We start from the raw sequence: 101,466 nt of genomic DNA, 5'->3' as shown, positions 1-101,466 counted from the left end.
GCAAGGTGGAATCCAACGATCCGAGCGTGCCACCCCGTGATCAGTTGATCATGCGAGCGATCGCGGAACGGATCACGTGGAAGGCCGAATACGACCGCGCACTACTCGCGGCCGCCGGTCCACCTGGGACTCAAGAAACTTCGGCAACTCGGGAGGCGGCGTAGGGGATGGGGGAGGAAACCACTGTGGACAAGCACTATCTGACAGTTGACGAAGCAGCTGAGTATCTGAATACGGGTGTGCGGTTCGTTCGGCGGCTGATCGCGGAACGGCGCATTGCCTTCCATAAGGCGGGCTCTCATGTGCGCCTGGCCGTGGCCGACATAGAGACGTTCATGCAGGCCGGGCGCATTGAGCCGATCACGCGTAACTCCGTAGTCCGGGATCTTGGAAAGGCAGCCTGACATGGCGAACAAGAATGGCCGTAGAAGTTTCGGCAGTGTCCGCAAGCTGCCCTCTGGACGTTGGCAGGCGCGCTACCCAGGACCAGACGGCCAGATCCGCACTGCTCCGGACACGTTCGACACGAAACGGTCGGCTGAGCGGTGGCTGTCCCTCGTCGAAACGCAGATAAGCCAAGGCGACTGGGTTGATCCTGAGCGGGCGAAGATTCAGCTGGGGGTCTACGCGGAACAGTGGATCACGCAGCGTCCGGGGCTTCGGCCGCGCACTGTGGAGCTGTACAAGTGGTTGCTGCGTAAGCACATCATGGCAGGGCTCGGCGGTGTCGAGCTGGGCAAGCTGTCGACTGCGGTCATCCGCCAGTGGCGAGCGGACCGGCTGGAAGCTGGTGTCTCGGAGTCGGTCACTGCCAAGTGCTACCGGTTGCTTCGCGCGATCCTGAACACGGCGGTGGATGAGGACAAGATCATCCTGCGCAACCCTTGCCGCGTTCGTGGTGCCGACAAGGAGAACCCCGACGAGCGTCCCGTATTGACCATCGCGCAGGTCTTCGATCTGGCCGGTCGGATGCCGACTCGATTCCGGGCGCTGGTGTTGCTGGCCGCGTTCGGGTCACTGCGGTGGGGTGAGGTGACCGCTCTCCGCCGGAGTGACGTCGCGCCGGACGCGAGCTGGGTACGGGTGTCTCGCGCTTTGGTCGAGGTGCCGGGTAAGGGCTTGATCGTCGGGCCGCCGAAGTCGCGGGCAGGGGTACGGGAGCTGATCCTTCCGACGGCGATCCGGCCGGACCTGCTTAAGCACCTGGAGAGCTGGGTCAAGCCGGGGCAAGAGTCATTGCTGTTCACCGGGGAGCGCGATGGGCACGCCGTCCGTCGTCCGAACTTCAGTCAGCGGACGAAGTGGACCGAGGTTGTGGAGAAGATGGGGCTCAAGGGCGTCCACTTCCACGATCTCCGGCACGCGGGAAACATCTGGGCGTCGAAGGCGGGGACGTCGACCAAGGATCTGATGGCGAGGATGGGTCACGACGACATGCGGGCCGCGCTGATCTACCAGCGGGCGACGACGGAGGCTGACGAGCAGATCGCGGACCGGCTGTCCAAGCTCGTCGACCGGCATCGGGAGGGTGTGACTGAGGCCATGACTGAGAAGAACGACGGTCCCGACGGCGACTCGGTCCCGAACGGCTAATGGCACGTTAGTGGCACGCGGCGACAGATGATCAAGAAAAACGAAAGCCCCAGGTCCACAGTAGACGCTGTGTGACCTGGGGCTTTCGGTATGGAGCGGATGACGGGAATCGAACCCGCATATTCAGCTTGGGAAGCTGATGTTCTACCACTGAACTACATCCGCAGCGCTGAGCCAGCATACATGCCAGCGTTCGCGCCCCGTCCAGGCCTCCTCTCCCTTGACTGTCGGCCCGCGAAGTGACAACACTTGTTGTCTACATCGTTTGCGAGGTGGGCTCATGGATGAGCGTCTTCCCGACCCCGAGCTGTTCCGGCAGGGCGGTTTCCGGCTCGCGTCGCGGTTGTTCGCCGAGGGCGACGTCCGCGTCACGGCGCCGCAGGTCGAGTGGCTACGTGGGTTCGCGCAGGCTGAGGATCCGTTGGCGGATGCGGTGGTGGCGTGGATGTACGCGCAGCCCGCGGGTGAGGGGCGCAAGTTGTTCGAGCGTGCGCTCGCCGAGGGCATCGGCGCGCTTGAGAGTCCGTCGGCGGAGCTTGTCGCGTTCTTCCGGGACGTCGAGGCGACGCCGTATTGGGTCGACAATGCCCGGCTTGAGCGCGGGGCGAGGGCGATCACGCGGACGGGGTTGCTCGGGCTGTTTCCGCTCGCCGACATGTCGCTGATGGGCGGGTACCTCGCGTCGCGGGCGACGAAGGCGCTGGTGGCGACCGGTGAGATCGAGTTCATGGCGACAAAGCGGCTTGTCGAGACCGCGACCTGGTGGATCGACGTCACCACGCCGGGGACCCTGAAGCACGGCAAGAAGGGGTACGCGTCCGCGTTGCGGGTCCGGTTGGTGCACGCGCATGTCCGCAAGGCGATGAACGGGCGCGACGACTGGGACTACGCGGCCTGGGACCGGCCGATCAATCAGGTGCAGACGACGGGGACGTTGCTGCTGTTCTCGTTGGTTTTCGTGTTCGGGACGCAACTGCTCGGGGTCCGGTATTCCGATCGTGAGCGGGCGGACATCTTGCATCTGTGGCGGTACGTCGGCTGGTTGATGGGGGTCGACGAGGAGTTGCTCCCGGCGGACGAGGAGGACGCGTGGCGCATGTTGTGGCTGCTCGCGGCCACCGAGTTCATCCCGGACGACGACTCCAAGCGGCTCGCCAAGGCGCTGCTCAAGACGCACGGTGGCGTCGGCGAGGGGCGGGGTGCGGTCGGCAAGGTGTTGTCGCACGTTTCCGTGCGGGTGCATTCCTCGATCAGCCGGCTGGTGCTCGGCAAGGCGAACGCCGATTTCCTTGAGTTGCCGAACGACCCGGTCGCGCAGTTGGCGATCCTGGCCGTCGCGGGGGTGAACTTCGCATCGGAGACGTTCCGGCCGTTCATCCCGGGCGCCACCGCGTTGCAGGAGCGCATCGGCCGCGCGGGCAGGCGGACCTACGTCAAGCGGCTCGGCCGGATTTTCTCGCCCGATACCACCTACGCCCAGCACATGCGCGCCGCTTAGGCCGTGTCCTGTAAGTCACGTTCGCGGTCTGGATCACGAAGCCCATCGAACAGACTCACAGGACACGACCTAGGCTGTCGGGCGTGCTGCTCAGTGACCGTGACCTCCGTAAAGAGCTCGACTCCGGCCGTCTAGGGGTCGAACCGTTCGACCCGGTGATGCTGCAACCGTCCAGCATCGACGTCCGGCTCGACCGCTTTTTCCGTGTCTTCGACAACTCGAAGTACACCCATATCGACCCGCAGCTGCAGCAGGACGAGCTGACGTCGCTGGTCGAGAAGGAGGGCGAGGACCCGTTCGTCCTCCACCCCGGCGAGTTCGTGCTGGGCTCGACCTTCGAGAAGGTCACGCTGCCCGACGACCTCGCGGGCCGGCTCGAGGGCAAGTCCTCGCTGGGCCGTCTCGGGCTGCTGACGCACTCCACCGCCGGGTTCATCGACCCCGGTTTCACCGGCCACATCACGCTGGAACTGTCCAATGTGGCCAATCTGCCGATCACGCTGTGGCCGGGCATGAAGATCGGCCAGCTGTGCCTGTTCCGCCTGACCAGCGCCGCCGAGTTCCCGTACGGCTCGACCCAGGCCGGGTCGCGTTACCAGGGGCAGCGCGGCCCGACGCCGAGCAAGGCGTACCTGAACTTCCACCGCGTCGACACCTGGCGCTAAATCTTCACGGGTTCGTCCCAGGTGATCCGGTGGTTCCACGCCCACTCGTTCGGGTCCTTTTTCCCGGCCATTTTGCTGAGGACCACCGTGAGGAAGAAGTCCCGGACCACCCGCCCCACCGGGCCGACCACCTTGCCGCTGCCGTTGCGCTTTCCCTGCCGCACCATGGCTTCCACCCGCTCGCGGCGCAGGCTTTCGTAGGCGGCGAGTGCTTGCGGGAGGTCGGCGATGTCGCGCAGGCAACGGCCCAGGGTGACGGCGTCTTCGATCGCCATCGACGCGCCCTGGCCGGACGCCGGTGAGACGGCGTGCGCGGCGTCGCCGACGATGATCATGCGGTCGGTGTGCCAGGTCGGCACGTTCGGGAAGTCGTAGGTCACCCAGGGCGGGTAGATCTCCGGCGTCGCGTTGATGATGTCGACGGCTGGGGTCCGGTCCGCCGCGAAGAGTTCGACGAGTTCCGCACGAAAGTCCTCGGGTGAGATCGCCGCCAGTTCCGCGCCGGTCGGCTCGACCTTGCGCGGCGGGTTCGCGAACCAGCCGACCTGGCCGCTCGGGTGCCGGAAGTAGCAGAAGAACGCCCGCTTGCCGAAGACCATGTTCATCACGCCGGGCTCGGTGTCGACGCTGATTCCTTCGGCGAAACCGCCGGTGTTCAGCATCGGGAGATGGCGCGCGGCCGGGGCCTCGGGGTCGATGATCCGGCGGACCTGGGAGCGCAGGCCGTCGGCGCCGATCAGCAGGTCGCCGTCGGCGGTGGTGCCGTCCGCGAACTCCGCGCGAACCCCCTCGCCATGAGGCGAAGCGCCGGTGAGCCGCTTGTTGTATTCGACGGTGACGCTTTGGCGAACGGCCTCGTCGCGCAGCGCGATGTACAGCTCCGAGCGGATGATCGTCTGGCTGACCGTGCCTGTCGCGGTCGGGCCGCCGAGCGGGAACTCGGCCACCTTCTTGCCGTTCCCCAGGATCATCGCCATCCGCGGGGTGTCGAAGCCCTTGGCGCGGACGACATCCTTGAGGCCGAGTTCGCCGAGGGTGTCCAGCCCGTTGACGGCCAGTGTCAGGTACGCGCCGACACCGTCGGCCGTCCGGTCGTAGGCCTCGTAGAGGACCGGGTCCAGGCCCGCTTTCTTCAGGGCGATCGCGGTGACCGTGCCCGCGATGCCACCTCCGATGACCAGTGCTCTTCGCATAGTATCTCTCCAGGAGAGTATCTTAGAAACTAATTCGTTCTGCCGAACTAAATAGTGGGTTAAGCTCATGGGCGTGTCAAGTACGAAGGCGAAACTCATCCAGGACCTGCTCGACGCGTCGCGCGTGATGTCCACCGAGACGGTCATGTTCCACGCGGCGATCGCCGCGCTGGCGGGGCTTTCGCCGTCGGACATGAAGACGGCGGACTACCTCGCGCGGCTGGGCCCGCTCACGCCCAAGGAGCTCGCGCGGCATTCCGGGCTCGCGCCCGCGTCCGTCACCGCGCTCATCGATCGGCTGGAACGCAAGGGGATGGTCCACCGGAAGCCGCATCCGGACGATCGCCGCAAAGTGCTCGTGGAGTTCGACGCCGAGCGCGCCACCGCGTCGGCGCCGCTCTGGGACTACCTGATTTCCGCCACCGTCGAGCACTGCCAGAAGTACACCGAGGACCAGCTCCGGGCGATCATCGACTTCGTCACCGTGGGCGCGGAGATCAACCATCGGGCGACAGCGAAGATCACTTCCGGCGGGTAGCGTCCGGTGGGCCACGTCACCAACTGGTACGGCATGGTTTAGACCATGTCGGAAGTTGGTACGTACTGATGATCGATTTCCGAAGCTAAGGCGGCACCGGTGTGAGCAGCAGTACGTCGACGAGCGAGCGTGCGAACGAGCAGCATCTCGCGCACGTGATCTTCATCGCCGGGGCGGCCGCCGTCGGCGGCTTCCTGTTCGGCTACGACAGCTCGAACATCAACGGCGCGGTCATCGGGATCCGCCAGCAATTCGGCGTCGGCGAGGCCGTCACCGGGCTGACGGTGTCGAGCGCGCTCATCGGGTCCGCGGTCGGCGCGTGGTTCGGCGGGTTGCTGTCCAACAAGATCGGGCGCATCCGCACCATGCAGCTCGCGGCGGCACTGTTCTTCGTCAGCGCGATCGGCGCGATGTTTCCGTTCAGTGTCTGGGATCTGGCGCTTTGGCGGGTCGTGGGCGGTATCGCCATCGGTGTCGCATCGGTGATCGGCCCGGCCTACATCGCCGAGGTCGCACCGCCCGCTTACCGCGGTCGGCTGGCTTCCCTGCAACAGCTCGCGATCGTGCTGGGTATCGGCGTTTCCGCGTTGGTCAACTGGGTCATCAAGGATATTTCGCCGGTGCGCGCGGACGGCACGCACGACATCAACGGCATGCTCGGGTTTGTCGAGTCCTGGCAATGGATGCTGGGCGCCGCGGCGATTCCGGCGGTCTTGTACTTCGTGCTCGCGTCGATCATTCCCGAGTCACCGCACTACCTGATCTCCATCGGCAAACTCGCCAGGGCCCGCAAGGTGCTCGCCGACATCGAAGGTGAGGACGTCGCCGACGCCAAGCTCGCCGACATCCAGCGTGGGCTGCGCTCCGAAACGAAGTCCAAGGTCAGCGACCTGCGCGGCGGCCGGTTCGGGCTGCTGCCGATCGTCTGGATCGGGATCGCGCTCGCGGTGTTCCAGCAGTTCGTCGGCATCAACGTGATCTTCTACTACTCCGACACGCTGTGGCATTCGGTCGGCCAGAACACCGATTCGCTGCTGATTTCGTTGGTGAGCCCGGCGATCAACATCCTCGGTACGTTCATCGCGATCGCGTTCATCGACCGGGTCGGCCGGAAACCGTTGCTGCTCATCGGTTCCGTCGGGATGGTGATCGGACTCGGTGTCGCCGCGTTCGCCTTCGGCCACGCCGACAAGGTCAACGGCGAGCTGAGCCTGCCGGGCGCGTGGGGGCCGATCGCGTTGGTGTTCGCCAACATCTTCGTGTTGTCGTTCGCCTTGTCCTGGGGCGTCATGCTGTGGGTGCTGCTCGGCGAGATGTTCCCGATGCGGATCCGTGGTGCGGCACTGGCCGTGGGCACCGCGGCGAACTGGGTCGCGAACTGGATCGTCACGGTCAGCTTCCCGAGCATGGGCGAGTGGAACCTGAGCGTGACGTACGCGATCTACGCCGCGTTCGCGCTCCTGTCGATCCCCTTCGTCGTCAAGTTCATCAAGGAGACGAAGGGGACCGCGCTGGAGGACGTCGCCTAAAGGCTTGCCGTCCGGGCGGTGATCGACGCGGTGTCGACGCCCGGCGGCAGGGTGCCGAAGGCGACACCCCAGTCGCCGCCGAAGCGGGACGCGCAGAACGCGTCGGCGACGGCGTGCGGCGAATGCCGGACGAGCAGGGAACCCTGCAGTACCAACGCCATCGACTCGACAACGCGCCGCGCGCGGTATTCGAGATCGTCGAAGTTGGACAGTTCTTTGTGGAGCCTGGTGGTGGCGTCGTCGAGGCGGGCGTCAGCGCCGGCGGCCCGGCCGACTTCGGTGAAGAACGCTTCGACCGACTCGGGCTGCTTCCCCATCGCGCGCAGGGCGTCCAGCGCGGCGACGTTGCCGGAACCCTCCCAAATGGACGAAAGCGGCGCCTCGCGGTACAGCCTCGGCATCTGCGACTCTTCGACGTAACCGTTGCCACCCAAGCATTCCAGCGCTTCGGCGGCGTGCGAAGGCGCGCGCTTGCAGACCCAGTACTTCGTCACCGCGAGCCCGAGCCGCCGGAACGCCTCTTCCTGCGCGTCACCCGCGGCCGCCCGGTCCGTCGCTCCGGCGAGTCGCATCGCGACCGTGGAAGCGGCCTCGGACTCGATCGCGAGATCGGCCAAGACGTTGGTCATCAACGGCTGTTCGACGAGCGGCGAGCCGAACGCGCTGCGGTGCGTGGCGTGGTGCGCGGCGCGGACGACGCCGTAGCGCATGCCGGACGCGCTGCCGAGTACGCAGTCGAGGCGGGTGATGTTGACCATGTCGATGATGGTCCGCACGCCCCGGCCTTCTTCGCCGATCAGCCAGCCGACAGCGCCGTCGTACTCGATTTCGGCGGACGCGTTGGACCGGTTGCCGAGCTTGTCCTTGAGGCGCTGCAAGTGAATCCTGTTCCGCGTCCCGTCCGGAAGCACGCGCGGCAGCAGGAAGCACGAGAGTCCGGCGGGCGCCTGCGCCAGCGTCAGGAACATGTCCGACATCGGCGCGGAGGTGAACCACTTGTGCCCGGTGAGCACGTAACTTCCGTCGCCGCTGGGCACCGCGGTGGTCGTGTTCGCGCGGACGTCCGAGCCGCCCTGCTTCTCGGTCATCGACATGCCCGCGATCAGCCCGCGCTTGGTGCTGGGCTCGCGCAGGCCGTAGTCGTACACGCCCGATGCCAGCAGCGGCTCGTACCTCGCGGCGAGTTCGGCGTTGTGGCGCAGTGCGGGAACGGCCGCGTAGGTCATCGAGATCGGGCAGCTGTGGCCGGCTTCGACCTGGCCCCAGACGTACATCTTCGCCGCGCGGGCGACATGCGCGCCGGCGCGGTCGTCCCGCCACGGCGCCGCGTGGATGCCGTTGGAGACGGCGACGTCCATCAGGTCGTGCCAATACGGATGGAACTCGACCTCGTCGATCCGGTTCCCGACGCGGTCGTGGGTGCGCAGCTTCGGCGGGTTCTCGTTGACGACCCGGCCCCACTCCTGCGCCTGCTCGCCCCCGGCCAGCTTGCCGAGCGCGTGGACGTCTTCCTCGGCCCAGCCTCCGCCTTCGCGCCGCAGGCTTTCGAGCAGCGCCGGGTCTTCGGCGACGTCATGACCGACGAGGATCGGGACCTGGTTGGTGACTTCATGGGTGGTGGACAACGGGTCCTCCTAGGGCGCGAACGGTGAAGGTGCAGAGGTCCGGAAAGGTGCTCGGGCCTTCGGACGTGAGCGGGCCGATCATCACCTCGGCGGTGGCACCGACCAGCGCGGCGGCGGTGAGCTGGGCATCCTGCGGCGGGAGGACCCCGGCGCGGAGCCCTTCCTCGATCCGCGCGGCGACGACGTCACGGAACGCCCGCCGGAACACCAGCCGCTCGGCTTCGACGGGTGCGTCGACCGGCTCGGCGAGCAGGGCGTACGCCAGGCGTGGCGCCTTCATCGCACGGTGGGCGAATGTCTCTAGCACGGCGACGACCCGTTCGGTGGCGTCACCGGGCCGCATCGACGCCTCTTCGACAGCCGCGACCTCGCGGGCCACGACGACCCGGAACAGCTCGACGACCAGCGCGGCCTTGCTGGGGAAGTAGCGGTACACACTGCCCGTCGCGATCCCGGCTTTCGCCGCCACCGCGGCCACGGAACAGCCCGCGTACCCGCGTTCGGCCAGCAGTTCCACCGCGGCGTCGAAGATCGTCGCTTGCTGGGCGTCCAGTCTGGCCTGGACTTGCGGGGTTCGGCGGTAGGCCACCCAAGAAGTGAACCACTGATTCAGTTCTTGGGGCAAGGCTATCGTGGAGGTGTGCGTCTACCCGAGCGGCTGGCCAGGATCAACCGGTACGTCACCAACCCGATCCAGCGGTTGTGGGCGGGCAGGCTGCCGGGCTTCGGGATCGTCGAGCACACCGGCCGCCGGTCGGGTAAGCCGTACCGGACCCCGGTCAACGTCTATGCCGCGCCGGGCGGGTTCGCCGTGATGTTGATGTACGGCCCCGAACGCGACTGGCTCCGCAATCTCGCGGCGTCGGGCGGCGGCAAGCTTGTGCACCGCGGCCGGACCTACGCGGTCACGAACCCGAGTGTCGTGCCCGCCTCGGAGGCGTTGGAGTTCCTCGGAAAGGGGCCTGCGGCGCTTCTGCGACAGCTCCACGTCGAATATGTCCTGCGTCTGACCTCGGCATAGTCCGAAATCGGGCATGGCCAGGTTCCGCGTCGTAACTCGTTCGTGATAGTTTTTCCCACCGTGTCCCCCATTAGTGCAAGAAGCCGGTTGCTCCTCGTGACGATGAGCGTGCTGGTTGGCGGGTTGTCCGCCGCTGGTGGGTATTTGACGCTGAACGACCCCGGCAAGTCGAACACGGTCAGTAATGCCGCCTTGGCGTTGCCCAACCCCGCCGAAGCGGGCCAGGGCGCCGAAGATTCGCTGTCGAAGCTCTCCCCGAGCTCCTCGGATCCGCTCGACCCGGCCAAGGATCGGCCGACGACGAGCGACGCGACACCGGCGCCTTCGACAGAGCCGGGCACGCCGAGTTCCGAGGTCCCGCCGGCTTCCTCCGACACGCCGGCGCCGCCGGCGGAAGAAACCCCGCCGACTTCGTCGTCCACCCCGCCGCCGGCCGCGCCGAAGACCACCGGTGACAGCTCACGGGAAGGCCAGGTCGTCGACCTGGTCAACGCGGAGCGGGCCAAGGCCGGCTGCGCGCCGATGACCTCGGAGATCCATCTCGCGAAAGCGGCGGCGAGCCACAGCGCCGACATGTCCCAGCGGAACTACTTCTCGCACACGACTCCCGAAGGCGTGACGTTCGACCAGCGCATCAAGGCGGCCGGTTACTCGCGCCCCGGCGCGGAGAACATCGCCAAGGGCTCGACCACGGCGTCTCAGACGATGACCATGTGGATGAACTCCAGTGGCCATCGCGCGAACATCCTCAACTGCAGCCTGACCAAGATCGGCGTCGGCGTCGCGACCTCCGGCTGGTACTGGACGCAGGACTTCGGCTACTGACCCCAGCGGGCGGTGATGTCGCCATAACGCTGGAGGACGGTCGCGCGCAGCTCGGGATCGGTGCGCGGAACCGGCTCGATGAACACTTCGGTCACGTCGTTGAAGGTCGTCTCCAGCTCGCCCGCGAGGCGCACACAGGCACGTTCGACGTCCGCGGCGCCCAGGGAGTCGTCGAAGTCGACGCGGGTGCACACGAGGATCTGGTCGGCCCCCATCAGCATGGTCTGCAGGTCGACGACGACCTCGATCTCCGGCGCCGACGAGAGCAGTTGGTGGATCCCGCGGACGATGCTCGGATCCGCCTGGCGCCCGATCAGCAGGCCCCGATTGGTCCGCCCGAGTGCGTACGCCACGACGGCCAGCAGCACGCCGATCGCGATGGACGCGAGGCCGTCCCAGACCTGTGAGCCGGTCAGCTGGTGCAGCCCGATCCCGGCGAACGCGAGCAGCAGGCCGACCAGCGCGGCCGAGTCCTCGAACAGCACGGTCTTGGGCGCCGGGTCGTCGATCGTGCGCAGGTAGCCGGCCATCGAGCGGTTCGCCGCCGCGGACTCCTTGCGGACCTGCCGCAGCGCCTGCATCCACGACACCGATTCCAAGGCGAACGCGACCGCCAGCACGATGTAGCCGACGATCGGGCTGGTCTGCTCGTCCGGCTCGCCGAACACCGTCGAGAAGCCCTCGTAGAACGAGAACATCGCGCCGGAGGCGAAGATCGACACCGCGGCGAGCAGCGACCAGAAGTAGCGTTCCTTGCCGTAGCCGAACGGGTGCTTACGGTCCGCGGGCCGTTCCGAGCGGCGCAACGCCGTCAGCAGGAGCACCTCGGTGATGGTGTCCGCGACCGAGTGGGCGGCTTCCGAGAGCATCGCGCCGGACCCGGTGATGATCCCGGCGACCAGCTTCATGATGGCGATCGCCAGATTCACGCCACCGGCCAGCAAAACCGTCAGCGTGCTTTCGCCGGATTCATTTTCCTCGGTCACGCGGTGATCGTAGTGTGGGACTAAAGGCGGCGCAGGCCGTGCAGTACCCGTTCCATCAGCGCGATCGCGGGCCGGCCGTCGCCGTTGGTGGCCGTGTCGTGCACGCTGACCAACCCCAGGTCAGCCATGTCGCAGAGGAGGACCCTGGCGACGCCGAGCGGGACACTCAGCAGCGCGGCGACCTCCGCCACCGAACGGGGATAACGGCAGAGACTGCGCACCGAGTTGAATTCACCGGTGATTTCCGAGGCGTGCCAGTGAGAAGCGTCCGATTTGGCGGAAATGAGCGTTTCGATCGCCAAATGACGACTCGACTTCGTGCGGCCCTTCGTGAGGACGTACGGTCGCACGAGTGTCCGCGGCCCGATCTCGTGCACCTCGGGCTCGGGGTCGAGAGGGAAGTTCGGCCGACCGGGCTGGACGGGCACGTACGGCGTCTCGGCCACGTGCTCGTACGTCGGCGGCGGCGGTTGCGGCGCTGGTTCTTCCAGGCGCTCGATGACCTTGCTCGACGGGAACCTCGCGCCGGCGCGGCCCACCGGCGACGCGTCGGGCTCGGCGGCACGATGGCGCCTGACCGGGATCGGTTCAGGCTCCGGGATCTGGAGTTTCTTACGCTGTTTGGCGGAAGGGAACCGCGCCCCGGACATCCCGACCACAGGCTCGTCGGTCTGCTGCGGATCGCGGTCCTCGCGCATGTCGTCGCCCCTTTTCGGCTCGTCAAGAACTGACCTTGTAGGCGGCGACGACGACAAGGAGTAATCAGGATACGCCAGCTGTCTACCCCACCAAGCCCTTCGCGAGCGGCTCATAGTTCCAGATCAACCGGCCGACGGCTATCGGCCAATCAGGGTGGATGGTGATTGATGTCCACAATGGAGACACAGAAAGGCTGGGTGGGTGGCTCGTGAGTGTTTACGAGTGTTAGAACACTTGTTGCCACTCACGACCCCGGACGGCCAGCGACGTTCGGCTGGGTCCTGTTCGCGATGGAGGGGTGGTCCAGGTCCCAGTGGTGGTTGATCTCCGGCCGGAAGGCGAAAATCCCGTCGACGATCAGGACGGCGTCGGCCGCGGCTCGGGTCTTCAGTGTGGAGTGGTCGATCTGGGTCAACGGGTCGATCCCGCACAGCGCGACTTCGCCGCTTTCGTGTTGTCCGCCAGGTTCCAGAAGCAGTTCGGTCGCCGAGGGATGGTTGAAAGCGTTGCGGTAGAAGCCTTCTTCGGCTGCTGCCAGGTGGGCCGAACGGTGGATCACTAGCGTTTGCGCGCCTCGATGAGGAACCGCTTCGAATGCGCTACGAACGGGCCTTCGTCGACGATTTTCTTGTGCAGCTCGGCTAGTTGCGGGCGGTACTTGTCGATGGTGAAGCCGGGCACGGTCCACAGCACCTTGCGCAGGAAGTACGCCACCGCACCGATGTCGTCGAACACCACGCGCAGCGATTCCTCTCGCAGGTCCACCACCGTGAGATTCGCGGCTTCGGCGGCGGCCGCGGTTTTGCGGGTGCTGTTCTCGTCGATCGGGGGCAGTGGGCCCATCATGGCTTCGGAAAGCTCACGGTTCGAACCCGCGCCGACACGCTGCGAGAGATAGGTTCCGCCCGGTCGCAGTACACGCGCGATCTCGTCCCAGTTCGCGACGATCGGGTGACGGCTGACGACGAGATCGAACGACTCGTCGGCGAACGGGAGGTCGGCGTCCTCGGGGACTTCGACGACGGTGGCACCCAGCGGGGCGAGGTTGTGGCGGGCGACTTCCGCGTTCGGGGGCCAGCCTTCGGTGGCCACCAGCAGTTTCGGCGGATGCGGGATCCGCGCGAGGACCTCACCGCCACCCGTCTGGAGGTCGAGTGCGGCGGTGGCCTTGGCCATCCGCTCGCCGAGCAGTCCGGAGTATCCCCACGACGGACGCTCCTCGGTGGCCCGGCCGTCGAACCATGAGAAGTCCCAGCCCTCTACCGGCTCTGCTTCCGCCTCAACGAGAAACTCCTCGAACGTAGCTGCCATACGGTGATCTTTCCGGCGTTTGTGCTTCTCCGCAATGGATTTCACCGCACTGGGCCAAAAGGGACCTTCCTCACAAACTCCCTTGAGGAAGGTCCCTTGTTGTCTGACCAGCGAAAACTACGGCGTGGGCGAGGTTTCCGATGGCTCGGGTTCTGGTCGCGGCGAGGGCTCCGGTTTGCGCTTCACGGCCGTCAGCAACAGCTGCGCGACGTCGACGATTTCGACCTTCTCGCTCGCGACCCCTTCGCTCTGCCGTGCGGTGAGACCGTCGTTCAGCATCACCTTGCAGAACGGGCAGCCCGTCGCGATTTTCGACGGTGCGGTGCCGAGCGCTTCGTCGACGCGTTCGACGTTGATGCGCTTGCCGATCTTCTCTTCCATCCACATCCGCGCGCCACCGGCACCACAGCACATTGACCGCTCGGCGTGCCGCGGCATTTCCCGCAGCGTGGCACCGGAAGCGCCGACGAGCTCACGCGGCGCGTCGTAGACCTTGTTGTGCCGGCCCAAGTAGCACGGGTCGTGGTAGGTGACGTCCTCGGCGATCGGGGCGATCGGGATGAGCCGCTTCTCCCGCACCAGCCGGTTCAGCAACTGCGTGTGGTGCACGACGTCGAACTGCCCGCCGAGTTCCGGGTACTCGTTCGCCAGTGTGTTGAAGCAGTGCGCACAGGTGACGACCACCTTGCGCTTCAACGGATCCCGGCCTTCGAAAACCGAGTTCAGCACCTCGACGTTCTGCTGCGCGAGCATCTGGAAGAGGAACTCGTTGCCCGCGCGGCGGGCCGGGTCACCGGTGCAGGTCTCTTCCGAGCCGAGCACGGTGTACTTGACGTCGGCCATGTGCAGCAGCTCGGCGACGGCCCGCGTGGTCTTCTTCGCGCGGTCCTCGAACGCGCCGGCGCAGCCGACCCAGAAGAGGTATTCGGTCTCGTCGGCGAGTTCGCCGTCGAACACCGGGACCTCGAAGTCGAGCTCTTCAGTCCACTGTAGACGGTCCTTGGCGTTCTGCCCCCAGGGATTGCCCTTGTTCTCGAGGTTCTTGAACATCCCGTTGAGCTCGCTCGGGAAGTTGGACTCGATCATCACCTGATAGCGCCGCATGTCGACGATGTGGTCGACATGCTCGATGTCCACCGGGCACTGCTCGACGCACGCGCCGCAGCTGGTGCAGGACCACAGCACCTCGGGGTCGATGACCCCGAGCTCGCCGATGCCGCCGATCAGCGGGCGCTCGGCCTCGGCCATCGCGAGGACGTCGATCCCGGCGTGCGAGTTGTCCGGCAGGCCGATCTCGTCGCCTGCCATGTCTTTTTTGCCGCCTGCCAGCAGGTACGGCGCCTTGGCGTAGGCGTGGTCCCGCAGCTGGGTGATCAGGAGCTTGGGGGACAACGGCTTCCCGGTGTTCCACGCGGGGCACTGCGACTGGCAACGGCCACATTCGGTACAGGTGGAGAAGTCGAGCCAGCCCTTCCAGCTGAAGTCCTCGATCTTGCCGACGCCGAAGGTGTCCTCGTCCGGGTCCGCTTCCTCGAGGTCGAGGACCTTGCCGTTGCTCATCATCGGCTTGAGCGCGCCGAGCGCGACACCGCCGTCGGCCTCACGCTTGAAGTAGATGTTGAAGAACGCGCTGAACCGGTGCCAGGCGACGCCCATCGTCATGTTCTTCGCGACGACGTACAGCCACACCACCGCGCTCATCAGCTTGACGAACGCGAAGACCGACACCAACGCGGCACTCGACGGCAGCAGGTCGCCGATCGGGTTGGTGACGAACGCGGCCCAGGTCGGCGTCTCGTGCACGCCCATGGCGGACTTCGCGGCCCGCACACCGAGGATGCCGAGGCCCTCGATGATCACGACGGCTTCGACGAAGTACGCGGCCTTGAAGTCGGACCCGGAGAAGCGCGACTGCCGGTCCGCGCGGCGCGGATGGTTGCGCTGGCGGATGATCGCCAGCGCGATCCCGCCGACGACGGTGCCGACGCCGAGCAGCTCCATCAGGAGGCTCCAGAGCGACCAGTCCTCCAGGATCGGCCAGCCCCAGGTCGGGACGAACACCTCGCCGTAGGCTTCGAACAGCGCCAGCGAGCCGATCAGGAAGCCCCACATCACCATCCAGTGCCACGGCGCGACCGAACGGACCTTCGCCATGCGCGTATGCGCGGCGAACTCCTTGATCATGGTCTTGAGCCTCGGCGCGAACGGCCCGTTGCGGGTCGCGTCCGGCTGGCCGAGGCGGATCGTGCGGATCATCCGCAGGACCGTCAGTACGAACATGCTCCAGGCGACGACGCTGACCGCGACCGCGATCAGGCCGAGCGTGAGCTGTACAGCGCCCATGATCGGGTGCCTTTCGTCCGGATGTGGTGGTGTTTTTTCGGTTTTCGGTTGGGGTCTTCAGTTTGGGGAGCGTAACGCCGCGTACTCATCAGTAACCGATTAGCGGATCCTAAGTCCCAGAGATGTGGCGCACGACTCGTAGGTTATGGGACGATCGTCCAGATAGTCCAGGCTGGGAGCGCACAGTGAAAATCCAGGTAGACGGGCGCAAGGCCCGCGGGGAAAAGCGGCGTGAGGAACTCATCGCGGCTGCGCTGCGGGTGATCGAGCGCGAGGGCGTCGCCGGGGTCACGCATCGCACGGTGGCCGCCGAAGCCGGCGTGCCCACGACCTCGACGACGTATCACTTCTCGAGCCTCGACGACCTTCTGGTCGCGACCCTCATCTCGTGCGCGCGGGACATGGCGACCGAGGTGTACTGGATGATCGACCGGGCCCGTTCGCGCGGCTCCCGGGGCGCGGAGGAGGTCGCCGGGCTGCTCGCCGAGGCGATCGGGCCGAGCCGTGGCCGCACGATGGCCGAGTACGAGCTGTACCTGCTGGCGGCCCGGCGCCCGGAGCTGAGGCCCGCCGCACGGCGCTGGCTGGACGTCCTGACGTCGATGGTCCGGCACGACGACGAAGTGGCGTTCCGGGCGTTCCTGGCGGGGATCGACGGGCTGCTGATCCAGGGCCTGATCGACGACGAACCGCCGACGGCCGAGGAACTTCGCCCGATCGTCGACTATTTGCTGAAGCCCCACTAGCACATACAGTATTCGTATGATCACGAAGAAGGACGCCGGTCAGGCCGTGCTCGAAGCGAAGACCAGGCTCGGACTCACGTGGGCGCAGCTGGCCGAGACGATCGACGCGCCGCTCGCCTGGTCCACCTCGGCGCTGCTCGGTCAGCACCCGATGAGCAAGGCGCAGGCCGAAACCGCCGCTCAGGTCCTCGAACTAGGTGACGACGTCATCGCTGCGCTCCAGGCGCAGCCGACCCGCGGCGCGCTCGAAGACGTCGTGCCGACCGATCCGACGATCTACCGGTTCTACGAGGTCTTGCAGGTCTACGGACCGACCATAAAGGAATTGATCCACGAGAAGTTCGGTGATGGGATCATGAGCGCCATCAACTTCAAGATCGACGTGGACCGCCGTGAAGATCCCTCTGGCGAGCGCGTCGTGGTCACCCTCGACGGGAAGTACCTCAAATACCAGTGGGGCTAAAGGAGAAACACGCGACAGGCCGCTGTGGACGTTCCTGTCCACAGCGGCCTGTTCCCGCTAAGCCTCGTTAAGACTCACTTCCGTGATCGCGCGCAGCCGGGAGAACCGGGCCGCGCCCGCGCGCACGGTGCGTTCCAGCGCCCAGCGCCGCTCTTGGAATTCCTTGGCGGGCACCGAGAACGCCACCGCGCCGACGACCCGGTTCGCGGTGTCCAAAATGGGCGCCGACACACAGGCGATCTCGGGGCGGAACTCCTCGATCTCCATCGCCACCCCGGATCGCGCCACCTGGTCGAGCTCGAAGTCCAGGTCGCGCAGCCGGACCGTGGTGCGGGCGGTCAGTTTCTGCATGCCGGCCCCGGCGAAGTAGTCGAGCCGTTCGCGGCCTGGGAGCGATGCCAGCATCGCCTTGCCGAACGCCGTCGCGTGCGCGGCTTCGTGGAAACCGAAGTCGATCGGCTTGGCACGCGGGAACTCCGCCGAGTCGGCGACGGCCGCGACGACGACCTGGGTGTCACGGAAGACCGTGTAGTACGCGGCGGCCTGTCCTCGCTGGTGCAGCAGGCGGAGTTCGTCGCGGGTCGTGTCGTCGACGTCGAGCTCGTCGGACAGCCGGTTGTACAGCCCGCCGACCTTGTAGCCGAGCCCGAAACCCCGCCCGTGGCCGAGCCGGATCAGATATCCCTCGTGTACCAGCGTGTTCAACAGGTGGTACGTGGTCGAAAGCTTGTAGTCCGCACGCCTCGCGATGGCTTTCGCGGTGATCCCGTCGCCTTCCGCGGCGACGATTTCCAGCACCCGCAACGCGCGTTGTGCCGATCCGATCAACCCACTGGGCTCCCGGGAATTCTCGTCCTGCTGGGGCACTGCGGCGCACCTCCGGGGCCAATCAACTTCTGGAAACACAGCCTACGTGGAACGAGATGCCGACATCTTGCGCAGCTTCACGTCGGATGTCGACATCTCGCGGAAAGCGTTATCCCTTATTTTCGTAAATTCCGGTGAGCAGCGCACGGCCGAGCGCGTGGCTGAAGATGTTGAAGCCGAGGAACGCCGGTGTCGCGCCCTCGTCGATGCCCAGCGACTCGACGTCCAATGCGTGCACCGCGAAAATGTAGCGGTGTGGTCCGTGGCCCGCCGGTGGGGCCGCGCCGAGGAACTGGGACACGCCGCCGTCGCCCTTCAGCGTGATCGCCCCTTCTGGCAGTCCGGAGCCGCTCGCGTCGCCGGCGCCGGAAACGAGCTCGGTGACCGAAACGGGGATGTCGGCCACGGCCCAGTGCCAGAAACCGCTGGCAGTAGGGGCGTCCGGGTCGTAGCAGGTGACGGCGAAGCTCTTGGTCTCCGCGGGGAAGCCGTCCCAGCTCAGCTGCGGTGAGACGTCCGCGCCACCGGCGCCGAAGATTCCGCTCACTTGCGGGGTCGCCAGGGTCTCGCCTTCGGAGATGTCGTTGCTGCGCAGGGCGAAGCTCGGCACCGACGGCAGGAAGTCGTAGGGGTTGGGTGACTGTGGCATGGATCCTCCTGTGTCACGAAATCCGACAGGGTTCGAGAGTAAGAGACAGGGTTGGAGAGTAAGACCTGTCCCCCTGAGACGCTGTCTCAGGGATGAATACGGGGGTTACCCCGATGTGTCCGGGGTGCGCCGGGTCTTAGCGTCTTGTCGCATAGAAACCTGCGCTGGAGGGACTCACATCATGGCACGCCCGGGATTGGCCATCGGCGGACTCGTACTCATCGGCGTCGGCGTCGTCATGGCTTTCGGCGCTTTTTCGGACTCGGACATCGAGCGGCAGAACCAGTTCACCGGGCAGGTGCGCAGTGTCCGGATCGACAACGACAGCTCGGTCAGCGTCCGTGCCGGTGATGTCACCACGACCACGGTTCACCAGCGTGTTTCGTATCGCTGGAACGAACCCGGTGAGACCGTCCGCGTCGACGGGAACCAGCTCGTGCTGGAGGGCTGCGGCTGGAACTGCGACGTCAAGTACGAGGTCGTCGTCCCCAAGGGCACCACGGTCACCGGCAAGGTGGACTCCGGTGGCGTCGAACTCGACGGTGTCGCGAGCGCGGACGTCAGCGCGGACTCGGGCGATGTGAAGATCCGCAACGTGGCCGGCGCCGTTACGGCCAAAGCGGACTCGGGGGACGTCGAACTCAACGGCATCGGGCAGGACGTCATGGCGCGGGCCGATTCCGGGAACATCACCGGCGACGGCCTGCGCGGCAAGGTGGACGCGCAGGTGAGCTCCGGCTCGGTGACGCTGCGCCTCGACGTCGCCCAGGACGTGGTGGCCCGCGCGGACAGCGGGAACGTCGAGCTGACCGTGCCCCAGGACCGCTACCGCGTCGAGGGCGCCACCGACAGCGGCAGCCGTGACATCGGCATCACCACCGACTCCGCCGCCACCAAGCTCCTCCGCGTCGACTCCGACAGCGGCGACGTGACCGTTCGCGCGGCCTGAGCTCACTAACACTTTTCTGAGGGGAAACATCATGGGGAAAAACGAAAAGCGGCTTCTTGGCGCCCTTTTGCTGGGAGCCACCACCGCGTTGCTGATCACCGGCTGCACCTCGTGGGTCAACGACGAGACCTTCGCCGACGACAACGCGGTCACCGGGCCGATCACCGCGGTCCGGCTGGACCTGCCGGTCGGGGACGTGCACGTCCGGGTCGAGGACGGCGCTTCGGCGTCGCTGCACCGCGAGGTGACCTACCGCGGCGATCGTCCCGGCACCACGCACCGGCTCGAAGGCGGCACGCTGGTCCTCGCCGGCTGCGACAACAACTGCGGCGTCCGGTACGACCTGGTCCTGCCGAGCGAGCTCGCCGTGACGGGCACGGTCGGCACCGGCCGCATCGACATCGACCGCGCGGCGAGTGCCGACCTGCGGTCCAGCACCGGTGACGTGAAGCTCGAGCGCATCAGCGGGGCGGTCACCGTGTCCGCCGGTACCGGACGGGTGAACGTCGGGCTCAGCAAACCCGCCAGCGTGCGGGTCGAGGCGAACACCGGCGCGGTGACCGTGGCCGTGCCACAGGCGAGCTACCGGGTGTCCGCGCACTCCGACGTCGGCTCGACGTCGGTCGACGTGCCGCAGGACCCGAGCTCGGCGAATTGGGTGGATGTGAGCTCGAACACGGGCCGCGTCACGGTGAAGAACGCCTGATCAGCGGCGTCGGGAACAACTTCCGGGGATCACTCGTTGAGCCCATCAGAAGGTTGAGCGGGGTCCACTCAAGTCTGATTTGACGAGAGTGGCAAGCTCTGGATAGAACTTGAGCAGGGCCCGCTCATGTATCAGCGGACTGCGCAGGTCAAAGACCATTAAAGCAACACAAGCAGGAGGAATAGTCATGGCGCGAGCGGTCGGCATCGACCTCGGCACGACCAACTCGGTCGTCGCCGTCCTGGAGGGCGGCGAGCCGGCGGTCATCGCCAACTCGGAGGGATCCCGTACCACCCCGTCCATCGTCGCCTTCGCCAAAAACGGCGAAGTGCTGACTGGACAGCCGGCGAAGAACCAGGCCGTCACGAACGTCGACAGGACGATCCGGTCGGTCAAGCGGCACATCGGTACGGACTGGAAGACCGAGATCGACGGCAAGACCTACACCTCGCAGGAGATCAGCGCCCGCGTGCTGATGAAGCTCAAGCGTGACGCCGAGGCGTACCTGGGCGAAGAGATCACCGACGCGGTCATCACCGTCCCGGCGTACTTCGAGGACGCCCAGCGGCAGGCCACGAAGGAAGCCGGCCAGATCGCCGGCCTCAACGTGCTCCGGATCGTCAACGAGCCGACCGCCGCCGCGCTGGCGTACGGCCTGGACAAGGGCGAAAAAGAGCAGACCATCCTGGTCTTCGACCTCGGTGGCGGTACCTTCGACGTCTCGCTGCTGGAGATCGGTGAGGGCGTCGTCGAGGTCCGCGCGACCTCCGGTGACAACCACCTCGGCGGTGACGACTGGGACGAGCGCATCGTCACCTGGCTCGTCGACAAGTTCAAGGCGTCCTCGGGTATCGACCTGACCAAAGACAAGATGGCCCTGCAGCGCATCCGTGAGGCCTCGGAGAAGGCGAAGATCGAGCTGTCCAGCTCGAACAGCGCCAGCATCAACCTCCCGTACATCACGGTCGACGGCGACAAGAACCCGCTGTTCCTGGACGAGACGCTGACCCGCGCCGAGTTCCAGCGGATCACCTCGGACCTGCTCGACCGCACCCGCGCGCCGTTCACCAACGTCATCCGTGACGCGGGCATCCCCGTCGGCGACATCGACCATGTCGTGCTCGTCGGTGGTTCCACCCGCATGCCGGCCGTCAGCGAGCTCGTCAAGGAGCTGACCGGCGGCCGCGAGCCGAACAAGGGCGTGAACCCGGACGAGGTCGTCGCTGTCGGCGCCGCACTGCAGGCCGGCGTGCTGAAGGGCGAGGTCAAGGACGTTCTGCTCCTCGACGTCACCCCGCTTTCGCTCGGCATCGAGACCAAGGGTGGCGTGTTCACCAAGCTCATCGAGCGCAACACCACGATCCCGACCAAGCGTTCGGAGATCTTCTCCACCGCGGACGACAACCAGCCGTCGGTGCAGATCCAGGTGTTCCAGGGTGAGCGCGAGATCGCCGCGCACAACAAGAAGCTCGGCATGTTCGAGCTGACCGGCCTGCCGCCGGCACCGCGGGGGATCCCGCAGATCGAGGTCACCTTCGACATCGACGCCAACGGCATCGTGCACGTCCTCGCGAAGGACCTCGGCACGAACAAGGAGCAGTCGATGACGATCACCGGTGGCTCCGCGCTGCCGAAGGACGACATCGAGCGCATGGTCAAGGACGCCGAGGCGCACGCCGAAGAGGACAAGACCCGTCGCGAAGAGGCCGAGACGCGCAACCAGGCCGAGACGCTGGTCTACCAGACCGAGAAGTTCGTCAAGGACAACGACGACAAGCTCCCGGACGACCTCAAGGCCAAGGTCAAGACGGCCATCGACGACGCCAACGAGGCCCTCAAGGGCACCGACTCGGCGAAGATCCGTGAGTCCATCGAGAAGCTGAACACCGCTTCGCAGGAGCTCGGCACGGCGCTGTACGCGAACGCCAACGCCGCCCAGCCGGGTGCGGACGACGCCACTGCGGGTGCCGGTGCGGGCGCGACCGGTGCTTCGGACAAGGCCGACGACGTCGTCGACGCCGAGATCGTCGAGGACGAGAAGCCAGAGGATGGCAAGAAGTGACCGAACACTACGACGAAGCCGGACGCGATGCGCCGGAAGAGCCGCTAGTGGTCCGGGATCTCCGCAGGATCGACCCGGAGACGGGAAAACTGCGGCCCGCGCACGAGGCCCCCGAGCCGCCCGTCGGCTCGGGGGGCCCGGCCAGCGGCCCGTCGCTTGGTGAGTCCATTGTGGACGAATCGGTGACGGCGACCACCGGCGTCGAGGAAATCCTGACCGATCTCGAGCGGCAGCTGTCCGAGCGCACCGCCGATCTGCAGCGGGTACAGGCGGAGTACGCCAACTACCGCAAGCGGATCGAGCGGGATCGGGTCGCCGTGGTCGATTCGGCAAAGGCATCGGTCGTGAGCGACCTGCTGCCGTTGCTGGACGATCTCGAGCGGGCCGGTCGGCACGGAGACCTGACAGGGGCGTTCAAGGCTGTCGGCGACAAGCTCGTCAGCAGCCTGCAGCGCTCCGGCCTCGAGGCGTTCGGCACGGAGGGTGACCCCTTCGACCCGAGCGTCCACGAAGCCGTGCAGCACAACACCTCGCCCGAGGTCGCCGGTCCGACAGTGACCGTCGTGATGCGCGCCGGATACAAGTTCGGCGAGCGGGTGCTGCGCCCGGCACTGGTCGGCGTGACCGATCACGAGCCGGGAGCCGCTCCGGTGGACGCGCCCGTCGAGGGCGAGCTGCCGATCGATATTTCTGCGCCGATTGCCGATGAGAACATCAAGTAATACCGCGGAAGGAGGGGACGCCTGATGAGCGCCAGGGAATGGGTCGGTAAGGACTTCTACGGGGAGTTGGGCGTCTCCTCCGACGCCACCGCGGACGAGATCAAGAAGGCGTACCGCAAGCTGGCGAAGGAGAACCATCCCGACGCCAACCAGGGCAACGCTTCGGCCGAGAAGAAGTTCAAATCGGTTTCCGAGGCCTACGGCGTGCTCTCGGATGCGGGTAAGCGCAAGGAGTACGACGAGGCCAAGCGCCTGTTCGGCGCCGGTGCCGGCGGGGGCTTCGGCTTCCCGCCCGGTGGCGGTGCGGGCGGCTTCGACGTCAGCGACATGTTCGGTGGCGGGCAGCAGCAGGGCGGCTTCGGCGGGCTTGGCGACATGCTCGGCGGGCTGTTCAACCGGCGCGGTTCGGCCGGTGCCACGGCCAACCGCCCGCAGCGCGGCGCGGACGTCGAGACCGACGTCCGGATCGACTTCGTCGAAGCGGTCAAGGGCGCGACCCTGCCGCTGCGGCTGTCGAGCCCCGCGACCTGTGCGACCTGTGGCGGCAACGGCGCGAAACCGGGCACCAGCCCGCGCACGTGCCCGACCTGCAGCGGGTCTGGGCTGGTCAGCCGGAGCCAGGGCGCGTTCGCGTTCTCGGAGCCGTGCCGGGACTGCCGTGGCCGTGGCACGATCATCGACGACCCTTGCCCGGAATGCGCTGGCGAGGGCATCAGCACCCGGACGAGGACGCTGACCGTCAGGATCCCGCCGGGGGTCAGCGACGAGCAGCGGATTCGCCTTGCGGGACAAGGGGAACCGGGCCGTGGCGGAGCGCAGGCTGGCGATCTGTACGTCCGCGTGCACGTCGCGCCGCACCCGTTGTTCGGGCGCAAGGATCTCGACCTGACGATCACGATCCCGGTCTCTTTCGCCGAACTCGCCCTCGGCGGCACGGTCACCGTGCCGACGCTGGAGGGCAAGGTCTCGCTGAAGGTGGCGCCGGGCACGGCGAGCGGCCGGGTCCTGCGCGTCAAGGGCAGGGGAATCTCGAAGCGGGACGGCTCACAAGGCGACCTGCACGTGACTCTGCAGGCGGCCGTACCGTCCAAATTGGACGACAAGGCGAAGGAAGCCTTGGAGAACTACGCCGCCGCGATGGCCGAGCACGATCCACGTCCGGAAATCACCGAGTTGCTCAAGGGTAGGTGAGTGTCATGTTCGGAGGGCTGCCGAATGGCGCCGAGGAAGACCTGCCGGTCTTCGTGATTTCGGTCGCGGCGCAGCTCTCCGGACTGCACGCCCAAACCCTGCGGTCCTACGACCGGCTCGGGCTGGTTTCCCCGGGCCGGACGTCGGGCGGCGGGCGCCGGTATTCCATGCGGGACATCGCTTTGCTCCGCGAAGTCCAGCGACTGTCCCAAGAGGACGGTGTGAACCTGGCCGGGATCAAGCGGATCATCGAACTGGAGAACCAGGTCGACGCCCTGCAGGCCCGGCTGGCCGAGTTGACCGACGAACTGGCGGGCGCGTACGCCGTCGCCCAGCAGACAGCGGCCGCCGTGCACGCCTCCTACCGCAAGGACCTCGTCCCCCTGCACCGCCAAACCGCCCTCGTCGTCTGGAAACCCAAACGCCGGTCGTGAGTGTTTACGAGTGTTAGAACACTTGTAGCCACTCACGAGCCACGCTGGGTCAGGCCTTGGGCTCGGTGGCCAGGTGCGTCCCGAAGAAGGTCATCACGCGTCGCCAGGCGTCTTCACTGGCCTCGTGCTGGTAGGAGAACCCTGTCACCTTCAGCAGCACGTTCAGCGGACCCACCGAGAACTTGTTCGCGAAGCTGTGTCCCGCGTCCGGGTATTCCTTGACGTCGTGCGGGAGGTCCCGCTTGGTCAGTTCGGTTTCGAGCTTCGCGGCGACGCCGCGCAGGGTGAGGTCTTTCTTGCCGAAGCTCGCCACTATCGGGCAGGCGTCGTCGAGCACGGACAGGTCCTTCGGCAGGAAGCCGTAGTAGGGCGCGGAAGCGTCGAAATCGCGGCCGGCCGCGGCCAGTGCGAAGCCGCCACCCATGCAGAAGCCGACGACGCCGATCTTGCCCGAACAGTCCGGCCGCGCGGCGAGTAGCTGCCTGGCGGCTTCGATGTCGTCGAAGGCCTGGCCTTGCCCGGCGTTCAGGGCCTTGAAGACGCTCTTGATGCAGCGGAACCGGCCGCCCCGCGAGTAGAGGTCCGGGCTCAGCGCGAGGTAGCCCTCGGCGGCGAACCTGTCGGTGATGCGCCGCGCGTCCTGGCTCAGCCCCAGCGCGTCGTGGATGATCACCACCGCCGGATGCGGGCCTTCCGTGGTCGGTTCGGCGAGGTATCCTTCGATTTGTCCGTCCGTCACCGGGACCTTGAGTTCCATCTGCCGACGGTATCTCAATCCAGGGTGAACGGGTCGTAGCTGATCCGGGAGAGATCAACCCCGATCGTGAGTAGCTTGGCGACGGTCGCGCGGATCATGCCGGGTGATCCGGATACGAGGATGTTGTGGTCCTCCCAGCTGCCCCGCTGCGAGACCGCCGTGGCGAGTGAGCCGCGGTCGCCGCCGTTCACGGTTCCTTCCTGGGTGACCGGGGTGATGGTCAGCCAAGGGCTCGTCGCCGCCAGCATCCGCAGCTGCTCGAGCCCGTAGAGGTCTTCGGGCTTGCGGCCGCCGTAGAAGAGGTGGACGGACGGGTTGTGCTTCCAGCGCGCGAGGTCGTCGATGATCGCGACGAGCGGCGCCAGCCCGGTGCCGCCGCCGATGAGCAGCAGTTTCCGCGTCTCGGCCGGCTGGATCGTGAGCGCGCCCATCGCGGGTCCGACGCGCCAGACGTCGCCCACCTTGGTGTGGTTGACGATGGCCCGGCTCACCCAGCCACCTTCGACGGCGCGGACGTGGAACTCGAGATAGCCGTCCTCGCGCGGCGCGTTGGCCGGTGAGAGGTAACGCCACAGCCTCGGTCGCTGCGGCACCTCGACGCTCACGTAGTTCCCGGCCTGGTACGGCAGCGGCTGGTCGGGCCGGACGCGGATGACGGCGACATTCCTGGTGGTCTTGGCGTGCTTGATCACCGTCGCGCACCACCACGGACGGCCCGTGTCCGCCATCGCCGCTTCGCGCATGGTTTTCGCGATGATGCCGTATGCGGTGGTCCAGGCGTTTTCGACTTCGAACGTCCATTTATCCTTGAGGAATCGTTTCAATGCCGCCAGTAGTGCCGTCCCGACGGCGTCGTAATGCCTGCCGAGGACGTCGAACTTGCGGTGATCACGGCCGAGCTGGGTCAGGAAGGTGACCAGCTCATCAGGCCGGTCGACCATTTGAACGACGTACACCAATGCGCGCAGCAGACGGCTGCGCTGGGTCGACATGTTGATGGGGAACAAATCACGGGTCTCCGGTGCGACCACGAACAGTGCACCGTAAAAGTATTGCGAAATCTCCTCTGCTTGTGACTCGACGGCTGCGAAGCTGGCGCGGATCAATGTGGCCATATCCTGGCCGGATTGATCCACGAGTGGAGATGCTTCAGCAGGTGGCAGCTCGTATTTCACGGATTTTGCGTTCATCGGTGAGACATGATCTCCAATTGTTCCGGACGCTCGCGCATTGTCCGGTGTTCAGACGGTCCCCCGACGGGAGGTCGACTGTAATCCGGATTTCGTTACGGGAAACCGCAATTGGAGACATTCACCTTCACGGAGCAAGGCGCTTACGACGCGTTAGGTCGCCCTGTCATTCCGTGAATTCCACCATTGGTGGAACTTTCGTGTGCTGTGGTGGTTTTGTCGGGCACGATGTGCGACAGTCGGCTGTTGTGGACATCGTCCGACTGTTGTCTTGATGTCACTTTAAGTAAGGGGATGCTTTTGATCATCAATTCGCACCCTTTCACCGACAGGCCGCCGAATCGGTGATAACCCAACTTTACCGCACTGATGAACAGTAGGGAATCAGTCGATCGTGAACGGGTCGTAGTGGATCTGGTCCAATGCGCTGCCGGCCACCAGCATGCGCGAAACCGTGGCCCGGATCATCGCCGGAGAACCGGAGACCAGCACGTCGTGGTTCGGCCATGAACCTTGCCGGGTGATGACTTCGGCCAGCGTGCCCTGTTCGGCGCCCTGCACCGCGGGGCCGCGTTCCCAGACGGGGACCACGGTCAGCCACGGGTTCACGGCCGCGAGCGCGCGAAGCTGTTCGAGGTCGTAGAGGTCTTCGCGGGTCGGTCCGCCGTAGTAGAGCCTGACCTTGGGATTTTCGCCCCACTGCGCGAGGTCGTCCAGAATCGAGCTCAGCGGCGCGACCCCGGTGCCGCCGGCGATCATCAGCACGTCACGCGCGGACGCCCGGTTCACCCCGAGCCTGCCGAGAGGCGGCCCGAAGCGCCAGACGTCGCCGGGCTGGGTGTGGCTCACGATCGCCCGTGAGACCCAGCCGCCGTCGACGGCGCGGACGTGGAACTCCATGCCGCCGTCTTCACGCGGTGCGTTGGCCGGTGAGAGATAACGCCACAGCCGGGGACGCTGGGGGACTTCGACGCTCATGTACTGCCCCGGCAGGTACGGCACGGGATGCTCAGGCTGCAGGCGGACGAGCGCGAGATCCCAGGTGATCCTGCGGTGCTCGACGACGGTCGCGGTCCAGGAGCCGGGGTTCGTGTCGGCCGCGGCGGCTTCCTGCATGGCGCGGGCGGCGATCGTGAACGCTTCGGCCCAGGCGCGCTCGACGTCGTTGGTCCAGTCGGCGCCGAGGTGGTTCTTGAGCGCGGCGAGCAGTGCGGTACCGACGGCCTCGTAGTGCTGCGGGATCACCCCGAACTTGCGGTGGTCGCGGCCGAGTTGGTTGAGGAACGGCGCCAGGTCGTCTGGCCGGTCCACCATCTGCACGATGTGCACGAGCGCCCGTACGAGCCTGCCGCGCTGGACCTCCATGTTGATCGGGAAGAAATCGCGCGTCGCCGGCGCTAACGTGAAGAGCATCCCGTAGAAGAACTGGGAGATCTCGGGGATGAGTGGCTCGGCTGTCGCCCAGGTGTCCCTGATGAGCGTGACCATCTTCGTGACGGCCGGTGGCGCTTCCCGGTGGGTGGACGACCGGGGAACGGGACTTACGGCGTCCGCTGTCATGGCTGGTAGGGACGCTGGAGGCCGGGCGGTGTCGAGTCTTGTACCAACGGTCAGTCCCGAATGTTCACGAACGAGCGAGGACGGTAGCGGTCGAAAGTCGGGGAAGATTCACGACTGTTCCACCTTTCTCGTCATGTTCAAGGGCATGTTCCCGGGTTTTCGGGACGTCCGCAGACTAGCGGCAGCGCAGCGGTTTGCCTGCATGGTTGCTCCGGATGGGTGTATTTGGCGGCGGGACAACCGGGATGAGTGGGTCAGGTCACCCAGTTAAATAGTTGTGCTACGCAACTAGTTGGAGCTAAAGTTGTATGCCACAACCAAGTGTGGAGGGACTGTGATGAGCGCCGAGGACGACAGCCGCATCGAGTTGATGCGCCAGCTGAAAGCGGCGTCGCAACTCCAGCAGGCCGGGCTGACGCAGATCTGGCAGGCCGAACGCGGGATGCATCCGGCCGCGGTCCACCTGCTCTCCGACCTCGCCAAGCACGGTGAGGCGAGGCCGTCCGAGCTCGCGAAGCGCCGGATGGTCGACATCTCGGTGGTCAGCAGGCAGATCTCCCAGCTTTCCGAGTCAGGCTTGATCAACCGGCGCCCCGCTCCCGAAGACGGCCGCGCGTCGCTTGTCCAGGTATCCGAAAAGGGCCGGGAAGAGCTGGCCCGCTGGCGCGCCCGGTACCTCGAATTCATGGGCCATGCCCTCGACGACTGGGACGAAGCCCGGCTCAGCCAACTGATCGAGCTTCTCTCGGCAATGAACGACGACCTTCGCGACACCCTGGGCCCGCAGGCGAACTGCCAATCACCCGCGGACGACCTGGCGCACGCAAGAAAGTGAGTACGAGTTGAGCACCACCCAGATCCAGGCGGGCGAGCAGATGAGCCATCGCCAGATCATGAGGGCGTTTTCCGGTCTGCTGCTGGCATTGCTGGTCGCGATCATGTCCTCGACCATCGTTTCCAACGCACTTCCCACGATCCTCGCGGATCTCGACGGCTCGCAGAGCCAGTACACCTGGGTGGTCACCGCCACCCTGCTGACGTCGACCGCGACCACACCCATCTGGGGCAAGCTTTCCGACCTGTTCAGCAAGAAACTGCTGTACCAGCTCGCGATCGTCATCTTCACCGCCGGCTCGATCCTCGGCGGTTTCGCGCAGTCGATGCCCGAGCTCATTGCTTATCGCGCGCTGCAGGGCATCGGCCTCGGCGGGCTGCAGGCGCTGATCCAGGTCGTCATCGCCGCGATGATCTCGCCGCGCGAACGCGGCCGCTACTCCGGTTACATCGGTGCCGTGTTCGCCGTGGCGACCGTGTCCGGACCGCTCGTCGGCGGTGTCATCGTCGACTCCCCGCTCGGCTGGCGCTGGTGCTTCTGGGCCTGCGTGCCGATCGCGATCCTCGCGTTCATCGTGCTCGGCCGGACGCTGAAGCTGCCGGTCATCAAGCGTGAGGTCAAGATCGACTGGCTCGGCGCGACCCTGCTCGTCGGCGGTGTCTCGCTGCTGCTGATCTGGATCTCCCTGGCGGGCACCAGCTTCGGCTGGGCGTCCTGGTCGACAGTGCTTTACGTCGGTGGCGCGATGCTCGCGCTCGGGCTCGCCGTGTTCACCGAGACCCGGGTCTCGGAGCCGGTCGTCCCGTTGCGGTTGTTCAAGAACAAGACGTTCACCCTGTCGATCCTCGGCAGCCTGGCCGTCGGTACCGCGATGTTCGGCGGCTCGGTGTTCCTCGGGCAGTACTACCAAATCGCCCGCAACTTCTCGCCGACGCACGCGGGCCTGATGACGCTCCCGATGGTGCTCGGCCTCGCGATTTCGTCGACGCTCGGCGGGCAGATCGTTTCGCGCACCGGCAAGACCAAGCCGTTCCTGCTCATCGGCTCGGTGCTGCTGCTGGTGGGCCTGTTCGCGCTGGCCACGGTCGACCACACCACGAACCTGACCCTGATGGGCGTCTACCTCGCGCTGATGGGCTTCGGGCTCGGGTTCCTGCTGCAGAACCTGGTGCTCGTCGTGCAGAACACCGTCACCATGCGGGACATGGGCTCGGCGTCCTCGGTGGTCACGTTCTTCCGCTCCCTCGGCGGCGCGGCCGGCGTCTCGGCGCTGGGCGCGGTGCTCGCCGCGCAGGTCTCGACGAACATCACCTCGTCGCTCGCGGCGATGGGTGTCTCGTCGGCCGGCGCGACCAACGGCGGTGGCGGCACGCTCAACGTGAACGCGCTGCCGGGCCCGGTCCAGGGGATCGTGCGCGCCGCGTTCGGCGACGCGACCGGCAAGGTGTTCCTCATCGCGGCGATCGTCGCGGTGGTCACCTTCCTGACGGTGCTCTTCATCCGCGAGGTCCCGCTCCGCCGGACCCTCGACATCGAAGAGCCGATCGCGCCCGCTTCGCCGGTCGACACTGCTTCGCCGGTCGACACTGCTTCACCCGTCGACACTGCTTCGCCCGCTCTCGCCACCTCCACCCGCTAACTCAACGGCGGCATCAAGGGATGTTTACTACCGCCAAACGATAGTAAACGTCCCTTGATGCCGCTTTAAGTGACAGTCGTGGGTGAGGTGTCACGTGGTGGTGAGGCGGAGGCCTAGTTGGCGGTGGCCGTCGATGTGGGTGGGTTCCGGGTCTTCGTGGCCGTCGGCGAGCCAGCCGCGACCGGCGTAGAAGGCCCGGGCGCGGGTGTTGAAATCCCAGACCCAGAGCCGCGCTGCGGTCACCTCGGCGGCACGCCAGACGTCCAGCGCCGCGTCGTGCAGTGCGCTGCCGACCCCGAGCCGGAACCGCTCGGGGTCGACGTGGATCTGGTAGAGCTGGCTTGTCACCTCAGAGTTGGGCTCGGGGTGGTAGCAGGGCCCGATCATCAGGAAGCCGACCACGTTCCCGTCGAGTTCGGCACACAACGTCGTCCGGCCGGGGCGCCGGATGATGCCTTCGTACAGTGACGGTTCGCGCTGGTTCTGGGCAGCGATCACGTCGTCGGGCAGGTAGCCGCGGTAGTACGTGGCGCGGGCGCGGGTGTGGACCCCGAGGATCGCCGCCGCGTCGTCCGGGCGGGCCGAGCGGGTCACGATTGCCATGGTTTCCAAGGTATCGGCGTGCACTCGCATTGGCGTGTGCATCAGCCGGAGCGGGTGCACAGTGGACTTTGAGCGTCGCCGTTTTGGCCGATCCTTCCTGGTCGCCGCCTCGGTAGCGTTCGATGAGTGACGCGAAGCCAACAGGCGCTGCTTGTCGCGTTGGGGGTCGACAGCTTCGGTTCAGGGCTGTTCTTGCCGCTGGCGCTGGTTTACGTCACCCAGGTGGTGGGGTTGCCGCTGGGGCTGGCGGGCACGGTGATCACCGCCGGCACGATGGCCTCGCTCCTCGTGCCCCCGTTCGCGGGCCGGCTCGTCGACCGCGTCGGGCCCTGCGCGGTGGTGATCTCCGCGCAGTTCGTCCAGGCGGTGGGCGCGTTCAGTTTCCTGGTGGCGGACGGGGTGACGTCGGTGCTCGCCGCGTCGATCCTGCTTTCGACCGGGCAGCAGTTGTTCTACTGCGCGTTGTACGTCCTGATCGCGGACGTCTCCGGTGATGGCCCGAAGGAGCGGCCGTTCACGGTGACGGCGATGGTCCGGACGGCGCTGTTCGGGCTGGGTGCGCTGGCCGCGGGGGCGCTGTACGCGCTCGCGGGCTCGGCGGGCTATCGCATCGCGGTGGCTGTCGACGGCGTCAGTTTCCTGTGTGCGGCGCTGTTGCTGGCGAAGCTCGTGCGCGCGCCGCATCCGGCGATGCCCGTGCGGGAGGCGCCCGTCCAAGTGTGGCGCGATCGGCCGTATCTCGCGCTTATCGCGATCGCCGGGCTGTTCGGGCTGTCCTTGGACTTCTTCCTGGTGGGCATGCCGGTTTACGTTCTCGACCAGCTGAACGGCCCCGGCTGGCTGCCGGGCGTGATCCTCGCGCTGCTGACGGCGGTGATCAGCGTCGGCGGCACGCTCGCGTTGCGGGCCACCCGCGGGCTGAGCCGCGTCCAGGCGATGGGGCTCGGCTCGGTGCTGTACGTGGTCTGGTGCGCGTTGAGCCTGTGTGCGGTGTTCGTATCGCTCGCCTGGCTGGCCGTCTACCTGCTGGTCACGACGCTGGTGCTGGCCGTGGCGACGCTGGTGTTCGGGCCGCGCGCCAACGTCCTGGCCGAGGCCGTGGCGCCGCCGGCCGCCCGCGGCCGGTACCTCGCCGCGTTCCAATACGCCTTCACCTGCGCCCAGGTGCTCGCGCCTGCGGTCGTCGGACTGTTTTCCCTGGCAGTCTGGGTGCCGTGGGCGCTGGTCGCGGCGAGCGCGTGCCTGGCCGTGCTCGGCCTGCGCTGGGTCACGCCGCGGCTGCCGCCGAGGGCTCTCGGGGCAGTTCAGAGTTGAGCGGAACACACTCAACTTTCCTGACGTTGGTATCTGTGTACAGGACTTTCGCGACAAGAGGTGAGGGATGGACGCTTTCAACCCGACCACGAAGACCCAGCAGGCGATCTCGTCGGCGGCTCAGGCGGCCACGATGGCCGGCAACCCGCATGTCGCCTCCGCGCACCTGCTCGGCGCGCTGCTGGCAGAGGGTGATGGGCTCACCGCGCCGCTGCTGACCGCGGTCGGAGCCGATCCCCAGCAGGTGCACAAAGAACTCGAGCCGATCATCCACGCGCTGCCGTCCGCGACCGGCGCCACGGTTTCGAGTCCGCAATTCGACACGCACGCCGTCAAAGCGCTGACGCACGCCCAGAAACTGGCCACGGAACTCGGCGACGAGTACGTGTCGACCGAGCACCTGCTGGTCGGCTTGGCGACAGAGGGCGGTCCGGTGGCGGACCTGCTCCAACGCCATGGTGCCACGCCGGACGCGCTGCGCGAGGCGTTCGCCAAGGTACGGGGATCCGCGCGGATCACCAGCCCGGACCCGGAGAGCACGTTCAAGGCGCTCGAGAAGTACGGCGTCGACCTGACCCAGCGCGCTCGCGCGGGTGAGCTCGACCCGGTCATCGGGCGTGACACCGAAATCCGCCGGGTGGTGCAGGTGCTTTCCCGGCGTACCAAGAACAACCCGGTGCTGATCGGTGAGCCCGGCGTCGGCAAGACGGCCATCGTCGAAGGTCTCGCCCAGCGGATCATCGCCGGTGACGTGCCGGAGTCGTTGCGCGGCAAGCGGGTCATCGCGTTGGACCTCGGTTCGATGGTCGCTGGAGCGAAGTTCCGCGGCGAGTTCGAAGAGCGGCTCAAGGCCGTCCTCAAGGAGATCACCGACTCGGCGGGCCAGGTCATCACGTTCATCGACGAGCTGCACACGATCGTCGGCGCAGGAGCCTCAGGTGCTGATTCTTCCCTGGACGCGGGCAACATGATCAAGCCCATGCTCGCCCGCGGCGAGCTGCGGATGGTCGGCGCGACCACGCTCGACGAGTACCGCAAGTACGTCGAGAAGGACGCCGCGCTGGAGCGCCGCTTCCAGCAGGTGCTGGTCGGCGAGCCGTCGGTCGAGGACACCATCGGCATCCTGCGCGGGCTCAAGGAGCGCTACGAGGTGCACCACGGCGTGCGGATCACCGACGCGGCGCTGGTCGCGGCGGCGACGCTGTCCGACAGGTACATCACCGCGCGCTTCCTGCCGGACAAGGCGATCGACCTGGTCGACGAGGCCGGTTCGCGGCTGCGTATGGAGATCGACTCGCGGCCGGTGGAGATCGACGAGGTCGAGCGCCTGGTGCGCCGCCTCGAGATCGAGGAGATGGCACTGTCCAAAGAGGACGATGTCGCCTCCCGGCAGCGGCTCGCGGCACTGCGGTCCGAGCTGGCCGAGAAGCGTGAGCAGCTCACCGCACTGACAGCGCGGTGGCAGAACGAGAAGGGCGCCATCGAGCAGGTCCGGTCGCTCCAGGAGCAGCTCGAGCAGCTGCGCGGGGAGTCCGAGCGGGCCGAGCGCGACGGCGATCTCGGCCGGGCCGCCGAGCTCCGCTACGGCAAGATTCCGGCGCTGGAGAAGGAGTTCGAGGCCGCGACTGCGGTCAGCGAATCCGTCGCGAAGCAGCCGGTGATGCTGAAGGAGGAGGTCGGCGCCGACGACATCGCCGACGTCGTGAGCGCGTGGACGGGCATCCCGGCCGGGCGGCTGCTCGAAGGCGAGACAGGCAAGCTGCTGCGGATGGAGGAGGAGTTGGCCAAGCGGGTCATCGGCCAGCCCGAGGCCGTCACGGCGGTGTCCGACGCGGTGCGCCGCACGCGCGCCGGGGTCGCCGATCCGGACCGGCCGACGGGATCGTTCCTGTTCCTGGGCCCGACCGGGGTCGGCAAGACCGAGCTCGCGAAGGCGCTCGCGGAGTTCTTGTTCGACGACGAGCGCGCCATGCAGCGCATCGACATGAGCGAGTACTCGGAGAAGCACTCCGTTGCCCGCCTGGTCGGCGCGCCTCCGGGCTACGTCGGTTACGACCAGGGAGGCCAGCTCACCGAGTCGGTGCGCCGCCGGCCGTATTCGGTCGTGCTGCTCGACGAGGTCGAAAAGGCCCACCCGGACGTCTTCGACGTGCTCCTTCAGGTGCTCGACGACGGCAGGCTCACCGACGGCCAGGGCCGCACGGTGGACTTCCGGAACACCATCCTGGTGCTCACCTCCAACCTCGGCACGCAGGCCATCGCGGACGCCGACATGAGCGAGCGGTCGCGCCGGGACGCGGTGCTCGGGGTGGTGCAGCGCCACTTCAAGCCGGAGTTCCTCAACCGGCTCGACGACATCGTGGTGTTCCACTCGCTCGAGATGGAGCAGCTGACGTCCATTGTGGACATCCAGGTCGACAGGCTCGCGAAGCGGCTCGCCGCCCGCAGGCTGGTACTGGACGTCACGCCGGGCGCCCGCGAGTGGCTCGCGCTGAACGGGTTCGACCCGATCTATGGGGCCCGGCCGCTGCGGCGGCTGGTGCAGTCCGCGATCGGCGACAAGCTCGCGAAGCAACTGCTCGCCGGGGAGATCCGGGACGGCGACACGGTTCGTGTCGACATTCCGGCGTTCGAGGCGAGTGACTCGCTGACCGTCACCCGCGTGGACTGAGTTCGACAGGGGCACTTTCGCGAGAAAGTGCCCCCTCTCGGCTTCGCCCGGCGGCACTTTTTCGCGAAAGTGCCTAATCGGGTGGAGGCGACACGGCAGCGCTGGGGCTCGCCAGAACGGCCGGGGGGATACCCTGGTGCGCGTGGGTATTCCGGCGTGGATCTGGTTCGTCGTCGCTGCCGCCGCGTTGGTGGCTGGATTAGCGCTGCTCGCTGCGGACAGGGCGAGAGAGGGCTCGCGTAACCGGGAGCGGAAGCGCTGGGCCGACCTGCGTGGCTGGCAGTACGTGGAAGAGGACGAGCGCCTGCCGCGACAGTGGTCCAGCGGCGCGATCGGCTACTTCGGCGCCGAAGCCGCGGTCAACGTGGTCGCCGGCTCGACGTTCACTTCGGACGGTCGGCGCCCGGTGTTCATCTTCGACATCGAGGTGGACGACCAGATCCCGGCCGTCATCGTCGCGGTGCGCTGCAACCGCGTGCACGCCGTGCCCATCGAGTTGTGGCTGGCCAGCGTCCCGTTCCAGCGGGCGGAGATGCCGGAAATGCTCGGCCCGATCGGCCAGCGCTACGCCTTCGCGGACGACGTCACCGGCGCCCGCGCGCTCATCACGCAGGACTTGGTGGACGCGGCCGACTCGCTCGGCGGCGACGTCGGCGTGGTGTGGCTGGAGAACGAATGGGTGCTGGCCAGTGCCGCGCCCAACGTCGGCCCGTCGCGTCTCGAGCGCCTGCTGCGCGACCTCGGCGAGATCGCCGACATCGTCGACCCGTTCGACGAGGAGTTCGGCGGTGGCCGTCACTGGCAGGACGACGAAGCCAAGTCCGGTGCCGACGAGCAGTCCGGGCCCGCTCCTTACTAGCGGTGCTCGATGTTCAACGGCGGGCCGCTGATCGTCAGCCCGCCCTTGAGCGGTGCCTGATCGAACAGCGCCAGCTTAAGATCATTCTTTTGGGTGAACGAACCGTCCTGTTTGGTCAAATCGCCCGAAGCGCCCAGCCGGGTCTCGGTACCGCCCTGAACGTCGAGCACGTGCTCGACGTTCAGCTCTCCCGAGGTCGTGCCGGAAAGGGCCGCGTCGACCTGCTGTGACACCTGCCCGAGCGGCGTGCCGTCCGGCTGCAGTGTCCCGGCGAACCCGCCCTGGTGGCCCAGTTTCGCGCCCTGGCTCACCGATCCCCAGCCGGCGACCGGGCCGATATGCCCGCCGAGGTCCCGCGACTGGCCGATCGCCGTGCCCACCTTGTCCCCGGTCCTAGCCGTGACAGCGTCATCGGCTCGCCGTGCGACGTCGAGCGTGCCGCTGAAGGCACCGTGGCCGAACTGCTGCGCGCTGGTGCCGATCGCCGCCATCTGTCCGATGTCGACAGCCTGGCCGGAGTTCCGATCCCAGCCCGCGGCGGCCGTCAGCTCCGAAAGCGCGTGAGTGTTGCCCCTGCCGTCGCCGGTCAGCACGGTGTTCCTGGTGACGTCGAGCGTGGGCTCGTCACCGACCTGCCCGACCACGTCGATTCCGTGGGGTAGCCACACGGAGTCGTACTGCGCACCGGAACCCCGGAGGTGGTGCGTCTGCTGGGAGCCGGCGCCCAGCGGGCCGGCCGTCGGATCCACTGCCAGGAACTCCTTGTGGCCGTGTGAGGTTTCCAGGTGGTGCGCGGTGTCGCTGAGGTTGCGGAAGATTTCGACGTCGCCGAGGGTACCGCTGACAACGTCCCGATTGGTCGTCGTTATGAAGCCGTCAAGAAACCCGCTGTGGTCATTGCCGTCCAGCGCGTTGCCGGAGCTGAGTCCCTTGTCGAACGACCCGGTGTGCTGGTGGTCGAGCGGCAGTGGGACGGACTCGCTTGCCCACGCCGTGGCCGGGCCCGCCAAGAGCAGGGCCAGTGGTGCCGCTCCGGCGGCGACCTTGGGCAAATAGGCGGATTTAGGCTTCCGGTGCTTCGCCATGCGCGGACGATACTTCCCGACTCCGCACAATGCACGTCAACCCTTCACGTGTGGGTGACTTAGGGCGCGCGGGTATCTTCGCGGCATGACACCTCTCGCCTTGGTCACCGGAGCGACGGCCGGTATCGGCGCCCAGTTCGCCCGCACGCTCGCCGCCGAGGGATACGACCTGGTCCTCGTCGCCAGGGACGAGGAGCGCCTGACCGCCTTGGCCAGGGAACTCGCCGAACGCCATGGCGTCACCGCCAGTGTCCTCCCGGCCGATCTGTCCACAGTAGACGGTCGGGCGGCGGTGGAGGCCAGGCTCGCCGAGCCGGTCGACATGCTGGTCAACAATGCCGGGCTCGGCCTCGGTGGCGAATTCATCACGACGTCGATCGACGAGCAGCAGCATCAGTTGGACGTCAATGTCACCGCGGTGCTGCGCCTGACCCGGGCTGCGCTGCCCGGCATGATCGAACGCGGCCGCGGTGACGTCGTCAACGTCTCCAGTGTCGCCGGTTTCTTCCCCGGCCAGGGCTCGACGTACACCGCGAGCAAGAGCTGGGTGACGGCGTTCTCGACCGGCGTCAACGCGGGTTTGCCGCGCGGTGTCCGGATGTTGGCCCTGTGCCCCGGTTTCACCTCCACGGAGTTCCACGAGCGGGCCGGGATCAAGAAATCGGGCCCGAAGTTCCTCTGGCTCAGCGCCGACCAGGTGGTCACCGAAGCGCTCGCGGATCTCCGTCGTGGCAAGGAAATCTCGATTCCGAGCGTGCAGTACAAGGTCCTGGTCACGCTCGGCCGGTTGATCCCGCGGTCGCTCGTGCGGCTCGTCAGCGGCACGGTCGTCGGCAAGCGACCCTAGAGCCAGGCCTTGATGCCGAGCATCACGATGGCCAGGCCGTCCTCGAACCTGGGTTCCCCGTTCTCGAAAACGTAGCGCTCGTCGCGCTCTCCGGGCGTCGGGTAAACGGCTTGTTCTTCAATGGTGAAGCCGATTGTGTAGCTGTACACGGTGAACAGCACCTGTATGGCGCGCGGGCAGCTTTCCGGCATGGCCTCGGGCCTCGACATCCGCTACGACATGGACGGCCCGGCCCACGAGCTCCTCGGCGCCGGACGGCTACGTCTGCTGGGTCGGTTTCGACGGCTTGGAGACCGCGATCAGCCGGTGGTTCGGGTAGGGCTGTCCCCACCGGTGATCCGCACGCTGTCCCCAGGGTGATCCGGGCGCTGTCTCCCTAGCGTTCTCAGGGTGAACAGACGTGACAGTGACGCGGTCCGCCTCGAGGCCGTCCGCAAGATCTACGGCAAGGGCGACTCGGGTGTGGTGGCGCTCGGGGGTGTCACCATGAGCTTCCCGCGTGGCGGGTTCACCGCCGTCATGGGGCCTTCCGGTTCGGGCAAGAGCACCTTCCTGCACTGCGCCGCCGGCCTCGACCACCCGACCTCGGGCTCGGTCGTCCTGGACGGCGAAGACCTCACGGGGATGAACGAGAACGACCTGACCAGGCTTCGGCGTGATCGAGTCGGGTTCATCTTCCAGGCGTTCAACCTGCTGCCCGCGCTGACTGTCGAGCAGAACGTCACAGTGCCGCAGCTGCTCGCCGGGCGGAGGCCGAACCGGAAGCACGTCCACGAGGTGCTCGACCGCGTCGGCCTGCTCGACCGCCGCAAGCACCTGCCCGCCGAGCTTTCCGGCGGGCAGCAGCAGCGTGTCGCGATCGCACGGGCGATCATCACCCGGCCCGCGGTGATCTTCGCCGACGAGCCGACCGGCGCGCTCGACACCCGCACCGCGGCCCAGGTTCTCGGTCTGATGCGCGAATCGGTCGGCGAGCAGACGGTCATCATGGTCACGCACGACCCGGTCGCCGCCTCCTACGCCGACCGCGTGGTGTTCCTCGCCGACGGGCGTGTCGTCGGCGAGCTGCACGCGCCGACGGCCGACGCCGTCGCCGAGCGGATGACCCACCTCGGCGCGTGGGCCGATCGCCTCCGCACGACCACTGTCGGCGGTGCTTGATGTTCCGGATGGCTCTGCGCACCCTCCGGCTGCGCAAAGGCGGGTTCATCGCCACCTTCGTCGCGGTCTTTTTCGGTGCCGTCATCGCGATGGCGTGCGGCGGGCTGATGGAGACCGGGATCCGGACCGCGGTCCCGGCACAGCGGCTCGCCGCCGCGCCGATCGTGGTCACCGCCGCCCAGACCTTCCAGCTGCCGATGGCGAACCCCGGCAGCGAGAAAGAGGACGTCGAGAACGGCAGCCTCGTCGAGCGCGTCCGGCTCGACGCCGGGCTGGCCGCCAAGATCGCCGCCATCCCTGGCGTGACCGGCGCCGTCGGCGAGATTTCGTTCCCTGCCACGGTTGGCGACGCGCCGGTGCTGGGCCACGCGTGGAGTTCCGCGCAGCTGACGCCGTACCACCTGACTTCCGGTGCCGCGCCCGCTCCCGGCGAGGTCGTCGTCCCCGAAGGCCGGATCGGAGACCGCGTCGATATCGGGGCACACGGCAAGGTCGAGAGCTTCCGTATTTCCGGCACGGCCGGCGCGTCGACCGGCGAAGCCGCGCTGTTCTTCTCCGCCGCGGACGCTTCGCGGCTGTCCGGTCATCCCGGGCTCGTCGACTCGATCGGGGTGTTCGCCCCGGTCGGCACCGATCTGTCGGCCGCGCTCAAGGGCGTGTCCGCCGAAATCCTCACCGGTGACGACCGCGGTGTCGCCGAACACCCGGAAACCCTGCTGAGCGGGGAAAACCTGATCGTGCTCGCCGCGGTTTCCGGTGGCATGGGGATCCTGGTCGCGATGTTCGTCGTCGCCAGCACGCTCGCCTTGTCGATCCAGCAGCGGCAACGGGAACTCGCGCTGCTGCGGGCCATCGGCACGACCCCGCGTCAGCTGCGCCGGATGGTGATCGGCGAAGCGCTGGTCGTCGCCGTGCTGGCCATCGCGGTCGCGATCGTGCCGGGTTCGCTGTTCGGGCGCTGGCTGTTCGACCAGCTCACCGCGAACGGCGTGGTGCCGCCGATGGTCGTCTTCCACCAGGGCTCCATCCCGGTCGCCGCGGCCGCCGGTGCCGCCATGGTCACCGCGCTGGTCGCCGCGTTCGCGTCGGCTCGCCGCGCCGGGCGCACGCGGCCGACCGAGGCGCTCGCCGACGCCGCCGTCCAGCGGCACTGGCTCACCAAGACGCGGGTCCTGTTCGCGATCCTGGCGCTCGGCGGCGGCCTCGCGCTGTCGATCGTGACGGTCGCCGTCATGACCGGCCCGGTCGCGGCGAGCACCGCCGGCCCGGCGGTCATGTTGTGGGCCATCGGACTCGCGATGCTCAGCCCCGGCATCACCAACGTGCTGACCTCGATCCTGCAGTGGCCGCTGCGCGCCGTTTCCGGCGTCAACGGGTATCTCGCGATGCTCAACGTGCGGGCCAGGACTGTCCGGGTCGCCGCGGCGATCACGCCGATCATGCTGGCGACCGGGATCTCGATCGCGAACATCTACCTGCAGACCACGCAGGACAGCATCGCCGACCGCGCGTTCACCGAGAACCTGCGGGCGGACGCCGTGATCAGCTCACAGCTGGACGGGCTGTCCCCGGATCTCGTCGGTCGCGTCCAGCGCACCCCGGGTGTCGCCGGGGCGTCGGAGTACGTCACCAGTCAGGCGTTCATCACCGCGCCCTTCAGCACTTCGAACGACGACGAAGGCTGGCCGGTCACCGGGGTCACCGCGGCCGGTGTCGCGGAGACCAACGCCACCGCGCCCGTCGCGGGCAAGCTCACCGACCTGAGCGGGAACACCGTCGCGCTGCCGGAGACCATCGCGGCCGACGTCGGCGTGGGGGTCGGTGACGCCGTCACGCTGCGTCTCGGCGATGGAGCCGCGGTGGACGTCCGGGTCGTGGCGTTGTTCGCCGGGCGCGCCGGATTCGAGAACTTCCTGATGCCGGCGCAGCTGCTGGCCCCGCACACGACGGAAGGCCTCGCGCCGCAGATCCTGGTCCGCGCCGCGCCCGGCACGGACGTCGGCCGGCTCACCGAAACGCTGCGGACGCTGACGGCGAGCTCGCCCGGAGTCGTCGTCGGCGATCGCGCGGCACTGGTCGCCGAACACGAGCAAGGCCAGGACATCGGGGCCTGGGTGAACTACCTGCTGCTCGGGATGATCATGGCGTACACCGTGATCTCCGTGGTCAACACGCTGGTGATGAGCACCGCGCGGCGGCGTCGCGAGTTCGGGTTGCAGCGGCTCACCGGGTCCACCCGGGCGCAGATCATGCGGATGATGGGCTTGGAAGGCGTGATGATCGCGGTGGTCGGCGTGGTGCTCGGCACCATCGTCGCGGCCGGTTCGATCGTCCCGTTCTGCCTGGTGGTGAGTGATTCCGTGCTGCCATCGGGGCCGGTGTGGATCTACCTCGCGGTGGTCGGCCTCGCCGGGGCGATCGCGTTGCTCGCCACGCTCATGCCGACCTGGGCCGCGACTCGCGTGCGGCCCGCGGAGGCAGCGTTGACTGATGAATGAGCGAGCTACGAGAGCCGCGCCGACCTGCGTAAATGCTGCGCACGAACCCGCGTCGCGGGTTCTCAGACGAGAGACTCAGTCGGGGTATGAGAAACTCACCGCCGTGACGAACCCCGGACTGGATCAGGCAGCGAAACTCGAACTGGCCAGGCTGGTCATCGACCTTTCGGTGGTGCACGGCAAGGTGACTCTCGCTTCCGGCAAGGAAGCCGACTACTACGTCGACCTGCGGCGCGCGACGCTCCACCACGCGGCGGCCCCGCTCATCGGGGTGCTGCTCCGGCAGCTCACCGCGGACTGGGATTACGTGGCCGTCGGCGGGCTCACCCTCGGGGCGGACCCGGTGGCGCTCGCGATGCTGCATTCGGCCGCGACCGAGGAGATGGTGCTCGACGCGTTCGTGGTGCGTAAAGGCACGAAGGCGCACGGGCTGCAGCGGCGGATCGAGGGTGCCGAGGTGCGCGGGCAGCGGGTGCTGGCCGTCGAGGACACCTCGACCACCGGCGGGAGCGTGCTCACCGCAGTCGAGGCACTGCGGGAGGAAGGCGCCATCGTGGTCGGCGTCGCGACCGTCGTGGACAGGGACACCGGAGCGCGCGAGGCCGTCGAGAAGCAAGGCCTCGAGTACCGCTACCTGCTCGGCAAGGACGATCTCGGCCTGAGCTAAAGACATGAATTCGGCGTCGACCTCCCCCCGAACGGAGGTCGACGCCGAAGTCCCGGTGCGCATTTCCCGCCTCGCTGAAATGGCCCTTCATTGAGAAGGACCCGTTCGTGGTGGATCGTGACGGAGTCGCGGGTGTGACGGCGATCACCCACAATGCGAGCGTGACGTTTTCGCTTTCCCGGTGTCCTAGAGGTCAGGAGGTGCCGTGACCACGACGACAAGCGCGGAATCCGGTACGCCACTCGACGACGCGACGCTGGTGAGCCGAGCCAGAGAAGGTGACGTGCGGGCATACGAACAGCTCGTGCTTCGCTACCAAGGACCGATGTTCCGGCTCGCCTCGCGGATGCTCGCCAACCGCGGTGACGCCGAAGACGTCGTGCAGGAAGTCTTCCTGACGGCGTGGCGCAGGCTTGCCCAGCTCACCGAGAACGCGGCGTTCGTCGGCTGGCTCTACCGCACCACGACCAATCGCTGTCTCAACGTGATCCGCGCGAGGCGTCCGCAGGTGGACGTCGATCTGGACCTGGCGGAGTCACCGCGGTCCGACGCACAGCCCGAGATGGCGGTCGAGGTGAACGTGCAACTGGCGGCGTTGAACGAAGCGTTGCAAGAACTGACACCCGAGCAGCGGGCTTGCTGGCTGCTCCGGGAAGTACACGGCCGCTCCTACGAGGAGATCGGCGAAGTAGTGGGAACTAGCAGTACGGCGGTCCGGGGTCGCATCGCGCGGGCCCGTGCGCAGTTGGCAGAGGTGATGCGGCCATGGCGGTGAATCAGGGGTACGAGCTGCCCTGTGATCGGGACCTCGAACAAGTCTGGGAGCGGCTCGACGCGGTCGGCGAAGGCCTGGCCGACGAGCACGAACTGACCTGTCCGCACTGCCGGACGGCACGGGAAAGCCTGCTGGCACTTCGGGAAGCGACGCAGGAACTGGTCGCGGAGACCGTACAGCCGCCGCCCGATCTGCTCGGGCGGATCATGTCCGCAGTCCGGGCCGAGGTGCGGCGCGGGCAGATGGTCGGCCTGCCGACTTCGGAGCCCGGTGTGGTCGAGGTCAGCGAACAGGCCGTCGCCGTGGTCCTCCGGTACGCCGCCGATTCGGTGGCCGGGATCCGGGCCCGGCGATGCAGCGTGCGCACGGTCGGCGTCGGCGAGGCCGGGGAAAGCCTGGTCGAGGTCGAACTCACCCTCGCGGTGAGCATTCACCACGCGACGGGCGGTGAAGCGCTGGACCGGGTACGGGACCGCGTGAGCGCTGCCGCGGCGGGCAGGGTCGGGCTCCGGTTGGTCAAGCTGGATCTGGTGGTCGACGATATCTACGAGGCCGAGGTTTGAGGATCGAAGGTTGAGGATCGAAGGTTGAGGATCGAAGAATGAGCCTGGAGACCGAGTTCGTCATTTCGGACGCGGTGATCGCGAGTGTCGCGGCGCGTGCGGCGGTGACGACGTCCGGTGTCGTCCGGCTCGAACCGGGACTCAAAGGCCTGGTGACGGCGTGGAGCCGGGCGGCACGGCAGCGGTGGAAGGGCTTGGACCCGGCGCCGGCCGAGGGCGTCCGGGTGCGGGTCATGAGCGGGGTTGTCTCGGTGCACGTCGACCTCGTGACCTCCGCGGTGGATCAGGCCGCCGCCGTCGGGCAGGCCGTGCAACGCGCTGTTTCCCGGGCGGTGACGGCGGAAACCGGACTGGTCGTCGACGAAGTAGCAGTGTCCATTATGGACATCGAACCGGAGATCCGATGATGGCGGTACTGACCGCGAGCGAGGTCACCGAGCTGATCCTCGCCGCCGTGAACTCGGTGCCGGGCCTGCGCCCGGCCATGCTGCTCTCCCAGCAGAACGCCTCCTGGATTCCGTGGGACTGGGAAGGTTCGGCGGTCAGCCTCGACGTCGAGCTCGTGCAGGTCAGGGTGATCGCCTTGTGCCTGCCGCTGCCGCCACTGCTGGAGCTCGCGAGCGCGGCCATCCGGCCGACGCTGGCCGGAACTCCTTGGGAGCGGGCGAAACTGCGGCTCGTGGTCACCGACATCGACGGTGCTGCCTTCTCACCCGGGTGAGACCCACGGCCGGATTTCGCTTTACGGCGAAAATAGGCGCCCGCGCGCCTTAGCGGCGTAATCTCGAACGTGTGGACATCCCGCCTCCGCCGGGCACCCCACCGGAGAAGCCTGGCCCACCGAAGATCCCGCGCCGTGAGAAACCACCCGGCGCGCCGGATCAGTACCCGCGCGAGACCCCGCAGAAGTATCCGCCCGAGCGGCCGGTCGAGATTCCACCCGAGAACCTTTGACAAGCCCACACGCTGGGTAAACGTAGTAACGCGTTGGGTTGAACATCGCTGTCAACAGGTCAACAAGTCGACGTCTCTCAGCTTGAGAGGGGTAACGTCGAAGGGGATCGGGGGATCGCGAAGGGGGGCGCGGGATGGCCAGAGTTCTCGCTGACGTGACGGTGGCGGTGCATATCCTGGCACTGTTGCTCATCGGTTTCGGTGGATTCGTCGCGTGGAAGTGGCCGAAATTCATCTTTGTGCACGTTTTCCTGGCGGCTTGGGGGGTCGCGGTCAACGTGTTCCCCATCCCGTGCCCGCTGACGGCGCTGGAGAACAACTTCCGCCACCAGCAGGGTCTCGGTGACCTGCCGGGCGGGTTCAATGCCTACTACCTCTACGACACGGTCTTCCCGCGGGCCATGCTGCCGATGGTCGCGGTCATCGCATTCGCCGTGGTCGTCTTCTCGTATGTGGGCGCCTACCAGCGGTGGCGCCACCGCGAAGAGGTCAAGGACGCACCAACGCATCGGCTCCGCTTGGGTTAAGTGGTCACGATCGGAAGCACTAAGCCACAATCACCTGGTGGTTGAACCGGGTATGACGGCGTCCGTCGCCGACGAAGAAGGCGGTCCCACCGAGTGGGTGAGGGCCGATGAGGTCGGCGTCGGACCGTGGGAGGGCGAGTGGCCCACTGACGAGCGGTACGACCCTGAGCTGCTGGAAAACGGTGACCGGCGCAACGTCGTCGACGCGTACCGGTACTGGCGGCGCGCGGCGATCGTGTCCGATGTGGACAGCAGGCGGCACACGTTCCACGTGGCGATCGAGAACTTCCAGCACGATCACAACATCGGCACCGTGGTGCGGACGGCGAACGCGTTCGCCGCGGCGGCCGTGCACATCGTCGGGCGGCGGCGCTGGAACCGGCGGGGCGCGATGGTCACGGATCGGTATCAGCACCTGGAACACCACGCCGACATCGCGAGCTTTGTGGCCTACGCCACTGAACACGGCCTAGCTGTGGTCGCCGTCGACAACACTCCCGGCGCGCAGCCGGTGGAAACCGCCGAACTGCCGCGCGACTGCATCCTGCTGTTCGGCCAGGAAGGCCCCGGCCTGTCCGCCGAAGCCCAGGAAGCCGCGTCGCTGGTCGTCTCCATCGCCCAGTTCGGCACCACCCGCTCGATCAACGCCGGCGTCGCCGCGGGCATCGTCATGCACTCGTGGATCCGCCAGCACGCCGACTTGTCTACCTCCTGGTAGCTAGGACACGACCTAGGCGGGGGTGAGCTCGACGGGGATGCCGTTGAGGACGGCGGTGCCCGAGAGCACGTCGAGCTGGGACTCGTCCGCCACCAGGTTCGAGTTGACCCCGGCATGCGCGGCCGCCACCTGGGTGCGGACGCCGTCGAGGTCGTGGCCCCAGCCGTGCGGGATGCTCACGACGCCTTGGCGGACTTCGTCGGTCACCTCCACCGGCACCTCGATCTTGCCCGCGCGGGAGTTCACCGACGCGAGCGCGCCGTCGGCAAGCCCGAGCCGGGTCGCGTCGGCCGGGTGTACCTGGACCGTGCAGCGATTTCCCCCGCGTACCAACGGTTCCAGGTTGTGCATCCACGAGTTGTTGGAGCTCAGATGCCGTCGCCCGATGAGCATCATCCGCTCCTCCGGTGCCTTGGCGAGCTCGGCCGCGAGCCGTGGGACGTCGACGGTGATCGCCTCCGGCGCCAGCTCGATCTTGCCGCTGGCCGTTCGCAGGATCTCCGGCACGCGTGGCTTCAGCGGGCCGAGGTCCACGCCGTGCGGTGCGGCTTCGAGGTCGGCGAGCGTGATGTCGTACGGCCCGGCGCGCAGCATGAGGTCGATCAGCCGCGCGGGTCCGGTGCGGTCGCCCGCGACGGCCGGATCCAGCCCGCCGGACTGGGCGACCTGCCCCGCGACGAAGTCGTCCAACGCCGAAACGCTCGTGTCCGGCCCCTGACCGGTGACGATGCCGGTCAGCCGTAGCAGCGTCTCCCACTCCTGCGGCATCGACGTCGACAGCGGCGCGGGCGTCCAGTTGGCCACGTTGCGCACGGCCAGCTGGTACAGCGCGACGTCGTAATGCGGCCGCTCCAGCTGTGTCGGGCCGGGCAGGATGACGTCCGCCTGCCGGGTCGTCTCGTTGAGGTAGACGTCGATCGAGATCATGAAGTCCAGCTGCCGCAACGCATCCGTGAGCCGCGCGGAGTTCGGTGTGCTGAGACACGGGTTGCCGCTGACGGTCAGCAGCGCACGCACCTGCCCGTCGCCGGGCGTCTCGATCTCCTCCGCCAGCGTCGCTACCGGTACTTCGCCGAAGATCTCCGGCAGCTCGCGCACGCGCGTCTTCCACCGCCCGGTGCGGAACGGCTTGCGACGGGCGCCCGGTCCGGTGTTCTGCCCGGCGGCGGCGAGGGTGAACATCGCGCCGCCTTCGCGGTCGAGGTTGCCGGTGAGCACGTTCAGCACGTCGATGAGCCAGCTGCAGACCGTGCCGAACGTCTGGGTGGTCGTGCCGATGCGGCCGTAGACCGCGGCGCGTTCGGCGTCGGCCAGTTCCAGCGCTATCCGGCGGATCTCCGCCGCGTCGATGCCGGTCAGCGGCGCGACCGCCTCCGGCGTGAAGTCCTTCGCGAGTTCGCGGACGTCGTCGAGCCCGTTGACGTGCTCGGCGAGCCTGCCCAGCGAAACGCGGTTCTCGGCGAACAACACGTTGATCATCGCGAACAACAGCAACGCGTCGGTGCCCGGCCGGATCGCGTGGTGCTCGTCCGCGGCCTCGGTGGTCCTGGTGCGGCGCGGATCGACGACCACGATCTTGCCGCCGCGCTTGCGGATTCCCTTCAGTCGGCCGCGGACGTCGGCGGCGGTCATGAGACTTCCGTTGGACACCAACGGATTCGCGCCGAGAATCAGCAGGTGTTGCGTCCGGTCGAGATCCGGGACCGGGATCGAGAACCCGTCACCGAACATGTACCCGACGGAGAAGTGCTTGGGCACCTGATCGACCGTGCCGGCGGTGTAGAAGTTCTTGGTACCAATGGCTTTGTACAACACCCGCCCGTACAACCCGGCGGAAACGTTGTGCGCGGACGGATTTCCCGCGTAGACCGCGACGGCGTCACGCCCGTGCTGCTCGATGATCGGCCGCAGGCGCGCGTCGATCTCCGCGAACGCCTCGTCCCAGCTGACTTCGACGAACTTGCCGTCGCGTTTGACCAGTGGTGCCGTCAGCCGGTCCGGGTCGTGATGCAACGCGCCGAGCGAAGCGCCTTTCGGGCAGATATAGCCTTTGGAGAAGACGTCGTCGGGATCGCCCTGGACTCGCGTCACCTGCCGCGATTCGTCGATGGTGACGTTCAGTCCGCAGGTGGCTTCGCAAAGCGGGCAGGTCACATGCGCCGTTGTCATCCACAGAACATACCGATCGGTATGTCTGCTAGCAAGGCGCGGCGGGCCTGAGCTACGATGATCTTGCGAACCAGTGCGAGCTCACATAGAGAGTCCAGGATGTCAGTTCTGCGACTGTCGCGGACCGCCGCGCCGCTTCGCCTCGGCGCTCAAATGACAGCCGGTTGTAAGTGTAAGAACCGTGTTCTTTGCGGAACCGAAAGACAGTTCTGCGCCGTACTGGTCATTCAAGTTAAATTCAACATCATCGGGTTTTTCAACATCAAGTGAGACTCGATTGAACCTATAGTCTTTCGACACTTCAGCAACAATCTGCTTCGCCTGCTTCCAGCTTGCGATGAGGGGGGAGGACGTAAACCATCGCGGCAAGTACTTCTTGCTAGAGTCTTTTTGGTCAACTTCGGAAAATTGCGGGGCGCATCCGGAGAATCGAGACGATTCCTGCTGCTCCGTCCATTGTGACAAGTTGAACTCTTGAGTGAGTCGATCTCGTATTGTCGCACGCATTTCTTCGTAGCGCTTGATCGCTTCGTCTATTGTTGGCCTGTTCATGAGTTCCGTGTACTGTTGTTGCTGTGACATGAGACTTCCTGATGGCGTCGGGTTGAGGTATTGGTTGCCATCGCTGCAACTGGTGACTAGCACTAGGCTGGCCGCTAGCAATGTGGCAGTCAGGCTTTGTGAGCGCAAGCAAGTTCTCCCTGTCATTACCGAACCGCAAGCTGGGGCATGCCTGCGACAACGGCGGCGATGTTGTGTTTACTGGTGCTGTCGCTGCCGTCGGGCATGGTCTTGGTGTACTCACTGTGTCCGTGTGAACTTGCCAAGGGGCCGTCCGGCCCCATCACGTCGTGGGTTGACAGCTGGTTCATGCCGGGCATGTCGTACGGCGCCGCTCCGTATCGCCAGAATTCAGGAGCCCATTGGGCGACAGGATCGCCGTCTGCCTTGAGGTTGTAGGCGTGTCCTTCGGGAATCTTCAGGTCGGCCGCGGTGTTGTCGATTCCGAAGTGGTCCGCGATGCCGGGCGAGCCGAAGACCACTGCGTCGTCCACTCCTGTTCCGGCGTGGCTGAGGCTGATTCCGGTGACAATCGATCCCTGAGAATGTCCCAGGGCGGTCAGATGAGGATCGGTCGGACGCGAAGCGTTGATCCCTTCATCGAAATGGGCCAGCTTTTCACCACCAAATGAGGCATTGTCGCCTGTCGCCAATCCAGCCAACGTCGCCGGATCATCGAACGATGACGGTTCGTAACCCAACCACGTAACTGTGGCAACATTCGCCGGATCTCCGTGTCGCAAGAGCATTCTTTCGGCACTCTCTCGAACGCTATCCATGTCGTTGACGTATCCGTCCATACTGCCGTCGACTGTCGAATTCATGCCGGGAGTGAACACAGCCACATGTTGGGCGGTGTCAACATTGCCGTTGGCGACCGCTGCTTTCGGATGATCGCCGGTCAGGTCAAGCGACATGAGCTGCCGGTTGGTATTGATGGTGCCGTCTGGGTTGTGCATCATGTCGCCGATTGCGTCCAGCGCTTTGAGGCGTTCCTCAAGCCGGGGGATTTCCGAGGAATCGCTGTCTTCTCGTTTCAGTCGGTCCAGTTCGGAGCTGAAACTCTGCCGTTCCCGGTCCATCAAGTTCATGTTGGCCTTGCTGCGGTCGGCGGCCTTCACGCCGTCGCGGTTGCCGACCATCTCGGGGTGATCTTTGATCAGTGCAAGTCGCTGGTTAGGCGACAGTGCGGCCCACCACGCCGCGTTCATCGACGGGGCGGCGTTGACCGGCGGTGGTGCGAGGACCGAGAGTGCGCCCATGGTGGCGCCGGAGTTGCCGGCGGCGGCAAGACTGGTGTTCTGGTTGTCGTTGCTGGTCGCGTCGATGGTGTGTCCGGACAGGATGCGGTCGAGCACCGCACAGAAGTCGTCGTCGATGTCGGTGGCCTGGCGGATGACCTCTTCCACCCGGTCCCGCAGCTCAGCCGAAATCCGTTTGCGTTCGTCGGCTACCGCGTCCTTCTGGTTCTCCGGCGTATTCGGGGGCGGCCCGCCATCGACGATCGCGCCATCACCTCCGATGGTGAAGTGGTGCACGCTGGCGAGCCCCTCGGCTTCCTTGACGCCGTTCATCACGCCCGTGATCGCGTCCCCGGTATCGCCCATGCTCCGGCGTCCGGCCGCGACTTCCGCCGCATACTCCTCCAGGTCGTCAATGATTCGGTTCACCTCGGCAGCGGCAGCCGAGGCGGCCTGACCGTGCCAACCTCCGGCAGTGTTGATCCCGCGTAGGTCGTCCGAGCACGCGACCAGCTTGTTGTAAGAGTCGTTGAGTCGCCCAACAGCGTCCTGTAGCGGTCCTGACTGCCACTTCGTCACATCGGCCCAGGTGACCATCAGACCGGCCTCGGGCCACTGGTCGGCATGGGGACGGCGTTCAAGTCGCGGGTGGCCTGATCCTCGTGGGAGGCGTAGGAATTGGCGGCAGTGCTCATGCTCGTTGCATGGGACACCAGCCTGGTCTGTACCGAGTTCTCCCGATCCAGCCACGTCTGATGCAACGTCGTCAGCTTCCCCGCACACCGCGAACCCGGCATCCCCGCATCCCCGGACGGCACCGCCCCCGAGGACCGCACCCCCCGCACCCCATCAGCGACCCGCTGAGCAGCCTTACCGGTCTCTCTGATCTTCTCGATCACCACGTCATGCCCGCCAGTCATCGACCCTCCCCGTAGTCAACTGGTGACACTACGGGAGCAGAGAAGACCGTTTCAACGGTCGAGGACCGATGAACACCGTTCAGGCCACCGGTCGAGGAGGTCTACTCACATCGGTGCGAGTGGAACTACTCAGGGTCGGCCGTCTCTGGTGCCAATGCCTCGCCGGACGCCCGGATGGCAAGGTCTTCGAGGAAAGCGGCCATTCTCGCTGCCGCCTTCGGTGGGACCGCACCGGACTCGATCGTCCGTCGCAGATTCGCGGCAATCTCCGCCATCGACGAGCCGACTTCGGCCAGGCACTCAGTGGCGGCTGTGTATTCGGTCGCCAAGGTGGTGATCATTTTTTTCGTTTCGTCCCGGCTGAGCGCGCTGTCCGCCGATGTCGAGAGAAGGCGCTGGTAGGCGCTGATCTGATGCGGCTGTTCCAGGAATGCCGCCGAGAGTTCGCCCTCCAGGTGGACTATCGGAGTGAAGTCGGCGAACTCCAGCAGTGTGAACGAACCGGTTTGAGCCACGTGCGCTCCCGCTGAAATCGGAATGACCCGCAGTTCCACGTTAGGCCGCACAGAGTATCTCAGCAGATGGTGGAGCTGCTCGGCCATGATCACGCGATCGCCGGTGATCGCGCGCAGGATGGACTCGTGGACGAAGAAGGCCATGCGTGGCGGCGGGGATCGGAGAAAGATGTCCTGCCTGGCAAGACGAGTTCGCACCAGTAGTTCGACACGCTTTCCCGAAGCGTTGATCCCGCGGCTGATCACCGCTCGTGCGTAGCTTTCGGTCTGTAGCAATCTGGGTATCGTCACCAATTGTACTTCTTTGCAGCTCGTCGCTTTGGCTTCCTGCTCGACAAGCGTCCGCGGTTGCTCGCGCGACTCGTGGTCGTACTGCTGAAGCCAGCCTTGGAACCCGAGTTCCCGACTGAGCCGGAGCAACTCCTCGCGCTCGTCACGGTTGACGTTGCACACCAAGAGGATTTCCCTGATTCGGATTTCCATCCGGATGCCTCCCGGTCCGGGTATCGATCTTGTTCGAGTACTAGTTTAGTAGGCAAGATCGGAAATGGGAATCGGTCAGCGGTCTACAGGGGTCTACAAGATGATGGGTTCGGTGCTCAGGAACGCTCGCCAACGGGCAGGCGTGAGCCTTACTCTGATGGCTCAACGGACGAATTTCAGCAAGTCGTATCTGGGGCTTCTGGAAACTGGCAAGCGCGCGGTGACATCCGAGGTGGTCAAGCACTACGAGCGCGCACTGGGTATCACCGGTTTGGATGAAGACATGAATCGCAGAGAGTTACTCCTTGCTGCCGCAGGGCTCGTCGCGACTGAGCCACTGGTTCGCTTGGTGGAAGGTCTGTCCACGCCGGCGAACGCGATGCCCGCACGTGTCGGCATGTCCGAGGTGGCCGCTGTTCGGCAGGCCGCGGAGTTCTACAAGGCGATGGACTTCCGGCACGGTGGCGAAGTAGCTGTGGATGTCGCCGGTGGTGCGCTCAAATGGTCTGTGGGCCTGCTGGAATCTTCGATGCGCGAGGATGTCCGCAAAGCGCTTTTGTCAGCCATAGGAGCACTTTCGGATTGCATAGCATGGGCGCACCACGATTCGGGTCGTAGGCACGAGGCGTTGAAGATGGCAACTGTGGCAATCAGGACGGCAACAGAGGGTGGAGATCGGACGCTGCGCGCACATATTTTATTGAACACAGCGGCTATCGCTGGAAGCACCTCTCCCGATGACGCTGTTCAAGTGTTGAGCCCAACCCTCGACGACAGCTTGGTGTCCGTTATGGGCTACTCGCTCATGCGTACGGCTCAAGCGATGGACCCGCGAAAAGCCGCTCCACTGCGGCAGGCCGCGGCGGAGCGGCTTACGAGCGCGTTCGCCCAGTTCGGGCCGGACAGGAACAGGGGCAAGGCGCATCTTTTGATCAGGATCGCGTCGGTCCGTCTGGAGCAGGACGATCCTGGCGAGGCCAGTCGGCTCGCTGACCAGGCCGAAACGCTGTTGGCCGACGTGCGATCCACCAGAGTTCGCCTGTCTTTCGATCAGCTCAAGCACACCCTTGACTCGGTCAGTTAGTTCGAAGCTGAACGGATCATCGGCAAGCAATCTTGCGAGTGGCAAGGAAAGATGGCGGTCATGACGGCTGAGCGGGCGCAAGCGGCGGAAGACGCGGTGCGCCAACGCCACCTGCGCCGGGTGTGGAGTCTGCCGGGTACCGCGCTCGGCCGCAGTGGCTGGCCGCCTGACCTGGGGCAGCGCCTGCACTGGCACTGGAACTACTGGTGGCAGGCCCAGCTGCTCGACGGCCTCGCCGACGCGCAGCTGCGCAGTCCGTCACCTGAGCGCGAACGGCTGATCGGCCAGGTCGTCCGGTCGATTCACCTGCGGAATTTCGGCCGCTGGACCAACGAGTACTACGACGACATCGCCTGGCTCGGGCTCGCCCTGCAGCGCGTCGGCCACGAAGACGGCCTGCCCCCGATCAGCGCGCAGCTGCACGAGGGCTGGACGCCGGACGCGGGCGGCGGGATCTGGTGGCGGCGCGGCGACCGGTTCAAGAACGTGCCTGCGAACGGTCCAGCCGCGATCTTCCACGCGCGAGAGGGCGATGTCTTGCGCGCCAAGGAGATCGTCGACTGGATGTCGGAGAAGCTTGTCGACCCGGAAACCGGCTTGGTGTGGGACGGGCTCCGGCCGGACACCGGTGAGCTCGTCAAGTTCATTTACACGTACTGCCAAGGGGTTTACCTCGGTGCCTGCCTCGAAGTGTCCCATGTGGACGCTGTGGAGCGGACCATCCGCGCGGTCGCGGACCGGATCGCGCCGGGTGGAGTGCTGATCGGCCAGGGTGGCGGCGATGGCGGTTTGTTCGCCGGGATCCTCGCGCGGTATCTGGCACTGGCCGCGTTGCGGCTTCCGTCCGGTGAAGCGGCGTCAACGGCCCGTTCGCTCGTGCTGAGTTCGGCCGACGCGTGCTGGGCCGGTGCGATCGACGCGCCCGGTGGCCCGCTGTTCAGCGCGGACTGGGCTCGGCCTGCTGTCGTGGACGAAGGCCCTGACCGTGACCTGTCCGTGCAGGTTGGCGCGTGGCTTTTGTTCGAGGCCGCAGCGACCTTGACCTAGTGCTAGCAGCCGCAGGAAGCGCGGTGCAGGAACTTCGGCGGCAGCCGGACGACCTCGTTCTTGCGATCCGGATCCGCGATCCGCGTCAGCAGCAGCTGCACGGCCTTGCGCCCGACCTCCGCGATCGGCTGCGCCATCGTTGTCAACGGCGAGTCGACCGTGCGTGCCCACGCCGTGTCGCCGTACCCGACCAGCGCCAGCTCCGAACCGACGCGGATGCCGCGCCGGTGCAGTTCGTACTGGACGCCGATCATCATCGACTCGCTCGCCACGACCAGCGCCGTCGGCGAAGGCCAGGCGTCGAGCAAGCGGGCCGTCGCCGCGGCGGCGCCACCGGCCGTCGACTGCCCGCAGGCGACCAGCGTGCTGCTCCAGCGCAGGCCGGCCTGCTCGAGGCCCTGCTTGTAGCCCTTCGTGCGTTCGTCGGTGGTCGTCATGCCCGGCTGCCCGGAGATGAGCCCGATCTTGCGGTGCCGCCTGTCGGTCAGGTGCCGGACCAGTGTGCACATGGCCAGGGCGTTCTCGCTGCCCACCTGGTCGACGTCGGTGCGCTTGGCCATCCTGTCGACCAGGACCGTCGGCACGCCCATCCGCACCAGCCCGTTGACCACCGCTTCGTCGCCGGCCGCGGGCACGAGCAGTACCCCGTCGACCCGGTCCGCACGCAGGGAGCGGACGATGGCGGCTTCCTCGCTCACGCTGTCGCCGGTGTCGGCGAGCGTGAGGAGACAGCCGGCTTCGACGGCCGCCGATTCGATCGCGCGCAGCACCTTGCGGGAGTGCGGATCGGACGTCGCCATGGCTACCGCGAACCGGTGGGTGACATGCCTGTCCCACACGGGTAGCTCAGGTGACAATGCGGTCATCGTTGGCGATCATTTCGTCGGCTCTTGCAGCGTCGAGGCCGACGGTAACGCTATTTTTGGCGCTTCTGGCCGCTCAGCGGCGGCGGCTCGTGAGAACCATCAGTGTGGGTGAACGGGACCGCAGCCACACGACTCTCTGTGACGCAATTCCGGTGCCAACCGGACCGTTTCGGGCTTGCGTCCCGGCTCCGCGATCCGGGCGAGCAACAGCCGGACAGCCTGGCGCCCGATCTCGTCGATCGGCTGCGCCATCGTCGTCAGCGGCGGATCCACGAGATCCGACCATTCGACGTCGTCGTAGACCACCACGGGCAGGTCACGGCCGATCTTCAGGCCGCGTTTACGGGCCTCGCGCAGGACCCCGACCATCATCGCGTCGTTCGCGACGACCAGCGCCGTCGGCGGCTCGGGCAGCGCGAGCAACGTGCTCAACGCGAGCGCGCCGCCTTCACGCGAGGAATGCCCGCACGCGACCATTTCCGCCAGCCACGTCAGCCCCGCGCGGCCGAGCCCGAGCCGGTAGCCAAGCGTTCGCTCTTCGCTCGTCGTCAGGCCGGGCGCGCCGCTGATCATGCCGATCCGGCGGTGTCCGAGCGACGCGAGATGGGCCGTCAGAGCGGAAGTCGACTGAATATTTTCGGAGCCGACTTGATCGACGTCCCCGCGTGTCGCGACCCTGTCGACCAGCACTGTCGGGACGTCCAGCGCGACAAGTTCGCTGATGACAGAGCTGTCGCCGGGTGACGGAGTCAGCAGCAGGCCGTCGACCCGTCTCGACCGCAAGGTCCGGACAGTCTCACGCTCCGTGTCAGCGGCGTCGTGCGTGTCGGCCAGCAGGACGGTGTAACCGGCGGAGGCGGCTTCGCGTTCGATGGCCTGCATGAGCACGGCGAAGTACGGGTTGGCGAGCAGTGAGATCGCCACCCCGATCGACCGGGTACCACCGGTGACCAGGGAACGGGCGATCGCGTCGCCGGTGTAGCCGGTGGTCTCGATGGCCTTGAGCACGGCCGCCTTGGTGTCTTCGGCGACCGCACGGGTCCCGTTGACGACATGCGACACCGTGGTGATCGAGACGCCGGCGAGCTCGGCGATGTCACGCTGGGTAGGCCGTGACGAGCGCGGTGGGGGCATCGGATGTTCTCCTCGGAGTTCACTCGCAAGCGTTTGCGCAAACGCTTGCGAGTGAGCATAGGCCGTTCTACCCTCCGGGACCATCATCCCCACCCGTCGCCCGACCACCGCCCCTCAAGGAGACGCTGCGCGCCGCTAGTTCTAATCGGGGCAAGACTCGGAGGTTTAGGACCTATGAGACATCGTCGTCTCGCCACACTCGCCGTCGCCGCGACGTTAGCGGTGTCCACAGCGGGTTGCACGGTAGAACGCCACTGGGGTGGCAGCTCGAATACCGGCGGCAGCGGGAAAGCCAAGGTCGGTCTGGTCACCAAGACCGACACGAACCCCTATTTCGTCGAACTGAGAGCCGCTGCCAAAGCCGCGGCCGACGCGCAGGGCGCGGACTTCAGCGCGCTCGCGGGCCAGTTCGACGGCGATAACGACGGCCAGGTCAGGGCCATCGAGAACCTCATGCAGCAGGGTGCGAACACCATCCTGATCACGCCGAGCTCCTCGACCGGAGTCCTGGACGCGATCGCCAGGGCACGTGAAGCAGGCGTCCTCGTCATCGCGCTCGACACCGCGACCGAACCGGCCGAAGCCGTCGACGCGACCTTCGCGACCGACAACTTCGAGGCCGGTCGCCAGGAAGGCGCGTACGTCAAAGCCGCGCTCGCCGGCGCGGCGCCGAAGCTGCTGATGGTCGACGGGACCGCGGGCAGCACTGTCGACAATCTCCGGCACGGCGGCTTCCTCAAGGGCATCGGCCTCACCGACGGCTCGCCCGAGATCAAGGGCCGGGCCGCGGCCAACGGCGACCAGAGCCTCGCGCAGCAAGGGGTGGAGAACCTGTTGCAGCGCACCACCGACATCAACGCGGTCTACACGATGAACGAGCCCATGGGCCGCGGCACGTATGCCGCGCTGAACGCCCGCGGGCTGGTCAACCAGGTGATCATGGGCTCGATCGACGGTGGCTGCGAGGGCGTGCAGAACGTCAAGGACGGCCAGTACGGCGCCACGGTCATGCAGTTCCCGAAGAAGATGGCCGAGCAGGGCGTCACCGCGGCCGTCGAATACGCCAAGACCGGCAAGAAGCCGAGCGGGTTCGTCGACACGGGATCCGCGGTGATCTCCGACAAGCCGATGCCCGGGGTGCCGAGCCAGGACAGCACTTGGGGCCTGCAGAACTGCTGGGGTGGCAAATGACTACCGCTGTTGCTGTTTCCCGTCCGCAGGACCGGCCGACTCTCGGTGAGTTCTTCCTCCGCGCGCCCGCTGTCGGGCCGGCGCTGGCATTGCTCGTCGCGATCGTCGTCTTCTCGTTGACCACCGACACTTTCCTCCAGCTTGACAACCTTTCCCTTGTCGTACAACAGTCCTTGGTCGTCGGGACGCTCGCTCTCGGGCAGACACTGATCATCTTGACGGCCGGGATCGACCTGTCGAACGCCGCCGCGATGGTGCTCTCGACGTTGATCATGGCGAAGCTGCTCGTCAGCGGAACCAGTGCGATTTTGGCGCTGCTGCTGGGACTCGGCGCCGCTGTGGTGATCGGCGGGGTCGTCGGCTCGCTCGTCACGCGGATCAACCTGCCGCCGTTCATCGTGACCCTTGGGTTCCTGACGATGTTGACCGCCGCCGCGAAGCTTTTCGCCGGCGGGCAAGCGATTCCGGTGCCCAACGGGCTGCTCACCTGGCTCGGCACGCGCCGGTACTTGTTCGGCGGAATCCCGATCACCTACGGGATGACCGTCGCCTTGATCATGTACCTCGTCGTTTGGTACGCGCTGACGAAAACGCCGTGGGGCAAGCATGTCTACGCGGTCGGCAACGCGCCGGAGTCCGCTCGGCTGTCCGGGATCAAGGTCAATCGCACGCTGCTTTCGGTGTATCTGGTCGCGGGGCTCATTTTCGGCATGGCGGCGTGGCAGGCGCTCGGGCGCGTGCCCAACGCCGACCCGAACGCGTTCCAGCTGGGAAACCTGGATTCCATCACCGCGGTGGTGCTCGGCGGCACCAGTTTGTTCGGTGGCCGCGGTTCGGTGATCGGCACCATGATGGGTGCGCTCGTGGTCGCGGTCCTGCGATCCGGGCTCACACAGATGGGCGTCGACGCGCTTTACCAGGACGTCGCGACCGGTGCGCTGCTGGTCGCCGCGGTGGCCGTCGACCGACTCGCCAGGAGGCAGTCATGACCTCTCCGATCTCTCCCCAAGCGACACTGTCCGCACGCGGGCTCGTCAAGCGGTACGGGCGCGTCACCGCGATCGACGGTGCCGACTTCGACCTCTACCCGGGCGAAGTGCTCGCCGTCGTAGGGGACAACGGCGCCGGGAAGTCCAGTCTCATCAAGGCTTTGTCGGGCGCGGTCGTGCCGGACGAGGGTGAGATCCAGGTCGACGGCGAGATGGTGCATTTCCGGACACCGATCGATGCCAGGAAGTACGGTATCGAAACGGTTTACCAGGATCTTGCCGTCGCGCCCGCGTTGGATATCGCGTCGAACATGTTCCTGGGACGGGAAAAACGGCGGAAAGACCTTTTTGGACAGTTGTTCCGCAAGCTCGACACCACGACCATGCGGGCCGAGGCGCAGCGGGTGCTCGACGAACTGGGCATCCAGATCAAGTCGATCACCCAGCCCGTCGAGACGTTGTCCGGTGGGCAGCGGCAAGGTGTCGCCGTCGCGCGGGCGGCGGCGTTCGGCACCAAAGCGGTGATCATGGACGAGCCGACGGCGGCGCTCGGTGTCGCGGAGTCGGCGAAGGTGCTCGCGCTCATCGAGCGGATTCGTGATCGCGGGCTGCCGGTCGTGCTGATCAGCCACAACATGCCGCATGTGTTCGACATCGCCGACCGGATCCACGTGCACCGGCTCGGGAAGCGGGTCGCGGTGGTGTCGCCGAAGACGCACACGATGAACCAGGTCGTCGGCCTGCTCACCGGTGCGCTGCGGCTCGGCGAGAACGGTGAGATCGAAGAGGTCGAAGCCGCTGTGAGAGCCGGGCTGTGACGGTTCTGCTGGCGGGTTTGTGCACTGTGGACGTCGTCCAGCGGGTCGACGAGCTGCCGGCGCCGGGCGAGAAGGTCCAGTCGCTGTCCGTGGCCGTCGCGGCCGGGGGGCCCGCGACGAACGCGGCCGTGACCGTCGCGGCGCTCGGTGGTTCGGCGACCCTGCTGACCGTCCTCGGTGCACACCCGCTGGCAGAACTCGCCCGCGCGGACCTCGTCACGCACGGCGTCGACGTCGTCGATGTCCTGCCGGAGCACGCCGACCCGCCCGCGGTGAGCGCTGTCGCCGTCCGCGAGCGCGATGGCGAGCGAACGGTCGTCTCGCACAACGCCGGGGGAATACGTCGACACTTTCCCCGGCTCGAGTTCCCCGAGGGAGTGCGAACGGTACTGGTGGACGGGCACCACCCGGAGCTGGCTTTGGGGGTGGCCAGGTGGGCGCGGGAGAGGGGGGTCCCGGTGGTGCTCGATGCGGGAAGCTGGAAGCCGGTGCTCGACGAACTGCTCCCGCTCGTCGACATCGCCGCGTGCTCCGCGCATTTTTATATACGCGGTAAGGCGCCGGGGCCGAGCCTGCACGAGCGTGGGGTTCCGACGGTTATAACCACCGCGGGCAGTGGTCCGGTCCGCTGGTCGACGTCGACCGCATCGGGTGAGGTCTCCGTCCCACCGGTGACGGCGCGTGACACTCTAGGGGCAGGCGATGTCTGGCACGGAGCGCTGGCCTACGGGGTCGGCCAGTACGAGCTTCCCGAGTTGATCGGGTTCGCCAACGAGGTGGCCGCCGAGCGGGTGCGGCACACCGGGCCCAGGTCATGGGTGACCGCGGTCCGGCACAGGAGAATGGGAGTGCGATGACATCGTTCGAGGACTTGCTGACCAGGGCGCAAGCGTTTGCCAAGCCGGGCCAGCGGAGTGTGCTGGGCATCGTCGGCGCGCCCGCGTCCGGCAAGACCACCCTGGCCTGGAGCCTGGCCAACGCCCTCGGCTCGCGTGCCTGCGTCGTCGGGATGGACGGCTTCCACCTCGCGCAAGTCGAACTGCGCCGGCTCGGCCGCACCGACCGCAAGGGTGCGCCCGACACCTTCGACGCCGCCGGGTACGTCAACATGATCCGCAGGCTGAGCGAAGGCCGCGACACCGTCTACGCGCCCGAGTTCCGGCGCGAGATCGAGGAGCCCATCGCCGGTGCCGTCGCGGTGCCGCCGGAGGTCCCGCTCGTGATCACCGAAGGCAACTACCTCCTGCTGGAGGAAGACCCCTGGAACGGCGTCAAGCCGCTCCTCACCGAGGCCTGGTTCCTCGCCCCCGACGAACCCGAGCGCCTCGAACGCCTGGTCAGCCGTCACCGCCGCTACGGCCGCTCCCTCGTCGAGGCCAAGCAACGCGCCCTCGGCTCCGACCAGCGCAACGCCGACCTCATCGCCAGCACCGCCCCCCGCGCCGACCTGGTTCTGGAAAACCTCCCCCTAACCAACTTCGCCCTCTAACCTCTACGCCCGCGTGCAGTCTGCGCACACGCGAGTGCAATCCATGACCGCATGAGCGCAGTTTGTGCACGCGTGAACCGCCGCGGGATGTCCCGAACGGCGCGTTAGTAGCGCCCCGCAAGGCCTCCACGGCGCTCGCGCGTACGCAGAACGCGATCACGTGTGCATCAAACGCACTCGAGCGTGCGCAAACTGGGGTGTGCGCGATGTCGACATGACGTGGCGTGGGTGCGTGCGAGGATCACCGCATGTCGACATCTGGGGTTGTGATCGTCACTGGCGGGAGTCGCGGCATCGGCGCGGCGGTCTGCGTGCTCGCCGCAGAGCGTGGCTACGACGTGGTGGTCAACTACGCCAACGACCCGTTCGCGGCTGAAGAAGTGGCCGACCATGTGAGAAAACACAACCGCAGCGCCCTCACCGTCCGAGGCGACGTCTCCCAAGAGGACGACGTCCTGGAGCTCTTCGACGCCGCAGCCGAGCTCGGCCCGCTCGCCGGCGTCGTCAACAACGCCGCCATCACCGGCAACACCCCGGGACGGCTCGACGAGCACGAGGTCGACGTCGTCCGCCGGGTGGTCGACGTCAACGTCACGGGCGTCTTCCTGTGTGCCCGTGAGGCCGTGCGGCGCATGTCGACGCGGCATGGCGGGATCGGCGGGGCGATCGTCAACATCTCGTCGACGGCGGCGCGGACGGGGTCCGCAGGGGAGTGGGTGCCGTACGCGGCGACGAAAGCCGCTGTCGAGACGCTCACGTACGGCCTGGCGCAGGAAGTGGCCGACGAGGGGGTGCGGGTCAACGCCGTCGCGCCGGGGATGGTGGAGACGGGGTTGCACACCGCCGCGGGGCTGCCGGATCGGCTCGATCGGATCGCGCCGACGATCCCGATGCGCCGTGCCGGGCAGCCGCCCGAGATCGCGGAGGCGGTGCTCTTCCTGTTGTCGCCCGCTTCGTCCTATACGACCGGGGCTGTCCTGACCGTCGGCGGCGGACGGTGAAAGACCTGCACATCTCGCGGTGAGTTCCGGTTAGTAACAATCCGTTGCGCGCCCGGATGCCGGATGAGCCCGTGTGCAAGGCTGATGGCGCACTCGGTTTCATGATCGCTAGCAGGGCTGGGGAGCCCGTAATTGACCGGGGCCGGATTTTCAGTCTCCGGTCTTGGCGCTTCGATAAGCCTCGGGGTGCGCCGATGGGGGTCGGAAAGGACGGCCACGAAAGATGGCGAAGTTGAGATCTGTGCACCACCTGGCACTCACAGTGACCGATGTGGACCGCAGCGTGCCCTGGTACGCCCGTGTGCTCGAGCTCGAGGAGTTCACGCGACGCGACGACACGGAAACCGGTCTGTGCAAGGTGGTGCTCCGCTCGCCGGGCGAAGAGTTCGCCGTGGTGCTGGTTCAGCACGCGGATACCGGTCGGCGCAGCTTCGACGAGCGCCGTACCGGGCTGGACCATGTCGCTTTCAAGGTCTCGTCACACGCTGAGCTCGCCGAGTGGGAAGACCGCCTCGACGAGTACGGCGTCCACTTCACTCGCGCGACGCCTTCGCGCACGCTTGTCGGGTCGACGGCGATCGTGTTCCGCGACCCCGACGGTATCCAGCTCGAGATCTGGGCGGACCCGGAGCTCTAGGCCCGAGAGCTCCGGGCAGTCGTTTCGGCGTCCGTGTCCTCCACCGGACGCCGCATTTCCTGCCGGTAGCGCCAGATCCCGTACGCGGTCCCGAACACGAAGAACGCGACGCTGATCCAGAGCGCGGCCGTCTTGACCCACGGCAGCGAGTCGAGCAGACCGGCGCCGTAGTAACCGAGCAGCACGAGCGTCGGCACCCAGAGCAGGCCGCCGGTCGCGGTGGCCAGCAGGAACCGGCGCTGATCCATCTTGGCGGCACCCGCGATCAGCGGGGCGAGGGTGCGGATCCACGGGATCCACCTGGCCGCGACGATCGCGAAGAACCCGCGGCGGTCCAGGAAGTTCTGGGCGCGGACGAGGTTGTGCTTGTTCAGTATCCGCCCGCCGCGGCGGGCGATGAGCTTCGTACCCGTCTGTCTGCCGATGTAGTAGCCGATCTGGTTGCCGAAAATCGCCACCAGCAGCGCGGCACCGGACAGCAGCCAGGCGTTCAGGTCCGAACCGTGCTGGGCGAGCACCACCCCGGCGCCGAACAGCAGCGAGTCCCCTGGCAGGAAAAGACCGACGATCAGTGCGCATTCGACGAACACGAAGCTGAGCACGATCACCCACACCAGCACGGGACCGGCCGTGTCCAACCAGCTCAGGCCGATGCCTGACGCTTCCGCGTAGACCCCATTCACAGTTCGAAGCCTACGTGTGCCGGTTGAGGGCCACCCGACCGAACGGTGTATTTCAGGTATCGGTGACACGAGGAAGGGCCCCTTCTTCGCAGAAGAGGCCCCTCACAACGCGCTTTAGAACTCCGGAAGCGATTCGCCCTGTATGGCCGTGATGTCCAGTTCAATCTTGATGTTGGCCCCGATAGCGGCGACGCCTGCGCGAGCCATCGCGCTGTAGTTGATCGCGAAGTCGTTGCGGTGCAGCTGGGTTTCCGCGTGGAAGGCCATCCGGATGCCACCCCACGGGTCCGCGCCGAACCCGCCGTACCGCACGTCGAGCTCGATCTGCCGACGCTCGCCGTGCAGCGACAGATCACCGACCAGCGTCCACGAGTCCGTGCCGCGCTGCCGCAGTTCTGTGCTCGTGAACCCGATGATCGGATGCGCTTCGACGTTCATGAAGTCCGACGACCTCAGGTGGTCGTCGCGCATCTTGATCCCGGTTTCGATGGCCGCGGCCTTGATCTCCGCGTCCACATACGACTGCTCGATCGGCCTGCCGACGATGATCCGGCCGGACACCTCGGGGAAGCGCACCTTGATGCTGGTGAACCCGAGGTGCTTGGCCGTGGCGATCACCGACGAGTGCGCCGGGTCGATCACCCACGGGCCCGGCGGCGGCAGCTCGATCGCGCCTTCCGCCGGGTTCAGCAGGATCTCGCCGAGCGAGCCGGAGCCGTCCGACGCGATCTGCGCCGTCCTGGCGATCGGGTTGTGCCCGGCCGAGGTCACCACGGCGGTGTAGACGCCCGGGGGCAGCGACTCGGTCGCCACTGCCCCTTTCGCGTCCGCGACCACCCTGGCGACCTGCAGGCCGGTCATGTCGGTGACCGTCAGGACAGCGTGCTCGACAGCCCAGCCTTCGACCGTGCGGATCCGCGCACGCAGCCCGCTCATGAGCGGTCGACCAGCTCGTCCAGTGCCTGGTCGTAGCCCAGCCGCACGTCGTGGTTCGCTTCCGTGCCGCCCAGCAGGCTGACCTGGCTGGTCGCCGGCGGGTATCCGCTGGCCACCACCGTGTAGCTGCCCTCGGGGAGGTCGCTGACCATGTACCGGCCCTCGGCGTCCGTCCTGGCGACCGCGGACACGTTGCCCTCGGCGTCGAGCACGGTGATCCGGGCGTCCGGCACGATCTTGTCTTCCTCGGTCCTGGCCGTTCCGGCGAGCAGCACCGAACCGGTGAGCTCGACGTCGTGGCTCAGCACGCCGCTGTCCGGGACGGTCAGCGTGACCGCGATCGGCCGGTACAGCTGGCCGCTGACGACCAGCGTGTACTGCCCGGCGCCGACGCCGTGGAAGGCGTACGCGCCATCGGCCTGCGTGATGAACGCGCCGTTGACCTCGCCGCGGGCGTCGGTCAGCGTCACCGTGGCGTTGGCCAGCGGCGTGTGCCTGCCCGCCGTCCACACCGTGCCGGTGAGGCCGCCGGAGCCGGTCAGCGTGATGTCCACCTTGGCCGGACGGCCGCCGATGACCACGCTGGACGCCTGCGGCTGGTGCCCGTTCGCCGAGACGATCAGCACGTAGGTGCCGTCTCCGGGAGTGCCGATCTCGTAGCTGCCGTCGGTGTTCCCGACGCCACGGGCGACCTGACGGCCACGCTGGTCGATCAGGGTCAGCGCGGCACCGGCGACCGAGGTCCCGTCCAGGCGACGCACGTGTCCGTTGACCGGCTGGCCGTGCCCGGTTTCGACGTCGGCCACCGAGTTGAGGATCGGGGTCGGCAACGCGCCTGCCATCGGTTTGAACTCCCCGTGTCCGTTCTCGCTGGCGAGCGAGTGCTTCCCGGCTCCGACCAGCACGGGTTCACGCTGCTCGTTGAACGCTTCGTCCGCGTCGGTCCAAGCGTCGGACACAGCTGCCTCATGGTCGACGGGCAGCAGCGCTTCGCCGCCTTCCATCGTGGACGCCGCCGACGGGCCACCGTCGGACAGCGGGATCTCCTTCATGAACAGCAGCACGATCGACGCCAGCAGCGCGACCCCGGCGGCCACGTAGAAGACCGTGGTGATCGAGTCGGTGAACCCGGTCAGGACCGGGATCCGGATCGCGTCCGGCAGGCCCTGGATCAGGCTCGTGTTGGACTGCAGCTCGGCGAGCTGCAGTCCGGCGCCCTGCGGGAGGTTGCCGTTGAAGGCCTTGGTGATGTTGCCCGGCAGGACGTTGAACAGGATCGTCAGGAACACCGCGACACCCGCGGTACCACCGATCTGGCGGAAGAACGTCGCCGCCGCCGTCGAAACACCCATGTCCTTACGCGGGCCGGCGTTCTGCACCGCGATGATCAGCGTCTGCATGCAGCCACCGAGACCGAACCCGATGATGAACGCGAAGATCAGCGGCTGCCAGATCGGCGTGTTGTATTCGACCTGGGCGAACAGCAGCGCGCCGAGGGCGATCAGGAGCGTGCCGACGACCGGCAGGAACTTGTACCGCCCGCTCCGGCTGGTGATCTGCCCGGAGACGATCGAGCTGCCCATGATGCCGATCATCAGTGGCAGCATCAGCAGACCGGCTTCGGTCGGCGTGTAGCCGCGGACGACCTGCATGTACTGCGGGATCATCGTGATGGCACCGAACATCGCGACACCGACGATGACACCGCCGAGGATCGCCACGCTGAACGTCGAGTTCTTGAACAGCCGGAGCGGGATGAGCGCTTCGTCCTTCATGTGGTTCTCGACGAGGAGGAACAGCAGGATGCCGACGCCGCTGAGGGCGTAGCAAAGGATGGACTTGGAGTCGCCCCAGCCCCATTTGTTGCCCTGCTCGGCCACGATCAGCAGCGGCACGACGGCGACGATCAGGGTGATCGCGCCCCACCAGTCGATCTTGTGGTCCTGGCGCTTGTGCGGGACGTTCAGCACCTTGGCGACGACGAACAGCGCGATGATGCCGATCGGGACGTTGATCAGGAAGACCCAGCGCCACCCGGCGATACCGGCGAGCGAGTCGAACCCGGAGAAGAAGCCACCGAGGATCGGGCCGATCACCGTCGAGGTGCCGAACACCGCGAGGATGTAGCCCTGGTACTTCGCGCGCTGACGCGGCGGGACGATGTCACCGAGGATCGTCATGGCCAGCGACATCAGGCCACCGGCACCGAGACCCTGTACCGCGCGGAACGCGGCGAGCTCGTACATCGACTGCGCGAACGTGGAGGCGATCGAGCCGACCACGAAGATCGAGATCGCGGTGATGAAGAACGGCTTGCGGCCGTAGATGTCGGACAGCTTGCCGTAGATCGGCGTGACGATCGTGGCGGTGACCAGGTAGGCGGTGGTCGCCCAGGCCTGAAGGTCGAAACCGTTCAGGTCGTTCGCGATCTTGACGATAGCGGTGCTGACGATCGTCTGGTCGAGCGACGCCAGGAACATGCCCATCATCAGGCCCGACAGGATCGTCAGGATCTGGCGGTGGGTGAGGACGGGTGCGGCGTCGTCCGACACCACTTCGTCCGGTTGCTTTTCTGCGGTCGTGGTCATGCTTTGGTCCCCTTGGTGATCCCCAGCGCCGGCGTGGGCTCGGCGAATTGTGGAGCGCTTGCTTCAATGCCGGAGTTGAGCCGGCCGAACAGGTTGTTCAGGGTCTTGCGGTCCTCCTGGTTCCAGTCGGCCAGTACTTCGGCCAGCCACTGGTTGCGCTGCTTGCGGTTCTCCTCGAACACCCGCAGTCCTTCGGACGTCGGGGCGAGGAGGCAGGCGCGGCCGTCTTCGGGATCGGCCTGACGTTCGACCAGGCCGTGCTGGACCAGCGAGCTGCTCTGCCTGCTGATCGTGGAAATCTCGGAGTGCAGGGACTCGGCGAGCCGGCTGGTGCGCTGCGGCCCGTCGTGGATCAGGCAGAAGAGGATCGCGTACGCGGCTCGTTCGATGCCGTCCGGTCCCTGCTTGGTCACCTGCGACTTGGCGCGGTTGATCAGGCGGACGAGACGGACCAGGTGCTGGCCGAGGTCGTCGGCGAGATCGAGCTCGGCCGTCGTGGTGACGGCGTTCTGCGAAGGTGCCATGAGGTGGTGTCTTTCACTGAGGGTGTCTTATTTGACTGCTGCAACTAGTTGTCTAAAGCAAGGATGTGCTCGTTCCGCCGGTTGTGCAAGCGGAATAACCCTTCTGTGGTGGACAACACTTTAGTTGCTGTACGCAACTTGTTTCTTATGACCGTTATGCCTGGTTGAGTCCAGAAGCCGGCCTTTTCGCACGTCCCCAGTCTGAAATATCAAGCTAACTGGAGGTCAAGGCCAACGGGTGACACCGGGAATGCGGCGGCGTGAACACGGGTTGTGCGGGCTATGACCGATGACACAGCCCTGTACGACCTGCTCGGCGCCGGCCACCTCGGCGTGCTCGTGACTCTGAAGCGTGACGGCCGCCCGCAGCTTTCGAACGTCAGTCACTACTACGACCCGGAGAAGCGGACCATCCAGGTTTCGCTCACCGACACCCGCGCGAAGACCAAGAACCTCCGTCGCGACCCGCGCGCCAGCTACCACGTGAGCTCCAAGGACGGCTGGTCCTACGTCGTCGCCGAGGGGGACGCCGAACTGACGCCCGTCGCCAAGGATCCGCATGACGACACCGTCGAAGCGCTGATCGCGGTCTACCGGAAGATCGCCGGTGAACACTCGAACTGGGACGAGTACCGCGCCGCGATGGTCGCCGACCAGCGGCTCGTGCTGACGATCCCGGTCGCCCGCGTCTACGGCATGGCGCGCTAGCTCCCGAGCTCTAAATCCCCAGTCGCGCGAGGAGTTCGATGAAGTCGTCGAGCAGGGGTGAGGTGTCCTCACCGAGCATTGCGCGCAGGTAGAGGCCGTCCCCGATGACGCCGACGAAATCGGCGGTCATCGGGTCGCCGATCTGCTCGGTGAGCAGGGTTCGCCAGTTCTGGGTGTAGTCGCGCATCGCTTCGTCGATGGCGTCTTCGTTCCCGATCAGCCGCATCGCGGCGAGGGTGGTGCGGTGCATCGCCTTGTCCTGCGTCACGTCGGTCACCGACGAGCGCAGGTAGTACCGCACCACTCCTTCGGAGGCGGCCCTGGCTTCCTCGATGTCGGTGACACCGAGGTGCCCGACGCGATCGATCAGGCCCTGAAGCAGGGCTTCCTTCGAGCCGAAGTGGTACAGCAGCCCGCCTTTGGACACCTCCGCGCGAGCGGCGACGGCTTCGAGTGTGATCGCGCCGATGCCATGCTCGATGAGGATGTCCTGGTAGGCGTCCAGGATGCGTTCCTTGGCTGACGGCTTCGGCATGATTTGACTGTACCGTCCGGACGGTTTACCTTCAAGAGTAGACGGTAACTGTACCGTCCGGACTGTTTAGTCTGTGCCGTTTTACTGAGGAAGAGGAACGAAAGTCATGGCGGGCCGGAGGCAGTGGTGGGCGCTGGCGGTACTCGTGCTGCCGGTGCTGCTGATCAGCGTGGACATGACGGTGCTGGGCTTCGCGCTGCCGTACCTGAGCGAAGACCTGGCGCCGACGGGCACCCAGCAGCTGTGGATCGTGGACATCTACTCGTTCATGCTCGGCGGCCTGCTCGTGCTCATGGGCACGCTCGGGGATCGCATCGGCCGTCGCAAGCTGCTGCTCGCCGGTGCCGTCGCGTTCGGCGCGGCGTCCGTGCTGGCGGCGTTTTCGACCAGCGCGTGGATGCTGATCGTGGCCAGGGCGCTGCTCGGCATCGGTGGCGCGACGCTCATGCCGTCGACGCTTTCCTTGATCCGCAGCATCTTCCTCGACCCGCAGCAGCGCCGGACCGCGATCGGCGTGTGGAGCGCGGGGTTCTCCGGCGGGATGGCCGTCGGTCCGGTGCTCGGCGGCTGGCTGCTGGAGCACTTCTGGTGGGGCTCGGTCTTCCTGATCAACGTGCCGGTCATGGTGGTGCTGCTCGTCGCCGGTCCGTTCCTGCTGCCTGAGGCGCGGGACCCGAACCCGGGCCGCTTCGACCCGCTGTCCGCGGTGCTGTCGCTGGCCGCGATCCTGCCGACGGTCTACGGCATCAAGCTCATCGCCGAGCACGGCGTGACCGTCGTCGCCGCATTGTGCGTCGCGGCCGGTCTGCTGATCGGCCTGGCGTTCGTGCAACGTCAGCGCTCGCTCGACCAGCCGATGCTCGACCTCGAGCTGTTCAAGAACCGCGCGTTCAGTGTTTCCGTGCTGACCAACGTGCTGGGCATCTTCGCGCTGGTCGGCCTGCTGTTCCTGATTCCGCAGTATCTGCAGCTGGTGCTGGGCCTGACGCCGGTCGTGGCGGCGTTGTGGCTGCTGCCCGGGACGGTCGCCGGGATCATCGGAGCGTTGCTCGCCGCGCAGTTGTCGAAGCGCTTCCGGACGTCGTCGCTGATCGGCGTCGGGTTGCTGCTGGCGGCCGCCGGTTTCCTGGCGCTGACGCAGGTCGGCACCGATTCGGGACTTGCATTGCTGGTGGTCGGGTTCCTGCTGGTCGGTGGCGGGATCGCGCTCGCCGAGACGCTGACCAACGACCTGATCATCACCGCCGCGCCCGCGGAACGGGCCGGTGCCGCGTCGGCGATCTCCGAGACCGGCTACGAGGTCGGGGGCGCGCTGGGCGTGGCCATCATGGGCAGTGTGGCGACGGCTGTCTACCGCTCCGGGTTGCCGGACGGGACGGCCGACTCGGCTCGCGAAACCCTTGGTGGCGCTGCCGCGACAGCCGCGAGTCTGCCACCGGCGCAGGCCGGACCGCTGATGGACGCCGCACGTGAGGCGTTCGTCCAAGGCCTGCACGTCACGGCCTGGCTGGGCACCCTGTTGTTGCTCTACACCGGCCTGCAGGCCGGTTTCCTGCTCCGCTTGCCGCGAGTTCGCGCACGGTCGCAATTCCTGTCCTAGCGGAAAACTAATTCCGTTGTGCGGAGCTGAACGTGCCTACCATGTAACCCATGGGCAACGAGGCATTGGTCGCAAGACTTCGTGAGGAGCTCGGCAAGGACGCTGTGCTCACCGATACCGACGTCACCAGCAGTTATGCGAGAGACATGATGCCTCTCGCGCCGGTCGGCAAGCCGCTGGCCGTGGTACTGCCGGTCGACGTCGGCGAGGTTCAGGCAATCGTCCGTGCCTGTGCCGAAGCGAAGGTCCCGATCGTGCCGAGAGGCGCGGGCAGTGGCCTGTCCGGCGCGGCGAACGCGCTGGACGGCTGCGTGATGCTGGTGCTGACCAAGCTCAACCAGATCGTCGAGATCGACGCGGGCAACCGGCTGGCCGTCGTCCAGCCGGGCGTGGTCAACCTCGATTTCCGCAACGCCGTGGAGAAGCACGGGCTGTTCTATCCGCCGGACCCGTCGAGCTACGACTGGTGCACGATCGGCGGGAACCTGGCGACCAACGCGGGCGGGCTGTGCTGCGTGAAGTACGGCGTCACCACGGATTCCGTGCTGGGACTGGAAGTCGTCCTCGCCGACGGCTCGCTGCTGAAGACCGGCCGTCGCACGGTCAAGGGCGTCGCGGGCTACGACCTGGCGCGGCTTTTCGTCGGCAGTGAGGGCACGCTCGGCGTGATCACGCAGGCGACGGTCGCGCTCAAGCCGTTGCCGCAGGCGCCGGGCACGCTGGTCGCGGGCTTCTCCACCACCGAAGCGGCCGGCGAGGCCGTGGCACGCGTGGTCCGCGAAGGCCTGGTGCCGTCGCTGCTGGAGATCATGGACTCGACGTCGATCAAGGCTGCCGAGACCTACCTGAAGACGGACCTCGGCGCGGGCTCGAACTGCCAAGCGCTGCTACTCGCGCAGTCTGACGCCGGTGGCGAAGCAGCGCAGCGTGAGCTCGCGGCCCTCGAACAGATCTGCACCGACTGCGGCGCCGACCTCGTCTACTCGACCGACGACCTGGCCGAGGGCAACATGCTTCTGCAGGCCCGGAGGGTCGTGCTCAACGCGCTGGAGCTCTACGGCGTCTGGCTGACCGACGACGTCTGTGTGCCGCGGACGCGCATCGCCGAGTTGATCGCGGGTTGCCAGCGCGTCAGCGAAGAGGTCAACCTGCGCATCGCCGTCGTCGGCCATGCCGGGGACGGGAACATGCACCCGACCATCGTCTACTCGCCGGATTCGCCTGACGAGTTCGAGCGCGCGCAGAAGGCGTTCGACCAGATCCTCGAGATCGGGCTCTCGCTCGGCGGCACCGTCACCGGCGAGCACGGCGTCGGCAAGATCAAACGCGAGTGGCTCGCGCGCGAGATCGGTCCGGTCGGCCTTCGCGTGCACCGGCAGATCAAAACCGCGCTGGACCCGGAAAACCTCTTCAACCCAGGCTCGATGTTCGCGATGGAGGACGCTGACTAGCCGTCGATACGCGGCATCTGCTGGGTGACCTCGGCGGCGTTCTCGGCGGCGTCGTGGCCGCCGGCCTTCTTCCCGCGCCGGGCCTTGAGGAACTCGATCACGATCGGGACGACCGAGATCAGCACGATCAGGATGAAGATCGTGTCGACGTTGTTCTTGATGAACTCGATGTTGCCGAGCAGCGAGCCGAGCACGGTGATGCCCGCGGCCCAGAGGATGCCGCCGATCACGGTGTAGGTGAAGTACCGCTTCGGGTCCATCCGGCCGATACCGGCGATCCAGGTGATGAACGTCCGCACGAACGGCACGAACCGGGCCAGCACGACGGCTTTCGGGCCGTGCTTCTCCAGGAACGCGTGTGTCTGGTCGACGTACTGCTTCTTGAAGAAGCGGGAGTCCGGCCGCTTGAAGATCGCCGGGCCGACCTTATAGCCAATCAGGTAACCGACTGCGTTCCCGAGCAGTGCTGCGACGGTGACCAGCACGCACACGAGCCACAGCGGGGCCTCGATGCTGCCGCCGGCGACCAGCAGGCCGGCGGTGAACAGAAGGGAGTCACCGGGCAGCACCGGGAAGACACTGCTCTCGATGAAGATGATCAGGCAGAGCACGCCGATCACCGTCGGCGTCAGTCCGGAGAGCAGATGCTCCGGGTTCAGCCAGTCCGGCATGATGGACATTTTCGCTGGGCCTTGCGCGAGGATCACAACAAAAACGGTACAGGGTCACGCTGTGTGCCTTCACAGACCTCAATGAACCTGCTAGAGGAGCGTCAACAGCCCCACGACAGAGCCCGCGGCCAAGCCCAGCAGGACGGCGAGCACGAGCACCCAGTACATCGGCAGCGGCAGCCCCGGCGTGATCGGCTGCGGCGCGAGCGCGGTGCGCACCGTCGGCGGCTCCGGGGTCAGCGGATCCAGCGCGGCGCGTTCGCGCTCGAGTGAGTCCGCTCCGGCGCCCGAGATCAGCCCGTACTGCGGCGGCAGGCTGTCGGTGCCACCGGGTTCGGGCGTTTTGGGTCCGAAAGCGGACGACGATTCCGCCGTCCGCTCCGGCTGCGGGGCGAACACCGCCTGTGCCCGCAACGCGTCGGCCAGCAGCCGCTCCGGATCCTTCGGCTCGCTCATGTCCTTAAGGTAGCCGTACCCACTTCAGCAACCCATTTCCCCTGGCGGAGCACCTTCAGCGGACGCAGTTCCCCGTCGAGCACGACGACGTCGGCGGCCAGCCCCGGCTTGAGCGCTCCGGTGCGGTCGGCGATGCCGAGCAGTTCGGCCGGTTTCCCGGACGTCGCGCGGACGGCGTCGAGCAGGCCGAGTTGCGCGCCTTGCACCAGGTTGCGGAAGGCGGTGTCCATGGTCAGCGTGCTGCCGGCCAGCGAACCGTTCTCCGCGAGGGTGGCGACACCGGCGGTGACGTCGACCTCCAGCCTGCCGAGGCGGTAGCTGCCGTCGGCCGCGTCGGTGGCGGACATCGCGTCGGTGATGAGCACCGTGCGGCCCTGCCCGGCGTGCCGGGCGGCCAGCCGGAGCACCGTCGGGTGCACGTGGACGAGGTCGCAGATCAGCTCGACGGTGATGCGCTCGTCGTCGAGCAGCGTGCCGACCGGGCCGGGTTCGCGGTGGTGCAGCGGGCGCATGCCGTTGAACAGATGCGTGGCGACGCTGGCGCCGGCGTCGATCGCCGGTCTGATCTGCTCTTCGACCCCGTCGGTGTGCCCGAGCGCGGCGATGACGCCGGACTCGGTGAGCTGCCGGACGGCCTTGACCCCGCCGAGCAGCTCGGGCGCCAAGGTGACCATACGAATCGCTCCCCGGCCGTGACCGAGGAGCGCGTTGATCGTCGCCGTGTCCGGCTCCAGCAGAGCGGCCGGATCATGGGCCCCGCAACGAACCTTGGAGATGAACGGCCCTTCGAGGTGGATCCCGGCGATGTCACCGTCCTCCACCAGCTCGCGCAGGGCCGACACCTGGTCGCACAGGGCCCGGATCGGGTCCGAGACCAGGCTCGCCAGCATGGTGGTGGTGCCATGGCGCCGATGCGCGCGGACGGCATGGGCCAGTTCGTCCGGGTCACCGCTCGAGAACGAGCCACCGCCGCCACCGTGACAGTGCGTGTCGACGAAACCGGGCACGACCAGCGCACCCTCGACGTCGACATGGTTGCCAGGGGGCGGCGTACCGGTTCCGACGTCGGCGATCACGCCACCGGCGATCGCGATCCAGCCGTCGTCAAGTACGCGGTTCGGCGCGGTTACCCGGCCACCCGTGATCACAAAATCTGCTGCGGCACCCTTCACGCACCCCAGCATATATTGGTCTGGACCAAGCATGGTGATACAACCTGATGGTTCGCTTCAGCGGAGCCGGATCAGTTGGGTGTCTGCATCGCTTTTTGCAGTGCTTCAAGCGCCCGGCTGGCGGTTGACTTAACGGTACCCTTCGAGATCCCGGCGGCCTCGGAAATCTCGGCCTCGGACAGCCCGCCGTAGTAGCGGAGCACGAGCACTTCCCGCTGGCGGGGAGGAAGTTTCGACAGTGCGCTGACCACGGCCTGGTGCTCGGTGGAGAGCATCGCGAGACTCTCGGCCGAGCGGGCGTTGACGGCGTGCGGCGGGACGTACTCGCGGGCGGTCTTGCGGCGCCGCAGCACGCTGCGCGAGCCGTTCACGACGGCCGTGCGGAGGTACCCGACGGCCGCGGCCGCGTCGCGGAGCTTGCCCCAGTTGCGGTGCAGTCCGGTGAAGGCCTCCTGCACGACGTCTTCCGCTGTGGCCGGCTCGTCCACCAGCAGGATCGCGAGGCGGACCAGCCGCATGCGATGTTGCCGGTACAGATCCTCCAGGGTCAGCGGCGCGGCGGGCGGTTGAACGGGCACGGGCCCGTCGATCGCGCGAAGATGCCCGAGGGTCATCTCCACGCTGTGTTCCGCGCTGTCCTGTCCCGCGCTGCCCTCCGGCATGACCCCTCGCCCGTTCTCGTCCCATGTCCGGCCGAGCCCGGGTGTCGCTTTCGGGCTGGGTACGGTTTGCCGCGCACGTCCATTCACCACAGTCATACGCACGCACAGCGTATCGGGTTGGCCCGGTAATGCCACATTTCAAATTGTGGGATGCCTCGCTCACGACGTGGACCGCCGTGGGTAGCGTCTGGACGTACCCGCTCGCTGATCGTTGGAGGCGTCATGGCCTGGTTCCTGGTCGAAATTCGTTACGTGCAAGAGAAGTACGGCGCGGTCCGGCCGGCCCACCGCGAGTTCCTGCAGAAGCACGCCGACGCCGGAACGGTGCTGGTCGCGGGCCCGCTCACCGACGAAACCGGTGGCGTGACGCTCTACCAGGCCGAGGACGAGGCCGCGCTCTACGAGATCATCAACCAGGATCCGTACCACCTGGAAGGTGCTGTCGCCGAGCGGACCGTGCGTGGCTTCAAGCCCACAATCGGTTCCTGGGTCGTCTGAGTCCCCGTTAGGCCAGCTCAGGCCGTAAAGCCGCCGTCGGCGTGCACGACGGTGCCCGTGATGGCCGACGACTCCGCCGAGCACAGCCAGCCGACGACGGTCGCGACCTCGGCCGGGTCGAGGATCCGCTCGACGAGCTGATGCTGGGCGAATTCGTTGATGTCGTCCAGTTCGTAGAGCGCCGCCGACGCGGCGAGCATCGGCGTGTCCGTCGAACCGGGCGAAACGGCCACCGCGGACACGCCGGTGCCGCGCAGGTCGGTCGCGAGGCCACGGATCAGGCCGACCACGGCGTGCTTCGCGGCGTTGTAGGCGGCGAGATGCCACAGACCGCGGTGTCCAGCCGCCGACGCCAGCGCGACGAACCGGCCGGTCCGCGGCTCGTCTTCGTTGAGCATCGCCGGGATCACCGCGCGTGCCAGGTTCGCGACTCCGCGCACACCGGTTTCGAAAAGCGCGTCCCAATCGCTGTCGTCGGTCTCCCACAAGGGTTTCCCGCCCGCGATGACCGCTGCCGCGGCGACAGCGGCGTCGATCTGGCCGAACTCCTGCTGCGCGATCGCGACAGCGCCGCGCAGGGAATCGGCGTCACGGACGTCCGCCACGACGTCTCGCACCTGGCCGGGCCACGCCTCGACCAGCGAGCTCAGCTCGCTACGGCTGGCCATCGGGTACGGCACGGCCGGGTCGTCGGCGCAGCTGTCGACGGCGACGATCTGCCAGCCGTCCTCGGCGAGTCTGTTCACCGTGGCGCGCCCGATCCCGCGCGCGGCTCCAGTGACTACGGCTACTCGGTTCACTGGATTCTCCCGAACTCGTCCGGCCGCCAGACGTCGACCGCGGCACGGAGGTGGCTGATCATTTCGGTCAGCATGACCTGTCCGTGCTCGGCTGTCGCGCTGGTTGGATCGCCGAGCACGCCGTTGGGGCTCACCTCACGCAGCTTGCCTTCCCTCAGTTTCGGCAGAAGTTCGCGCAGCGGGGCGGTGTTCCCGGGCTCGACGCGGTCCAGCCGCACGGTTTCCGGGGCGATGGCCAGCATCAGCGCGGTCTCGGTCCGCCCGGCGTGCGCGTCACCGTCGGGGATCCCGCAGCTGAACCAGGCGACTTCGCGGGCCTCGTAGCGCAGGAGCTTCACGGCCGGGACGAGCGCGCTGACGTTGCCGCCGTGGCCGTTGACGAACACCAGTTTCGACGCCCAGCGGCAGGCCGAGCGGCCGAACTCGACGAGCAGCGTGCGTAGCGCGTCCTGTCCGATCGACACCGTGCCCGGGAACTCCTCGTGCTCACCGGAGGAGCCGTACGCGACCGGCGGCGCGACCAGCGTAGTGCAGCCACCGGCCACGGCGGCCGCGATCCGGGTGTCGGTGTCGAGCGGGAGGTGCGGGCCGTGCTGCTCCCAGGAACCGGTTGGTACCAACAAAACCTGCGGCGTGATCTCAGGCCAGGTGACGTCCACTCGGGTTTCAGGCCAGCGGGCTCGTGTCGCACGCGCGATCGGGCAGGCGCACGGACGGAATTCCCAGCAGTACCTTCTTTTTCCCGGTGCGCGAGTGATCCTGGCTCGCCTTTGGCAGCGTGTCACTGTCCCGTTTGGACAGTGCCTGTTCACCATGTCCCTTGACACACTCGGGATCCGGGCCGTCCAGCGGCAAGCCGGTGAAGAACTTCGCCGCCATGCAACCGCCCTGACAGCTGTCGTACGCCGGGCAAGAATTGCAGATGCCGCCGGTCTGCGGGCGCCGCAAATCCTTGAACAGCTCGGAGTTCTGCCACACCCACTTGAAGCCCTCGCCGCGGACGTTGCCCGCCTTGAAGACGTCGTGGATGGCGAACGGGCAGGCGTAGACGTCCCCGATCGGATCGATGAGACAGACGACCCGGCCCGCGCCGCAGAGGTTCAGCCCCGGCAACGGTGTCGAGCCGAGTGCGTTGAGGTGGAAGAAGGAATCGCCGGTGAGCACGCCTTCGCCGTTGGCGACGAGCCAGTCGTACAGCTCCAGCTGTTGATCGGCGGTCGGGTGCAGCTCGTCCCAGACGTCGGCGCCGCGACCGGACGGACGCAGCCGTGTGATCCGCAGCTGCGCGCCGAAGTCGTCGGCGATGCGCTTGAACTCGTCGAGCTGACCGACGTTGTGCCTGGTCATGACCACGGAGATCTTGAAATCGCGCATGCCGGCGTCGGAAAGGTTCTTCAGCGCGCGCATGGCCATGTCGTACGAACCCGGGCCGCGGACGGCGTCGTTGACCTCGCGAGTGGCGCCGTCCAGCGAGATTTGGACGTCCACGTAGTCGGTCGACGCGAGCTGCTTCGCGCGTTCGGGCGTGATCTTGACGCCGTTGGTGGAGAACTTGATGCCGACGTGGTGCGCGATCGCGTAGTCGAGCAGCTCCCAGAAGTCGGGGCGCACGGTCGGCTCGCCGCCACCGACGTTGACGTAGAAGACCTGCATGCGTTCGAGCTCGTCGATGACGGCTTTGATCTCGTCGGTGGACAGCTCGTCCGGGTCGCGGCGGCCCGAGGACGAGAGACAGTGTTCGCAGGCCAGGTTGCAGGCGTACGTCCACTCCCAGGTCAGGCAGATCGGCGCGTCGAGGCCGTACTTGAACTGCTCTACCAACGGCAGTGTTTTTCCTTGATCCAATGTCGCCGTCATATCCTCTCCACGATCATGTCGGTGGCGACCAGGGAGTCGAGCGCCTTGAGATAGCTCGCGCGCCGGGCGTCGGTCAGCTCGCGGGCGTCGAGGGCCTGACTCAGGGTCGCGTGTTCACCGAGGTCGCGGACGAAGTCGACGAGGTCCGGCGCCTTGAGGAACGACAGCTTGCGGTTCCCGAAGTGGTAGGCGAGCGCCCCGAACGGCTCGGGGCGCAGCGCCACACTTGGGTTGAGTCGATAAGGTTTCTCCAGGTCAAGCGGCATGGCGGGGTCAGTACACGCCGCACATGCCGTCGATGGAGACTTCTTCCACCAACAGTTCCTCCACGACGGGCGTCTCGGTCTCTTCACGCACTGGCTCGGCCATGGTGTCCTCCGCGTTGGGTGGCTGAAGGTGGTCTAATCAAGCTAATGGCACTCAGTGTCAAATGGAAGAGGTGGGAACGGAAGTGCCCGACCGGAGCAGTGTCGACACGCCTCAGCGAGGCCGGAAACGAAGCACCTCGCGGGTCGAGCTCGAACACATCGCGTTCGAGCTCTTCGCCGAACGCGGATTCGAACGCACGACCATCGACGACATCGCGGCACGCGCGGGGATCGGCCGCCGCACGTTCTTCCGCTACTTCCCGTCCAAGAACGACGTGGCCTGGGGCAATTTCGACGAAGAACTCGTCGCCATGCGAGCCCGTTTCGCCGCGACCTCGCCGGACACGCCGCTGATGGACGCGCTGCGGCAGGTCGTCGTCGAGTTCAACCGGTTCCCGGCCGCGGACGAGGTCTGGCACCGCCGCCGGATGACGCTGATCCTTAAAGTGCCTGCCCTGCAAGCACATTCGACGCTCCGGTACGCCGACTGGCGAGGCGTTGTCGCCGACTTCGCCGCCGGCCGCCTCGGCCTGCCGACGGAATCCCTTGCCCCGCAAGCCATCGCGCATGCGGCCCTCGGCGTCGCCGTCGCCGCCTACGAACAGTGGCTCACCGATCCCGAGGCCGAACTGACGCCGTTGCTCGACATCGCGCTCCGCGACCTCGCCTCCGGCTTCACCCGCTCCTGAAGCGGCATGAATGGACCTTTCATCTCGGGCTGTGTCTTCTACCGAGTGAGATGAAAGGTCCGTTCATGCCACTTTTCGCGAGGCCCCTACTCGGCGTGGACGATGACGCCGCGGAGGTTCTTGCCGTCGCGGAGGTCCTGGTAGCCCTCGTTGACCTGGTCGAGGGTGTACTTCGTGGTGACGAGTTCGTCGAGCTTCAGCTTCCCGGCGTCGTAGAGGCGCAGCAGGCGGACGATGTCGTACTGCGGGTTCGCCGAGCCGAACAGCGTGCCCTTGATCGTCTTCCCGAACAGCGTGAGGATGCCGCCGGAGACGTGCACGGTCAGCTTGTCCACCGCGGCGAGGCCGGTGATGATCACCGTCGAGCCCTTGCCGGTGATGTTGAAGGCGTGCGTGACGACGTCCTCGTCGACGACGCCGACCGTGACGAGTGCCTGGTCGGCCATCTGGCCCCAGGTCAGCTCCTCGACCTTCGCGTGCGCCTCTTCGGCGGTCGCGAACGCGTGCGTGGCACCGAACTTCAGCGCTGCCTCACGCTTGAACGCGATCGGGTCGACGGCCACGACGTACTTCGCCCCGGCGTGCGCGGCGCCCTGGATCGAGTTGATGCCGATACCACCGATGCCGTAGACGACCGCGGTGTCGCCCGCCATCACGCCGCCCGCGTAAACCGCGCTGCCCCAGCCGGTCGGGACGCCGCAGCCGACGAGCACCGCGGTTTCCAGCGGCAGCCAGTCGTCGACCTTGACCACCGAGTGCTGCGAGATCGTGGCCCGCTCGGCGAACGTGCCGAGCATGCACATCGCGCCGAAGTCCGTGCCGTCCTTGCTGAATCGGAACGTACCGTCGGGCATGTGGCCGTCGAGGATCGTGGCGCCCATGTCGCAGAGGCTCTGGCGGCCGGTCGAGCAGTAGCGGCAGACGCCGCAGTTGGGGATGAAGCTGCATACGACGTGGTCGCCCGGCTTGACCTTCGTGACGCCCGGGCCGACGTCCTCGATGATGCCGGCGCCTTCGTGGCCACCGACGATCGGGAACCGAGGGGTGAGGTCACCGTCGGTCAGGTGGAGGTCGGAATGGCACAGCCCGGCGGCCGTGTACTTGATCAGGACCTCGCCGGGGCCGGGGCCCTGCAGGTCGAGTTCCAAGATCTCAAAGGGTTTTCCGGCATCGAACAGAACTGCGGCCTTGGTCTTCACCGATGGACTCCTCTGGGTGCGTCATTGCACTTCTCGCACCGATTGTGCGACGAGCAGGGCCGGGCCAAGTGTGCAAAAGCCGGACACTTCCGGGCTTGACCAGTAGCCAACTGGAGGTTCTACCGTGGACGACATGACAGTGCAGCTGAACCACACCATCGTCCACGCCCGGGACAGCCGGGTCTCCGCGGAATTCCTCACCGATCTTTTGGGCCTGAAACCGCCGACTCCGTTCGGCCCGTTCCTGATCGCCCAAGTCGAAGGCGTTTCACTCGATTTCATGACCACCAGCGAAAAAATCACCCCGCAGCACTACGCCTTCCTCGTCAGCGACGACGAGTTCGACACCATCTTCGCCCGCATCCGCGAGCAGAACCTCCCCTACTGGGCCGACCCCGGGCACACCACCCCCGGCAAGATCAACACCAACGACGGCGGCCGAGGCGTCTACTTCGACGACCCCGACAGTCACGTCCTCGAAATCCTCACCGTCCCCTACGGCGGCTAACCACGCACGCGCGAGTGCAACCCACGCACGCTCAAGTGCAGTCTGTGCACGCGTGATCGCGATTCCTGCACGCGTGACCGCTTTCTGTGCACACCCGCGCGCGATCGGGGGCGCGCGGGAAATCGCCGTCATGCGTGCACAGAACGCGGACACGTGTGCACAGACTGCACTCGGGCGCGCGTGGATTGCACTTGAGCGTGCGCAGGGTGCACTTAGGGGGAGCTGATGCGGAGGGCGCGGATGCGGTTGTAGAGGGTTGAGCGGCTGATGCCGAGTTGTTTCGCGGCGTGGACCTTGTTGCCGCCACTGGCCTGGAGGGCTTTGGTGATGGCGTCTTGTTCGGCTTGTTCCCAGCCGGTGAGTTGCGGAGTGGCGGCGCCGACGGAGCAGTTCGGGGCGAGGTCGCGGGCGGTGATGTCGCCGACCGAGCGGCGCTCGATCGCTTGACGCAGCACGGTTTCCAGCTCGCGGAGGTTCCCTGGCCACGGCTGCGCGGTGAGCAGTTCGAGCGCGTCGGCGGTCAGCCTGAGCGAACGGGCCGGTCGCAGCGCTGCGAGAACCGTCCTGGCGAGTCTGGGGATGTCGCCACGACGGTCTCGCAGCGTCGGCAGCTCGACGCGTCGATGCACGTGGGAGGTGAGCGCGGCATGCTCGCCGCGCAGTTCTTCGGAAGGCCCGCTGGTCAGCGCGATCCACGCCGACGACGTGTCCAGCAGCCGCGCGACACCGGCCGCCAGCACCGGCGGCAGCAGGTGCGCGGCCTCGACCACGACCAGCCCCTGATGCTCGTTGGCGAGTTGGGCCAACCGGGCGAGCCACACTGTCTGCCCGAGCGTCGGTACGTCGGCCGCGTCGAGCCGCGCCACCGGCGACTGCCCGGCGATCACGGAAGTCGCCGACGTCCGTCCGGTGCCGGGCTCACCCGACACGAGCACGCGCCGACGGTCCTGCCCACTGCGTCGCAACCGGTCTTCGAGCGCCGCGGGCAGCACCCCGCGATCGGCCCGCTGGCGCGGCACGGGAGGTCCGTTCGGCCGCAGCGGCGCGATCTCGAACAGCATCCCGGCGTTCGCGGAAACGGCCTCGACCCGCACTTCGACCGCAGTCCCCGAGGTCAGCTCCAGCTGCCGCACCCCACGCCGCGTCCGCCCGAACTCGCGGAGCAGCGCGTGATCCGCCGCGTCGACCAGGTGCACGGCCGCGTTGTTCGCGAGCACGACGTCGTCGCCCAGCGCGAGCACAGCCGTCGCCCGGTGCTGCGCCGACTGGAACGCCGCCAGCAACCGCTGCTCGGCCTGTTTCGAATCGTCCAGCAGCCGCCGCTCGATATCGGTCACGGCGTGCACGAGAAACGGTGCCAGCAAAGGGTTTTCGTCCCCGGCCAACCCCGTGATGTCGAGGACGCCTTCAAGCCTGCGGGTAGCCGGATGCACGATCGGATGCCCGTAACAGGTGAACTTCTTGAACGCGTCGAGGAAATGCTCGTCACCGCTGACGGCCACCCCGCGTCGCAGCTCGAACGGCGTCGCCAGCGCGTTCGTCCCGGTGTTCTCCTCCAGGAACTGACACCCGATGCCGACGCTGATCTCGTCGAGCGCCTGCCCGACCACGCGTTCACCGAAGCGCCGCGCGACGATCCGGCATTCGCTGTCGGCCAGCATCACGCAGAAGCTGGTGCCCGCCAGATGCCCGGCCATCCCGTCGAGCACCGGCGCGGCCGCGCGAAGCAGCCGGCTGCGGCTGTCGATTTCGCGGACCTTGAGATTGTTGATCGCGGCGCCCGGCCTTAACCCGCTCAGCTCGGACCGACGCCATGACTGTGCGATCTCCGAGCGCAGGCCCACAACCAGGCATCATGACATCGAAGAGCGCTAAAGGTCCAGGACGACAGTGCCGCCGGGCGCTCGCGCGACGCAGATCCGCACGCCCTCGCCGGTCATCGCGGGCACCTCGCAGGTGCCGCAGAAACCCTGCTTGCACGAGTACGCCGTATCGGGCAGCGCCTCCCGGATGACGTCGAGCGCGGACCGGTCGGCCGGGACGTCCAGCGTCGTCCCCGTGCGTCGCAGTTCGACCCGGAACGGCTTCCCGCCGACGATCGGTGGCGTCGAAAACCGTTCGAAGAACACGGCTTTCGCCCGCGGAACGGCGTCGACCCGCACGCTGGTGAGCATCGGCGCCGGCCCGCAGGCGTACACGTTCGCCCCTTCGGGTGAACCTTCCAGCAGCTCCGCGCCCGACGCCGGAATGCCGTACTCCGTGTCCGGGCGGATCCAGACGCGCTCGGCGTCGAACTCGGCGAGCTCTTTGATTTCGGTCAGGAACGGCATCGACGCGAGGTCACGCCCGGTGTAGACGAGCCGCCAGTCCGCGCCCAGCGCAGCCGCGCGGCGGACCATCGGCAGGATCGGCGTGATCCCGATACCGCCCGCGACGAACAGGTACTTCTCGTCCACCACGAACGGAAACGCGTTCCGCGGGCCGCGCACGACGACGATCGAGCCGCGCCGCAGAACCGAGTGGACCTCCAGCGAACCGCCGTTGCCGTGGTCGATCCGGCGCACCGCAACTCGGTAGTACGCGCGGTCATTTTCGTTGCCGCACAACGAATACTGCCGCACCCGGCCGGAGGGGAGCACGAGGTCGAGATGCGCCCCCGGTCGCCACTTCGGCAGGTCGGAACCGTCGAGCTTGACGAGTCGCAGGCTCACGACACAGTCAGCTTCCGCACGCACCTCGTCGACACGCAGCACGAGATCGCGATCGACCTCGACCACCGGTGGCCGACGCCGTCCGCTGAACGCACTGATGCGCTCGTAGGCCGCGATGACCCCCACCAGCGTCGACATCAGCCGGTCGGCTCGCGGCTTCCCCCGGAGATGCGCGGGAAAACGCGGCAGGCTCACCGCGGCGCGTCGGCCGCCAGCGCGGCAGGCGACCTCGCCAGGTACGCGACCGCCTGATCGGTGTTGCCCGTCTGCACCGGGTGGTACGCCTTCTTGAAGTACGGCCGGACTTCGTGCACCAGCTGACGTCCGGTCGGGAGCAGGCCCTTCTTGGCGGCCTTCCGATACGTCCGCCAGCTCGCCTTCTTGCCGGTCGTCGGGTCCTGCGCCATCAGGAACCGCGTTCCCCGCAGGAAAACCCAGGCCAGCACCGGTGTCACGACGACCATCGTGCGGGCGCGGCGCGCGTACCGGCCGTCGAGATGCTGGAACAGGTCGAACGCGACCGAGCGGTGTTCGACCTCTTCGGCGCCGTGCCAGCGCAGCAGGTCGAGCATGGTTTCGTCGGCGCCGGCGGCGTCCAGCGGCGACGAATCGAGCACCCATTGGCCGAGGAACGCCGTGTAGTGCTCGATCGCGGCGACGACGGCGAGCCGCTCGACGAGCCACTCCTCTCGCGCCTTGCCCTTGAGACCGCGATCGCCGAGGAGCTTGCGGAACAGCCACTCCATCTGCGCGATGAACGGCTGGACGTGTACGCCCTGTGCTTCGAGGTGATCCGCGGCGCCGCTGTGCGCCTCCGCGTGGACGGCTTCCTGCCCGATGAACCCGAGCACATTCTCGCGCAGGCGCGTGTCCTTGATCAATGGGACGGCCTCTTTGAACAGCTCCACGAACCAGCGTTCACCTTCGGGCAACGCCAGGTGCAGCACGTTCATCGTGTGCGTGACCTGCGGTTCCCCGGGAACCCAGTGCATCGGCAGCGACGCCCAGTCGAACGTGACGTCCCGCGCGTGCAGGACGATCTGCTCGGGTTCCTCTGGCTTGTTGTTGTCGATTTTGTCTTTGCCTGGGAGTGTCACTGCGCTCGCCCGCTCAGCTCGTAGTCGCTGGCCTTGACCTTGCGCGTGTCGAGCCAGTAGCGCCAGGTGAAGCCCGGCCAGATCGTGCGGTTGACGCCCTTCGCGTCGAGGTACCAGCTCTTGCAGCCGCCCTGCGTCCACACGCCGTTGACCAGCTTTTCCTGGATCTCCTCCTGGAACTTGTCCTGCACACTCGGCCGGACGTCGAGCGCGGCGGCGTCGTGCGAGTCGGCCAGCTTGATCGCGTCGACGACGTACTTGGACTGAGACTCGATCATGAACACCACCGAGTTGTGGCCCAGCGCGGTGTTCGGGCCGAGCAGGAAGAACAGGTTGGGGAAGCCCGAAACCGTGATCCCCATGTGGGTCCGCATGCCCTCGGCGGCCCATTCCTTGGCGAGGCTGCGGCCGTCGATGCCGGTGATGTCGAGGTATTCGAGCGCGTCGGTCACGTGGAAACCGGTGCCGTAGATGATCGCGTCGACTTCGTGCTCGACCCCGTTGTTGTCCACCACCGAGTGCTCGCGGATCTCTTGCACGCCATCGGTGTTGAGGTCGACGTTGTCCCGGGTGAGCGCCGGGTAGTAGTCGTTGGAGATCAGGACGCGCTTGCAGCCCATCCGGTAGTCCGGGGTGACCTTGCGGCGCAGCACTGAATCCTTGAGCTGCTTGGCCAGGTGGCGCTTGGCGACGCGCTCGCCCACCTTCATGATCGCGGGATGCCCGTTGAAGCCGAGCGCGGGGATTTCCCGGATCAGGTAGATCGCGCTGCGGTACAGGCGTTGGACGCCTGGCACGAGCTTGAACAGCTTCTTCGCCCAGCCCGGCAGCGCGTAGTCCGTCTTCGGCATGATCCACGGCGGCGTGCGCTGGAACAGCGTCAACTCGTCGACGTCCGGCGCGATCTGCGGCACGAACTGGATCGCCGACGCGCCGGTGCCGACCACGGCGACGCGCTTGCCCTTGAGGTCGTACTCGTGGTTCCAGCGTGCGGAATGCCAGGTCTGGCCCTTGAACTTCTCGATCCCGGGCAGCACCGGGATCTGCGGGATGTGCAGCCCGCCGACGCCGGAAACCAGGAACTGGGCGACGTACTCGTCCCCGGACTTCGTCTCGACCGTCCACTCGCGTGCGTCGGAATCCCAATGCGCACCGGTGATTTCGACGCCGAAGCGGATCTTCTCGCGCAACCGGTACTTGTCGGCGACGCCCTTGAGGTAGGCGAAGATCTCGGGCTGCTGGGAGAACGACCGCGACCAGTCCGGGTTCTGTTCGTAGGAGAACGAGTACAGGTGGGACTGCACATCGCAGGCGCAGCCCGGGTACGAGTTGTCCCGCCAGGTCCCGCCGACCTCGCCCGCCTTCTCCAGGATCACGTAGTCCCGGATACCGGCCTTTTCGAGCTGGATGGCTTGCCCGAGGCCGGCGAACCCGGTCCCCACGATCACGACTTTCACGCGGTCGGTCATTTGCTGGTCCTCCACGGCTTCGGGGCGGCCTGTCGTGGATACACGTTACCAGCGGTAACGGCTACTTTCTAGTAGCACGTACTGACTAGTAGGTCCCCCCAAGTTTCCGGTGGTCCCAGGTGACCGTTTTGGTCGGCTTGAACACGAGCCCGACGCGCTTCGGCGCCTGCTTGCCGATGAACGCGGCGAGCTCGTCGGGTACCGGGTCGCCCGGCTTGGCGCCGGCGTAGCGCTGCATGAGCGCGATGCCCATCTGCGTCACGACCTCGGTGTCTTCGATGATCTCGACGTCGGCTTCGAGTGAAACGCCGCGCAGGGTTTCGTACGACTCGCCGTCTTCGATGAGCACGGTCGCTTCGGGAAGGCGCCGGAGATTGGCCATCTTCTGCGACGAGCCGTACGTCCAGGTCTGGAGGTTTCCGTCCTGGACGAAGTACCAGAGCGGCGCTACGTGCGGCCTGCCGTTCGGGCCGATCGTGGCCACGTTGATGACCTTCTGGACGTCGAAAAAGGCTTGGATTTCGTCGTTGGTCATGCGGATCTGGTCGCGTCGGGACATGCGAGGACCTCCTGTTGTCAGACCGCCAACGCTAGCGCTTTGTGGCGGCCCTGCCACCGTGTCCGGTTACGGACGACTCGAAAGCGCCACGCTCCTTGATGTCCTCCAGCGCGGCCCGGTCGGCGGCCGGGACACGGCTGCGCGAGCCGATTTCGATGATCGGCGGCAGGAACGCGCGCAGCAACTTGAGCCCGCCGACCCAGCGCGGGACGTGGATCGTGCGGGCGCGTTTGAGGACGCCGGCCTCGATGTTGTCGAGCGCGACGTTCAGCGGATACGTCTTGCCGATCAGACCCGGCATCGTGGCGCGGAGCTTGCCGAACACCGGGTGTGCGTCGGCGCTTTCGACCAGGTCGGTGCGGATCCACGTCGGATGTGCGACGCCGACCTTGACGCCGAGGTGTGCGACTTCGGCGCGCAGGCTGTTGGAGAACGCCTCGACGCCGGCCTTCGCCGCGGAGTAGTTCGCCATGCCCGGCGCGTGGGTGATCGCGGCGAGCGAGGAGATCGCCAGCAGGTAGCCCTTGCGCTCGATGACCTGCGGCAGCGTCACGCGGAACGTGCGCCAGACGCCGAGCAGGTCGACCTCGATGACCTTCTCGAACGCGGCCGGGTCCACCGACCGGACGAACCCGGAAGTCGCGATCCCGGCGTTGGCGATCACGACGTCGATGCCGCCGAAGCGCTCGACGACGCCCGCGGTGGCCTTTTCGAGTGCGGCCCAGTCGGTGACGTCGGCTTCCCAGGAGTACGCGTTGGCGCCGATCTTGTCGGCGACCTTCTGCTGCTCCTCGGCTTCGAGGCCGACGAGCGCCACTTTCGCGCCCCGCGCGGCAAGGCGTTCGGCGAGTCCGGCGCCGATGCCTCGCGCGGCGCCGGTGATGAGCACGACCTTGCCGTTGACGTTCTTGCTGGCCACGGTGCCTCCTGGTGTCGACGTGGAGGCACCGTACCTCAACTTACTCCCAGTAGGCTACTGGCCAGTAAGAATCTTCAGCTCCTCGTCGGTCAGCTTGAGATCGACGAACGGGAGCAGATCGGCCAGCTGTTCGGTGTTGCGCGCGCTCGCGATCGGAGCGGTCACGGTCGGCTGCGCGGCGAGCCAGGCGAGCGACACCGCGGCCACCGAAACACCGTGTGCGGCCGCGATCTCGTCCAGCACGCCGAGCACACGCTCACCACGTTCGTCCAAATAGGACATCGCACCCTTGGCGCGCGGGCTGAGCGTCGAAGCGTCCCTCGAGCGGTACTTGCCGGCGAGGAATCCCTTTGCCAGCCCGAAGTAAGGCAGCGTCGAGAGGCCTTCGCGCTTGATCAGCGGAGCCAGCTCCTGCTCGTACTCGCGTTCCAGCAGGTTGTAGTGCGGCTGCAGGGCGACGTACTTCGCGAAGCCCGCACGCTCCGAAATGGACAGTGCCTCTTCGAGCCGTGCGGCGGTGTAGTTCGACGCCGCGATGTAGCGCACCTTGCCGGATCGGACGAGCGCGTCGAAGGCGCCGAGCGTTTCTTCGAGCGAGGTGTCGTCGTAGTCGCGGTGGGCGTAGTAGAGGTCGATGTGGTCGGTCCGAAGTCGCTTGAGCGATTCTTCGGCGGCGGCCGCGATGTTCTTCGCGGACAGGCCGGGCCGGGACTTGAGGCTGCCGACCTTCGTCGCGATCACGATGTCGTCGCGGCGGCCGCGCTTCGCCAGCCAGTCGCCGATGACCGCTTCGGACCCGTCGCCGGGCTTGTCCGGGTTGAATCCCTGGTACGCGTCGGCCGTGTCGATGAAGTTCCCGCCGGCGGCTGTATAGGCGTCCAGCACGGCGAACGACTCGTCCTGGTCGGCTGTCCAGCCGAAGACGTTCCCACCGAGGTTCAGGCCGTGGACGTCAAGATCACTGCTTCCGATTTTCGCCATACTTCGAAAGTAGACGGACCACTCCTCGGCGCGGAATGAAATCGGTCACCGGAGAAGTTGACCCAGTTATGACTGTGACACTGGGCAAAATCGGTATTTGGCGACACTTCGCTCAGCTCGACGGCAAGTTCGCCGCGGAGGCGGAAGGGCTCGGCTACGGCGCGGTTTGGCTCGGCGGCTCGCCATCAGGGGACCTGGCCGACGCGGAGCGCCTGCTCGACTCGACCACTACGCTGGTCGCCGCGACCGGCATCGTGAACATCTGGAAGGACGACGCCGCCACCGTCGCCGCGTCCTACCGGCGCATCGCCGCGAAGCACCCGGACCGGTTCCTGCTCGGCATCGGCATCGGCCACCCCGAGCACACCGACGTCTACCAGAAGCCGTACGACAAGATCGTCGAATACCTCGGCCAGCTCGACGAAGCCGGCGTGCCGCGGTCGGCGGTAATCTTGGCCGCGCTCGGGCCGAAGGTGCTCAAGCTGTCCGGTGAGCGCGCCGGCGGTGCGCACCCGTACCTGACCACGCCCGAGCACACCCGCCAAGCCCGCGAGATCCTCGGTGCCGGCCCGCTGCTCGCGCCGGAGCAGCACATCGTCTTCGAGACCGATCCCGAGAAGGCCCGCGTCATCGCCCGGCAGGCCGTGAGCATGTACCTCGGCCTGTCCAACTACGTCAACAACTGGCTGCGCCTCGGCTACACGCAGGACGACGTCGCGAACGGCGGCAGCGACAAGCTCGTCGACGCGCTCGTCCTGCACGGCGACGCGGCGACCATCGCCGGCGGCGTCCGCGCCCACCTGGAAGCGGGTGCGGACCACGTCACCCTGCAGGTTCTCGGCGACGACCCCTTGCCCGCCCTGCGCGAGCTGGCCAAGGAACTCCTCTAATCCCCGGGAAAGTGTCGACATATTCCTCGTGAGGGGATACGACCAGTGTGCCCGCTCCGCCGACCTCGTACGATTCGGCTGAAGGCGCCAAGTCTGCTTCCAGGAGGACAAACGATGCCCATCGCCACCCCCGAGGTCTACGCGGAGATGCTCGACCGGGCCAAAGCGAACGAGTTCGCCTACCCCGCCATCAACGTGACCTCGTCGGAAACCCTGAACGCCGCTCTGCGCGGGTTCGCCGAGGCGGAGAGCGACGGGATCATCCAGTTCTCCACCGGCGGCGCCGACTTCGCTTCCGGCACCAAGGTGAAGGACATGGTCACCGGTTCCGTCGCGCTGGCCGAGTTCGCGCAGGTCGTCGCGGCCAAGTACTCGATCAACGTCGCGCTGCACACCGACCACTGCCCGAAGGACAAGCTCGACGGCTTCGTCCGCCCGCTGCTCGAGATCTCGGCCGAGCGCGTCAAGAACGGCCAGAACCCGCTGTTCCAGTCGCATATGTGGGACGGCTCGGCGATCGAGCTCGACGAGAACCTCAAGATCGCCTCGGAGCTGCTCGAGAAGGCGGCCGCCGCGAACATCATCCTCGAGGTCGAGATCGGTGTCGTCGGTGGTGAAGAGGACGGCGTCGCCAACGAGATCAACGACAAGCTCTACACGAGCGACGAGGACTTCCTGAAGACCATCGACGCGCTCGGCACCGGTGAGAAGGGCCGCTACCTGCTGGCCGCGACCTTCGGCAACGTGCACGGCGTCTACAAGCCGGGCAACGTCAAGCTCCGCCCGGAGGTCCTCAAGGGCGGCCAGGAAGTCGCGATCAAGAAGCTCGGCCTGGCCGAGGGCTCGAAGCCGTTCGACTTCGTCTTCCACGGCGGTTCGGGCTCGGACGTCGAGGACATCCACGCGGCGCTGACCTACGGCGTCATCAAGATGAACGTCGATACCGACACCCAGTACGCCTTCACCCGCCCGATCGTCGACCACTTCTTCAAGAACTACGACGGCGTCCTGAAGATCGACGGCGAGGTCGGCAACAAGAAGGTCTACGACCCGCGCAGCTACCTCAAGGCCGCGGAGGCCGGGATGGCCGCCCGCGTCACCGAGGCCGCGCAGTCCCTCAAGTCGGCAGGCCAGAGCGTCCGCTGACCCCTGGGTACCCCGTGACATGAACGGACCTTTCATCTCGATTTTTGAGATGAAAGGTCCGTTCATGTCAGTTTGAAGGCCCCTAGACGACGACGTCCGGAGCGATCTCTCGCAGCTTCCGGCGCTTCGCGGCGCGCTCGGTCAGCAGCCGGGTCACCGGACCCGCGGCTCCCCAGAGCACCGCGACCCCGACCAGCGCGATCGGCACCGACCAGTAGTCCACCGGCGGCGCCGACTCGGTCTGCGCGTCACCGAGGAACCAGGGCCGGAACTGCGACTGGACCCAGAGCGTGCCGTAGCCGAACGCGGTGACGAGCAGCGCGCCGATGCCCGCGGTGAACGCCGGATGCCCGTGCCCGATGCGGAACGCGAGATCCACCGCCAGGCCGACGAAGATCAGGTAGAACGGCACGGTCGGCACCGGGAAGTCGATCCCGAACAGGATCGGCCACATGATCAGCCGGTACACGAGGTACGCCCCGGCCACCGCCGTCGCGGCCCACTGCTTGCCGAGCGTGTGGCGGGCGAGCGCCAGGATCAGGCCCATCACCGCGATGCCCCACAGCGGGTACACCCACGGCGGGATCGGCATGGTGAAGTGCGTGACCGCGGCCAGGTCGACGGGATGCCCGATCTGCTTGGCCGCGAATTCCAGCAGCGTCGGCTCCGCTTCGGGAGCGCCGCGCTGCCACGAGCGGAGGCCGAGGATGCCGAACTCCTGCTGGCCGTTCGCGAAGAACGCGTTCTCCAGGAAGAACGCCCACAGTCCGAGCAGGACACCGGTGCGCATCCGGCCCGGCTTCGAGACCTTCAGCCAGGCGTCGATGGCACCGGCGAGCATGATCCCGGTACCGGCGTAGAGCATCAGGTGCGACGGGCTCCACGCTGTCAGGTCGAGACCGTTGACGCGGTGGTTGATCACGTCGAGCGGGCCGGCGACCAGGAAGATCGCCATCCCGAGCTGCATGATCCGCAGGGAGCGCTTGTCGCAGCCCAAACCGGTGTAGGTGTGGATCGCCACCAGCACCACGATGATCCCGGTGCCCACGGTGTTGATCAGATGCGGGGGCGCGAGGTCGTCACGCAGCCACTGGAAATGCCACGACATGTCCCAGGTGGAGCCGATCAGTTTGAAGCCGAAGGCGATCAGCCACATGCCGTAGCAGAAGTTGAGCACCCAATCCGGTGTCGGTTGGCCGGGCGCGCCACGCTTCCAGTGGAGCCGGAAGAACAGCTTGGTCTTGGCTACGGGGTTCTTGGGGATGACGTCTGGCTCGACGGCCCCAGACACGTCAACTGCCTTGGTCATGAACGACATCATTGCCGGTCGACATAACGACCGGATAGAGGATGCCCGAAAAACCAGGGTTCACCCGTAGGGGTGGCGCGTTTGCCTTGCCGCGACACCCCGGGCAAGGTAGCGCCCCATGATGTCGAAACGCTTTGTCGCGGCCGTCCTGATCGGCTGCCTGGTGCTGGCCGGTGGCGGGGTTCTCGGGGCCTTGTTCTTCTAGGACACAATGGCTTCATGACGCATGCCAACCTGCTAGGCCCCGAGCCCACCCTGCTGCCAGAGAACACCGTCGCGCAGGCTGCGCTGGACGCCGGCAACGATCCCGCCACGGTGGCCGCGGAGCACCCCGAGTTCAGTGGCGCCTGGGCCGCGCTGGCCGAGAACTCGCTCGAATCGGGTCAGACCATCGCCGCGTACGCCTACGCCCGCACCGGCTACCACCGTGGTCTGGACCAGCTGCGCCGTAACGGCTGGAAGGGTTTCGGCCCGGTGCCGTGGGCGCACGAGCCCAACCGCGGCTTCCTGCGCGCTGTCGCCGTGCTCGCCAAGGCCGCCGGCAAGATCGGTGAGACCCACGAGTTCGACCGCTGCCGTCAGCTGCTCGAAGACTCGGACCCCGCCGCTGTCGACGCCCTCGGCCTGGCGTAACCCCTCCTCAGTGAATGTGTCGACACTTTCCCCTGGGGAATATGTCGACACATTCCGGGCGGGGGTCAGCCGGCCATCACCGCGTCCAGTGCCGGTGAACCGACCACTCGGTTGCGCCCGCTGCGTTTAGCCGCGTAAACGGCCGCATCCGCCGAGGCCATGACCTCGTCGAGCGTCGAACCGTCGCGTGGGAACTCCGCGACACCGATGGACGCGGTCTGGTTCTCGATGACCACGGGCTCACCCTCGTTGTTGCGGGTGTTGATCACCAGTTCGCTGACGAGCTTCCGGATACGCTCCGCGATCGCGATCGCCTCGTCCTTGGTGGACGACGCCAGCAGCGCCACGAACTCTTCCCCGCCGAACCGGCCGGCCAGGTCGTGCTGCCGCGTCTCGGACTTGACCAGTGCGGCGACAGCCTTGAGGACGTCGTCGCCCGCCAGGTGGCCGTAGTTGTCGTTGATGCGCTTGAAGAAGTCGAGGTCGATCATCAGCGCGCCGAAGCTGCCACCCTCGCGCTCCACCCGGGAAACCTCACGGATGGCGGCGTTCTGCCAGGTGACGGCGTTGAGCAGCTGGGTCTTCTGGTCGGTCGTGGCGAGCTCTTCGAGCTGCTTGACCAGCGTGGAGCGCTGCAGGACGTAGAGCGGCAGGAAGATCAGCACCATCAGCATGGGCTGGTGGGGAAGGGTCGCGACGAGCAGTCCGCCGAAGCACAGCGTCGAGAGCTCGAGGATGTTGTCGTCCCAGCTGCCGAGACAGCTTTTCGCGGTGGCCTCCTCCGGGGTCGCGAGGTACAGGCCGACGCCAGTGACCAGGGTGTTCATCAGGAAGAACGCGAGACCGGCGGCGCAGATCGAATATGTCGTGGTGCCGTTGTGCCCGATGAGGTGCTCGGTGTACCCGGCGGCGAACGAAGACATGATCATGGTGGTGGCGTTGGCCACGGTCCGGTGCGGGGTCACGTGCCGGATCCCGGACCAGCTGCGGTAGCCGAGGTGGCCGTAGATCACGATCACGAGCAGGGCGGCGAGGTGCGGGGGCAGGAAGAACGCACCCGGAAACAACCACACCGAAGTCACGTTGACGTGCGGGGTGATGCTCAGACTCCGGCGCTGGTGCTCGATCCGGCGGGTCGCTTCCGCCTGGACGATGGCGAGAATCGCGAGCAGGCAGAACGTGCCCCAATGCGACGCCGTGACCGGAACCTGGACGAGGGACGCGCTCCCCAGCGCGAGCATCGTCACAATGGTCACAATGGTGAAAGCGGTCCAAGCCTTAGGGCGCGTCCAGAGCTCCCACTCGTGGATGGCAAGCACCTGGCGTTGTCCAGCAGATTCCTCCGATGTGATCATTTTTCCCCCAAACTCTTGCGCTCGCACCCAGCGAGCTGACGCTTACGGACAGTTTCCACTGACTTGCGGGCTGTCGACAAGAGCTGGAGGTGTGTATTTTTCTACTTGGTGTCGATGAAAGGGTGGCAGGATGGCCGGCAAAGACCAGTGAAGTAGGAGCGCTTGCCTGAAGGCTGCGCACGAGGACCACACGCGCGGAGCATGATCAGGTGTGTTCTGCGCGTGCGGTTTCGCTTGGAAGCCAGCGCTCGGGTCGGGTCGAGATGTTCCGCTGCCAGAGGATCGCCAGCGGAATCGTCAGCGCCAGCCCCGCGACACCGAAGATCCCCACAGTTGTCTGCGCGGACACCTGGTCCGCCACGATGCCTCCGATCAGGGGACTCAGGCCCATCACCGTGGTCAGTCCGGTGTTGGACAGGCCCATCGCCTGCGCCCGGTTCTCGTCCGGCACCGCGAGCGTCAAGGACGCCGTGGCCTGCATCAACGCCACCGTGCCGAGCCCGCCGGAGATCACGAACAGCAGCACGGAAACGATCAATCCCGGCTGCAGGAAGCACAACATCAGCGGTACCGCGGTGAGCCCGGAAAACCAGCCGATCAGCTTCGGCCGTACGGCGGCCGGCACCCAGCGCGTGTAGATGGCCGCGCCGATCACACTGCCGAGCGGGTCGGCCGCCAGCAGCAGGCCGATCGCCTCCGGGCCGCCGCCCGTCCCCGCCGCGTACGGCGCGGCGATGCCCTCGTAGACCGGCATCAGGCCCATGAGCCAGGTGAACAGGACGAGCGTGCGTAGTCCGGAATTGGCGAACACCAGCCGTCCGCCCTGGCCGATCGAGGCGAAAAACGACTTCCGCTTCTCCCCGGTGGCCGCGGCCGGACGCGACTTCAGGCCGAACCGGACGAACAGTGCGGACGCCGCGAAGGTCGCCGCGTCCAGCATCAGCGCGACCCGCGGGTCCACCGCGGCGATCAGCAGGCCACCTCCGGCGAACCCGAGCAGCTGGGCTGATTGGACGGTCATGTTCCGGATCGCCATGCCGACGATGAACCTGTCGCCCTCGAGAACCTGCGGCAATAGCGCCAGCTGGGACGCCTTGAACGGCGGGTTGAGCAGCGAGACCGAGCCGACCAGCACGCACACCACCCAGAACGGCACGTCCGGGACGGCCACCAGCAGGATGATGAGCCCGCGCAGGACGTCCACGACGACCATGACGTCACGTCGGGGGAAGCGGTCCGCCAAGCCGGTCAGGAAGATCCCGCCGAGCAGTGAAGGGGCGTAGGTCAACGCGTAGGTGAGGCCGGTCAGGGTGGCGGACTTGGTCTCGTTGAACACCAGCACCGAAAGCGCGACCCTGGCGAGCTGGTCGCCGAAGATCGACAGCAACTCCGCGAACCACAGCGCACGGAATTCGGCGATGCCGAACACCTCGCGAAATGTGACCCGTTGCGGTGCGCCGGTCATGCCCTGCCCCCAAGATGATCTGTACAGATGCGACAAACTCGTGACCTTAGATGTAAGTGGTCACGAGCTAGTCACGAAGCGTTAGTTGTCTACGTCAGTGTCTCCTGATGGTTGGTTAATCGCTAGGTTCTTTCGGCCGGGGTTTTCGCCCCTGGCTACAAGACTTTCTCGAAGGCCAGCAGCCCGAAGCCCTCGGTGTCGATGGCGCCGGCGTCCAGGCCGCGGTAACCGGTCGCCAGGTACAGCGAAGCCGCCTCCGGCTGCTTCGGCCCGGTGGTCAGGAACAACCGCAGGTAGCCGCGCCGCTTGGCTTCGGCTTCGAGCTCCGCGAGGACGATCCGGGCGAGCCCGCGCCGCCGGTGCGCCGAGTGGGTCCACATCCGTTTGACCTCGGCCGTTTGCTCGTCGTAGCGCCTGAAAGCGCCGCCCGCGACGCTCTCGCCGTGCTCCCGCACGATCAGCAGGACCCCGTCCGGCGGGGCGAACTCCTCGGGTGGGTACCTCGTGAGTTCCGTCGCACTCCGGCTGCCGTAGCGCGCTTCGTACTCCACCGCCAGTTCCGCGAGCAGCGGCTCGACCTCGGGATCGCCGACGGCGTACTGCTTGATCTCGAACGTCATCCGTCGATCGCCAGCGAGTCGGCGGGACGACGGCGTTCGGCGTCGCGCTTGGCTACCTCTTCGCGGACGATCGGGATCACGTACCGGCCGAAGTCGATGGTGTCGCCGAGCATGTCGTAGCCACGGGCGGAGAGGATGTCCACGCCGAGATCGTAGTAGTCGAGCAGTGCGGCGGCGACGGTCTCCGGCGTGCCGACCAGCGCGTTCGAGTTGCCCGCGCCCCCGGTCGCCGCGGCCGTCGGCGTCCACAGTGCGCGGTCGAAGCGCTCTCCTTGCGCCGCCAGCGAAAGCAGCCGCTGCGACCCGGTGTTCTGCGGGTTCTGCAGTGAGTGCCGCCGGGTCAGCGGCTTGCCGCCGGCCGTGCGCGACTTGATGGTGTCGACCGTGCGGTGGGCCTTTTCCCAGGCCAGCTCCTCGGTGGGCGCGATGATCGGCCGGAACGCCACCTGGATCCGCGGCACGTCCGTGCGCCCCGCCGCCAGCGCGGCCGCGCGGACGGACTCGATCTGCTCGGCGGTCTGCGCGAGCGGCTCGCCCCACAGGCAGTAGATGTCGGCTTCCGCGCCCCCAGCCGCGTACGCGGCCGGCGACGAGCCACCGAAGGACACATCGGGCCGCGGCTGCTGTACGGGCCGGATATCGCTCACGAAGTCCGCGAACCGGTAGTGCTCGCCCTCGTGGTCGAACGGTTTGTCGGACGTCCACGCCTTCTTGACGATCTGGATGTACTCACGGGTGCGGGAGTAGCGCTCGTCCTTGGTGAGGTAGTCGCCTTCGCGCTGCTGTTCCTGGTCGCTGCCGCCGGTGATGAAGTGGACGGTGAGCCTGCCGTCGGAGATCTGGTCGAGGCTCGCGAAGGTCTTCGCGGCGAATGTGGGATATGACACATTGGGCCGGTGGGCCAGCAAAATCTGCAGTTTGTCCAGTTTCGTCGCGACATACGCGGCCGCCTGCGCCGGATCCGGCGAACCCGAACCGTAGGCGAACAGCACCCTGTCCCACCCGAAGTCCTCGTGCGCCCGCGCCAGCCGCAGCGTGTACTCCTTGTCGAACACCCCGCCTGACCGCGCGCTCGTCTCCGAGCCGTCGTGTGTGCCGCCGATCCCCAGGAACTCCACAGGCATGACCGTCCACCCTTTCTTGCCCCTCATCACGAGAACTACGCCCGCCGGCGGCGGCACGGCAACGGTGTCCGATGGGTGAGAACGCACCGCCCACCAGCGCGTTCGCGGCGTAACTTCGAGGGGTGGCCTCCGCCGACAGTCCGTTCGAGCTAGCGATCGTGGGTGCCGGCCCGCGCGGGATCTGCGTGCTCGAAAGGCTTTCCGCCAACGCCGCCGAGTTGCTGGGAGAGCGCGGTCTGCGGGTGCACCTCATCGACCCGTTCCCGCCCGGCCCCGGGCGCGTGTGGCGCTACGACCAGTCACCGTTGCTGCGGATGAACTCCATGCCAGAGGACGTCACCATGTTCACCGACGAAACGGTGAAGATGGCCGGTCCGGTGTGGCCGGGGCCGTCGCTTTCCGAGTGGGCCGCGCGGGTGCGGGACGGGAAGCTCGACGTCGACGTCGCCGCGGATCTCCATGACGAGCTGAACTCGTTGGACAGCACGTCGTTCCCGACGCGGCGGCTGCAGAGTGCTTACCTGGATTGGGTTTACCGGTACGTGCTCGCCGGGCTGCCGGCCGGGATCGAGGTCGTCGAGCACCGCGCGCGGGCCGTCGACGTTTCGGGGGACGGACCGCAGGACGTCTGGCTGGAAGGCGATCCGCGGCCGTTGCGAGTGGACGCGGTGCTGCTGACCGTCGGCCACCTCGACGCCGTGCCGGACGAGCGAGAGAACGAACTCGTACGGTTCGCCGCCGAGCACGACCTCGCCTACTATCCCGCCGGATATACCGCCGACGTCGACTATTCGGCCGTGCGGCCGGGGGAAACCGTGCTGGTGCGCGGATTCGGGCTCGCGTTCGTCGATCTGATGCTGTTGCTGACGGAAGGCCGCGGTGGCCGGTTCGAGGAGCTTTCGGGTGGCGCGTTGCGGTATCACCCGAGTGGCGCCGAGCCGGTCCTGCACGTCGGCTCGCGGCGAGGAGTGCCGTACCACGCCAAAACCGGGTATCGGCTGCGTGGGAAACCGTTGCAGCTGCCCAGATTCTTCGATTCCTACGCGATCAAGAAGCTGCTCGACCAGCCGGGGCAGCTGAACTTCTACGACGACGTCTGGCCGCACATGGCGAAGGAAATCGCCTGGGGCTACTACACCGAGCTGTTCACCGGACATCCCGAGCGCGTACGCCTCGACTTCGCTGTCTTCGCCGACGCCTTCGCCGATATCCCGTGGGACACCGAAGAAATGCGCACGCTGATCGACCGTGCGGTACCGTCCGAAGTGGACAAACTGGATCTGCGTCGGCTCGACCGGCCGCTGGCGGGGGAGCGGTTCGAGTCGGCCGAGGTGTTCGGCAAGCATCTGCGGGAGTACATCGAAGGCGACCTGGCGCGCCGCGCGGACGTCGAGTTCAGTGCCGACCTCGGCGCGTTCATGGCCCTGCTGTCGGTCGTCGGCCAGTTCCCGTCCTTGGTGGCCACCGGGCGACTCGACGCGCGCTCGCAACTGTCCGATGTGGACGGATGGTGGTTCGGCTTCTTCAGCTACTTCGCCAGCGGGCCGCCGCCCCGGCGGCTTCAGGAGCTGCTCGCCTTGCAGGAAGCCGGGGTCGTTTCGTTCCTGGGCGAGGAAATGCGCGTGGCCACCGAGGACGGCTGTTTTGTGGGCAGCAGCGCGAGCTACCCGGGCACGGTGGAGGCGTCGACGTTGATCGAAGCGCGGCTACCGGAGCCGAGCGTGCGCCGGGTCTCCGACGAACTGCTGCGCGCTATGCGGGACGCGGGCGCGCTGGCCGAGGAGACCGTGGCCGACTTGGTTTCGGGTGCGAAGTTGCCATCAGGACGTATTCATACCCGTGTCGCCGATTCCCGGCTCGTCGACGGTGCGGGCAACCCGCACCGCAGCCGGTTCGCCGTCGGCCCGCACACGAGCGCACGCTCGCCCGGTGCCTTCACCAGACCCCGGACAAACGCACTCCCGTTCCGCCAAAACGACGCCGTCGCCCGCGAAATCCTCGGGCTGAGCTCGTGAGTGTTTACGAGTGTTAGAACACTTGTTGCCACTCACGAGCCCACCTGACCAGCGGAAACGTGCGACGGAGGCCCGTCGCCGGATACGCTCAGCTCTTTACGGCGGCGGAGACTTCGCTGACCCATTGCCACGGCTTGGCCGTGCCGCCGGGCAGCGAGTTGAAGTACTCCCAGCCGTCGATGCCGCCGAAGTCCGGGTACTTCGCCTTGAGCTGGCCGATGGTCGTCTTCAACGTCGGCATGCTCACGTAGCCGCTGCAGTTGGCCGGGTTCGTGACCGTCCCGGCGACGACCTTGTTCGCCGGGACGACCCCGCGCTTGATGACGTTGTCATAGCCCGTGGTGTTGGCCAGGCTGCCCCAGCCGCAATAGAACTGGGCGTTGAACCACGAGATCTTGCTGCCGCGGTCGCGGTACAGCTGGTCGTAGTTCATCCCCGACAGCCCGCCGCCGCCACTCAACTCGGTCGCCACCGGCGCGAGCGTGATCAGGAAATTCGCGCCGAAGTCCGTCCGCAGCGCGTCGATCAGCCGGTTCATCGCGCCGTTCGACATCCGCTCCTCGACGTCCAGGTCGATGCCGCTGAGCTGGTAGTCCTGGATCAGTTTCTTCAGCAGCGGGTAGTACGTGGTGAACTCGTTCTCCAGCCGCTGGAAGCTGCCCTGCGCGGCGCCGCCGACGAACGCGAGCACGTGCACGCCCTGGCCCCGCATGGTCGCGAGGTCCTTCCACATCTGAGTGAACTTCGCCGCGTTCGGCGGATCGTCGTTGAGGTGCACGACACTGCCGGCATTGAGGTGGATCGCCCCGACGATCACGTCCGTGACGCCGGTGTTGTTCTGCGTCAGGGCGAGCGGCGAAACGTAGGTTCCGCTGCTGCCGTTCGAGTACTGGGTCTGGTAGTAGACAACCACTCTGCTCTGAGCTCCCACGGCCGAGGCCGGTGCGGCTCCCATCAGCGTGACCAGGACGACCGCGAACAGCGCGGTGAGTCCTTTTCTCAAGATCGACGTCATGGTCCAGACCATACGGAAACGAAGCTTTTCCGAGTACCACCTAAAGGCTCAGGTCGGCTCGGGGTAGGCGACGCCGTGCTGGCTCACCGGGCCCGAAACCTCGCCGGTCGTGCTCAGCAGCACGCAGGTGATCTCGCGTTCATGCCGCATCCAGGCCTCCTCGTCGGGATAGAGGAACCGGATCTCCAGACTGGGATAGTCCTTCTCGGGATCCAGGTACTTTTCCAGCAGCAGCGGGCACTGTTCCTGGCCGAACGACCTGGCGTAGTCGATTCCCGGGTAATCGGCGCCGGTCAGCGGCGGCTTCGCGAAGACTTCGCCGGTGTGGAGGTTGCCGCAGTCCCTCAGTTCGACTCCGCGCAGCGCGTCTCCCGGCGGCGGGGTGAAGCAGTCCTTCACGTTCAGGTAGACGGCGGGGATCAGGTCCCCTCCGGCCATGCTGTCGTACAACGCGGCTTCGTCGGGGCTGGTGCCGCGGATGGTCTCGAACCCGACGAACGCCCAGACGACGGCCGCCACCAGGCCGACCGCGGCCAGTCCTTTGCCCCGCTGACCGGTACGGCCGATCTGCCGGAACGCGAGGATGCCGAAGATGACGCCCAGAAGACCGCCGAGCAGCCCGAAAACCAGTGCTGCCACGGCGAAATTGTTGACGCCGGATGGAACCGTCGCCTTGGGCTGAGGGGCGTCCTGATAGCTCGGGCCCAAGGGCGACGGCGGTGGCGTGACGGGTGGTTCAGACATGGGGGTCCCCTCGTGAATCCCCCGACCCGCGGGAAAGCCTAGTGGCTCAACGGCTTTCCCCGCCTCGGATTTAGCAACGGTTGAGCATGTCCGTCAGCGAGGTCTTTTCCGCGGAGTTCACCGTGAGCTTGAACTTGTACTTCACCGCGACCCACATGCGTGCGTAGGTGCACCAGTAGCTCTGGGTCGGCGGCTTCCACTGGTCCGGGGACTTGTCCCCTTTCGACTGGTTGACGTTGTCGGTGACGGCGATGAGCTGCGGGTCGCTCAGGTCGTTCGCGTAGGCCTGGCGTTGCGCGGTCGTCCACGAGGACGCTCCGGTGCGCCAGGCGGCCGCGAGCGGCACGACGTGATCGATGTCGACGTCACTGGCCGCGGTCCAGGTCGCGCCGTCGTAGGGGCTGAACCAGCTGCCGGACGTCGGCGCGCAGTCGGCGCCGGTTTTGACGTTCGTGCCGTCGCGTTTGAGGACGACTTCACGGGTGTTGCAGCTGCTGCCCTGGTCGATCCAGTGCGGGAACAGGTCGCGGCTGTAGCCGGCTTGGGAGCCGTCGGCGGCGACGCGCAGGGTGGTGAGTTCGGATTTGGCGGTGGCTGCCGACGGGATGCCCGGCGGGGTCGCTTCGGCGACTCCGGCCAGACTCGCGGTCAGGACAGTGGCGATCCCGAGGGTGACGAACGTACGGCGAAACGCTGGCATGGCGGCTGCCTTCGTGTCGGTGGCGGGGACACGGAGACCTTGACTCACGAAAGTGGCCAACACAACACTTGTGGGTTATTAACCGACGATGGTCGGTTAACGCAACGTGACTAACTGACGCCGCGGACCAGTCGGAGATCCTCGGTGTGCCGATACCAGGTCCATTTGCTGACCGGACGAGGGAAGGAAACGCCGTCGAGGATCGGCCGGTTCGGGACGCAGCCCAGCTGGAACGCCCGCGAGTAGAAGTCCGTCGAACGCTTGAAGAACGCGCCCTTGACCACCCGCACCGCCAGCCCTGGCCCGCCCGACTCGTCCGGCTCGACCTCGATCGTCCGCGCGGGACCACGCAGCGCGAGCTGTTCGTCGCAGTACGCGACCCCGCGCACCGTGCGGAAGGTGCCGCGCCCGACCAAAACGCCGCCGGAGTCGTCGCGGATGAGCGGAACCGGGTCCACCTCACCCCGCAGGGCGAGTGCCAGCGCGCGCAGCGGCTGGGTCGGCAGCCGCCACAGCGCCGCGACCGCGGAATCCGGCGAGCTCGGGACGTAGCCGACCGACACGCCCGCCAACTGTTCTTTGCGTAACAGTCGGACCACCACCGCCGCGAGGTCCGCGTCCGTTCCCGCTACGATGAAATGGTCGCTTTCTCCCAGCAAGGGGTCCACATCCGCCTTGCCTGGAGTGGCCGGGACGTGCTCCACGCGCAGCCCGTCGACGTCCGGGAAATTCGGTGAATCCGGCCCGCAAGCCAGCACCAGTCCACGCACGACCGTTTCCTCCGTTACGCTCATGCACCGGCATTTACCAGCGCCATTAGTGTCCT

General features: G+C 66.8%; 106 protein-coding genes and 1 tRNA gene. 52 read left to right on the top strand and 55 right to left on the bottom strand.

The genetic code is table 11. From position 1 onward, the window contains the following. The first annotated feature begins 185 nt into the window (after window positions 1–185). Entirely contained in the window at window positions 186–404 is a 219-nt protein-coding gene (locus VGP60_RS18955; RefSeq protein ID WP_327549354.1) for a helix-turn-helix domain-containing protein, read from the top strand. A gap of 1 nt (window position 405) precedes the next feature. Beyond that, window positions 406–1,593 (top strand): site-specific integrase, encoded by a 1,188-nt coding sequence (locus VGP60_RS18950; RefSeq protein ID WP_327549353.1) that lies wholly within the window; start codon window positions 406–408, stop codon window positions 1,591–1,593. 91 nt (window positions 1,594–1,684) lie between these two features. Here the strand turns inward: VGP60_RS18950 and VGP60_RS18945 are convergent. Further along, window positions 1,685–1,758 (bottom strand) — tRNA-Gly (locus VGP60_RS18945). Between the two features lie 115 nt (window positions 1,759–1,873). On the opposite strand from VGP60_RS18945, the gene VGP60_RS18940 reads away from it, so the two are divergent. Both VGP60_RS18940 and dcd read left to right on the top strand, forming a co-directional pair. Then, window positions 1,874–3,091, top strand: coding sequence for an oxygenase MpaB family protein (locus tag VGP60_RS18940; protein ID WP_327549352.1), 1,218 nt, complete (start codon window positions 1,874–1,876; stop codon window positions 3,089–3,091). 83 nt (window positions 3,092–3,174) lie between these two features. Then, window positions 3,175–3,756, top strand: coding sequence for a dCTP deaminase (gene dcd / locus VGP60_RS18935; RefSeq protein ID WP_327549351.1), 582 nt, complete (start codon window positions 3,175–3,177; stop codon window positions 3,754–3,756). On the opposite strand, the gene VGP60_RS18930 is transcribed toward dcd, so the two are convergent. Beyond that, entirely contained in the window at window positions 3,753–4,949 is a 1,197-nt protein-coding gene (locus VGP60_RS18930; protein ID WP_327549350.1) for an NAD(P)/FAD-dependent oxidoreductase, read from the bottom strand. The two genes, dcd and VGP60_RS18930, sit on opposite strands and share 4 nt — an antisense overlap. 67 nt (window positions 4,950–5,016) lie before the next feature. Here VGP60_RS18930 and VGP60_RS18925 point away from each other — a divergent pair, with 67 nt between their 5' ends. Both VGP60_RS18925 and VGP60_RS18920 read left to right on the top strand, forming a co-directional pair. Beyond that, window positions 5,017–5,487, top strand: a complete 471-nt coding sequence (locus tag VGP60_RS18925; protein WP_327549349.1) for a MarR family transcriptional regulator — start codon at window positions 5,017–5,019, stop codon at window positions 5,485–5,487. 101 nt (window positions 5,488–5,588) lie between these two features. Next, window positions 5,589–7,016, top strand: coding sequence for a sugar porter family MFS transporter (locus tag VGP60_RS18920; RefSeq protein WP_327549348.1), 1,428 nt, complete (start codon window positions 5,589–5,591; stop codon window positions 7,014–7,016). On the opposite strand, the gene VGP60_RS18915 is transcribed toward VGP60_RS18920, so the two are convergent. Together VGP60_RS18915 and VGP60_RS18910 are read right to left on the bottom strand one after the other, a co-directional pair. Next, window positions 7,013–8,641 (bottom strand): acyl-CoA dehydrogenase family protein, encoded by a 1,629-nt coding sequence (locus tag VGP60_RS18915; protein ID WP_327549347.1) that lies wholly within the window; start codon window positions 8,639–8,641, stop codon window positions 7,013–7,015. The genes VGP60_RS18920 and VGP60_RS18915 overlap by 4 nt on opposite strands. Then, window positions 8,625–9,230 (bottom strand): TetR/AcrR family transcriptional regulator, encoded by a 606-nt coding sequence (locus VGP60_RS18910; RefSeq protein WP_327549346.1) that lies wholly within the window; start codon window positions 9,228–9,230, stop codon window positions 8,625–8,627. The genes VGP60_RS18915 and VGP60_RS18910 overlap by 17 nt, the downstream gene beginning before the upstream one ends. Window positions 9,231–9,281: 51 nt before the next feature. Here VGP60_RS18910 and VGP60_RS18905 point away from each other — a divergent pair, with 51 nt between their 5' ends. Together VGP60_RS18905 and VGP60_RS18900 are read left to right on the top strand one after the other, a co-directional pair. Then, the gene (locus VGP60_RS18905; RefSeq protein ID WP_327549345.1) at window positions 9,282–9,662 is read left to right on the top strand and encodes a nitroreductase family deazaflavin-dependent oxidoreductase; all 381 of its coding nucleotides are present in this window, start codon (window positions 9,282–9,284) and stop codon (window positions 9,660–9,662) included. A gap of 102 nt (window positions 9,663–9,764) precedes the next feature. Next, window positions 9,765–10,487, top strand: a complete 723-nt coding sequence (locus VGP60_RS18900) for a CAP domain-containing protein (RefSeq protein WP_327549344.1) — start codon at window positions 9,765–9,767, stop codon at window positions 10,485–10,487. Here VGP60_RS18900 and VGP60_RS18895 read toward each other — a convergent pair. The 5 genes from VGP60_RS18895 to VGP60_RS18875 all read right to left on the bottom strand — a co-directional run bounded on the left by VGP60_RS18895 (window position 10,481) and on the right by VGP60_RS18875 (window position 15,826). Then, entirely contained in the window at window positions 10,481–11,473 is a 993-nt protein-coding gene (locus tag VGP60_RS18895) for a cation diffusion facilitator family transporter (RefSeq protein WP_327549343.1), read from the bottom strand. The two genes, VGP60_RS18900 and VGP60_RS18895, sit on opposite strands and share 7 nt — an antisense overlap. A gap of 20 nt (window positions 11,474–11,493) precedes the next feature. Further along, the gene (locus tag VGP60_RS18890) at window positions 11,494–12,171 is read right to left on the bottom strand and encodes a DUF742 domain-containing protein (RefSeq protein WP_327549342.1); all 678 of its coding nucleotides are present in this window, start codon (window positions 12,169–12,171) and stop codon (window positions 11,494–11,496) included. A gap of 245 nt (window positions 12,172–12,416) precedes the next feature. After that, window positions 12,417–12,731 (bottom strand): hypothetical protein, encoded by a 315-nt coding sequence (locus VGP60_RS18885; RefSeq protein WP_327549341.1) that lies wholly within the window; start codon window positions 12,729–12,731, stop codon window positions 12,417–12,419. Beyond that, on the bottom strand, window positions 12,731–13,483 hold the full coding sequence (locus VGP60_RS18880; protein ID WP_327549340.1) for a class I SAM-dependent methyltransferase: 753 nt from the start codon (window positions 13,481–13,483) through the stop codon (window positions 12,731–12,733). The genes VGP60_RS18885 and VGP60_RS18880 overlap by 1 nt, the downstream gene beginning before the upstream one ends. Before the next feature lie 117 nt (window positions 13,484–13,600). Next, complete coding sequence (locus tag VGP60_RS18875) at window positions 13,601–15,826, bottom strand: (Fe-S)-binding protein (protein ID WP_327549339.1); 2,226 nt, start codon at window positions 15,824–15,826, stop codon at window positions 13,601–13,603. A gap of 185 nt (window positions 15,827–16,011) precedes the next feature. Here VGP60_RS18875 and VGP60_RS18870 point away from each other — a divergent pair, with 185 nt between their 5' ends. Both VGP60_RS18870 and cynS read left to right on the top strand, forming a co-directional pair. Continuing rightward, window positions 16,012–16,572, top strand: coding sequence for a TetR/AcrR family transcriptional regulator (locus VGP60_RS18870; protein WP_327549338.1), 561 nt, complete (start codon window positions 16,012–16,014; stop codon window positions 16,570–16,572). 16 nt (window positions 16,573–16,588) lie between these two features. Then, window positions 16,589–17,035, top strand: a complete 447-nt coding sequence (gene cynS, locus VGP60_RS18865) for a cyanase (RefSeq protein ID WP_327549337.1) — start codon at window positions 16,589–16,591, stop codon at window positions 17,033–17,035. Between the two features lie 57 nt (window positions 17,036–17,092). Here the strand turns inward: cynS and VGP60_RS18860 are convergent, their stop codons facing one another. Together VGP60_RS18860 and VGP60_RS18855 are read right to left on the bottom strand one after the other, a co-directional pair. Beyond that, entirely contained in the window at window positions 17,093–17,902 is an 810-nt protein-coding gene (locus VGP60_RS18860) for an IclR family transcriptional regulator (protein ID WP_327549336.1), read from the bottom strand. Between the two features lie 109 nt (window positions 17,903–18,011). Beyond that, window positions 18,012–18,551 carry a YbhB/YbcL family Raf kinase inhibitor-like protein gene (locus VGP60_RS18855; protein ID WP_327549335.1) on the bottom strand — a complete coding sequence of 180 codons (540 nt, stop codon included), beginning with the start codon at window positions 18,549–18,551 and terminating at the stop codon, window positions 18,012–18,014. Window positions 18,552–18,732: 181 nt separating this feature from the next. Between VGP60_RS18855 and VGP60_RS18850 the strand changes: the two genes are divergently transcribed. From VGP60_RS18850 to VGP60_RS18825, 6 genes are all read left to right on the top strand, one after another. Beyond that, on the top strand, window positions 18,733–19,500 hold the full coding sequence (locus VGP60_RS18850) for a DUF4097 family beta strand repeat-containing protein (RefSeq protein WP_327549334.1): 768 nt from the start codon (window positions 18,733–18,735) through the stop codon (window positions 19,498–19,500). Between the two features lie 31 nt (window positions 19,501–19,531). Beyond that, window positions 19,532–20,206: a DUF4097 family beta strand repeat-containing protein gene (locus VGP60_RS18845; protein WP_327549333.1), complete on the top strand. Its 675-nt coding sequence runs from the start codon at window positions 19,532–19,534 to the stop codon at window positions 20,204–20,206. A gap of 187 nt (window positions 20,207–20,393) precedes the next feature. Next, window positions 20,394–22,268 (top strand): molecular chaperone DnaK, encoded by a 1,875-nt coding sequence (gene dnaK, locus VGP60_RS18840; RefSeq protein WP_327549332.1) that lies wholly within the window; start codon window positions 20,394–20,396, stop codon window positions 22,266–22,268. Beyond that, window positions 22,265–22,990, top strand: coding sequence for a nucleotide exchange factor GrpE (gene grpE / locus VGP60_RS18835; RefSeq protein ID WP_327549331.1), 726 nt, complete (start codon window positions 22,265–22,267; stop codon window positions 22,988–22,990). Before dnaK ends, grpE begins: the two co-directional genes overlap by 4 nt. A 24-nt stretch (window positions 22,991–23,014) precedes the next feature. Further along, entirely contained in the window at window positions 23,015–24,181 is a 1,167-nt protein-coding gene (dnaJ, locus tag VGP60_RS18830; protein WP_327549330.1) for a molecular chaperone DnaJ, read from the top strand. 5 nt (window positions 24,182–24,186) lie between these two features. Beyond that, window positions 24,187–24,615 carry a heat shock protein transcriptional repressor HspR gene (locus VGP60_RS18825; RefSeq protein WP_327549329.1) on the top strand — a complete coding sequence of 143 codons (429 nt, stop codon included), beginning with the start codon at window positions 24,187–24,189 and terminating at the stop codon, window positions 24,613–24,615. Between the two features lie 49 nt (window positions 24,616–24,664). Here the strand turns inward: VGP60_RS18825 and VGP60_RS18820 are convergent, their stop codons facing one another. The 3 genes from VGP60_RS18820 to VGP60_RS18810 form a co-directional block, all read right to left on the bottom strand. After that, the gene (locus VGP60_RS18820; protein ID WP_327549328.1) at window positions 24,665–25,372 is read right to left on the bottom strand and encodes a dienelactone hydrolase family protein; all 708 of its coding nucleotides are present in this window, start codon (window positions 25,370–25,372) and stop codon (window positions 24,665–24,667) included. A gap of 14 nt (window positions 25,373–25,386) precedes the next feature. Continuing rightward, window positions 25,387–26,487 (bottom strand): FAD-binding oxidoreductase, encoded by a 1,101-nt coding sequence (locus tag VGP60_RS18815; protein WP_327549327.1) that lies wholly within the window; start codon window positions 26,485–26,487, stop codon window positions 25,387–25,389. 459 nt (window positions 26,488–26,946) lie between these two features. Beyond that, complete coding sequence (locus VGP60_RS18810; protein ID WP_327549326.1) at window positions 26,947–28,122, bottom strand: globin domain-containing protein; 1,176 nt, start codon at window positions 28,120–28,122, stop codon at window positions 26,947–26,949. Between the two features lie 337 nt (window positions 28,123–28,459). Here VGP60_RS18810 and VGP60_RS18805 point away from each other — a divergent pair, with 337 nt between their 5' ends. Together VGP60_RS18805 and VGP60_RS18800 are read left to right on the top strand one after the other, a co-directional pair. Then, window positions 28,460–28,957 (top strand): MarR family winged helix-turn-helix transcriptional regulator, encoded by a 498-nt coding sequence (locus tag VGP60_RS18805; RefSeq protein ID WP_327549325.1) that lies wholly within the window; start codon window positions 28,460–28,462, stop codon window positions 28,955–28,957. A gap of 40 nt (window positions 28,958–28,997) precedes the next feature. Continuing rightward, window positions 28,998–30,596: an MDR family MFS transporter gene (locus tag VGP60_RS18800; protein WP_327549359.1), complete on the top strand. Its 1,599-nt coding sequence runs from the start codon at window positions 28,998–29,000 to the stop codon at window positions 30,594–30,596. Window positions 30,597–30,686: 90 nt separating this feature from the next. Here VGP60_RS18800 and VGP60_RS18795 read toward each other — a convergent pair whose 3' ends face one another. Then, window positions 30,687–31,199 (bottom strand): GNAT family N-acetyltransferase, encoded by a 513-nt coding sequence (locus VGP60_RS18795; protein ID WP_327549324.1) that lies wholly within the window; start codon window positions 31,197–31,199, stop codon window positions 30,687–30,689. A 126-nt stretch (window positions 31,200–31,325) separates the two neighbouring features. Here VGP60_RS18795 and VGP60_RS18790 point away from each other — a divergent pair, with 126 nt between their 5' ends. From VGP60_RS18790 to VGP60_RS18780, 3 genes are all read left to right on the top strand, one after another. Next, the gene (locus VGP60_RS18790) at window positions 31,326–32,513 is read left to right on the top strand and encodes an MFS transporter (protein ID WP_327549323.1); all 1,188 of its coding nucleotides are present in this window, start codon (window positions 31,326–31,328) and stop codon (window positions 32,511–32,513) included. A 67-nt stretch (window positions 32,514–32,580) separates the two neighbouring features. Further along, on the top strand, window positions 32,581–35,184 hold the full coding sequence (clpB, locus tag VGP60_RS18785; RefSeq protein ID WP_327549322.1) for an ATP-dependent chaperone ClpB: 2,604 nt from the start codon (window positions 32,581–32,583) through the stop codon (window positions 35,182–35,184). Window positions 35,185–35,326: 142 nt separating this feature from the next. Next, a complete protein-coding gene (locus tag VGP60_RS18780) occupies window positions 35,327–36,043 on the top strand; it encodes a hypothetical protein (protein ID WP_327549321.1) in 717 nt (238 codons plus the stop codon). Here the strand turns inward: VGP60_RS18780 and VGP60_RS18775 are convergent. Then, on the bottom strand, window positions 36,040–37,128 hold the full coding sequence (locus VGP60_RS18775) for a hypothetical protein (RefSeq protein ID WP_327549320.1): 1,089 nt from the start codon (window positions 37,126–37,128) through the stop codon (window positions 36,040–36,042). The genes VGP60_RS18780 and VGP60_RS18775 overlap by 4 nt on opposite strands. An 85-nt stretch (window positions 37,129–37,213) precedes the next feature. Here VGP60_RS18775 and VGP60_RS18770 point away from each other — a divergent pair, with 85 nt between their 5' ends. Next, complete coding sequence (locus VGP60_RS18770; RefSeq protein ID WP_327549319.1) at window positions 37,214–37,975, top strand: SDR family oxidoreductase; 762 nt, start codon at window positions 37,214–37,216, stop codon at window positions 37,973–37,975. Here the strand turns inward: VGP60_RS18770 and VGP60_RS18765 are convergent. Then, window positions 37,972–38,124, bottom strand: coding sequence for a hypothetical protein (locus VGP60_RS18765; protein WP_327549318.1), 153 nt, complete (start codon window positions 38,122–38,124; stop codon window positions 37,972–37,974). The genes VGP60_RS18770 and VGP60_RS18765 overlap by 4 nt on opposite strands. Before the next feature lies 1 nt (window position 38,125). Here VGP60_RS18765 and VGP60_RS18760 point away from each other — a divergent pair, with 1 nt between their 5' ends. From VGP60_RS18760 to VGP60_RS18710, 11 genes are all read left to right on the top strand, one after another. Further along, entirely contained in the window at window positions 38,126–38,335 is a 210-nt protein-coding gene (locus VGP60_RS18760) for a hypothetical protein (RefSeq protein ID WP_327549317.1), read from the top strand. Between the two features lie 30 nt (window positions 38,336–38,365). Next, window positions 38,366–39,136 (top strand): ABC transporter ATP-binding protein, encoded by a 771-nt coding sequence (locus VGP60_RS18755; RefSeq protein ID WP_327549316.1) that lies wholly within the window; start codon window positions 38,366–38,368, stop codon window positions 39,134–39,136. Further along, the gene (locus VGP60_RS18750) at window positions 39,136–41,634 is read left to right on the top strand and encodes an ABC transporter permease (RefSeq protein WP_327549315.1); all 2,499 of its coding nucleotides are present in this window, start codon (window positions 39,136–39,138) and stop codon (window positions 41,632–41,634) included. Before VGP60_RS18755 ends, VGP60_RS18750 begins: the two co-directional genes overlap by 1 nt. A 103-nt stretch (window positions 41,635–41,737) precedes the next feature. Continuing rightward, window positions 41,738–42,301, top strand: a complete 564-nt coding sequence (gene pyrE, locus VGP60_RS18745) for an orotate phosphoribosyltransferase (protein WP_327549314.1) — start codon at window positions 41,738–41,740, stop codon at window positions 42,299–42,301. Window positions 42,302–42,506: 205 nt separating this feature from the next. Next, complete coding sequence (locus tag VGP60_RS18740) at window positions 42,507–43,076, top strand: RNA polymerase sigma factor (RefSeq protein WP_327549313.1); 570 nt, start codon at window positions 42,507–42,509, stop codon at window positions 43,074–43,076. Then, a complete protein-coding gene (locus tag VGP60_RS18735; RefSeq protein ID WP_327549312.1) occupies window positions 43,067–43,639 on the top strand; it encodes an Asp23/Gls24 family envelope stress response protein in 573 nt (190 codons plus the stop codon). The genes VGP60_RS18740 and VGP60_RS18735 overlap by 10 nt, the downstream gene beginning before the upstream one ends. A gap of 38 nt (window positions 43,640–43,677) precedes the next feature. Beyond that, window positions 43,678–44,046: an Asp23/Gls24 family envelope stress response protein gene (locus tag VGP60_RS18730; RefSeq protein ID WP_327549311.1), complete on the top strand. Its 369-nt coding sequence runs from the start codon at window positions 43,678–43,680 to the stop codon at window positions 44,044–44,046. Then, the gene (locus tag VGP60_RS18725; protein ID WP_327549310.1) at window positions 44,043–44,360 is read left to right on the top strand and encodes a hypothetical protein; all 318 of its coding nucleotides are present in this window, start codon (window positions 44,043–44,045) and stop codon (window positions 44,358–44,360) included. The genes VGP60_RS18730 and VGP60_RS18725 overlap by 4 nt, the downstream gene beginning before the upstream one ends. Window positions 44,361–44,431: 71 nt before the next feature. Continuing rightward, a complete protein-coding gene (locus VGP60_RS18720) occupies window positions 44,432–44,593 on the top strand; it encodes a hypothetical protein (protein ID WP_327549309.1) in 162 nt (53 codons plus the stop codon). A 134-nt stretch (window positions 44,594–44,727) separates the two neighbouring features. Further along, the gene (locus VGP60_RS18715; protein ID WP_327549308.1) at window positions 44,728–45,120 is read left to right on the top strand and encodes a DUF2784 domain-containing protein; all 393 of its coding nucleotides are present in this window, start codon (window positions 44,728–44,730) and stop codon (window positions 45,118–45,120) included. 52 nt (window positions 45,121–45,172) lie between these two features. Next, a complete protein-coding gene (locus tag VGP60_RS18710) occupies window positions 45,173–45,838 on the top strand; it encodes an RNA methyltransferase (protein WP_327549358.1) in 666 nt (221 codons plus the stop codon). A gap of 12 nt (window positions 45,839–45,850) precedes the next feature. Here the strand turns inward: VGP60_RS18710 and VGP60_RS18705 are convergent, their stop codons facing one another. From VGP60_RS18705 to VGP60_RS18685, 5 genes are all read right to left on the bottom strand, one after another. Next, a complete protein-coding gene (locus VGP60_RS18705; protein ID WP_327549307.1) occupies window positions 45,851–48,007 on the bottom strand; it encodes a molybdopterin oxidoreductase family protein in 2,157 nt (718 codons plus the stop codon). 102 nt (window positions 48,008–48,109) lie between these two features. After that, entirely contained in the window at window positions 48,110–48,589 is a 480-nt protein-coding gene (locus VGP60_RS18700) for an LppA family lipoprotein (protein ID WP_327549306.1), read from the bottom strand. Between the two features lie 125 nt (window positions 48,590–48,714). Further along, on the bottom strand, window positions 48,715–50,406 hold the full coding sequence (locus VGP60_RS18695; protein WP_327549305.1) for an alpha/beta hydrolase: 1,692 nt from the start codon (window positions 50,404–50,406) through the stop codon (window positions 48,715–48,717). Further along, window positions 50,406–50,729: a hypothetical protein gene (locus tag VGP60_RS18690; protein ID WP_327549304.1), complete on the bottom strand. Its 324-nt coding sequence runs from the start codon at window positions 50,727–50,729 to the stop codon at window positions 50,406–50,408. Before VGP60_RS18690 ends, VGP60_RS18695 begins: the two co-directional genes overlap by 1 nt. A gap of 125 nt (window positions 50,730–50,854) precedes the next feature. Beyond that, a complete protein-coding gene (locus VGP60_RS18685) occupies window positions 50,855–51,727 on the bottom strand; it encodes a DUF5753 domain-containing protein (protein ID WP_327549303.1) in 873 nt (290 codons plus the stop codon). Window positions 51,728–51,791: 64 nt separating this feature from the next. Here VGP60_RS18685 and VGP60_RS18680 point away from each other — a divergent pair, with 64 nt between their 5' ends. Then, window positions 51,792–52,811, top strand: a complete 1,020-nt coding sequence (locus VGP60_RS18680) for a helix-turn-helix domain-containing protein (RefSeq protein ID WP_327549302.1) — start codon at window positions 51,792–51,794, stop codon at window positions 52,809–52,811. 60 nt (window positions 52,812–52,871) lie between these two features. After that, window positions 52,872–53,858, top strand: a complete 987-nt coding sequence (locus VGP60_RS18675) for a glycoside hydrolase family 76 protein (protein ID WP_327549301.1) — start codon at window positions 52,872–52,874, stop codon at window positions 53,856–53,858. Window positions 53,859–53,860: 2 nt separating this feature from the next. Here VGP60_RS18675 and VGP60_RS18670 read toward each other — a convergent pair whose 3' ends face one another. Further along, window positions 53,861–54,724 carry a substrate-binding domain-containing protein gene (locus VGP60_RS18670; protein WP_327549300.1) on the bottom strand — a complete coding sequence of 288 codons (864 nt, stop codon included), beginning with the start codon at window positions 54,722–54,724 and terminating at the stop codon, window positions 53,861–53,863. Window positions 54,725–54,823: 99 nt separating this feature from the next. Continuing rightward, window positions 54,824–55,858 carry a LacI family DNA-binding transcriptional regulator gene (locus VGP60_RS18665; RefSeq protein ID WP_327549299.1) on the bottom strand — a complete coding sequence of 345 codons (1,035 nt, stop codon included), beginning with the start codon at window positions 55,856–55,858 and terminating at the stop codon, window positions 54,824–54,826. A gap of 174 nt (window positions 55,859–56,032) precedes the next feature. Here VGP60_RS18665 and VGP60_RS18660 point away from each other — a divergent pair, with 174 nt between their 5' ends. From VGP60_RS18660 to VGP60_RS18630, 7 genes are all read left to right on the top strand, one after another. Beyond that, window positions 56,033–57,049 (top strand): substrate-binding domain-containing protein, encoded by a 1,017-nt coding sequence (locus VGP60_RS18660; RefSeq protein WP_327549298.1) that lies wholly within the window; start codon window positions 56,033–56,035, stop codon window positions 57,047–57,049. Further along, a complete protein-coding gene (locus VGP60_RS18655; protein ID WP_327549297.1) occupies window positions 57,046–58,038 on the top strand; it encodes an ABC transporter permease in 993 nt (330 codons plus the stop codon). Before VGP60_RS18660 ends, VGP60_RS18655 begins: the two co-directional genes overlap by 4 nt. Continuing rightward, on the top strand, window positions 58,035–58,856 hold the full coding sequence (locus VGP60_RS18650; RefSeq protein ID WP_327549296.1) for an ATP-binding cassette domain-containing protein: 822 nt from the start codon (window positions 58,035–58,037) through the stop codon (window positions 58,854–58,856). Before VGP60_RS18655 ends, VGP60_RS18650 begins: the two co-directional genes overlap by 4 nt. Further along, window positions 58,853–59,713 (top strand): PfkB family carbohydrate kinase, encoded by an 861-nt coding sequence (locus VGP60_RS18645; protein ID WP_327549295.1) that lies wholly within the window; start codon window positions 58,853–58,855, stop codon window positions 59,711–59,713. Before VGP60_RS18650 ends, VGP60_RS18645 begins: the two co-directional genes overlap by 4 nt. Beyond that, complete coding sequence (locus VGP60_RS18640) at window positions 59,710–60,345, top strand: nucleoside/nucleotide kinase family protein (protein WP_327549294.1); 636 nt, start codon at window positions 59,710–59,712, stop codon at window positions 60,343–60,345. The genes VGP60_RS18645 and VGP60_RS18640 overlap by 4 nt, the downstream gene beginning before the upstream one ends. 248 nt (window positions 60,346–60,593) lie before the next feature. Continuing rightward, window positions 60,594–61,346: an SDR family oxidoreductase gene (locus VGP60_RS18635; protein ID WP_327549293.1), complete on the top strand. Its 753-nt coding sequence runs from the start codon at window positions 60,594–60,596 to the stop codon at window positions 61,344–61,346. Between the two features lie 223 nt (window positions 61,347–61,569). Continuing rightward, on the top strand, window positions 61,570–61,983 hold the full coding sequence (locus VGP60_RS18630) for a VOC family protein (protein ID WP_327549292.1): 414 nt from the start codon (window positions 61,570–61,572) through the stop codon (window positions 61,981–61,983). On the opposite strand, the gene VGP60_RS18625 is transcribed toward VGP60_RS18630, so the two are convergent. The 4 genes from VGP60_RS18625 to VGP60_RS18610 form a co-directional block, all read right to left on the bottom strand. Further along, entirely contained in the window at window positions 61,980–62,666 is a 687-nt protein-coding gene (locus VGP60_RS18625) for a DedA family protein (RefSeq protein WP_327549291.1), read from the bottom strand. The genes VGP60_RS18630 and VGP60_RS18625 overlap by 4 nt on opposite strands. Window positions 62,667–62,780: 114 nt before the next feature. Then, window positions 62,781–63,602, bottom strand: coding sequence for a YceI family protein (locus tag VGP60_RS18620; protein WP_327549290.1), 822 nt, complete (start codon window positions 63,600–63,602; stop codon window positions 62,781–62,783). Beyond that, complete coding sequence (locus VGP60_RS18615) at window positions 63,599–66,190, bottom strand: MFS transporter (RefSeq protein WP_327549289.1); 2,592 nt, start codon at window positions 66,188–66,190, stop codon at window positions 63,599–63,601. Before VGP60_RS18615 ends, VGP60_RS18620 begins: the two co-directional genes overlap by 4 nt. Next, complete coding sequence (locus VGP60_RS18610; RefSeq protein ID WP_327549288.1) at window positions 66,187–66,714, bottom strand: MarR family transcriptional regulator; 528 nt, start codon at window positions 66,712–66,714, stop codon at window positions 66,187–66,189. The genes VGP60_RS18615 and VGP60_RS18610 overlap by 4 nt, the downstream gene beginning before the upstream one ends. Window positions 66,715–66,996: 282 nt before the next feature. On the opposite strand from VGP60_RS18610, the gene VGP60_RS18605 reads away from it, so the two are divergent. Further along, a complete protein-coding gene (locus VGP60_RS18605) occupies window positions 66,997–67,422 on the top strand; it encodes a PPOX class F420-dependent oxidoreductase (protein ID WP_327549287.1) in 426 nt (141 codons plus the stop codon). 10 nt (window positions 67,423–67,432) lie between these two features. Here VGP60_RS18605 and VGP60_RS18600 read toward each other — a convergent pair whose 3' ends face one another. Then, the gene (locus VGP60_RS18600; RefSeq protein WP_327549286.1) at window positions 67,433–67,957 is read right to left on the bottom strand and encodes a TetR/AcrR family transcriptional regulator; all 525 of its coding nucleotides are present in this window, start codon (window positions 67,955–67,957) and stop codon (window positions 67,433–67,435) included. A 106-nt stretch (window positions 67,958–68,063) separates the two neighbouring features. On the opposite strand from VGP60_RS18600, the gene VGP60_RS18595 reads away from it, so the two are divergent. Both VGP60_RS18595 and VGP60_RS18590 read left to right on the top strand, forming a co-directional pair. Continuing rightward, a complete protein-coding gene (locus tag VGP60_RS18595) occupies window positions 68,064–69,557 on the top strand; it encodes an MFS transporter (RefSeq protein WP_327549285.1) in 1,494 nt (497 codons plus the stop codon). Between the two features lie 50 nt (window positions 69,558–69,607). Continuing rightward, a complete protein-coding gene (locus VGP60_RS18590) occupies window positions 69,608–71,008 on the top strand; it encodes an FAD-binding oxidoreductase (protein WP_327549284.1) in 1,401 nt (466 codons plus the stop codon). Here the strand turns inward: VGP60_RS18590 and VGP60_RS18585 are convergent. From VGP60_RS18585 to VGP60_RS18570, 4 genes are all read right to left on the bottom strand, one after another. After that, entirely contained in the window at window positions 71,005–71,715 is a 711-nt protein-coding gene (locus tag VGP60_RS18585; RefSeq protein ID WP_327549283.1) for a DedA family protein, read from the bottom strand. The two genes, VGP60_RS18590 and VGP60_RS18585, sit on opposite strands and share 4 nt — an antisense overlap. A gap of 54 nt (window positions 71,716–71,769) precedes the next feature. Then, a complete protein-coding gene (locus VGP60_RS18580; RefSeq protein WP_327549282.1) occupies window positions 71,770–72,135 on the bottom strand; it encodes a hypothetical protein in 366 nt (121 codons plus the stop codon). Continuing rightward, on the bottom strand, window positions 72,132–73,283 hold the full coding sequence (gene nagA / locus VGP60_RS18575; protein WP_327549357.1) for an N-acetylglucosamine-6-phosphate deacetylase: 1,152 nt from the start codon (window positions 73,281–73,283) through the stop codon (window positions 72,132–72,134). The genes VGP60_RS18580 and nagA overlap by 4 nt, the downstream gene beginning before the upstream one ends. A gap of 95 nt (window positions 73,284–73,378) precedes the next feature. Then, window positions 73,379–73,969: a SigE family RNA polymerase sigma factor gene (locus VGP60_RS18570; protein ID WP_327549356.1), complete on the bottom strand. Its 591-nt coding sequence runs from the start codon at window positions 73,967–73,969 to the stop codon at window positions 73,379–73,381. A gap of 222 nt (window positions 73,970–74,191) precedes the next feature. Here VGP60_RS18570 and VGP60_RS18565 point away from each other — a divergent pair, with 222 nt between their 5' ends. Further along, a complete protein-coding gene (locus VGP60_RS18565; protein ID WP_327549281.1) occupies window positions 74,192–74,467 on the top strand; it encodes a YciI family protein in 276 nt (91 codons plus the stop codon). Between the two features lie 17 nt (window positions 74,468–74,484). Here VGP60_RS18565 and VGP60_RS18560 read toward each other — a convergent pair whose 3' ends face one another. Genes VGP60_RS18560 through mftA form a run of 5 tightly spaced genes read right to left on the bottom strand, consistent with a single transcriptional unit; the run spans window position 74,485 to window position 77,493 of the window. Further along, a complete protein-coding gene (locus VGP60_RS18560; RefSeq protein ID WP_327549280.1) occupies window positions 74,485–75,267 on the bottom strand; it encodes a mycofactocin-coupled SDR family oxidoreductase in 783 nt (260 codons plus the stop codon). Next, a complete protein-coding gene (gene mftE / locus VGP60_RS18555; protein ID WP_327549279.1) occupies window positions 75,264–75,926 on the bottom strand; it encodes a mycofactocin biosynthesis peptidyl-dipeptidase MftE in 663 nt (220 codons plus the stop codon). The genes VGP60_RS18560 and mftE overlap by 4 nt, the downstream gene beginning before the upstream one ends. A 7-nt stretch (window positions 75,927–75,933) precedes the next feature. Beyond that, window positions 75,934–77,094, bottom strand: a complete 1,161-nt coding sequence (gene mftC / locus VGP60_RS18550) for a mycofactocin radical SAM maturase (RefSeq protein ID WP_327549355.1) — start codon at window positions 77,092–77,094, stop codon at window positions 75,934–75,936. 26 nt (window positions 77,095–77,120) lie between these two features. Further along, a complete protein-coding gene (gene mftB, locus VGP60_RS18545; protein WP_327549278.1) occupies window positions 77,121–77,390 on the bottom strand; it encodes a mycofactocin biosynthesis chaperone MftB in 270 nt (89 codons plus the stop codon). A gap of 7 nt (window positions 77,391–77,397) precedes the next feature. After that, window positions 77,398–77,493 carry a mycofactocin precursor MftA gene (gene mftA / locus VGP60_RS18540; RefSeq protein WP_327549277.1) on the bottom strand — a complete coding sequence of 32 codons (96 nt, stop codon included), beginning with the start codon at window positions 77,491–77,493 and terminating at the stop codon, window positions 77,398–77,400. Between the two features lie 61 nt (window positions 77,494–77,554). Between mftA and mftR the strand changes: the two genes are divergently transcribed. After that, a complete protein-coding gene (gene mftR, locus VGP60_RS18535; protein WP_414640374.1) occupies window positions 77,555–78,181 on the top strand; it encodes a mycofactocin system transcriptional regulator in 627 nt (208 codons plus the stop codon). A gap of 86 nt (window positions 78,182–78,267) precedes the next feature. On the opposite strand, the gene VGP60_RS18530 is transcribed toward mftR, so the two are convergent. Continuing rightward, complete coding sequence (locus tag VGP60_RS18530; RefSeq protein ID WP_327549275.1) at window positions 78,268–79,380, bottom strand: NDMA-dependent alcohol dehydrogenase; 1,113 nt, start codon at window positions 79,378–79,380, stop codon at window positions 78,268–78,270. Window positions 79,381–79,513: 133 nt separating this feature from the next. On the opposite strand from VGP60_RS18530, the gene VGP60_RS18525 reads away from it, so the two are divergent. Next, window positions 79,514–79,888: a VOC family protein gene (locus VGP60_RS18525; RefSeq protein WP_327549274.1), complete on the top strand. Its 375-nt coding sequence runs from the start codon at window positions 79,514–79,516 to the stop codon at window positions 79,886–79,888. 212 nt (window positions 79,889–80,100) lie between these two features. Here VGP60_RS18525 and VGP60_RS18520 read toward each other — a convergent pair whose 3' ends face one another. The 7 genes from VGP60_RS18520 to VGP60_RS18490 form a co-directional block, all read right to left on the bottom strand. Continuing rightward, on the bottom strand, window positions 80,101–81,732 hold the full coding sequence (locus VGP60_RS18520; RefSeq protein ID WP_327549273.1) for a sigma-54-dependent Fis family transcriptional regulator: 1,632 nt from the start codon (window positions 81,730–81,732) through the stop codon (window positions 80,101–80,103). 27 nt (window positions 81,733–81,759) lie between these two features. Next, the gene (locus tag VGP60_RS18515; protein WP_327549272.1) at window positions 81,760–82,794 is read right to left on the bottom strand and encodes a PDR/VanB family oxidoreductase; all 1,035 of its coding nucleotides are present in this window, start codon (window positions 82,792–82,794) and stop codon (window positions 81,760–81,762) included. Next, a complete protein-coding gene (locus VGP60_RS18510; protein WP_327549271.1) occupies window positions 82,791–83,696 on the bottom strand; it encodes a metal-dependent hydrolase in 906 nt (301 codons plus the stop codon). Before VGP60_RS18510 ends, VGP60_RS18515 begins: the two co-directional genes overlap by 4 nt. Beyond that, window positions 83,693–85,165 (bottom strand): NAD(P)/FAD-dependent oxidoreductase, encoded by a 1,473-nt coding sequence (locus VGP60_RS18505; protein WP_327549270.1) that lies wholly within the window; start codon window positions 85,163–85,165, stop codon window positions 83,693–83,695. Before VGP60_RS18505 ends, VGP60_RS18510 begins: the two co-directional genes overlap by 4 nt. 85 nt (window positions 85,166–85,250) lie before the next feature. Next, complete coding sequence (locus VGP60_RS18500; protein ID WP_327549269.1) at window positions 85,251–85,724, bottom strand: pyridoxamine 5'-phosphate oxidase family protein; 474 nt, start codon at window positions 85,722–85,724, stop codon at window positions 85,251–85,253. A 31-nt stretch (window positions 85,725–85,755) separates the two neighbouring features. Further along, on the bottom strand, window positions 85,756–86,643 hold the full coding sequence (locus VGP60_RS18495) for an SDR family oxidoreductase (protein WP_327549268.1): 888 nt from the start codon (window positions 86,641–86,643) through the stop codon (window positions 85,756–85,758). Window positions 86,644–86,697: 54 nt separating this feature from the next. After that, entirely contained in the window at window positions 86,698–87,624 is a 927-nt protein-coding gene (locus VGP60_RS18490; RefSeq protein ID WP_327549267.1) for an aldo/keto reductase, read from the bottom strand. A gap of 68 nt (window positions 87,625–87,692) precedes the next feature. Between VGP60_RS18490 and VGP60_RS18485 the strand changes: the two genes are divergently transcribed. Next, on the top strand, window positions 87,693–88,514 hold the full coding sequence (locus VGP60_RS18485) for an LLM class F420-dependent oxidoreductase (protein ID WP_327549266.1): 822 nt from the start codon (window positions 87,693–87,695) through the stop codon (window positions 88,512–88,514). Between the two features lie 114 nt (window positions 88,515–88,628). Then, window positions 88,629–89,660: a class II fructose-bisphosphate aldolase gene (fbaA, locus tag VGP60_RS18480; RefSeq protein WP_327549265.1), complete on the top strand. Its 1,032-nt coding sequence runs from the start codon at window positions 88,629–88,631 to the stop codon at window positions 89,658–89,660. An 82-nt stretch (window positions 89,661–89,742) separates the two neighbouring features. Here fbaA and VGP60_RS18475 read toward each other — a convergent pair whose 3' ends face one another. Further along, the gene (locus tag VGP60_RS18475) at window positions 89,743–90,969 is read right to left on the bottom strand and encodes a hypothetical protein (RefSeq protein WP_327549264.1); all 1,227 of its coding nucleotides are present in this window, start codon (window positions 90,967–90,969) and stop codon (window positions 89,743–89,745) included. 219 nt (window positions 90,970–91,188) lie between these two features. Between VGP60_RS18475 and VGP60_RS18470 the strand changes: the two genes are divergently transcribed. Further along, window positions 91,189–91,602, top strand: a complete 414-nt coding sequence (locus VGP60_RS18470) for a DUF3151 domain-containing protein (RefSeq protein ID WP_327549263.1) — start codon at window positions 91,189–91,191, stop codon at window positions 91,600–91,602. Between the two features lie 65 nt (window positions 91,603–91,667). Here VGP60_RS18470 and VGP60_RS18465 read toward each other — a convergent pair whose 3' ends face one another. From VGP60_RS18465 to VGP60_RS18450, 4 genes are all read right to left on the bottom strand, one after another. After that, window positions 91,668–92,843, bottom strand: coding sequence for a GGDEF domain-containing protein (locus tag VGP60_RS18465; protein WP_414640375.1), 1,176 nt, complete (start codon window positions 92,841–92,843; stop codon window positions 91,668–91,670). 319 nt (window positions 92,844–93,162) lie between these two features. Next, window positions 93,163–94,422 carry an MFS transporter gene (locus VGP60_RS18460; RefSeq protein ID WP_327549261.1) on the bottom strand — a complete coding sequence of 420 codons (1,260 nt, stop codon included), beginning with the start codon at window positions 94,420–94,422 and terminating at the stop codon, window positions 93,163–93,165. Window positions 94,423–94,577: 155 nt separating this feature from the next. Further along, window positions 94,578–95,042 carry a GNAT family N-acetyltransferase gene (locus tag VGP60_RS18455; RefSeq protein ID WP_327549260.1) on the bottom strand — a complete coding sequence of 155 codons (465 nt, stop codon included), beginning with the start codon at window positions 95,040–95,042 and terminating at the stop codon, window positions 94,578–94,580. Then, a complete protein-coding gene (locus VGP60_RS18450) occupies window positions 95,039–96,166 on the bottom strand; it encodes an LLM class flavin-dependent oxidoreductase (protein ID WP_327549259.1) in 1,128 nt (375 codons plus the stop codon). The genes VGP60_RS18455 and VGP60_RS18450 overlap by 4 nt, the downstream gene beginning before the upstream one ends. Window positions 96,167–96,288: 122 nt before the next feature. Between VGP60_RS18450 and VGP60_RS18445 the strand changes: the two genes are divergently transcribed. Next, on the top strand, window positions 96,289–98,181 hold the full coding sequence (locus VGP60_RS18445) for an FAD/NAD(P)-binding protein (RefSeq protein WP_327549258.1): 1,893 nt from the start codon (window positions 96,289–96,291) through the stop codon (window positions 98,179–98,181). 88 nt (window positions 98,182–98,269) lie between these two features. Here VGP60_RS18445 and VGP60_RS18440 read toward each other — a convergent pair whose 3' ends face one another. The 4 genes from VGP60_RS18440 to VGP60_RS18425 form a co-directional block, all read right to left on the bottom strand. Continuing rightward, window positions 98,270–99,196: a glycosyl hydrolase family 18 protein gene (locus VGP60_RS18440; RefSeq protein WP_327549257.1), complete on the bottom strand. Its 927-nt coding sequence runs from the start codon at window positions 99,194–99,196 to the stop codon at window positions 98,270–98,272. A gap of 48 nt (window positions 99,197–99,244) precedes the next feature. Further along, entirely contained in the window at window positions 99,245–99,940 is a 696-nt protein-coding gene (locus tag VGP60_RS18435) for a DUF4190 domain-containing protein (RefSeq protein ID WP_327549256.1), read from the bottom strand. A 70-nt stretch (window positions 99,941–100,010) separates the two neighbouring features. Continuing rightward, complete coding sequence (locus VGP60_RS18430) at window positions 100,011–100,640, bottom strand: HNH endonuclease family protein (protein WP_327549255.1); 630 nt, start codon at window positions 100,638–100,640, stop codon at window positions 100,011–100,013. Window positions 100,641–100,750: 110 nt separating this feature from the next. Beyond that, complete coding sequence (locus VGP60_RS18425; RefSeq protein ID WP_327549254.1) at window positions 100,751–101,434, bottom strand: hypothetical protein; 684 nt, start codon at window positions 101,432–101,434, stop codon at window positions 100,751–100,753. Between the last annotated feature and the right edge of the window lie 32 nt (window positions 101,435–101,466).

This window comes from Amycolatopsis sp. (genome assembly GCF_036008905.1).
Lineage (GTDB): Bacteria > Actinomycetota > Actinomycetes > Mycobacteriales > Pseudonocardiaceae > Amycolatopsis.
This window is presented reverse-complemented; position numbering and strand designations above follow the sequence as displayed.

What these genes read in the sequence shown, in the direction of transcription:
- VGP60_RS18490 (WP_327549267.1), bottom strand. Translation starts at nt 87,624, where the DNA reads ATGGCGAAAATCGGAAGCAGTGATCTTGACGTCCACGGCCTGAACCTC.
- VGP60_RS18800 (WP_327549359.1), top strand. Translation starts at nt 28,998, where the DNA reads ATGAGCCATCGCCAGATCATGAGGGCGTTTTCCGGTCTGCTGCTGGCA.
- VGP60_RS18465 (WP_414640375.1), bottom strand. Translation starts at nt 92,843, where the DNA reads ATGCTCGCGCTGGGGAGCGCGTCCCTCGTCCAGGTTCCGGTCACGGCG.
- VGP60_RS18565 (WP_327549281.1), top strand. Translation starts at nt 74,192, where the DNA reads ATGGCCTGGTTCCTGGTCGAAATTCGTTACGTGCAAGAGAAGTACGGC.
- mftR (WP_414640374.1), top strand. Translation starts at nt 77,555, where the DNA reads ATGGAAGAGGTGGGAACGGAAGTGCCCGACCGGAGCAGTGTCGACACG.
- VGP60_RS18820 (WP_327549328.1), bottom strand. Translation starts at nt 25,372, where the DNA reads ATGGAACTCAAGGTCCCGGTGACGGACGGACAAATCGAAGGATACCTC.
- VGP60_RS18930 (WP_327549350.1), bottom strand. Translation starts at nt 4,949, where the DNA reads ATGCGAAGAGCACTGGTCATCGGAGGTGGCATCGCGGGCACGGTCACC.
- VGP60_RS18890 (WP_327549342.1), bottom strand. Translation starts at nt 12,171, where the DNA reads ATGCGCGAGGACCGCGATCCGCAGCAGACCGACGAGCCTGTGGTCGGG.
- VGP60_RS18610 (WP_327549288.1), bottom strand. Translation starts at nt 66,714, where the DNA reads ATGGCACCTTCGCAGAACGCCGTCACCACGACGGCCGAGCTCGATCTC.
- VGP60_RS18635 (WP_327549293.1), top strand. Translation starts at nt 60,594, where the DNA reads ATGTCGACATCTGGGGTTGTGATCGTCACTGGCGGGAGTCGCGGCATC.
- dnaK (WP_327549332.1), top strand. Translation starts at nt 20,394, where the DNA reads ATGGCGCGAGCGGTCGGCATCGACCTCGGCACGACCAACTCGGTCGTC.
- VGP60_RS18500 (WP_327549269.1), bottom strand. Translation starts at nt 85,724, where the DNA reads ATGTCCCGACGCGACCAGATCCGCATGACCAACGACGAAATCCAAGCC.
- VGP60_RS18725 (WP_327549310.1), top strand. Translation starts at nt 44,043, where the DNA reads ATGATGGCGGTACTGACCGCGAGCGAGGTCACCGAGCTGATCCTCGCC.
- VGP60_RS18950 (WP_327549353.1), top strand. Translation starts at nt 406, where the DNA reads ATGGCGAACAAGAATGGCCGTAGAAGTTTCGGCAGTGTCCGCAAGCTG.
- VGP60_RS18475 (WP_327549264.1), bottom strand. Translation starts at nt 90,969, where the DNA reads ATGACCAAGGCAGTTGACGTGTCTGGGGCCGTCGAGCCAGACGTCATC.
- VGP60_RS18810 (WP_327549326.1), bottom strand. Translation starts at nt 28,122, where the DNA reads ATGACAGCGGACGCCGTAAGTCCCGTTCCCCGGTCGTCCACCCACCGG.
- VGP60_RS18620 (WP_327549290.1), bottom strand. Translation starts at nt 63,602, where the DNA reads ATGAGCGGGCTGCGTGCGCGGATCCGCACGGTCGAAGGCTGGGCTGTC.
- mftB (WP_327549278.1), bottom strand. Translation starts at nt 77,390, where the DNA reads ATGCCGCTTGACCTGGAGAAACCTTATCGACTCAACCCAAGTGTGGCG.
- VGP60_RS18685 (WP_327549303.1), bottom strand. Translation starts at nt 51,727, where the DNA reads ATGGAAATCCGAATCAGGGAAATCCTCTTGGTGTGCAACGTCAACCGT.
- VGP60_RS18805 (WP_327549325.1), top strand. Translation starts at nt 28,460, where the DNA reads ATGAGCGCCGAGGACGACAGCCGCATCGAGTTGATGCGCCAGCTGAAA.
- VGP60_RS18695 (WP_327549305.1), bottom strand. Translation starts at nt 50,406, where the DNA reads ATGGTCACCTGGGCCGATGTGACGAAGTGGCAGTCAGGACCGCTACAG.
- VGP60_RS18660 (WP_327549298.1), top strand. Translation starts at nt 56,033, where the DNA reads ATGAGACATCGTCGTCTCGCCACACTCGCCGTCGCCGCGACGTTAGCG.
- VGP60_RS18880 (WP_327549340.1), bottom strand. Translation starts at nt 13,483, where the DNA reads ATGGCAGCTACGTTCGAGGAGTTTCTCGTTGAGGCGGAAGCAGAGCCG.
- VGP60_RS18580 (WP_327549282.1), bottom strand. Translation starts at nt 72,135, where the DNA reads ATGAGCGAGCCGAAGGATCCGGAGCGGCTGCTGGCCGACGCGTTGCGG.
- VGP60_RS18900 (WP_327549344.1), top strand. Translation starts at nt 9,765, where the DNA reads ATGAGCGTGCTGGTTGGCGGGTTGTCCGCCGCTGGTGGGTATTTGACG.
- VGP60_RS18850 (WP_327549334.1), top strand. Translation starts at nt 18,733, where the DNA reads ATGGCACGCCCGGGATTGGCCATCGGCGGACTCGTACTCATCGGCGTC.
- VGP60_RS18730 (WP_327549311.1), top strand. Translation starts at nt 43,678, where the DNA reads ATGAGCCTGGAGACCGAGTTCGTCATTTCGGACGCGGTGATCGCGAGT.
- VGP60_RS18435 (WP_327549256.1), bottom strand. Translation starts at nt 99,940, where the DNA reads ATGTCTGAACCACCCGTCACGCCACCGCCGTCGCCCTTGGGCCCGAGC.
- VGP60_RS18570 (WP_327549356.1), bottom strand. Translation starts at nt 73,969, where the DNA reads ATGCCGGAGGGCAGCGCGGGACAGGACAGCGCGGAACACAGCGTGGAG.
- VGP60_RS18735 (WP_327549312.1), top strand. Translation starts at nt 43,067, where the DNA reads ATGGCGGTGAATCAGGGGTACGAGCTGCCCTGTGATCGGGACCTCGAA.
- VGP60_RS18655 (WP_327549297.1), top strand. Translation starts at nt 57,046, where the DNA reads ATGACTACCGCTGTTGCTGTTTCCCGTCCGCAGGACCGGCCGACTCTC.
- cynS (WP_327549337.1), top strand. Translation starts at nt 16,589, where the DNA reads ATGATCACGAAGAAGGACGCCGGTCAGGCCGTGCTCGAAGCGAAGACC.
- VGP60_RS18670 (WP_327549300.1), bottom strand. Translation starts at nt 54,724, where the DNA reads ATGACCGCATTGTCACCTGAGCTACCCGTGTGGGACAGGCATGTCACC.
- dnaJ (WP_327549330.1), top strand. Translation starts at nt 23,015, where the DNA reads ATGAGCGCCAGGGAATGGGTCGGTAAGGACTTCTACGGGGAGTTGGGC.
- VGP60_RS18650 (WP_327549296.1), top strand. Translation starts at nt 58,035, where the DNA reads ATGACCTCTCCGATCTCTCCCCAAGCGACACTGTCCGCACGCGGGCTC.
- VGP60_RS18455 (WP_327549260.1), bottom strand. Translation starts at nt 95,042, where the DNA reads ATGACGTTCGAGATCAAGCAGTACGCCGTCGGCGATCCCGAGGTCGAG.
- VGP60_RS18940 (WP_327549352.1), top strand. Translation starts at nt 1,874, where the DNA reads ATGGATGAGCGTCTTCCCGACCCCGAGCTGTTCCGGCAGGGCGGTTTC.
- VGP60_RS18795 (WP_327549324.1), bottom strand. Translation starts at nt 31,199, where the DNA reads ATGGCAATCGTGACCCGCTCGGCCCGCCCGGACGACGCGGCGGCGATC.
- VGP60_RS18525 (WP_327549274.1), top strand. Translation starts at nt 79,514, where the DNA reads ATGACAGTGCAGCTGAACCACACCATCGTCCACGCCCGGGACAGCCGG.
- VGP60_RS18700 (WP_327549306.1), bottom strand. Translation starts at nt 48,589, where the DNA reads ATGTCACAGCAACAACAGTACACGGAACTCATGAACAGGCCAACAATA.
- VGP60_RS18710 (WP_327549358.1), top strand. Translation starts at nt 45,173, where the DNA reads ATGACGGCGTCCGTCGCCGACGAAGAAGGCGGTCCCACCGAGTGGGTG.
- VGP60_RS18430 (WP_327549255.1), bottom strand. Translation starts at nt 100,640, where the DNA reads ATGCCAGCGTTTCGCCGTACGTTCGTCACCCTCGGGATCGCCACTGTC.
- VGP60_RS18845 (WP_327549333.1), top strand. Translation starts at nt 19,532, where the DNA reads ATGGGGAAAAACGAAAAGCGGCTTCTTGGCGCCCTTTTGCTGGGAGCC.
- VGP60_RS18640 (WP_327549294.1), top strand. Translation starts at nt 59,710, where the DNA reads ATGACATCGTTCGAGGACTTGCTGACCAGGGCGCAAGCGTTTGCCAAG.
- fbaA (WP_327549265.1), top strand. Translation starts at nt 88,629, where the DNA reads ATGCCCATCGCCACCCCCGAGGTCTACGCGGAGATGCTCGACCGGGCC.
- VGP60_RS18470 (WP_327549263.1), top strand. Translation starts at nt 91,189, where the DNA reads ATGACGCATGCCAACCTGCTAGGCCCCGAGCCCACCCTGCTGCCAGAG.
- clpB (WP_327549322.1), top strand. Translation starts at nt 32,581, where the DNA reads ATGGACGCTTTCAACCCGACCACGAAGACCCAGCAGGCGATCTCGTCG.
- VGP60_RS18825 (WP_327549329.1), top strand. Translation starts at nt 24,187, where the DNA reads ATGTTCGGAGGGCTGCCGAATGGCGCCGAGGAAGACCTGCCGGTCTTC.
- VGP60_RS18600 (WP_327549286.1), bottom strand. Translation starts at nt 67,957, where the DNA reads ATGCCGAAGCCGTCAGCCAAGGAACGCATCCTGGACGCCTACCAGGAC.
- VGP60_RS18855 (WP_327549335.1), bottom strand. Translation starts at nt 18,551, where the DNA reads ATGCCACAGTCACCCAACCCCTACGACTTCCTGCCGTCGGTGCCGAGC.
- mftA (WP_327549277.1), bottom strand. Translation starts at nt 77,493, where the DNA reads ATGGCCGAGCCAGTGCGTGAAGAGACCGAGACGCCCGTCGTGGAGGAA.
- VGP60_RS18590 (WP_327549284.1), top strand. Translation starts at nt 69,608, where the DNA reads ATGGGCAACGAGGCATTGGTCGCAAGACTTCGTGAGGAGCTCGGCAAG.
- VGP60_RS18605 (WP_327549287.1), top strand. Translation starts at nt 66,997, where the DNA reads ATGACCGATGACACAGCCCTGTACGACCTGCTCGGCGCCGGCCACCTC.
- VGP60_RS18680 (WP_327549302.1), top strand. Translation starts at nt 51,792, where the DNA reads ATGGGAATCGGTCAGCGGTCTACAGGGGTCTACAAGATGATGGGTTCG.
- VGP60_RS18715 (WP_327549308.1), top strand. Translation starts at nt 44,728, where the DNA reads ATGGCCAGAGTTCTCGCTGACGTGACGGTGGCGGTGCATATCCTGGCA.
- VGP60_RS18815 (WP_327549327.1), bottom strand. Translation starts at nt 26,487, where the DNA reads ATGGCCACATTGATCCGCGCCAGCTTCGCAGCCGTCGAGTCACAAGCA.
- VGP60_RS18595 (WP_327549285.1), top strand. Translation starts at nt 68,064, where the DNA reads ATGGCGGGCCGGAGGCAGTGGTGGGCGCTGGCGGTACTCGTGCTGCCG.
- VGP60_RS18775 (WP_327549320.1), bottom strand. Translation starts at nt 37,128, where the DNA reads ATGGCGAAGCACCGGAAGCCTAAATCCGCCTATTTGCCCAAGGTCGCC.
- VGP60_RS18630 (WP_327549292.1), top strand. Translation starts at nt 61,570, where the DNA reads ATGGCGAAGTTGAGATCTGTGCACCACCTGGCACTCACAGTGACCGAT.
- VGP60_RS18690 (WP_327549304.1), bottom strand. Translation starts at nt 50,729, where the DNA reads ATGACTGGCGGGCATGACGTGGTGATCGAGAAGATCAGAGAGACCGGT.
- VGP60_RS18705 (WP_327549307.1), bottom strand. Translation starts at nt 48,007, where the DNA reads ATGACAACGGCGCATGTGACCTGCCCGCTTTGCGAAGCCACCTGCGGA.
- VGP60_RS18460 (WP_327549261.1), bottom strand. Translation starts at nt 94,422, where the DNA reads ATGACCGGCGCACCGCAACGGGTCACATTTCGCGAGGTGTTCGGCATC.
- VGP60_RS18485 (WP_327549266.1), top strand. Translation starts at nt 87,693, where the DNA reads ATGACTGTGACACTGGGCAAAATCGGTATTTGGCGACACTTCGCTCAG.
- VGP60_RS18425 (WP_327549254.1), bottom strand. Translation starts at nt 101,434, where the DNA reads ATGAGCGTAACGGAGGAAACGGTCGTGCGTGGACTGGTGCTGGCTTGC.
- VGP60_RS18750 (WP_327549315.1), top strand. Translation starts at nt 39,136, where the DNA reads ATGTTCCGGATGGCTCTGCGCACCCTCCGGCTGCGCAAAGGCGGGTTC.
- VGP60_RS18440 (WP_327549257.1), bottom strand. Translation starts at nt 99,196, where the DNA reads ATGACGTCGATCTTGAGAAAAGGACTCACCGCGCTGTTCGCGGTCGTC.
- VGP60_RS18675 (WP_327549301.1), top strand. Translation starts at nt 52,872, where the DNA reads ATGACGGCTGAGCGGGCGCAAGCGGCGGAAGACGCGGTGCGCCAACGC.
- VGP60_RS18450 (WP_327549259.1), bottom strand. Translation starts at nt 96,166, where the DNA reads ATGCCTGTGGAGTTCCTGGGGATCGGCGGCACACACGACGGCTCGGAG.
- VGP60_RS18925 (WP_327549349.1), top strand. Translation starts at nt 5,017, where the DNA reads ATGGGCGTGTCAAGTACGAAGGCGAAACTCATCCAGGACCTGCTCGAC.
- VGP60_RS18770 (WP_327549319.1), top strand. Translation starts at nt 37,214, where the DNA reads ATGACACCTCTCGCCTTGGTCACCGGAGCGACGGCCGGTATCGGCGCC.
- VGP60_RS18615 (WP_327549289.1), bottom strand. Translation starts at nt 66,190, where the DNA reads ATGACCACGACCGCAGAAAAGCAACCGGACGAAGTGGTGTCGGACGAC.
- VGP60_RS18505 (WP_327549270.1), bottom strand. Translation starts at nt 85,165, where the DNA reads ATGACCGACCGCGTGAAAGTCGTGATCGTGGGGACCGGGTTCGCCGGC.
- VGP60_RS18875 (WP_327549339.1), bottom strand. Translation starts at nt 15,826, where the DNA reads ATGGGCGCTGTACAGCTCACGCTCGGCCTGATCGCGGTCGCGGTCAGC.
- VGP60_RS18665 (WP_327549299.1), bottom strand. Translation starts at nt 55,858, where the DNA reads ATGCCCCCACCGCGCTCGTCACGGCCTACCCAGCGTGACATCGCCGAG.